This window comes from Streptomyces sp. NPDC003247, assembly GCF_042888135.1.
GTDB lineage: Bacteria > Actinomycetota > Actinomycetes > Streptomycetales > Streptomycetaceae > Streptomyces.
In genome coordinates this window covers 975,395-1,089,951 of record NZ_JBIAPF010000001.1, presented here as the reverse complement: position 1 = coordinate 1,089,951, position 114,557 = coordinate 975,395, and the positions used below count along the sequence as shown (strand labels likewise).

Annotated in this window: 93 protein-coding genes, 1 tRNA gene and 3 pseudogenes (1 of these 97 cut by a window edge); 55 read left to right on the top strand and 42 right to left on the bottom strand. The window is 72.1% G+C overall.

Annotated features, from left to right (window positions below):
* Positions 1-338: 338 nt before the first annotated feature.
* On the top strand, positions 339-1,394 hold the full coding sequence (locus tag ACFYWQ_RS04585) for a LacI family DNA-binding transcriptional regulator (RefSeq protein ID WP_389512729.1): 1,056 nt from the start codon (positions 339-341) through the stop codon (positions 1,392-1,394).
* Between the two features lie 269 nt (positions 1,395-1,663).
* On the opposite strand, the gene ACFYWQ_RS04580 is transcribed toward ACFYWQ_RS04585, so the two are convergent.
* The 3 genes from ACFYWQ_RS04580 to ACFYWQ_RS04570 all read right to left on the bottom strand — a co-directional run bounded on the left by ACFYWQ_RS04580 (position 1,664) and on the right by ACFYWQ_RS04570 (position 4,098).
* A tRNA-His gene (locus ACFYWQ_RS04580) sits at positions 1,664-1,736 on the bottom strand.
* Positions 1,737-1,842: 106 nt separating this feature from the next.
* The gene (orn, locus tag ACFYWQ_RS04575) at positions 1,843-2,445 is read right to left on the bottom strand and encodes an oligoribonuclease (protein WP_389512727.1); all 603 of its coding nucleotides are present in this window, start codon (positions 2,443-2,445) and stop codon (positions 1,843-1,845) included.
* A 381-nt stretch (positions 2,446-2,826) separates the two neighbouring features.
* The gene (locus tag ACFYWQ_RS04570) at positions 2,827-4,098 is read right to left on the bottom strand and encodes a helix-turn-helix domain-containing protein (RefSeq protein ID WP_389512725.1); all 1,272 of its coding nucleotides are present in this window, start codon (positions 4,096-4,098) and stop codon (positions 2,827-2,829) included.
* Positions 4,099-5,300: 1,202 nt separating this feature from the next.
* Here ACFYWQ_RS04570 and ACFYWQ_RS04565 point away from each other — a divergent pair.
* The gene (locus tag ACFYWQ_RS04565) at positions 5,301-5,828 is read left to right on the top strand and encodes a universal stress protein (protein ID WP_389512723.1); all 528 of its coding nucleotides are present in this window, start codon (positions 5,301-5,303) and stop codon (positions 5,826-5,828) included.
* A gap of 167 nt (positions 5,829-5,995) precedes the next feature.
* Positions 5,996-6,559 carry a GPR1/FUN34/YaaH family transporter gene (locus ACFYWQ_RS04560; protein ID WP_389512721.1) on the top strand — a complete coding sequence of 188 codons (564 nt, stop codon included), beginning with the start codon at positions 5,996-5,998 and terminating at the stop codon, positions 6,557-6,559.
* Positions 6,560-6,681: 122 nt separating this feature from the next.
* Here the strand turns inward: ACFYWQ_RS04560 and glmS are convergent, their stop codons facing one another.
* Together glmS and ACFYWQ_RS04550 are read right to left on the bottom strand one after the other, a co-directional pair.
* Positions 6,682-8,499, bottom strand: coding sequence for a glutamine--fructose-6-phosphate transaminase (isomerizing) (glmS, locus tag ACFYWQ_RS04555; protein WP_389512719.1), 1,818 nt, complete (start codon positions 8,497-8,499; stop codon positions 6,682-6,684).
* 57 nt (positions 8,500-8,556) lie between these two features.
* Positions 8,557-8,814: a hypothetical protein gene (locus tag ACFYWQ_RS04550; RefSeq protein ID WP_389512878.1), complete on the bottom strand. Its 258-nt coding sequence runs from the start codon at positions 8,812-8,814 to the stop codon at positions 8,557-8,559.
* 186 nt (positions 8,815-9,000) lie between these two features.
* Here ACFYWQ_RS04550 and ACFYWQ_RS04545 point away from each other — a divergent pair, with 186 nt between their 5' ends.
* Complete coding sequence (locus ACFYWQ_RS04545; RefSeq protein WP_389512717.1) at positions 9,001-10,563, top strand: purple acid phosphatase family protein; 1,563 nt, start codon at positions 9,001-9,003, stop codon at positions 10,561-10,563.
* Positions 10,564-10,712: 149 nt separating this feature from the next.
* Here ACFYWQ_RS04545 and ACFYWQ_RS04540 read toward each other — a convergent pair whose 3' ends face one another.
* From ACFYWQ_RS04540 to ACFYWQ_RS04515, 6 genes are all read right to left on the bottom strand, one after another.
* Positions 10,713-12,482, bottom strand: a complete 1,770-nt coding sequence (locus tag ACFYWQ_RS04540) for an IucA/IucC family protein (RefSeq protein ID WP_389512715.1) — start codon at positions 12,480-12,482, stop codon at positions 10,713-10,715.
* Positions 12,479-13,030, bottom strand: a complete 552-nt coding sequence (locus ACFYWQ_RS04535; RefSeq protein ID WP_389512713.1) for a GNAT family N-acetyltransferase — start codon at positions 13,028-13,030, stop codon at positions 12,479-12,481. Before ACFYWQ_RS04535 ends, ACFYWQ_RS04540 begins: the two co-directional genes overlap by 4 nt.
* Positions 13,027-14,313, bottom strand: coding sequence for a lysine N(6)-hydroxylase/L-ornithine N(5)-oxygenase family protein (locus ACFYWQ_RS04530; protein WP_389512711.1), 1,287 nt, complete (start codon positions 14,311-14,313; stop codon positions 13,027-13,029). Before ACFYWQ_RS04530 ends, ACFYWQ_RS04535 begins: the two co-directional genes overlap by 4 nt.
* On the bottom strand, positions 14,297-15,739 hold the full coding sequence (gene desA, locus ACFYWQ_RS04525) for a lysine decarboxylase DesA (RefSeq protein ID WP_389512709.1): 1,443 nt from the start codon (positions 15,737-15,739) through the stop codon (positions 14,297-14,299). The genes ACFYWQ_RS04530 and desA overlap by 17 nt, the downstream gene beginning before the upstream one ends.
* Positions 15,740-15,910: 171 nt before the next feature.
* Positions 15,911-16,870 carry a siderophore-interacting protein gene (locus ACFYWQ_RS04520; RefSeq protein ID WP_389512707.1) on the bottom strand — a complete coding sequence of 320 codons (960 nt, stop codon included), beginning with the start codon at positions 16,868-16,870 and terminating at the stop codon, positions 15,911-15,913.
* Positions 16,871-16,981: 111 nt separating this feature from the next.
* Positions 16,982-18,031 carry an ABC transporter substrate-binding protein gene (locus tag ACFYWQ_RS04515; RefSeq protein WP_389512705.1) on the bottom strand — a complete coding sequence of 350 codons (1,050 nt, stop codon included), beginning with the start codon at positions 18,029-18,031 and terminating at the stop codon, positions 16,982-16,984.
* Positions 18,032-18,277: 246 nt separating this feature from the next.
* On the opposite strand from ACFYWQ_RS04515, the gene ACFYWQ_RS04510 reads away from it, so the two are divergent.
* Both ACFYWQ_RS04510 and ACFYWQ_RS04505 read left to right on the top strand, forming a co-directional pair.
* Positions 18,278-18,868, top strand: coding sequence for a DUF6232 family protein (locus tag ACFYWQ_RS04510; protein WP_389512702.1), 591 nt, complete (start codon positions 18,278-18,280; stop codon positions 18,866-18,868).
* A complete protein-coding gene (locus tag ACFYWQ_RS04505; RefSeq protein WP_389512700.1) occupies positions 18,865-19,224 on the top strand; it encodes a hypothetical protein in 360 nt (119 codons plus the stop codon). Before ACFYWQ_RS04510 ends, ACFYWQ_RS04505 begins: the two co-directional genes overlap by 4 nt.
* A 13-nt stretch (positions 19,225-19,237) precedes the next feature.
* Here ACFYWQ_RS04505 and ACFYWQ_RS04500 read toward each other — a convergent pair whose 3' ends face one another.
* From ACFYWQ_RS04500 to ACFYWQ_RS04485, 4 genes are read right to left on the bottom strand one after another with little or no spacing between them, the layout of a single operon-like run.
* Positions 19,238-20,398: an acyl-CoA dehydrogenase family protein gene (locus ACFYWQ_RS04500; protein ID WP_389512698.1), complete on the bottom strand. Its 1,161-nt coding sequence runs from the start codon at positions 20,396-20,398 to the stop codon at positions 19,238-19,240.
* Positions 20,399-20,403: 5 nt separating this feature from the next.
* Positions 20,404-21,360, bottom strand: a complete 957-nt coding sequence (locus ACFYWQ_RS04495) for a hydroxymethylglutaryl-CoA lyase (RefSeq protein ID WP_389512877.1) — start codon at positions 21,358-21,360, stop codon at positions 20,404-20,406.
* Between the two features lie 17 nt (positions 21,361-21,377).
* Positions 21,378-23,300, bottom strand: a complete 1,923-nt coding sequence (locus ACFYWQ_RS04490; RefSeq protein WP_389512695.1) for an acetyl/propionyl/methylcrotonyl-CoA carboxylase subunit alpha — start codon at positions 23,298-23,300, stop codon at positions 21,378-21,380.
* An 11-nt stretch (positions 23,301-23,311) separates the two neighbouring features.
* Positions 23,312-24,928 carry a carboxyl transferase domain-containing protein gene (locus ACFYWQ_RS04485; protein ID WP_389512693.1) on the bottom strand — a complete coding sequence of 539 codons (1,617 nt, stop codon included), beginning with the start codon at positions 24,926-24,928 and terminating at the stop codon, positions 23,312-23,314.
* Between the two features lie 87 nt (positions 24,929-25,015).
* Between ACFYWQ_RS04485 and ACFYWQ_RS04480 the strand changes: the two genes are divergently transcribed.
* The 4 genes from ACFYWQ_RS04480 (at position 25,016) to ACFYWQ_RS04465 (ending at position 28,646) form a co-directional block, all read left to right on the top strand.
* Entirely contained in the window at positions 25,016-25,618 is a 603-nt protein-coding gene (locus tag ACFYWQ_RS04480; RefSeq protein WP_389512691.1) for a TetR/AcrR family transcriptional regulator, read from the top strand.
* Positions 25,619-25,895: 277 nt separating this feature from the next.
* On the top strand, positions 25,896-27,053 hold the full coding sequence (locus ACFYWQ_RS04475; RefSeq protein WP_389512689.1) for an acyl-CoA dehydrogenase family protein: 1,158 nt from the start codon (positions 25,896-25,898) through the stop codon (positions 27,051-27,053).
* 34 nt (positions 27,054-27,087) lie between these two features.
* Complete coding sequence (locus ACFYWQ_RS04470; RefSeq protein WP_389512687.1) at positions 27,088-27,963, top strand: acyl-CoA thioesterase; 876 nt, start codon at positions 27,088-27,090, stop codon at positions 27,961-27,963.
* Positions 27,964-28,283: 320 nt separating this feature from the next.
* Positions 28,284-28,646 (top strand): hypothetical protein, encoded by a 363-nt coding sequence (locus ACFYWQ_RS04465; protein ID WP_389512685.1) that lies wholly within the window; start codon positions 28,284-28,286, stop codon positions 28,644-28,646.
* A gap of 127 nt (positions 28,647-28,773) precedes the next feature.
* On the opposite strand, the gene ACFYWQ_RS04460 is transcribed toward ACFYWQ_RS04465, so the two are convergent.
* Positions 28,774-29,562, bottom strand: a complete 789-nt coding sequence (locus ACFYWQ_RS04460; protein WP_389512683.1) for a phosphatase — start codon at positions 29,560-29,562, stop codon at positions 28,774-28,776.
* Between the two features lie 548 nt (positions 29,563-30,110).
* Between ACFYWQ_RS04460 and ACFYWQ_RS04455 the strand changes: the two genes are divergently transcribed.
* On the top strand, positions 30,111-31,787 hold the full coding sequence (locus ACFYWQ_RS04455; RefSeq protein WP_389512681.1) for a thiamine pyrophosphate-binding protein: 1,677 nt from the start codon (positions 30,111-30,113) through the stop codon (positions 31,785-31,787).
* A gap of 98 nt (positions 31,788-31,885) precedes the next feature.
* Here ACFYWQ_RS04455 and ACFYWQ_RS04450 read toward each other — a convergent pair.
* Positions 31,886-32,224, bottom strand: a pseudogene (locus tag ACFYWQ_RS04450) (ATP-binding protein); the annotation flags it as partial.
* A 205-nt stretch (positions 32,225-32,429) separates the two neighbouring features.
* On the opposite strand from ACFYWQ_RS04450, the gene ACFYWQ_RS04445 reads away from it, so the two are divergent.
* On the top strand, positions 32,430-33,188 hold the full coding sequence (locus tag ACFYWQ_RS04445; protein ID WP_389512679.1) for a GntR family transcriptional regulator: 759 nt from the start codon (positions 32,430-32,432) through the stop codon (positions 33,186-33,188).
* 99 nt (positions 33,189-33,287) lie between these two features.
* Here ACFYWQ_RS04445 and ACFYWQ_RS04440 read toward each other — a convergent pair whose 3' ends face one another.
* The 3 genes from ACFYWQ_RS04440 to ACFYWQ_RS04430 all read right to left on the bottom strand — a co-directional run bounded on the left by ACFYWQ_RS04440 (position 33,288) and on the right by ACFYWQ_RS04430 (position 37,490).
* Positions 33,288-33,908, bottom strand: coding sequence for a hypothetical protein (locus ACFYWQ_RS04440; protein ID WP_389512677.1), 621 nt, complete (start codon positions 33,906-33,908; stop codon positions 33,288-33,290).
* A 239-nt stretch (positions 33,909-34,147) separates the two neighbouring features.
* The gene (locus ACFYWQ_RS04435) at positions 34,148-34,954 is read right to left on the bottom strand and encodes an endonuclease I family protein (RefSeq protein WP_389512675.1); all 807 of its coding nucleotides are present in this window, start codon (positions 34,952-34,954) and stop codon (positions 34,148-34,150) included.
* Between the two features lie 199 nt (positions 34,955-35,153).
* Positions 35,154-37,490: an ArnT family glycosyltransferase gene (locus ACFYWQ_RS04430; RefSeq protein WP_389512876.1), complete on the bottom strand. Its 2,337-nt coding sequence runs from the start codon at positions 37,488-37,490 to the stop codon at positions 35,154-35,156.
* A gap of 502 nt (positions 37,491-37,992) precedes the next feature.
* On the opposite strand from ACFYWQ_RS04430, the gene ACFYWQ_RS04425 reads away from it, so the two are divergent.
* From ACFYWQ_RS04425 to ACFYWQ_RS04380, 10 genes are all read left to right on the top strand, one after another.
* Positions 37,993-38,853, top strand: coding sequence for a serine hydrolase (locus tag ACFYWQ_RS04425; protein WP_389512674.1), 861 nt, complete (start codon positions 37,993-37,995; stop codon positions 38,851-38,853).
* Positions 38,854-39,017: 164 nt separating this feature from the next.
* On the top strand, positions 39,018-40,070 hold the full coding sequence (locus ACFYWQ_RS04420; RefSeq protein ID WP_389512672.1) for an esterase-like activity of phytase family protein: 1,053 nt from the start codon (positions 39,018-39,020) through the stop codon (positions 40,068-40,070).
* Positions 40,071-40,261: 191 nt separating this feature from the next.
* Entirely contained in the window at positions 40,262-44,032 is a 3,771-nt protein-coding gene (locus tag ACFYWQ_RS04415; RefSeq protein WP_389512670.1) for an ABC transporter ATP-binding protein, read from the top strand.
* Between the two features lie 162 nt (positions 44,033-44,194).
* Positions 44,195-44,584: a hypothetical protein gene (locus tag ACFYWQ_RS04410; RefSeq protein WP_389512668.1), complete on the top strand. Its 390-nt coding sequence runs from the start codon at positions 44,195-44,197 to the stop codon at positions 44,582-44,584.
* A gap of 132 nt (positions 44,585-44,716) precedes the next feature.
* Entirely contained in the window at positions 44,717-46,132 is a 1,416-nt protein-coding gene (locus tag ACFYWQ_RS04405; RefSeq protein WP_389512667.1) for a S28 family serine protease, read from the top strand.
* Between the two features lie 167 nt (positions 46,133-46,299).
* Positions 46,300-46,374: a putative leader peptide gene (locus ACFYWQ_RS04400; protein ID WP_385062605.1), complete on the top strand. Its 75-nt coding sequence runs from the start codon at positions 46,300-46,302 to the stop codon at positions 46,372-46,374.
* Between the two features lie 137 nt (positions 46,375-46,511).
* The gene (locus ACFYWQ_RS04395; RefSeq protein WP_389512665.1) at positions 46,512-47,603 is read left to right on the top strand and encodes an LLM class flavin-dependent oxidoreductase; all 1,092 of its coding nucleotides are present in this window, start codon (positions 46,512-46,514) and stop codon (positions 47,601-47,603) included.
* A gap of 31 nt (positions 47,604-47,634) precedes the next feature.
* Positions 47,635-48,936, top strand: coding sequence for an ABC transporter substrate-binding protein (locus ACFYWQ_RS04390; protein WP_389512663.1), 1,302 nt, complete (start codon positions 47,635-47,637; stop codon positions 48,934-48,936).
* Entirely contained in the window at positions 48,911-49,801 is an 891-nt protein-coding gene (locus tag ACFYWQ_RS04385; protein WP_389512661.1) for a carbohydrate ABC transporter permease, read from the top strand. The genes ACFYWQ_RS04390 and ACFYWQ_RS04385 overlap by 26 nt, the downstream gene beginning before the upstream one ends.
* Positions 49,798-50,610: a carbohydrate ABC transporter permease gene (locus ACFYWQ_RS04380; RefSeq protein WP_389512660.1), complete on the top strand. Its 813-nt coding sequence runs from the start codon at positions 49,798-49,800 to the stop codon at positions 50,608-50,610. The genes ACFYWQ_RS04385 and ACFYWQ_RS04380 overlap by 4 nt, the downstream gene beginning before the upstream one ends.
* 192 nt (positions 50,611-50,802) lie before the next feature.
* On the opposite strand, the gene ACFYWQ_RS04375 is transcribed toward ACFYWQ_RS04380, so the two are convergent.
* From ACFYWQ_RS04375 to ACFYWQ_RS04365, 3 genes are all read right to left on the bottom strand, one after another.
* Positions 50,803-51,804 carry a LacI family DNA-binding transcriptional regulator gene (locus ACFYWQ_RS04375; protein WP_389512659.1) on the bottom strand — a complete coding sequence of 334 codons (1,002 nt, stop codon included), beginning with the start codon at positions 51,802-51,804 and terminating at the stop codon, positions 50,803-50,805.
* A gap of 148 nt (positions 51,805-51,952) precedes the next feature.
* A complete protein-coding gene (locus ACFYWQ_RS04370; protein ID WP_389512657.1) occupies positions 51,953-53,911 on the bottom strand; it encodes a glycoside hydrolase family 3 protein in 1,959 nt (652 codons plus the stop codon).
* Between the two features lie 277 nt (positions 53,912-54,188).
* Entirely contained in the window at positions 54,189-55,103 is a 915-nt protein-coding gene (locus ACFYWQ_RS04365; protein ID WP_389512655.1) for a LysR family transcriptional regulator, read from the bottom strand.
* An 88-nt stretch (positions 55,104-55,191) separates the two neighbouring features.
* Between ACFYWQ_RS04365 and ACFYWQ_RS04360 the strand changes: the two genes are divergently transcribed.
* The 4 genes from ACFYWQ_RS04360 (at position 55,192) to ACFYWQ_RS04345 (ending at position 59,356) form a co-directional block, all read left to right on the top strand.
* Entirely contained in the window at positions 55,192-56,277 is a 1,086-nt protein-coding gene (locus ACFYWQ_RS04360; RefSeq protein ID WP_389512652.1) for an EamA family transporter, read from the top strand.
* Positions 56,278-56,731: 454 nt separating this feature from the next.
* Complete coding sequence (gene aroA, locus ACFYWQ_RS04355) at positions 56,732-57,970, top strand: 3-phosphoshikimate 1-carboxyvinyltransferase (RefSeq protein ID WP_389512650.1); 1,239 nt, start codon at positions 56,732-56,734, stop codon at positions 57,968-57,970.
* Entirely contained in the window at positions 57,967-58,596 is a 630-nt protein-coding gene (locus tag ACFYWQ_RS04350) for a GNAT family N-acetyltransferase (RefSeq protein ID WP_389512648.1), read from the top strand. Before aroA ends, ACFYWQ_RS04350 begins: the two co-directional genes overlap by 4 nt.
* A 157-nt stretch (positions 58,597-58,753) precedes the next feature.
* Positions 58,754-59,356 carry an RBBP9/YdeN family alpha/beta hydrolase gene (locus tag ACFYWQ_RS04345; protein ID WP_389512645.1) on the top strand — a complete coding sequence of 201 codons (603 nt, stop codon included), beginning with the start codon at positions 58,754-58,756 and terminating at the stop codon, positions 59,354-59,356.
* A 54-nt stretch (positions 59,357-59,410) separates the two neighbouring features.
* Here ACFYWQ_RS04345 and ACFYWQ_RS04340 read toward each other — a convergent pair whose 3' ends face one another.
* The 3 genes from ACFYWQ_RS04340 to ACFYWQ_RS04330 all read right to left on the bottom strand — a co-directional run bounded on the left by ACFYWQ_RS04340 (position 59,411) and on the right by ACFYWQ_RS04330 (position 63,379).
* Entirely contained in the window at positions 59,411-60,736 is a 1,326-nt protein-coding gene (locus ACFYWQ_RS04340) for an MFS transporter (RefSeq protein ID WP_389512642.1), read from the bottom strand.
* 422 nt (positions 60,737-61,158) lie between these two features.
* Positions 61,159-61,959: a sugar phosphate isomerase/epimerase family protein gene (locus ACFYWQ_RS04335; RefSeq protein WP_389512640.1), complete on the bottom strand. Its 801-nt coding sequence runs from the start codon at positions 61,957-61,959 to the stop codon at positions 61,159-61,161.
* Between the two features lie 373 nt (positions 61,960-62,332).
* The gene (locus tag ACFYWQ_RS04330) at positions 62,333-63,379 is read right to left on the bottom strand and encodes a LacI family DNA-binding transcriptional regulator (RefSeq protein ID WP_389512639.1); all 1,047 of its coding nucleotides are present in this window, start codon (positions 63,377-63,379) and stop codon (positions 62,333-62,335) included.
* 326 nt (positions 63,380-63,705) lie between these two features.
* On the opposite strand from ACFYWQ_RS04330, the gene ACFYWQ_RS04325 reads away from it, so the two are divergent.
* The 11 genes and pseudogenes from ACFYWQ_RS04325 to ACFYWQ_RS04275 all read left to right on the top strand — a co-directional run bounded on the left by ACFYWQ_RS04325 (position 63,706) and on the right by ACFYWQ_RS04275 (position 74,917).
* The gene (locus ACFYWQ_RS04325) at positions 63,706-64,857 is read left to right on the top strand and encodes a Gfo/Idh/MocA family protein (protein WP_389512638.1); all 1,152 of its coding nucleotides are present in this window, start codon (positions 63,706-63,708) and stop codon (positions 64,855-64,857) included.
* Positions 64,854-66,005 carry a dihydrodipicolinate synthase family protein gene (locus tag ACFYWQ_RS04320; protein WP_389512637.1) on the top strand — a complete coding sequence of 384 codons (1,152 nt, stop codon included), beginning with the start codon at positions 64,854-64,856 and terminating at the stop codon, positions 66,003-66,005. The genes ACFYWQ_RS04325 and ACFYWQ_RS04320 overlap by 4 nt, the downstream gene beginning before the upstream one ends.
* A 35-nt stretch (positions 66,006-66,040) precedes the next feature.
* Complete coding sequence (locus ACFYWQ_RS04315) at positions 66,041-66,838, top strand: sugar phosphate isomerase/epimerase family protein (protein ID WP_389512875.1); 798 nt, start codon at positions 66,041-66,043, stop codon at positions 66,836-66,838.
* 138 nt (positions 66,839-66,976) lie between these two features.
* The gene (locus ACFYWQ_RS04310; RefSeq protein WP_389512636.1) at positions 66,977-67,351 is read left to right on the top strand and encodes a DUF6507 family protein; all 375 of its coding nucleotides are present in this window, start codon (positions 66,977-66,979) and stop codon (positions 67,349-67,351) included.
* Positions 67,348-69,456, top strand: coding sequence for a hypothetical protein (locus ACFYWQ_RS04305; protein WP_389512633.1), 2,109 nt, complete (start codon positions 67,348-67,350; stop codon positions 69,454-69,456). Before ACFYWQ_RS04310 ends, ACFYWQ_RS04305 begins: the two co-directional genes overlap by 4 nt.
* 22 nt (positions 69,457-69,478) lie before the next feature.
* Positions 69,479-70,069, top strand: a complete 591-nt coding sequence (locus tag ACFYWQ_RS04300; RefSeq protein WP_389512631.1) for a pentapeptide repeat-containing protein — start codon at positions 69,479-69,481, stop codon at positions 70,067-70,069.
* Positions 70,070-70,111: 42 nt separating this feature from the next.
* The gene (locus ACFYWQ_RS04295) at positions 70,112-71,506 is read left to right on the top strand and encodes a DUF6177 family protein (protein ID WP_389512629.1); all 1,395 of its coding nucleotides are present in this window, start codon (positions 70,112-70,114) and stop codon (positions 71,504-71,506) included.
* A gap of 371 nt (positions 71,507-71,877) precedes the next feature.
* The gene (locus ACFYWQ_RS04290; protein WP_385062543.1) at positions 71,878-72,237 is read left to right on the top strand and encodes a hypothetical protein; all 360 of its coding nucleotides are present in this window, start codon (positions 71,878-71,880) and stop codon (positions 72,235-72,237) included.
* Between the two features lie 213 nt (positions 72,238-72,450).
* Positions 72,451-72,668 (top strand): annotated as a pseudogene (locus tag ACFYWQ_RS04285) (sugar phosphate isomerase/epimerase); the annotation flags it as partial.
* A 96-nt stretch (positions 72,669-72,764) separates the two neighbouring features.
* Entirely contained in the window at positions 72,765-74,159 is a 1,395-nt protein-coding gene (locus tag ACFYWQ_RS04280) for an AAA family ATPase (protein ID WP_389512627.1), read from the top strand.
* Positions 74,156-74,917, top strand: coding sequence for an HNH endonuclease (locus ACFYWQ_RS04275; protein WP_389512625.1), 762 nt, complete (start codon positions 74,156-74,158; stop codon positions 74,915-74,917). The genes ACFYWQ_RS04280 and ACFYWQ_RS04275 overlap by 4 nt, the downstream gene beginning before the upstream one ends.
* Here the strand turns inward: ACFYWQ_RS04275 and ACFYWQ_RS04270 are convergent.
* Together ACFYWQ_RS04270 and ACFYWQ_RS04265 are read right to left on the bottom strand one after the other, a co-directional pair.
* Complete coding sequence (locus ACFYWQ_RS04270; protein ID WP_389512623.1) at positions 74,907-75,131, bottom strand: DUF397 domain-containing protein; 225 nt, start codon at positions 75,129-75,131, stop codon at positions 74,907-74,909. The genes ACFYWQ_RS04275 and ACFYWQ_RS04270 overlap by 11 nt on opposite strands.
* On the bottom strand, positions 75,118-75,942 hold the full coding sequence (locus ACFYWQ_RS04265; RefSeq protein WP_389512622.1) for a Scr1 family TA system antitoxin-like transcriptional regulator: 825 nt from the start codon (positions 75,940-75,942) through the stop codon (positions 75,118-75,120). The genes ACFYWQ_RS04270 and ACFYWQ_RS04265 overlap by 14 nt, the downstream gene beginning before the upstream one ends.
* Before the next feature lie 271 nt (positions 75,943-76,213).
* Here ACFYWQ_RS04265 and ACFYWQ_RS04260 point away from each other — a divergent pair, with 271 nt between their 5' ends.
* Complete coding sequence (locus tag ACFYWQ_RS04260) at positions 76,214-76,561, top strand: hypothetical protein (protein WP_389512620.1); 348 nt, start codon at positions 76,214-76,216, stop codon at positions 76,559-76,561.
* A 27-nt stretch (positions 76,562-76,588) separates the two neighbouring features.
* Here ACFYWQ_RS04260 and ACFYWQ_RS04255 read toward each other — a convergent pair whose 3' ends face one another.
* The 6 genes from ACFYWQ_RS04255 to ACFYWQ_RS04230 all read right to left on the bottom strand — a co-directional run bounded on the left by ACFYWQ_RS04255 (position 76,589) and on the right by ACFYWQ_RS04230 (position 83,942).
* Complete coding sequence (locus tag ACFYWQ_RS04255) at positions 76,589-77,806, bottom strand: esterase/lipase family protein (RefSeq protein ID WP_389512619.1); 1,218 nt, start codon at positions 77,804-77,806, stop codon at positions 76,589-76,591.
* Between the two features lie 287 nt (positions 77,807-78,093).
* Positions 78,094-78,483: a D-ribose pyranase gene (gene rbsD / locus ACFYWQ_RS04250; protein ID WP_389512617.1), complete on the bottom strand. Its 390-nt coding sequence runs from the start codon at positions 78,481-78,483 to the stop codon at positions 78,094-78,096.
* Positions 78,480-79,382: a ribokinase gene (locus ACFYWQ_RS04245; protein WP_389512616.1), complete on the bottom strand. Its 903-nt coding sequence runs from the start codon at positions 79,380-79,382 to the stop codon at positions 78,480-78,482. The genes rbsD and ACFYWQ_RS04245 overlap by 4 nt, the downstream gene beginning before the upstream one ends.
* Before the next feature lie 84 nt (positions 79,383-79,466).
* Positions 79,467-81,413, bottom strand: coding sequence for a substrate-binding domain-containing protein (locus ACFYWQ_RS04240; protein ID WP_389512614.1), 1,947 nt, complete (start codon positions 81,411-81,413; stop codon positions 79,467-79,469).
* Positions 81,403-82,929 (bottom strand): sugar ABC transporter ATP-binding protein, encoded by a 1,527-nt coding sequence (locus tag ACFYWQ_RS04235; protein ID WP_389512613.1) that lies wholly within the window; start codon positions 82,927-82,929, stop codon positions 81,403-81,405. Before ACFYWQ_RS04235 ends, ACFYWQ_RS04240 begins: the two co-directional genes overlap by 11 nt.
* Positions 82,926-83,942, bottom strand: coding sequence for a LacI family DNA-binding transcriptional regulator (locus ACFYWQ_RS04230; protein WP_389512611.1), 1,017 nt, complete (start codon positions 83,940-83,942; stop codon positions 82,926-82,928). Before ACFYWQ_RS04230 ends, ACFYWQ_RS04235 begins: the two co-directional genes overlap by 4 nt.
* Before the next feature lie 125 nt (positions 83,943-84,067).
* Here ACFYWQ_RS04230 and ACFYWQ_RS04225 point away from each other — a divergent pair, with 125 nt between their 5' ends.
* Positions 84,068-86,326: an ATP-dependent RecD-like DNA helicase gene (locus ACFYWQ_RS04225; protein ID WP_389512609.1), complete on the top strand. Its 2,259-nt coding sequence runs from the start codon at positions 84,068-84,070 to the stop codon at positions 86,324-86,326.
* A 241-nt stretch (positions 86,327-86,567) separates the two neighbouring features.
* Positions 86,568-87,857, top strand: coding sequence for a citrate synthase (locus ACFYWQ_RS04220; RefSeq protein WP_385062554.1), 1,290 nt, complete (start codon positions 86,568-86,570; stop codon positions 87,855-87,857).
* 776 nt (positions 87,858-88,633) lie between these two features.
* Here the strand turns inward: ACFYWQ_RS04220 and ACFYWQ_RS04215 are convergent.
* Both ACFYWQ_RS04215 and ACFYWQ_RS04210 read right to left on the bottom strand, forming a co-directional pair.
* The gene (locus ACFYWQ_RS04215) at positions 88,634-90,892 is read right to left on the bottom strand and encodes a heavy metal translocating P-type ATPase (RefSeq protein ID WP_389512607.1); all 2,259 of its coding nucleotides are present in this window, start codon (positions 90,890-90,892) and stop codon (positions 88,634-88,636) included.
* Between the two features lie 83 nt (positions 90,893-90,975).
* Positions 90,976-91,215, bottom strand: coding sequence for a heavy-metal-associated domain-containing protein (locus ACFYWQ_RS04210; protein ID WP_389512606.1), 240 nt, complete (start codon positions 91,213-91,215; stop codon positions 90,976-90,978).
* Positions 91,216-91,258: 43 nt separating this feature from the next.
* Between ACFYWQ_RS04210 and ACFYWQ_RS04205 the strand changes: the two are divergent.
* Positions 91,259-91,532, top strand: a pseudogene (locus tag ACFYWQ_RS04205) (MMPL family transporter); the annotation flags it as partial.
* Positions 91,533-91,598: 66 nt separating this feature from the next.
* Positions 91,599-92,642 carry a zinc-dependent alcohol dehydrogenase family protein gene (locus tag ACFYWQ_RS04200; protein ID WP_389512604.1) on the top strand — a complete coding sequence of 348 codons (1,044 nt, stop codon included), beginning with the start codon at positions 91,599-91,601 and terminating at the stop codon, positions 92,640-92,642.
* Here the strand turns inward: ACFYWQ_RS04200 and ACFYWQ_RS04195 are convergent.
* The 3 genes from ACFYWQ_RS04195 to ACFYWQ_RS04185 are packed head-to-tail and all read right to left on the bottom strand — an operon-like array spanning position 92,623 to position 93,970.
* A complete protein-coding gene (locus tag ACFYWQ_RS04195) occupies positions 92,623-93,186 on the bottom strand; it encodes a GNAT family N-acetyltransferase (RefSeq protein WP_389512602.1) in 564 nt (187 codons plus the stop codon). The two genes, ACFYWQ_RS04200 and ACFYWQ_RS04195, sit on opposite strands and share 20 nt — an antisense overlap.
* A 41-nt stretch (positions 93,187-93,227) precedes the next feature.
* Positions 93,228-93,593, bottom strand: coding sequence for a hypothetical protein (locus ACFYWQ_RS04190; RefSeq protein ID WP_389512600.1), 366 nt, complete (start codon positions 93,591-93,593; stop codon positions 93,228-93,230).
* A gap of 14 nt (positions 93,594-93,607) precedes the next feature.
* Positions 93,608-93,970, bottom strand: coding sequence for a tetratricopeptide repeat protein (locus tag ACFYWQ_RS04185; protein WP_389512599.1), 363 nt, complete (start codon positions 93,968-93,970; stop codon positions 93,608-93,610).
* 927 nt (positions 93,971-94,897) lie between these two features.
* On the opposite strand from ACFYWQ_RS04185, the gene ACFYWQ_RS04180 reads away from it, so the two are divergent.
* The 4 genes from ACFYWQ_RS04180 to ACFYWQ_RS04165 all read left to right on the top strand — a co-directional run bounded on the left by ACFYWQ_RS04180 (position 94,898) and on the right by ACFYWQ_RS04165 (position 98,879).
* Complete coding sequence (locus ACFYWQ_RS04180) at positions 94,898-96,127, top strand: helix-turn-helix domain-containing protein (RefSeq protein ID WP_389512597.1); 1,230 nt, start codon at positions 94,898-94,900, stop codon at positions 96,125-96,127.
* A gap of 55 nt (positions 96,128-96,182) precedes the next feature.
* Entirely contained in the window at positions 96,183-96,623 is a 441-nt protein-coding gene (locus ACFYWQ_RS04175; RefSeq protein ID WP_389512595.1) for a hypothetical protein, read from the top strand.
* Positions 96,624-97,192: 569 nt separating this feature from the next.
* On the top strand, positions 97,193-98,314 hold the full coding sequence (locus tag ACFYWQ_RS04170) for an adenosylhomocysteinase (protein ID WP_389512591.1): 1,122 nt from the start codon (positions 97,193-97,195) through the stop codon (positions 98,312-98,314).
* 13 nt (positions 98,315-98,327) lie between these two features.
* Positions 98,328-98,879: an NUDIX hydrolase gene (locus tag ACFYWQ_RS04165; RefSeq protein ID WP_389512588.1), complete on the top strand. Its 552-nt coding sequence runs from the start codon at positions 98,328-98,330 to the stop codon at positions 98,877-98,879.
* A 105-nt stretch (positions 98,880-98,984) separates the two neighbouring features.
* Here the strand turns inward: ACFYWQ_RS04165 and ACFYWQ_RS04160 are convergent, their stop codons facing one another.
* Both ACFYWQ_RS04160 and ACFYWQ_RS04155 read right to left on the bottom strand, forming a co-directional pair.
* The gene (locus ACFYWQ_RS04160; protein ID WP_385062567.1) at positions 98,985-99,185 is read right to left on the bottom strand and encodes a MerR family DNA-binding transcriptional regulator; all 201 of its coding nucleotides are present in this window, start codon (positions 99,183-99,185) and stop codon (positions 98,985-98,987) included.
* A gap of 213 nt (positions 99,186-99,398) precedes the next feature.
* Positions 99,399-100,316, bottom strand: coding sequence for a sugar phosphate isomerase/epimerase family protein (locus tag ACFYWQ_RS04155; RefSeq protein ID WP_389512586.1), 918 nt, complete (start codon positions 100,314-100,316; stop codon positions 99,399-99,401).
* 205 nt (positions 100,317-100,521) lie between these two features.
* Here ACFYWQ_RS04155 and iolC point away from each other — a divergent pair, with 205 nt between their 5' ends.
* The 9 genes from iolC (at position 100,522) to ACFYWQ_RS04110 (ending at position 114,320) form a co-directional block, all read left to right on the top strand.
* A complete protein-coding gene (gene iolC / locus ACFYWQ_RS04150; RefSeq protein ID WP_389512584.1) occupies positions 100,522-101,472 on the top strand; it encodes a 5-dehydro-2-deoxygluconokinase in 951 nt (316 codons plus the stop codon).
* Complete coding sequence (locus ACFYWQ_RS04145) at positions 101,469-102,359, top strand: deoxyribose-phosphate aldolase (protein ID WP_389512583.1); 891 nt, start codon at positions 101,469-101,471, stop codon at positions 102,357-102,359. Before iolC ends, ACFYWQ_RS04145 begins: the two co-directional genes overlap by 4 nt.
* 10 nt (positions 102,360-102,369) lie before the next feature.
* The gene (iolB, locus tag ACFYWQ_RS04140; RefSeq protein ID WP_389512582.1) at positions 102,370-103,269 is read left to right on the top strand and encodes a 5-deoxy-glucuronate isomerase; all 900 of its coding nucleotides are present in this window, start codon (positions 102,370-102,372) and stop codon (positions 103,267-103,269) included.
* A complete protein-coding gene (iolD, locus tag ACFYWQ_RS04135; RefSeq protein WP_389512581.1) occupies positions 103,266-105,143 on the top strand; it encodes a 3D-(3,5/4)-trihydroxycyclohexane-1,2-dione acylhydrolase (decyclizing) in 1,878 nt (625 codons plus the stop codon). Before iolB ends, iolD begins: the two co-directional genes overlap by 4 nt.
* Before the next feature lie 14 nt (positions 105,144-105,157).
* Positions 105,158-106,660, top strand: coding sequence for a CoA-acylating methylmalonate-semialdehyde dehydrogenase (gene mmsA / locus ACFYWQ_RS04130; protein WP_389512580.1), 1,503 nt, complete (start codon positions 105,158-105,160; stop codon positions 106,658-106,660).
* A gap of 476 nt (positions 106,661-107,136) precedes the next feature.
* Entirely contained in the window at positions 107,137-108,549 is a 1,413-nt protein-coding gene (locus ACFYWQ_RS04125; RefSeq protein WP_389512578.1) for an APC family permease, read from the top strand.
* 111 nt (positions 108,550-108,660) lie between these two features.
* On the top strand, positions 108,661-111,318 hold the full coding sequence (locus ACFYWQ_RS04120; RefSeq protein ID WP_389512576.1) for an alpha/beta fold hydrolase: 2,658 nt from the start codon (positions 108,661-108,663) through the stop codon (positions 111,316-111,318).
* Positions 111,315-112,178 (top strand): ABC transporter permease, encoded by an 864-nt coding sequence (locus ACFYWQ_RS04115; RefSeq protein WP_389512572.1) that lies wholly within the window; start codon positions 111,315-111,317, stop codon positions 112,176-112,178. The genes ACFYWQ_RS04120 and ACFYWQ_RS04115 overlap by 4 nt, the downstream gene beginning before the upstream one ends.
* 219 nt (positions 112,179-112,397) lie before the next feature.
* Positions 112,398-114,320 (top strand): AMP-dependent synthetase/ligase, encoded by a 1,923-nt coding sequence (locus ACFYWQ_RS04110; protein ID WP_389512570.1) that lies wholly within the window; start codon positions 112,398-112,400, stop codon positions 114,318-114,320.
* A gap of 63 nt (positions 114,321-114,383) precedes the next feature.
* On the opposite strand, the gene ACFYWQ_RS04105 is transcribed toward ACFYWQ_RS04110, so the two are convergent.
* Positions 114,384-114,557: the final stretch of a rodlin gene (locus ACFYWQ_RS04105; RefSeq protein ID WP_389512568.1), read on the bottom strand. The gene runs 234 nt beyond the window's last position; the window shows 174 of its 408 coding nt (coding positions 235-408); its start codon lies beyond the right edge, outside the window; it ends in the stop codon at positions 114,384-114,386.

Sequence of the window (114,557 nt, the reverse complement as noted above, 5' to 3'; positions counted from 1 at the left end):
GCGCTCCCACAAGTGATGTGTTGAAGAGTCGCCGGTTCGGGCGGGGGTGTCAAGGGTGGGGGCGCGGAGAGTTGCGTTCAGTTACCCGGCTGTTAGCTAACCCCCGGACGGCGATGCTTTTCGGCCGCGCCGGCGGTCCGGCGCGGGTGGCCGCGGGGCGTGCGGCGGGCACCGGTGTACGGCGTCCGGGGCGGTGGGCGTACGGCGTCCGGGGCGGTGGGCGTGCTGCGTCCGGCGCGCGGCCGCGGGGGAGCGGCCTGCGGTGCCCGGCCGTGCGAACAGTGGGGACTGTTAGATTCCAGGCCAGCGTGATGACGAACGGCGGGAAGGCGGAGCCCATGGCAAGCCACGGAGCGCGGGGCCGGAGCGGTGGCCGGCCGACCCTCGAAGAGGTGGCCGCACGCGCCGGTGTGGGCCGGGGCACGGTCTCCCGGGTGATCAACGGTTCGCCCCGGGTCAGCGACGCGACCCGCGCCGCCGTGGAGGCGGCGGTCGCCGAGCTCGGATACGTCCCCAACACCGCCGCCCGCGCGCTCGCCGCCAACCGGACGGACGCCATCGCCCTCGTCGTCCCCGAGCCGGAGACGCGCTTCTTCGCCGAGCCGTACTTCTCGGACATGCTGCGGGGCGTCGGCGCGGAACTCTCCGACACGGAGATGCAGCTGCTGCTGATCTTCGCGGGCAGCGACCGGGAACGGCAGCGGCTCGCCCAGTACCTGGCGGCGCACCGGGTGGACGGCGTCCTGCTGGTCTCGGTCCACGCGAACGACCCGCTGCCGGACCTGCTCGCCCAGCTGGAGATCCCGGCCGTGATCAGCGGCCCCCGTTCCGCCGCGGAGACGCTTCCCTCGGTGGACTCCGACAACTACGGCGGCGCCCGTTCCGCCGTGGAGCACCTGCTGGCCCGGGGCCGCCGCCGCATCGCCCACATCACCGGGCGGCTGGACGTGTACGGCGCCCAGCGCCGCGTCGACGGCTACCGCGACGCCCTGCGCGACGCCGGGTGCGAGGTGGACGAGGGGCTGATCGAGCCGGGCGACTTCACCGAGGAGGGCGGCCGCCGCGCGATGGCCGACCTGCTCGCCCGTACGCCGTCGCTGGACGCGGTCTTCGCCGGTTCGGACGTGATGGCGGCCGGCGCCCGCCAGGTCCTGCGCGAGGAGGGCCGCCGCATCCCGGAGGACGTGGCCCTCGTCGGCTACGACGACTCCGCCATCGCCCGTCACATGGACCCGCCGCTGACCAGTGTCCGCCAGCCCATCGAGGAGATGGGCCGCAGGATGCTGGACCTGCTGCTCACGGAGATAGCGGATCGCCGTCCGGCGGTGTCGCGGGGCCTGGAGCGGCGGCAGGTGGTGCTGGCCGCGGAGCTGGTGGACCGGGCGTCGTCGTAGCGGCGGGTTTTGTGGCGGCGGGGCGGGTGTCGTCGTAGCGGCGGGTGTCGTGACGGCGGGGCGGGTGCCGTGACGGCGGCACTCCCGCCGTGCGTCCGAAGACTGCCTCCGGTGCGGCTCGTTGAGGTCGGTGCGGCGGCCGGCGGGTTCTGCCGGTCGGCCGGGCTGCCACCCGTCGGCGGTGGGCCTTCGCGACGCGCTGGAAGATCGATACGACACGAAAGAGGCCGGTGACCTGATTACTACAGGTCACCGGCCTCTCCGGTGAGGGTGAGTGACGGGACTCGAACCCGCGGCATCCTGGACCACAACCAGGTGCTCTACCAGCTGAGCTACACCCACCATGACCGGCGGTTCACTTGGTGGTTCACCGACCGGCCGAGAAAAAGTGTACAGGGTCCGAAGGGGTGCTCGCGCACGCCTTTCGCCGGGGCGGTTCGCGGGCCGTCTACCGGGCGGGCAGGACGTGCTTCGCGGCGATGGCCTTGGCGGTCTCGGAGTCCGGGCCGGGCTGCGGGACGAAGACGGCCTCGCGGTAGTAGCGCAGCTCGGCGATGGATTCGCGGATGTCGGCGAGGGCGCGGTGGTTGCCGTTCTTCTCGGGGCTGTTGAAGTAGGCCCGCGGGTACCAGCGCCGGGCGAGCTCCTTGATGCTGGAGACGTCGACGATCCGGTAGTGGAGGTAGTTCTCCAGCGTCGGCATGTCGCGCAGCAGGAAGCCGCGGTCGGTGCCGACGGAGTTCCCGCACAGGGGGGCCTTGCCGGGCTCCTTCACGTGCTGCCGCACGTACGCCAGCACCTGCTCCTCGGCGTCGGCCAGGGTCGTGCCGGCGGCGAGTTCGTCGAGCAGGCCGGACGCGGTGTGCATCTGACGCACCACCTCCGGCATCGTCTCCAGCGCCGCGTCCGGCGGCCGGATGACAATGTCCACACCTTCGCCGAGCACGTTCAGCTCGGAGTCGGTGACGAGGGCGGCAACCTCGATGAGCGCGTCGTCGGACAGCGAGAGGCCGGTCATCTCGCAGTCGATCCACACCATGCGATCGTTCATGCGACCACCCTAAGGCTGACGTCCCCCGATGGGCTGCCCCCGGTTCCGCCCGGACGAGAGGACGGCCGTCCCGCGGCACCTCCCGGCCGCCTCGCGCCGCCTCCCGGCCGTCTCGTGGTGCCTCCCGGCCGCATCCCGGCCGCCTCGCGCCGCCTCCGGCGTCTCACGGCTGTCGCCCGGCGCCTCCCGGTCGCCCCACAGCTGCCGGGCGGCGCCTCCCGGCCGTCCCCGCGCCGTCTCCCGGCGTCTCACGGCTGCCGCGGCACCTCCCGGGCGCCCCACGTCTGCCGCGCGCCGCATCCCGGCCGCCCCCCGGAGGACGGCACGCGAGCGGGGGCGGTGGGGCGTCGTCCGCCCCACCGCCCCCGCTCGCCGGTCGTCTCACATTCCGCTGCGCGGCCCCGGCAGCCCCGCTCGCGATCCCGCGTAGTCCCGCGGGTGCTCCGCCGGTCCGGCGGACCCGGCGCCGGTGGACGCCGACGCGGTGGAGCCCGCCGCCGCGCCCGCCGCCGTCCTGCGCACCTGGGGCGGCACACCGGGCTCGGGATGGAGGGCCGGTCCCGTCGCCAGTCCGCCGGCCGGGGGTGCCGCGACCGGCGCCGCCGGCTCGCTGTCGGCGGGCGGACGCTCGCTCTGCGGCCGGCGGGCCCGGTACGCCGCCCGGTAGGCGGCCGGCGAGGAGCCCAGCTGCCGGCGGAAGTGTCCCCGCAGGGCCACCGGCGAGCGGAAACCGCACCGGCCGGCGACCTCGTCGACGGAGTAGTCCGACGTCTCCAGCAGCCGCTGCGCCTGGAGCACCCGCTGGGTGATCAGCCACTGGAGCGGGGCGCTGCCGGTGAGCGACCGGAAGCGGCGGTCGAAGGTCCGCCGGCTCATGTAGGCGCGCGCGGCGAGCGTCTCCACGTCGAACTGCTCGTGGAGGTGCTCCAGCGCCCAGGCGACGACCTCGGCGAGCGGGTCGGCGCCGATCTCCTCGGGTAAAGACCGGTCGAGGTAGCGTTCCTGTCCGCCCGAGCGGCGCGGCGGGACCACCAGGCGCCGGGCGAGCGCGCCGGCCGCCTCGTTGCCGTGGTCCGTGCGCACGATGTGCAGGCACAGGTCGATCCCGGCGGCCGTGCCCGCCGACGTCAGCACGTCGCCGTCGTCGACGAACAGCTCCCTGGGGTCGACGTGCACCGACGGATAGCGCTTGGCCAGCGTCGGCGCGTACATCCAGTGCGTGGTGGCCGGACGGCCGTCCAGCAGGCCCGCCGCCGCCAGCACGAACGCGCCGGTGCACAGGCCCACGATACGGGCGCCCTCCTCGTGCGCCCGGCGCAGCGCGTCGAGCGCCTCCGCCGGCGGCGGTGAGGTGATCGAGCGCCAGGCCGGCACGACGACCGTGCCCGCCCGCGAGATCGCCTCCAGGCCGTGTGGCGCGGTGAGTTCCAGGCCTCCCGTCGTCCGCAGCGGACCGTCCTCGCCGCCGCACACCAGCAGGCGGTAGCGCGGCACGCCGGCGTCCTGGCGGTCGATGCCGAAGACCGACAGCGGGATGGAACTCTCGAAGATGGGGCCGCCGCTGAACAGCAGCACGGCGACGATCTCCTTGCGGCGTCGCCCGGACAGCTTCCGGGCCGCGGCTTCCGGCGCGGCAGTGGAGTCGTGGCTCATCCTGCTAAGCCCCCCTCGGTGGTCGCGGCTCCTCGGTTGTGTCGCTCCTGCACGTTTCCCCTCGGTCCTGCACGAGTCCCCCGCCGTAGACATTCAAGATCGAATCTACTGTGTCGTGTGATGCGGGAGTGGCCAGTTCAGCACCCGGCACATTGTCGACATGGCAACTTGGCGTGAAGCATTCGATCACGAAGGGTTGCACTCGTGGGGGGCGCAGGGAAGTGCGCCTCGTGGCGGTGGCCAATCTGCGTAGGGTGCACGGGGGCTCCGAGGCCCTTTCCGTGCAGGTGGAACGGTGCGTGGGGGGTGGTCGCGGCAAGGGATGCGCGGTATCCGGAAGTTGGCTGAAAAGATGCGGGCGCGTGCGTGAAAACCGGTCAGCCGACCGGTGAGCTTCCGCCGTTGTGACGACCGCCACGGTGTGACCCCGTGCCACCGCGTCGACGTCGTCCCCCGGGGGCCGCGTGCGGGCGCCGTGCGGCCGGCGGTGCAGGTGATACGCCTGATGGCGGTGATCTGTGCGATGCCTGTGAGGCACGTGATGCGGGGGAGGAGGAGGCCGGCGACGGAGTCCGCGGGCCTCGCCCGGCGCCCGGCGTCCCCGGGGTGCGAGGGGCGTGCGGCTCGTGCTCGTAGTCGTACTCGTCCGTGGGCGCCGGTGCCCGCGCCGCGCACCGCTCGGACCGCCGCAGCAGCACCCGGCACACGGCCGTGACGGCGGCGAGCCCGAGGGCGGTGCCGGCGGCGCCGGCCGGGGAGGTGCCGTACCAGAGGAGGACCACCGGGACCAGGACACAGCTGAAGGCCGCCCAGCGGATCAGGTCGGCGGCGCTGTCGCCGCCGGGCCGGGCCTCGGGGAAGGGCCGGGCCCCGGCGGAGGGGCGGGACGAGGGCATGGGGCGGGCTCCTCCCTGGGCGATGGTCGCCGGGTTCAACGCCCGTTCGACCCGGTCGGTCACTCACACGGTGAACGGCGGACACGTGAATCCTGTGCAAACCGCCTGTACGGGGCAGCAACCATTGCGTTACGGGCGCCCCCTCGTGCATGCTCCCTGGAACCCCCACGGACCACGCGCGGGATCTGGGCCCACGAGGCGTGCCGCCGTACCCTTGGGGGTATGGGGCCGGGAAGACGATTCCCGGACACACCTCCGCCGCCCCAGCTCGTCCCCCCGTCTAAGGATCGATACGCCGAGACAGCCATGGCCGGTCACGAATTCTTCGAACCCGCGGACCGCAAGCGGCCGGTCGCCGACCCCACGGCGGCCGATCCCCTGGCGGCGGAAGAGGCACGCCACCCCTGCGATCCCGCCTTCAAGCACGGTGTCGTCGTCGGCTTCGACGGCTCCACCTCCAGTGAGCGCGCCCTCGCGTACGCCATCGGCATGGCCCACCGTTCCCGCGCGGGCCTGATCATCGTGCACGTCGCCAACCGGCTGCCCACCACGGTGTGGGCCGGCTGCGAGCCGCCGGTCTTCGTCGACGTGCCGGACCACCGCACCGAGGTGCTCGGCCTGGAGCTCGCCTGCGCCGACTACCTCGCCGAAGTGCCGTGGATCCTGGTCGAGCGCGGCGGCGACATCTGCCACGAACTCGAAGAGGTGGGGCGGGAGTACGAGGCCGACGCGATCGTCGTCGGCTCCACGCACGGCATCGTCGGGCGGATCTTCGGCTCGGTCGCCGGGCGGCTCGCCAAGCGGGCGCAGCGGCCCGTCGTCGTCATCCCCTGACACCCCTCCCGGCAACACCCCGCCCTCCCGCGGGAGATGAGCCGGCGGCGCCCCCGGGAACCCCTTTGTGCGCACGTGAACCTACTGGTGCGTAGAGGTGTTTGTGCTCTTGTGAAGGGCATATAACGCTCACCGCACAACTGCACAAAGGATGAAGGGAGCCCGCCGTGGACAACGACGTCTCTGCGGGAAGCACCACCACGATCGTCGGCCGACTCGCCCTGGGCATCACCCTGTTGGCACTCGGACTCGGGTACACCGACCTGATCGACGGCGTGACGGCGGCGGATGCCGTACCCCTCGCCCACTACGTCGGCGGCGTCGCGCTGTTCGTCGCCGGCCTCTTCGCCTTCCGGGACCGCGACACGGTCACCGGCACCTCCTACGCGGCCCTCGGCGCCCTCTGGTTCACCTGGGCGGTCTCCGCGGGGTCGCCGGTCTCCGACAACGCCGCAGGGCTCTTCCTGCTCCTGTTCGCCCTCGTGGCGCTCTCCCTGACCGCCGCCGGGGGCGATCCCCTCGGCCGGGCCTCCTACGGGCTCCTCACCGTCGCGCTCGTCCTGCTCGCCGTCGCCCGCCTCGCGGACAGCGGCGCTCCGGCGCGGGCCGGCGGCTGGGTCGCCGTCGCCGCGGGAGCGGTCGCCTGGTACGCGGCGACCGCGGCCCTGGCCCACTGGCCGACCGCACTGCCCCGACGCGCTGCCGGCCGGGGGGTGACGGCCACCGGCTGATCGCAGCGGTGGGCCGGGGTGATCGGACTCCCCCGGCCTCTTGAGGGAACGACCCCCGTGGAGGTGGTCCACGGGGGTCGTTCACGTCGGGGCGGCCGGAAGTCCCCGGCGGGCCGGTGGACCTACTCCACCGTCACCGACTTGGCGAGGTTGCGCGGCTTGTCGATGTCACGGCCCAGGGCCTTCGCCGTGTAGTAGGCGAGCAGCTGGAGCGGGATGCCCATGAGGATCGGGTCGAGCTCGTCCTCGTTCTTCGGGACGACGATCGTCTGGTCGGCCTTCTCCTGCTCCTGGTGGGCGACCGCGAGGATCCTGCCGCTGCGGGCCTTGATCTCCTCCAGGGCGGCGCGGTTCTTCTCCAGCAGGTCGTCGTCGGGGACGATCGCGACCGTCGGCAGGGCGGGCTCGATCAGGGCCAGCGGGCCGTGCTTGAGCTCGGAGGCCGGGTAGGCCTCCGCGTGGATGTAGGAGACCTCCTTGAGCTTCAGGGAGGCCTCACGGGCCACCGGGTAGCCCCGGACGCGGCCGATGAAGAGCATCGAGCGGGCCTCGGCGAACTGCTCGGCCAGCTTCTTGATGTCCTCCTCGCCCTTCAGGATCTCGGCGATCTGGGCGGGCAGCTTGCGCAGGCCCTCGATGATCCGCTTGCCGTCGCGCACGGACAGGTCGCGGGTGCGGCCCAGGTGCAGGGCGAGCAGCGCGAAGGCGACCGTGGTGTTGGTGAAGCACTTCGTGGAGACGACGCAGACCTCGGGGCCGGCGTGCACGTAGACACCGCCGTCGGCCTCGCGGGCGATCGCCGAGCCGACCACGTTGACCACACCGAGGACCCGGGCGCCCTTGCGCTTGAGCTCCTGCACGGCGGCCAGTACGTCGTAGGTCTCACCGGACTGCGAGACGGCGATGTACAGGGTGTCGGGGTCGACGACCGCGTTGCGGTAGCGGAACTCGGAGGCGGGCTCGGCGTCGGCGGGGATGCGGGCCAGCTCCTCGATCATCTGGGCGCCGATCATGCCCGCGTGGTACGAGGTGCCGCAGCCGAGGATCTTCACCCGGCGGATCTGGCGCGCCTCGCGGGCGTCCAGGTTGAGGCCGCCGAGGTGCACGGTGGAGAAGCGGTCGTCGATGCGGCCGCGCAGCACGCGGTCCACGGCGTCGGCCTGCTCGTGGATCTCCTTGTGCATGTAGGTGTCGTGGCCGCCCATGTCGTAGGAGGCGGCCTCCCACTCCACGAGGGTCGGCTCGGCCGTGGTGCGGGTGCCCTCGGTGGTGTAGGTGCGGAAGTCGTCGGCCTTGAGGGTGGCCATCTCGCCGTCGTCCAGCGTGACGATCTGACGGGTGTGGGCGACCAGGGCGGCTATGTCGGAGGCGACGAACATCTCCTTCTCGCCGATGCCGAGGACGACCGGGGAGCCGTTGCGGGCGACGACGATGCGGTCGGAGAAGTCGGCGTGCATCACGGCGATGCCGTAGGTGCCCTCGACGACGCGCAGCGCCTCGCGGACCTTGTCCTCCAGCTTCTCGGCCTCGGAGCGGGCGATCAGGTGGACGAGGACCTCGGTGTCGGTCTCGGAGAGGAACTCGACGCCGTCCGCCTCCAGCTTGCGGCGCAGGTCGGAGGCGTTGTCGATGATGCCGTTGTGGACGACGGCGACCTTGAGGTCGGCGGACATGTGCGGGTGGGCGTTGACGTCGGAGGGGGCGCCGTGGGTGGCCCAGCGGGTGTGGGCGATGCCGGTGGTGCCCTTGAAGCGGGCCGGGACCTTCGCCTCCAGGTCACGGACGCGGCCCTTGGCCTTGACCATCTTCAGGCCGGCCGTCTTCGGGGAGGTGACGACGATGCCCGCGGAGTCGTAGCCGCGGTACTCCAGGCGCTGGAGCCCCTCCAGGAGCAGGGGGGCGACGTCACGCTTCCCGATATATCCGACGATTCCGCACATGTATATGTATTCCTCAAGTCCCGTTGGATGGTGCTGGTGCTGGCCGTGGTGGGGCCGTCAGCCGTAGACGATGCGCCGCAGCTGCCGGAGCGTGAGCTCGGGCGGGGCGACCGCTCGGTAGTGCAGGTCCGCCTCGATCCGTTCGAAGATCTCCGCGTTGACCAGGCCCTGGGTCTGGAGTTCGCGGTGGCGGCGACGGACGTAGTTCTCGGTCGTCTCGTCGAAGTAGGCGAGCACGTCCTGGATCACCCGCAGCGCCTCGCCCCTGTTCAGGGGGGAGGAGCGGGTCAGATGATCTACCAGTTCGTCGTGCACCCGGTAGATCCTGGGGTACCGCGGCGGCTTTCGCAAGATTCCTGCCCGAAATCGGGCAACCGCCTGTTAAGGATCTTTGGGCGAACGTTGAATCTCTCATGAGGGCCTGTTCGTGAGCCGTCCACCCCCGCGCCTGCAACCCGTTGCCCGAGGGGACCAGTTTCAGACGCCATGGACATTCCTCGCATGGGCGTACCCGAGCAGCTCGCCGGACGCATGAACATGGCCGAGCAGCACGAGTACCTGCGCTCCCGCTTCTCCCGGCGCACGATGATCCGGGGCGGCGCGGTCACCCTGGGCGCCGTCACCGGTGGCGCGTTCGTGACGGGCGCCACCGCACAGGCCGCCCCCCGGACGGCCACGGCCACCAGCACCGAGAAGGTCGACGGCGCCCTCGTCGCCCCCTTCGGCCGCCACCTCGCCTACGGCGCCGACGCGCGCACGGAGATGACGATCTCCTGGCAGGTGCCGGTCGCCGTGGACAAGCCGTTCGTCCGCATCGGCGCCCACCCCTGGGACCTCTCCCGCAAGATCGAGGCCGAGGTCCGTACGCTGTACACCCCGGCCGGCGTCGGCGCGAGCGGCGACCACACCCAGTACTACGTCCACGCCAAGCTGGCCCGCCTCCAGCCCGGCCGTACGTATTACTACGGTGTCGGCCACACCGGCTTCGACCCGGCCGCCCCGCACCTGCTCGGCACGCTCGGCACCTTCACCACCGCCCCCGCCAAGGCCGAGCCCTTCACCTTCACCGCCTTCGGCGACCAGGGCGTCAGCTACCACGCCCTCGCCAACGACGGCCTGATCCTCGGCCAGAACCCGGCCTTCCACCTGCACGCCGGCGACATCTGCTACGCCGACCCCTCCGGCGCGGGCAAGACCACCGACACCGGCTACGACTCGCGCACCTGGGACCTCTTCCTGGCGCAGACCGAGACGGTCGCCAAGCAGGTCCCGTGGATGGTCGCGTACGGCAACCACGACATGGAGGCCTGGTACTCGCCCAACGGCTACGGCGGCGAGGAGGCCCGCTGGGTCCTCCCCGACAACGGCCCCGACCCGGCCGACCTCCCCGGCGTCTACTCCTTCGTCCACGGCAACACCGCGGTCATCTCCCTCGACGCCAACGACGTCTCCTTCGAGATCCCGGCCAACCTCGGCATCTCCGGCGGCACCCAGACCACCTGGCTGGAGGCGCAGCTCAAGAAGTACCGGGCGGCGAAGGACATCGACTTCGTCGTCGTCTTCTTCCACCACTGCGCCTACTGCACCTCCACCGCCCACGCCTCCGAGGGCGGCGTGCGCCAGGAGTGGGTGCCGCTGTTCGAGAAGTACACCGTCGACCTCGTGATCAACGGCCACAACCACGTCTACGAGCGCACCGACGTCCTCAAGGGCGGCGAGGTCGTCAAGAAGCTGCCGATCGGCGGCACCGCCTACCCCGAGACCGAGGGCGTGGTCTACGTCACCGCGGGCGCGGCCGGCCGCAGCCTCTACGCCTTCAGCGCCGACCAGTCCTACGAGGGCCACGAGAAGGACATCGAGGCCGTCTCCTCCTACGTCGTCCAGAAGGGCGGCAAGCAGACCGAGACCGTCGCCTGGTCGCGGGTGCGCTACCTCGACTACTCGTTCCTGCGGGTCGACGTCACCCCCGCCGCCAAGGGCCGCTACGCCACCCTGAGCGTCAGCGGCATCGCCGAGACCGGCGACCGGGTGGACCACTTCACGGTGGCGCGCCGGGCCGAGTAGCGCGGTGCGCGCCAGGCCGAGTGGCGCGGTGCGCGCCAGGCCGAGTGGCGCGGTGCGCGGCGGCCCGCCGCGCCACGCGGCCCGCCGGCGTCCGCACAGCACGACGGGCGCCCCCGAGGACCGTACTCGGGGGCGCCCGTCCGTCTCTGTCAGAACCCCGCGATCGGGTTCCTCAGCGTGCCGACCAGCTGGAGGGCGCCCGACGGGTCCGCCAGGTCCACCATCTGCTTGTTGTTGCGCAGCTGGAGCCGGTTGAGGCAGGACAGCGCGAACTCGGGGGCGAACATGTCGTACTGCCGGAACTTGTCGGCGAGTTCGGGCGTCGCCTCCTGGTACGCGCGGGTGACCTCGGCGACCGTGCGCCAGAAGTCGTCCTCCTCCAGGATCCCCTCGGCGGCCAGGTTCGCCGCGAGGAAGCGGAAGAAGCAGTCGAAGACGTCCGTGAAGATCGACAGGAGTTTCTTGTCCTCCGGGACCTCCACGCGGATGCGCCGCACCTCGGGCGGCAGCACCGCGTCCGGGTCCATGACCGCGATCTCCTCGGCGATGTCCTTGTAGACCGCCCGCTGCACGACCCCGTCCTTCAGCACCAGGATGGTGTTCTCGCCGTGCGGCATGAAGACCAGGTCGTAGGCGTAGAAGCTGTGCAGCAGGGGCGTGTAGTACGCCTGGAGGTAGGCGCGCAGCCACTGGGTCGGGGACTGGCCCGACCGCTCGATCAGCGCGCCGGCCACCGACCTGCCCTCGTGGTCCAGGTGGACCAGCGAGGCCATCGTCGCGAGCGTCTCGCCGTCGCGCAGCGAGGGCACCGGGCTCTCCCGCCACAGCGCGGCCAGCATCTTGCGGTACGGCGAGTAGCGGTCCGTCGCCGCCTCGTACTCCAGGTGCCGGTAGCCGACGGCCGCCCGCTCCCGGATGATCGACAGGCCCGCCGACTTCAGCACCGGGTCGTTGTCGATGAGCTGCGCCAGCCAGTCGTTGATCGCCGGGGTCGCCTCCATGTACGCCGCCGACAGGCCGCGCATGAAGCCCATGTTGAGGACGGACAGGGCCGTCTTCACGTAGTGCTTCTCGGGGTGCGAGGTGTTGAAGAAGGTCCGGATGGACTGCTGGGCCAGGTACTCGTCGTCGCCCTCGCCCAGGCACACCAGGTTCTTCCGCGCGACCTCGGCGGCGAAGGTGACGGACAGCTTGTTCCACCACTGCCAGGGGTGGACGGGCATCAGGAGGTAGTCGGCCGGGTCGAGTCCCTGCTCGCGCAGGACGCCGTCGAACCGGTCGACCGTCGCCTCGCCCAGCTCCTGCCGGACGAACGACTCGTAGGCGATGCCGACGCCCGCCGTGAACGCCGCCCGCGACCGGTGCGCGGCCAGCCACACCAGACGGACCGGGCTCGCGGTCTCCGGCGCGTACGACAGGTACTCGTGGATGCCGAAGCCGAGCCGCCCGTTGTTGGCGACGAAGCAGGGGTGGCCCTCGGTCATCCCCGTCTCGATCGCCTGGAAGTCCGCGCGGGCCAGCTCGGCCGAGGTCTGCTGCGGTTTCGTCAGCTTGTAGCAGGTGCCGGAGAGGGTGGAGGAGACCTCCTCCAGGTAGACCGGCAGGATCTCGTCGCTCAGCCCGAGCGCGGCGCGCAGCTCGATGAAGAAGTCCAGCGCCTCGACCGGCAGGTCGGCGCCGTCCCGGGTACGGGTGATCGAGCCGGCGTCGACCTGCCAGTGGTCGAGGGCGCGGCGCACGGCGGTGAAGCGGTAGGACGTCAGGCCGTCGTCGCTGCGCACGACGTAGTGGTCGCCCTGCGGCTCGGGGGTGATCAGCCGCTCGTGGGTGAACTCCGCGAGGGCTTTGCGGACCAGGAGGCGGTTGGCCTTCTCCCAGCGTTCGGGGGAGAGGTGGGCCACGGCGTCGGCGAGGCTCACGGCGTCACCCCCGTGGCGGCGACGAACTGCTTTCGCGTGCAGAAGCTCAGCAGCGCTTTTTTCTCCGGCTTGTCGATCTCCCGCTCGGGGACGAAGCCGACGGCCTCGTTCAGGGCGTGGACGGCCTTGTTGGAGACGTCCGGCTCGACCACGACCCGCTCGACCGCCGGGTCGGCGAACAGGTGCGCCATCACGGCGGTGATCACCGCGCGGGTGAAGCCGTGCAGGGGTCGGTCGGTGGGGGCGACCAGGAAGTGCATGCCGACGTCGCCCGGCTGGGGCTCGTACAGGCCGACCAGCTCCCGGTGGGCCGGGTCGTAGTGCTCCATTAGGAAGGCCGGCTCGCCGTCGTGCAGGCCGAGCAGGGCGTGGTGGTGCTCGTCCGCCGCGATCTCCATGTACGCGCGCTCGACGTCCTCCAGTTTCGCGTCCTGCATCATCCAGAAGGCCGCCTTGGGGTGGGTGACCCAGGCGTGCAGCAGTCCGGCGTCCTCGATCGGGTCGAGGGGGCGCAGGGTGAGGGGACCGATGGTCGTGGTGGTGGTCATACGGCGAACTCCTGGAAGGCGATCGTCTTCTCGACCGGGTAGTACTCGCCGCCGAGCAGCTCACGGATGATGCAGCTGTTGCGGTAGGCGCCCATGCCGAGGTCCGGGCTGGTGATGCTGTGCGTGTGCACGCCCGCGTTCTGGAGGAACACACCGCGGCCCGTGGTGTCGATGGCGTAGTTGCGGGCGACGTCGAAGTTGCCCTGCGAGTCGTAGCGCAGCCGGTCGCGGACCGGTGCGAGGAACTCGGGCTCGGCGTACTGGTAGCCGGTGGCCAGGACCAGGCCCTCGGAGACCAGCTCGTAGTCCTTCTCCTGCTCCTCCTGGCGGAAGGACAGGGTGTAGGCGCCGTTGTCGTACCTGGCGCCGTTCAGGGACGAGTTGGTGAGCAGGCGGGTGGGCACCGGACCGCCGAGGTTCTTCTGGTACAGCAGGTCGAAGATCTCGTTGATCAGGTCGCCGTCGATGCCCTTGAAGAGACCTTTCTGCTCCGCCGTGAGCCGGTAGCGGGTGGCCTCCGGCAGCGCGCGGAAGTAGTCGATGTACTCCGGCGAGGTCATCTCCAGCGTGAGCTTGGTGTACTCCAGCGGGAAGAAGCGCGGGGAGCGGGTGACCCAGTTCAGCCGGTAGCCGTGGACGTCGATCTCGGCGAGGAGGTCGTAGTAGATCTCGGCGGCGGACTGGCCGGAGCCGACGATCGTGATCGACCGCTTCCTCTGGAGCTCCGCCTTGTTCTGCACGTAGCGGGAGTTGTGGAAGAAGTCGCCGCCCAGGCCCTGGCAGGCCTGCGGCACGTGCGGCGAGGTGCCGGTGCCCAGGACCAGGTGCCGGGCGCGGTAGACGTCGCCGGCGGTGGTGCGCACGACGTAGAGCTCGTCCTCGTAGGTCACCTCGGCGACCGTCGTGGAGAAGCGGACGCTGCTCAGTTTGTTCGCGGCCCAGCGGCAGTAGTCGTCGTACTCGACGCGCAGCGGGTAGAAGTTCTCCCGGATGTAGAACGAGTACAGCCGGCCCTTCTCCTTCAGGTAGTTGAGGAAGGAGTACGGCGACGTGGGGTCGGCGAGGGTGACCAGGTCCGACATGAACGGGGTCTGGAGGTGGGCGCCTTCGAGGAACATGCCGGCGTGCCACTCGAAGTCCGGCTTGGACTCCAGGAAGACCGCGTCGAGCTCCTCGATCGGTTCGGTCAGGCAGGCCAGGCCGAGGTTGAACGGGCCGAGCCCGATGCCCAGGACGTCGTAGGTCCTTTTCGCGGTGTCGGTGGTCTCAGGAAGCGCGGTCAAGGGACTCTCCCAGGTACTGCTCGGCGTGGCCGGCGATCAGGTCGAGGACGGCGGCGATGTCGGCCGGCGTGGTCTCGGGGTTGAGCAGGGTGAACTTCAGGTACTGGCGGGCGCCGACCTTGGTGCCGGCGACGACCGCGTCGCCGGAGGCGAACAGGGCCTTGCGGGCGTAGAGGTTGGCGCGGTCGATCTCGGCCGGGTCGGTGACGGCCTGCGGGATGTAGCGGAAGACCAGGGTGGACAGCGTCGGCTGGACGACGACGTCGAAGCGCGGGTCGGCGGCCAGCAGGTTCCAGCCCTCGACCGCCAGGTCGCACACCTCGTCGAAGAGCTGCCCGATGCCGTCGGCGCCCATCACGCGCAGGGTCATCCACAGCTTCAGCGCGTCGAAGCGGCGGGTGGTCTGGAGGGACTTGTCCACCTGGTTGGGGATACGTTCCTGCACCATGCGGCGGGGGTTCAGGTACTCGGCGTGGTAGGTGGCGTGGCGCAGCGTGGAGGCGTCCCTGACCAGCACCGCGGAGGAGCTCACGGGCTGGAAGAAGGACTTGTGGTAGTCCACGGTGACGGAGTCGGCGCGCTCGATGCCGTCGATGCGGTCGCGGTACTTCACCGAGGCGAGCAGCCCGCAGCCGTAGGCGGCGTCGACGTGCATCCACACGCCGTACTGGGCGCACAGCTCGGCGATCTCGGGCAGCGGGTCGATGGAGCCGAAGTCGGTGGTGCCCGCCGTGGCGACGACGGCCATGGGGACCAGGCCGTTGCGTGCGCAGCGCTCCAGCTCGTGGGCGAGGGCGACGGTCTGCATGCGCTTGTCGTGGTCGACGGGGATGGTCACCACGGCGTCCTGGCCGAGGCCGAGGAGTTTCGCCGACTTCTTCACGCTGAAGTGGCTGACCTCGGAGGCGAAGATGCGCAGTTTCGCCAGGGAGTCGCTCTTGGTCTCGTCGCGGGCGAGCAGCAGCGCCTGGAGGTTGGACTGGCTGCCGCCGGAGGTGAACACGCCGTCGGCGGAGGCGCCGAGACCGATGCGGGCGGCCGTCCAGTCGATCAGTTTGCGCTCGATGAGCGTGCCGCCGGCCGACTGGTCCCAGGTGTCGAGGGAGGAGTTGACGGCGGAGAGCACCGCCTCGCCGAGCACGGCCGGGATGACGACCGGGCAGTTGAGGTGGGCGAGGTAGCGGGGGTGGTGGAAGTAGATGGCGTCGCGGAGGTAGACCTCCTCCAGCTCGTCCAGGACCGCCGCCGTGTCGTGCAGCGGCTTGTCGAGGTCGATCTCCTCGATGCGGGGGGCGAGGGCGTCGACCGTGACGCCGGTGAACGGACGGTCGGTGGCGGCGAGTTTGGCGGCCACCCGCTCGACTCCTTCGGTCACGGAGCGGCGGTATTGCTCCGCGGTGGTGTCGTTGAGCAGGTGCGAGCGCATGGTGGGGGTCCTCCGATGGGGACGGTCCGCTGCGGTACGGACTCAGGGGCGGAACCTCGGGTTCAACTTAGGTTAGCCTAACCTAAGTAACGAGATCGCAATCCAGTCGTGACGGTGACAGTGATCACGTTTGCACTCGGCGGTCGCGGGCCGGTGGGACCGCGGTGGTCGTCACCTCTGCTCGCGCAGCTGTTCCTCCGTCAGACCCTGCCGCCAGTACCCGACGAAGGTGACCCGGCGCCGGTCCATGCCGCGCTCGCCGACGAGATGCCGGCGCAACTGCTTCACACAGGACGACTCGCCCGCGATCCAGGCGTACGGGGCCTCGGCGGGCGGGAGTTCGGCGTCCCGCAGGACGCCCAGGGCGACGGGGACGCCGTCGGCGCCGCCCTCGCGGGGTCTGTCGCAGCCGTCCTCGCCGGAGCCGTCGTAGCCGTCCTCGCCGGAGCCGTCGCGGCCGTCGCGGCCGTCCTCGCGGACGAGCCAGGTGATCTCGGCGTCCGCGAGGGTCATCAGGTCCTGGACGTCCCCGGCGTCGCGCACCTCCAGCCAGGCCCGCACGCGCAGGCCGGCCGGCAGGGACTCCAGGATCGACGAGATCGCCGGCAGGGCCGTCTCGTCGCCCCACAGCAGCACCAGATCGGTGTCCGCCGGCGGGCGGAAGCGGATGGCGCGGTTGTCGGCGACGGCCGGCCCCAGCAGGACGACCCGGTCCCCGGCCACCGCCCGCGCGGCCCAGGCGGAGGCCGGACCGGCCGGGGTGTGCAGTACGAAGTCGATGTCGATCCCGGTGGTCCGGCCCAGCGCGTCGCGGCGCAGCGAGCGCAGCGTGTACGAGCGCATCACCGCCCGTACGTCGTCCGGGAGTTCGCGCCAGACCTGCCACCAGCCCCGCCCGCTCCCGGCTTCGCCCGACCGAGGGGGCTCCCAGCCGAGCTCGTGGGGGACCTGCGGCTCGCTCTGCCCCGGATGCGGCAGGAACAGCGACAGCGACTGGTCCTGCCCGTCGGAGAGGAAGTGCCTCAGGTCCTCGCCGGCGAAGCTCACCCGGACCAGGGACGGACCGAGCCGCCTCGTCCTCACGACCTGGAGGGAGAAGAAACGGAACGGGGCGGCTACGGCCGTGGTCATGGGGACTCCTGAGGCGTCGGTGAGGGCGGCCGGCTCAGGGGTGCCGGGCGGTGCCGCCCCGCGGCCCGGCCGCGGCCGGCCGGCGGCCCCTCACCGCGCGCCCCCAGGGGGTCAGGCGACCTTCTTCGCGTTCTCGAGAGCCTCGGCGAGGGTCTCCAGCAGCGGTACGCACTTGTCGTACGACAGGATCGGCTCGGGCGAACGGGAGATGATCTGGTTCGCCTTCACGGCGGGGAGCTGCTTCCACGTCGCCTTGGTGATCGCGGAGGCCTGGAGGGCCGAGGAGCGGTCGTCCAGCATGATGATGTCCGCCGCGTACTTGTCGACGTTCTCCCAGCTCAGCGACTCGTACCAGCCGCCGCCCTCGGACTTGGCGCTCTCCGGCGGCTCGACGAAGTTCACGCCGAGGGCCTTGAAGTACTCCAGGTCGATGGAGAGGTTGGTGCCCGAGACGTAGAAGATCTGGTCGCTCGCGGAGCCCGCCAGCACCTTGATGTCGGGCTTGGCCTTGGCGGCCGCGCGCAGCCGGGTGGCGGCCGTCTCGAACCGGGTCTTGGCGTCGGTGACCTCGGACGCCGTCATGTCCGCGCCCAGCGACTCGGCCAGCTCCCACATGCGCTCCAGGGGAGCGGTGAGCTGGCGGTCGTAGACGGAGACGCCGACGCTCGGGGCGAGCTTGGCGATCTTGTCCTTGGAGGCCTCGGGCACGTACCAGAGGGTGCCGGCGTCGTCGAACAGGGTGGAGATCAGGACCTCGGGGGCGAGCGCCGCGTACTTCTCGACGTTGAACTCGTCCCAGACGTTGCCCAGGATCTCCACCTTGGTGATGTCCATGTCGCCGGCCTGGACGTCGGCCTTGCCGTCGGCGGTCTTGGTCGGGCCGAAGACGCCCTTGACCTGGATGCCGTAGTCGTACAGCGCGGCGGCGACACCCGTGAACGCGACGATGTTCGCGGGGATCTTGCCGAGCTTCACCGTGGTGCCGCGGTCGTCCTTGAACGTCCAGGCGCCGGACTTGGCGGAGGCGTTCGCCGACGCGTCCGAGCCACCGCTGCTCGCGTCGTCGTCGCCGCAGGCCGCGAGAACGGCACCGAGGCCGAGGGCGCCGCCGGCGGCGAGGATGCCACGGCGGGTGAGGTGGGTGGCTCTGGCGTTGGGCATGAGTGTGGCTGCTTTCGAACGTGCGGATACCGCCTGACAATTCGAAGGTAGGTTAGCCTAACCTCAGGTCTTGTCCAGAGGTGTGGCGGTGTGATCCACATCTTGTGGGAAGCGTGTTTCGAGTCCCTTGTCGGCCAAAGTGTCCGAGTTATCGGGTAGTTGACCGTAAACAGCCTCTCGATGAGCCGTCTCCGGGTGCTAAATGGTCCTCATGTGCGCGCCGGTGCACGTGCGACGGGGGGACTGGTGGAGACCCAGGGAACGCTCGGTTCGTCGCTGCCGGTACCGCCGCCTCCGCGCGGCAGGACCGACGTCGACCTGAAGGTCAGCAGACGGCTGCTGTGGGTCGGCGAGGCCGCCTACCCACTGCACAACATCACCCGTGTGCACACCTTCGTGCTCAAGCCGAAGCGGATGGAGGCGCTCAGCGACTTCCTGAAGTGGACGGCCGTGGTCGTGGTGGCGCTCGTCGTCCTCCGGGCGGTCAACCGGAGCGCCTCCTCCTACAGCAGCCGGGACGACAGCGAACAGGGCTTGTGGGTCCTCGGCGTCGTGGTCGTCGCCTGGCTGCTCCTGCGGATGCTGAAGGTGTGGACGGCGCCCGCCGAACACGTGCTGGCCGTCGAGACGAGCAGCGCGTCCACGGCGCTGGTGACGCTGCCCAACCCGGAGCAACTGCGCCAACTGGTCCAGTACATCGTTCACTCCATCGAGAACCCGGGCTCCGAGTTCCAGGTGCGGGTCGAACGGTTGCTGGTCAACCCGAAGAACTACCACTTCGGGGACAACGTGAACATGTACGGCGGACTGTTCAACACGGGGGTCGTGAAAAAATGAGCACCTTCAACTTCCATCACGAGGGGCCCGGCGACCACGTCAACATGGTCAACACCTCGCACAGCCAGGGCATCGTCAAGCTGGGCGGGGCGAGAGCGGCCGACCAGGCGATCGAGGAACTGCGCAGACAGCTCCAGGAGCTGCGCGCTCACCTCGCCCCCGGGGACGTGCGGACGGTCGACGACAACCTGCCCGTCGTCGCCGACCCCGCCCGCACCTCCGAGGAGCGGCGCGCGGCCCTCGTCGCCCTCTCCGGCGTCGTCGCGGCCCTGGGGGCGGCGGCGCCGTCGGTGCGGGACCTGATCGAGGGCGTGCGGAACCTGATCGAGGGCGTGTGGGGGCTGCTCGGGGGTTAGCGGGTCCTTCCCGTCAGCCCGCCAGCCCCAGCTCCCGGGCGATCAGCATCCGCTGCACCTCGCTCGTGCCCTCGCCGATCTCCAGGATCTTGGAGTCGCGCCACATGCGGGCGACCGGGTACTCGTTCATGAAGCCGTAGCCGCCGTGGATCTGGGTGGCGTCGCGGGCGTTGTCGACGGCGACGGTGGAGGAGTAGAGCTTCGCGAGGGCCGCCTCCTTCTTGAAGCGCTCGCCGGCCACCAGGCGGCTCGCCGCGTCCCGCCAGGCCAGGCGGGCCGTGTGGGCCTTCATCTCCATGTCCGCGAGCTTGAACTGGATGGCCTGGTTGGCGCCGATCGGCCGGCCGAAGGCGTGGCGTTCGCGCGCGTAGCGCACCGACTCGTCCACACAGCCCTGGGCCAGTCCGGTGGCGAGCGCCGCGATGGCGATGCGGCCCTCGTCCAGGATGCGCAGGAACTGGGCGTACCCGCGGCCCTCCTCGCCGAGCAGGTTGGCCGCCGGGACACGGACGTCGGAGAACGACAGCTCGCGGGTGTCCGAGGCGTTCCAGCCGACCTTCGAGTAGGGGGCGGCGACGGTGAAGCCGGGGGTGCCGGACGGGACGACGATCGCCGAGATCAGCGGCTTGCCGTCCGGCCCCCGGCCGGTCACCGCCGTGACCGTGACCAGGGCCGTGATGTCGGTGCCCGAGTTGGTGATGAAGCACTTGGTGCCGTTGATCACCCATTCGCCCGTCGCCTCGTCCAGCCGGGCCGTCGTGCGCGTCGCGCCCGCGTCCGAGCCGCCGTCGGGTTCGGTGAGCCCGAACGCGCCCAGCGCCTCGCCGGAGCAGAGCCGGGGGAGCCAGGTCCGCTTCTGCTCCTCCGTGCCGAACAGGTGGATCGGCATCGCGCCCAGGGAGACGCCCGCCTCCAGGGTGATCGCCACGGACGAGTCGACGCGCGCCAGCTCCTCCAGCGCCAGCCCGAGGGCGAGGTAGTCGCCGCCCATGCCGCCGTACTCCTCGGGGAACGGCAGCCCGAACAGGCCCATCCGGCCCATCTCGCGGACGATCTCGTACGGGAACTCGTGCCGCTCGTAGAAGTCGCCGATCTTCGGCGCGACGACGTCGTGCGCGAACTCCTCGACGGTGCGCCGGAGGTCTTCCAGCTCGGGGGAGAGTCGGTGGTCCATGGCGGTCACTGCTCCTTGCGGGCCTCGCGGCCCTCTCGGCCCCGGAACTCCTCGTGGGACAGGGCGCGGACGGTGCGGGACGGGCTGGGCCGGCCCAGCCGCCCGGCCATCCACACGCTGGTGGCGACGAGGCGGCCGAGGTCGGCCCCGGTCTCGATGCCGAGGCCGTGCAGCATCCACACGAGGTCCTCGGTGGCGAGGTTGCCGGTGGCGGACTTCGCGAACGGGCAGCCGCCCAGGCCGCCCGCGGAGGCGTCCACGGTGGTGACGCCGTACTGGAGGGCGGCCAGGGTGTTGGCGAGGGCCTGGCCGTAGGTGTCGTGGAAGTGCACGCCGAGCACACCGGCCGGGACGCCCTGTTCGCCGAGGGCGGCCAGGAGCGCGAGGACATGGCCCGGGGTGGCGACGCCGATCGTGTCACCGAGGCTCAGCTCGTCGCAGCCCATGTCGAGCAGGGCCCGGCACACCCGCACCACCTGCCCGACCGGCACCGCCCCCTCCCACGGGTCGCCGAAGCACATGGAGAGGTAGCCCCGCACGTGCACCCCGCCGGCCTTCGCCCGTTCCACCACCGGCTCGAACATGGCCAGCGCCTCGTCCACCGTGCGGTTGAGGTTGGCCCTGGCGAAGGACTCGGTGGCGCTCGCGAACACGGCGACCCGGCGCGCGCCGAGCGCCAGGGCCCGCTCCAGGCCGCGCTCGTTCGGCACCAGCACCGGCAGCTCCACCGGCAGCCCGGAGACGAGCGGGAACAGCTCCTCGGCGTCCGCGAGCTGCGGCACCCACTTCGGGTGGACGAAGCTGGTCGCCTCGATCGTCGTCAGCCCCGCCCCGGCGAGCCGGCGCACGAACTCCGCCTTCACTGCCGTCGGCACGGTCGCCTTCTCGTTCTGGAGCCCGTCGCGCGCGCCGACCTCGTGGATCCGGACCCGCGCGGGCAGCCGGCCGGCCGGTACCACCATCGGCAGCCCCCGCCTGGTCACCGGGCCGCCTCCCCGTGCGGGGCGACGACGGCCAGGACCTGGTCCATGGCGACCGTCGTGCCCGGGGTGACGTCGAGTTCCGCGACCGTGCCGGCGTGCGGGGCCGAGATGACGTGCTCCATCTTCATCGCCTCCACCACCAGCAGGCTCTGGCCCGCGGCCACCTCGTCGCCGACGGCGACCTTCACCACCGTCACCGTGCCCGGCATGGGCGCGGTCAGCGAGTCGACGCCGGTGCGCGCGGCGCCGGTCAGGGACGCGGCGACCGGGTCGTGGTCGCGCACCTGCCAGGCGTCGCCGTCCCGGCCCAGCCAGTCGCCGGCCCGGTGGAAGGTGTGCCGGACGCCGTCGAGGGTGACGGCGACCCGGTCGTCGGTGACGGTGTGGGTCCCGCGCGCCCGGTGCGTGACGGGTTCGCGTCCCGTCGCCCGCAGGTCGAAGGCCACCGGCCGGTGCGCCCCGCCCAGCCGCCACCCGCTCGGCACGGAGAACGGGTCCGTCCACCCCCGGTCCCGGGGCCTGAGCCCGTCCAGGCGTACGGCCGCGGCGGCCTCGTAGACCTCCTCCGGCACGCCGTCCGGGACCAGCTCCGCCACCACCCGCTCGACCAGCCCGGTGTCCAGCTCGCCCGCCACGACCGCCGGGTGGGCCAGCAGCCGGCGCAGGAACCCGGCGTTGGTCTGCACGCCCAGCGTGACGGTCTCCGCCAGGGCGGCCCGCAGTCTCCTGAGCGCGGTCGCCCGGTCGGGGCCGTACGCGATCACCTTGGACAGCATCGGGTCGTACAGGCTGCCGACCTCGCCGCCCTCGCTCAGGCCCGAGTCGGTGCGCACGCCGTCGCCCCGCGGCTCGCGCAGCCTGAGCACCGTGCCCCCGGAGGGCAGGAAGCCGCGCGCGGGGTCCTCGGCGCAGACGCGGGCCTCCACGGCGTGCCCGGTGAGCGTGATGTCGTCCTGCCCGAAGGACAGGGCCTCGCCGGCCGCCACCCGCAGCTGCCACTCCACCAGGTCCACCCCCGTGACCAGCTCGGTCACCGGGTGCTCCACCTGGAGGCGGGTGTTCATCTCCATGAAGTGGTACGACGTCGGATCCTGGCCGGAAACGATGAACTCCACCGTGCCCGCGCCCCGGTACCCGCAGGAGCGGGCCGCCTGCACCGCCGCCCCGCCCATCGCGGCGCGGGTGGCCTCGTCGAGGAGCACGCTCGGCGCCTCCTCGACGATCTTCTGGTGCCGGCGCTGGAGGGAGCACTCGCGCTCGCCCAGGTGGACGACGTTGCCGTGGCCGTCGGCCAGCACCTGGATCTCGATGTGCCGGGGCCGGTCGATCCACCGTTCGACCAGGAGCGTGTCGTCGCCGAAGGAGGCGCGGGCCTCACGGCGGGCGGCGGCGATCTCGTCCTCCAGGGCGGTGAGGTCCCGGACCAGCCGCATGCCCTTGCCGCCGCCGCCGGCGCTGGGCTTGAGCAGCACGGGTGCGCCCAGCTCGCGGGCGGCCCCGGCCAGTTCGGGGTCGCGGCCGCCGGGCACGACCGGTACTCCGGCCGCCCGCACCGTCTCCTTGGCGCGGATCTTGTCCCCCATGAGGGAGATCGCCTCGGCGGGCGGCCCGATGAACACGAGCCCCGCCGCGGCGCACGCGCGCGCGAAGCCGGCGTTCTCCGCGAGGAAGCCGTAGCCCGGGTGGACGGCCTGGGCGCCGGTGCGGGCGGCGGCCTCCAGGAGCCGCTCGACGGACAGGTAGCTCTCGGCGGCCGGCGCCGGACCGATCCGTACGGCCGTGTCGGCGTCGCGGACGTGCCGGGCGTCGGCGTCCGCGTCGGAGAAGACGGCCACCGAGCGCACCCCCAGCGACCGCAGGGTGCGGATGACGCGGACGGCGATCTCGCCCCGGTTGGCCACGAGCACGGTGTCGAACAAGGGTCCCCTCCTCACATCCGGAAGACGCCGAACCCGGGTTCCCCCAGGGGCGCGTGGGCACAGGCGGTCAGGGCCAGGCCGAGCACCTGGCGGGTCTCCAGCGGGTCGATGACACCGTCGTCCCAGAGCCGGGCGGTGGCGTAGTAGGCGCTGCCCTGACGCGCGTACCGCTCCCGGATCGGGTCCTTGAAGGCCTCTTCCTCCTCCGGCGGCCACTCCTGGCCGCGCGCCTGGAGCTGGTCCCGCTTGACGGTGGCGAGGACGGAGGCGGCCTGCTCGCCGCCCATGACGGAGATCTTGGCGTTCGGCCACATCCACAGGAAGCGGGGGGAGTAGGCCCGGCCGCACATGGAGTAGTTGCCGGCGCCGTACGACCCGCCGACGACGACGGTCAGCTTGGGCACGCGCGTGCAGGCCACGGCGGTCACCATCTTGGCGCCGTGCTTGGCGATGCCGCCGGCCTCGTAGTCCCGGCCGACCATGAAGCCGGAGATGTTCTGGAGGAACACCAGCGGGATCCCGCGCTGGTCGCACAGCTCGATGAAGTGGGCGCCCTTCTGGGCGGACTCGGAGAACAGGATGCCGTTGTTGCCGACGATCCCCACCGGGTGGCCGTGGATCCGGGCGAAGCCGGTGACCAGGGTCTGCCCGAACTCGGCCTTGAACTCGGCGAACCGGGAGCCGTCGACGACCCGCGCGATGATCTCCCGTACGTCGTAGGGGGTGCGGGAGTCGACCGGTACGGCGCCGTACAGCCCGTAGGGGTCGGCCTTCGGCTCGACGGCGGGCCGCACCTCCCAGGGGAGCGGCCCGCGCGCCGGGAGGGTGGAGACGATCGTCCGCACGATCCGCAGGGCGTGCGCGTCGTCCTCGGCGAGGTGGTCGGTGACACCGGAGGTCCGGGAGTGCACCTCGCCCCCGCCCAGCTCCTCCGCGGTGACGACCTCACCGGTGGCGGCCTTCACCAGCGGGGGCCCGCCGAGGAAGATCGTCCCCTGGTTCCGCACGATGACCGCCTCGTCGCTCATCGCCGGGACGTACGCCCCGCCCGCCGTGCACGAGCCGAGGACGGCGGCGATCTGCGGGATGCCGGCGCCGGACATCCGGGCCTGGTTGTAGAAGATCCTTCCGAAGTGGTCGCGGTCGGGGAAGACCTCGTCCTGCATCGGCAGGAAGGCGCCGCCGGAGTCGACGAGGTAGAGGCACGGCAGCCGGTTCTCCAGCGCCACCTCCTGCGCCCGCAGGTGCTTCTTCACCGTCATCGGGTAGTACGTGCCGCCCTTGACGGTGGCGTCGTTGGCGACGACGACGCACTCCCGCCCGGAGACCCGGCCGATCCCGGCGATCACCCCGGCCGCCGGGGCCTGCCCCTCGTACATCCCGTCGGCGGCGAGCGGCGCCAGCTCCAGGAAGGGCGATCCCGGGTCGAGGAGGGTGTCGACCCGGTCCCGCGGCAGCAGCTTGCCGCGCGCGGTGTGCCGTGCCCGCGCCGCCTCGCCGCCCCCGAGCCGGGCCGCGGCGAGCTTGCCGCGCAGCTCCTCCACCAGGGCGAGATGGGCCTCCTCGTTGGCCCGCCAGGCCTCCGACGCGGGGTCGCCCGCACTCGTCAGCTCCGGTGCCTGCTCCATCCTGCGGTCCCCTCACTTTGTTAATGAGCGTTAACGCATGTCCCTTCAGGTTAACGACCGCTAACCGCCCTGTCTACAATTGCCGCCATGACCACCAGAACCGACGCCCCCACCCGACGCGAACAGATCCTCAAGGAGGCCGCGCGCCTCTTCGCCGAGCGCGGGTTCCACGGCGTCGGCGTGGACGAGATAGGCGCCGCCGTCGGCATCAGCGGCCCCGGTCTCTACCGGCACTTCCCCGGCAAGGACGCGATGCTGGCGGAGCTCCTGGTCGGCATCAGCGGCCGGCTCCTCAGCGGCGCCCGGCGCCGCGTCCAGGAGGCCGACGGCGTCGGCCCCGAGGCGCTCCTCGACTCCCTCATCGAGGGCCACATCGACTTCGCGATCGACGACCGGCCCCTCATCACCCTGCACGACCGGGAGCTGGACCGCCTCCGCGACAGCGACCGCAAACTGGTGCGCCAGCTGCAACGGCAGTACGTGGAACTGTGGGTGGGCGTGGTCCGCGAGACGTACCCGGACCTGGCGGAGCCGGCCGCCCGGTCGGCGGTGCACTCCGTGTTCGGCCTGCTGAACTCCACCCCGCACCTCGGCCGCGCCGGCTCCCTGCCCGGCCGCGGGGCCACGGCGGAGCTGCTGCACCGGATGGCCCGGGGCGCCTTCGCGGCGGCGGTGCCCCCGGGCGGGTGAGGCGCTGGCCGGGCGGGCGGGTGCGCGGGCGGGCCGGTACGCGGGTGTGTGGGTGCGCGGGTGTGTGGGTGCGCGGGCTGGTGTGCGGCGCTGCCGCCGGTGCGCCGCCGGGGCGCGGGCCGGTGCGCCGCCGGGTCGTCCGTAGTGACGAGCGCCGGGAGCGTGACGAGCGTTACGGCGGGAAGTGGGCCGGCGGTCTGGACGGCGATCCCTACCCATCGGTACCGTGTGCTCTGAGCAAGCGCTTAGACATGCCGAGGTACGTGGAGGTGGCGGCGTGCGCCGTACGGTGTTCAACGAGGATCACGAAGCGTTCCGGGAGACACTTCGCGCCTTCATCGAGGCCGAGGTCGTGCCGGTCTACGACGAGTGGTTCGCGGCCGGCCAGGCGCCGCGCGAGTTCTACTACAAGCTCGGCGAGCTGGGCATCTTCGGCATCAACGTGCCGGAGGAGTACGGCGGCGCGGGCCTGGACAGCCACAAGTTCGAGGCCGTCCTCTACGAGGAGACCGCCCGCGCGGGCGTCCAGTTCGGCGGCTCCGGCGTGCACGTGCTGCTCGCCCTGCCGTACATCAAGATGCTCGCCACCGACGAGCAGAAGAAGCGTTTCCTCCCGAAGTTCGTCTCCGGCGAGGAGATGTGGGCCATCGCGATGACCGAGCCGGGCACCGGCTCCGACCTCGCGGGCATGAAGACCACCGCCAAGCTGAGCGAGGACGGCACGCACTACGTCCTCAACGGCGCCAAGACCTTCATCACCGGCGGTGTGCACGCCGACAAGGTGATCGTCTGCGCCCGGACCTCCGCGCCGACCGCCGAGGACCGCCGCTTCGGCATCTCCCTGTTCGCCGTGGACACCAAGTCCGAGGGCTACTCCATCGGCCGCAAGCTGGACAAGCTGGGCCTGCGCACCTCCGACACCGCCGAGCTGGCGTTCGTCGACGTCAAGGTGCCCGCCGAGGACCTGCTCGGCGAGGAGAACAAGGGCTTCTCCTACCTCGGCCACAACCTGGCCTCCGAGCGCTGGGGCATCGCCTTCGGCGCCTACGCGCAGGCCAAGGCCGCCGTCCGGTTCGCCAAGCAGTACGTCCAGGAGCGCACCGTCTTCGGCAAGCCGGTCGCCCACTTCCAGAACACCAAGTTCGAGCTGGCCGCCTGCCAGGCCGAGGTGGACGCCGCCGAGGCGGTCGCCGACCGCGCGACGGAGGCCCTCGACGCCGGGGAGCTGACGCCCGCCGAGGCCGCCTCCGCCAAGCTGTTCTGCACCGAGGTCGCCCACCGCGTCATCGACCGCTGCCTCCAGCTCCACGGCGGCTACGGCTACATGAACGAGTACCCGATCGCCCGCCTCTACGCGGACAACCGGGTCAACCGCATCTACGGCGGCACCAGCGAGATCATGAAGACGATCATCGCCAAGGACATGGGCCTGTAACCCGGCCGCGCCCGCCGCCCGGTACAAAGTCCCCATGAGCCAGGCACTGCACGACCTCCTCGATCTGCTCGACCTCGAGCAGATCGAGGAGAACATCTTCCGCGGCCGGTCCCGCTCCGCCGTCGTCCCGCGCGTCTTCGGCGGCCAGGTCGCCGCCCAGGCGCTGGTCGCCGCCGGGCGCACGGTCCCCCCGGACCGGCACGCCCACTCCCTGCACGCGTACTTCCTGCGCGCCGGCGACCCGGGCGCGCCCATCGTCTACAACGTCGAGCGCATCCGCGACGGCCGCTCGTTCACCACCCGTCGCGCGGTCGCGGTCCAGCACGGCCGCCCCATCTTCACGCTGTCGGCGTCCTTCCAGACGTACGAGGACGGCCTCGACCACCAGGCCGCGATACCGCCCGCGCCGGACCCGGCGACCCTGCCCACCTCCGAGGACCGCCTGCGCGGCTACGCCCACCTGGACCCGGCCGTCGTCGAGAAGTTCCTGGAGGCCCGTCAGGCGATCGACCTGCGCTACGTCGACGAGCCGCCGTTCGGCCGGTTCGGCGAGCCGCGCGAGCCGCGCTCGCAGGTCTGGTTCCGCACCAACGGCAAGCTCGGCGGTGCCGTCGACGCACCGCTCCTGCACGTCGTCCTGGCCACGTACGTCTCCGACATGACGCTGCTGGACTCGATCCTCCTCGCGCACGGCCGCGGCGGCTGGGCGGTCGGCGACGTCGTCGGCGCCTCCCTCGATCACGCCATGTGGTTCCACCGCCCGTTCCGCGTCGACGACTGGCTGCTGTACGACCAGGAGTCGCCGTCGGCGTACGGCGGCCGCGGCCTGGGGCAGGGCCGCATCTACACACGCGACGGACGGCTCGCCGTCTCGGTGATCCAGGAGGGCGTGGTCCGGGTCCCGCGGTGACCGGCCGGCGCGGCGGGCCACGGCTGATCGTCCGAGGGCCGTCCGAGATGCCGATCTGCCGGGGCGGCACTAGTCTCAATGAGTGAACGCCGCATGCACGGCACGCCCGGCCGGCCGGTTCCCGACCCGAGCGGACCAAGGCCACAGCGATCGCCCGCGAGTAGCGACGGGCGGCCTGGAGGCGTCGGCGGCCGAGACCGTGCTCCCGGTGCGGTGATACCGGAAGACCCTGTCGCAACTTCGTTTGCGGCTGCGGCCATCCATTCCCGTCCTCCTCCGTAGGGGGAGCGCGGGAGACGATGGAGCGAAAGGTAATCCTCATGCGAGTACAACGCGCCAAGCGTCTCGCTGCGGCGTCCGCCGCAGGGCTGCTCATGGCCGGTGGTATCGCGGTGGGCACAGCGGGCACCGCTTCCGCGAACGACCACAACGGCTACAGCCACAATTACTACTGCGACGACGACTCGTGGTGGAACGACTGCGACGACGGCTACGGCCGTGGCGGCTACGGCGGCCACGACCACGACAACGGCCGTGGCGGTTACGGCGACCACGACAACGGTCGTGGCGGCTACGGCGACCACGGCGGTGGCCACGGTGGTGGCCATGGCGGTGGCCACGGTGGCGGCGGTCATGGCGGCGGTGGTCATGGCGGTGGCGGCCACGGTGGTGGCGGCCGCTGATCCGAACATCCGATAACGGCGCGATGCGCGGCTCCCGAAAGGGCCGCGCATCGCGCCTCTCCCCGGCGCCGGCCGGGGGTCCCTGCCGGACCGTCCGCCTACGCCAGGCCCGCCTACGCCCGACCCACTACGCCAGGCCCGCTTCCGCCAGCAGATACGCCGTCATCGGGTCGTAGTGGCGCGGGCTGACGACGTGGTCGTCGAGCGGGACCGTCACCTGCACGGTGCCCTCCGCCTCGGCGATGAACAGGGCGGGGTCGTTGCAGTCGGCGTACCCGACGGAGTCCACGCCGTGCTGTCCGGCGTAGCCCGCCCAGCCGTGGTCGGCGACGACCAGGTCGGGCAGCGGGCGGCCCTGGTGCTCCAGGGCGGTCAGGATCGCCCGCATCGGCTCGCCCGAATGGGTGTGCCAGAGGGTGGCGCCGTGCTCCAGCACCGCCACGTCCGCGAACTGCATGACGTAACCCTCGTCGGTCTGGAGTCCGTCCGGGATCACGACGATCTCGCAGCCGGCCGCGCGCAGGGCGGCGGCGGTGGCGTGGTGGACGTCGAGCAGACCGCCCGGGTGACCGGTGGCGAACAGCACCCGCTGCCGGTCCTCGGCCGCCTTGCGCAGCCGCCCCGCCAGCCGGTCCAGGGCGTCGACCGTCAGATCCGGGTCGATGGTGTCCTGGCCGTAGCGGTACTCGGGGTCGTCGTTGACGCCGACCCGCTCCGCCATCACCGCGAGCACGTCCTGTTCGTCGGTCCAGCGGTCGCCGAGCTCCAGTCCGAGCCAGAAGTTGCGGACACCGTTCGCCAGCTGACGGTAGTGGGAGAGGTTGTTCTCGCGCGGGGTGGCGACGTCCCCCGCTATACGGGTCCTGACGAGGTGGTCGACGAGCTCGGCGCGGCTGGGGGTCCCGGGTATCGGCATGGAGTCCATTGTGGGGCAGCCGTCTGTGGGCGTACCCGCAGTTCCGGACGCTGGGACGCGGGTCACTCGCCCCGTCCGCCCCGGTCCGCCCCGGTCCGCCACCGTCGCCCCGCCCGCCCCGGCACGCGCGTCCGCTCCCGGATGGTGGGGAGGAGGACCCGGACGGCGCCGTCGGCGAGGCCGATCAGCGGCGGGCCGGGGGCCGTGCCCGGCCCGGAGGCGGCCACGGCGTCCGGCGCGCCGCGGTCCCCAGCGGCATCCGCACCGGGGCCGACGAGCGGGCCGCTCCCCTGCCGCCGCTCCTGTGCCACTCCCGTGCCACTCCCGTGCCGCTCCGTGTTCGCCGGTGTTCGCCGGTCGGGAGGGAGCGCGGGACGGCGGCGACGGAGGCGATCCGCCGACGTCGTCGAGGTCGCCCCCGCGTACGATCACGCGGAGATCACGTCGGTGGCCGCTTCGGTGGCCGCGTAGGTGGCCGCGTCCCCCACGGCGTACGAACCGACCACGATCACGTCCACGTCCCGTCGGATTGCGGAGGCCCGCGCGCAGTGACCCACGACCACGACCTGGTGCTCCGTCCGACCGCCGCCCAGGCGGAGGCCGCCCTGAACCCTCCCCCGGGCCGCACCGGCGGGGACCTGGTCGTGGAGACCCTGGCCGGGCTCGGCGCGACGACCGTCTTCGGCCTGTCCGGCCGGCCCGCCCCCGGCCTGTCCGACGCCCTGAGCCGCTCCGACCTGCGGTACGTCGGCCTGCGGGCGGAGAACAACGCCGCCTTCGCGGCGGACGCCCACGGCCGGGTCACCGGTGAGGCGGCCCCGCTGCTGCTGTCGGCGGGGCCGGGCGCGCTGACCTCGCTCGCCGCCCTCCAGGAGGCGGCGGCGGCCTCGGCTCCCGTGCTGGGCATCAGCAGCCAGATCCCGGCGGCGGGGCTCGGCGGCGGGCGCCACGGCTACCTCCACGAGCTCCCCGACCAGGCGGCCTCGTTCCGGGGTGTGGTCAAGTCGGTCCACACCGCGCGCACCCAGTCCCAGATCCCCTCCGCGATCGCGGAGGCCTGGAGGTCGGCGCTGACGGCACCGCACGGCCCGGTGTGGGTGGAGATCCCGCAGGACGTCCTGCGGGCGCCGACGCCGATCCCGGTGGTGACGGGCGTGGACGCGACCCCGGAGGAACTGGTGCCGCGCCCCGAGCTCACGGCGGTCGCCGCCGACCTGCTGTCCAGGGCCGCCCGCCCGGCGATCGTCGCGGGCGGGGGAGTGGTCCGGGCGGACGCCTCGAAGAAACTGCGCCGGCTCGCGGAGCTGCTGCGGGCGCCGGTGGTGACGACGTTCGGCGGCAAGGGCGCGTTCCCCTGGACGCATCCGCTGTCGCTGCGGTCCTGGCTGGAGGACCGCCGCACGACGGACTTCCTGGAGGACGCGGACGTCCTGCTGGTGGTCGGCTCCGGGCTGGGCGAGCTGTCCTCCAACCACCACACCTTCCGGCCCCGGGGCCGGATCGTCCAGATCGAGGCGGACCTCGGCAAGCTGGAGTCCAACCACCCGGCCCTGGGCATCCACGCGGACGCCCGCCTGGCCTTGCAGGCGCTGCTGGAGACGGTCACCGAACGCGAGGACCCCGCGGCCCCCGAGCGCGTCCGCGCCCTGCTCGACGAGGTCGCCGACCGCATCGCCGCCCAGGACCTCACCGTGGAGCAGGAGGTGCTGGCGTCGGTGCGCCGGGCGCTGCCCGCCGACTCCCCGTCCTTCTGGGACATGACCGTCCTGACCTCCTGGGCATGGTCGGCCTTCGACGCCAAGGGCCCCAACCGGATGCACTCCGCCCAGGGCGCCGGCGGTCCCGGCTACGCCTTCCCGGCGGCCCTCGGCGCGGCGGTGGCGGACCCGACCCGCCCGGTCCTGGCGGTGTCGGGCGCCGGCGGCGCCCTGTACTCGGTCGCCGAACTGGCGACGGCCCGCCAGTACGGCCTGAACGTCACCTGGATCGTCGTGGACGACGGCGGCCCCGGCGCGTCCCTGACGGACCCCTCCGTCCGGGCGGCGGCGACGGAACCGACCCGCCCCGACTATGTGGCCCTGGCCGAGTCGTTCGGGGTCCCCGGTGTCCGCACGACCCCGCAGACCCTGGAGGCCGACCTGGCGAAGGCGCTGGCGTCGGCCGGTCCGTCGGTGGTGGTGCTGCCGGCGGTACTGCGGCTGTTCGCTCCGACGCACGCGGGGTGAGGGGGGCTTTCCAGGGGCTGCGGGAGCTGAAGTTCGGCCCACGTCGCCTTCCCGACGCCGTGCAGACCGGGGCAGCACCCCCACCGCTGGGCGAGGGAGGCGATGAGGAAGAGCCCCCGGCCGCCCTCGTCCTCGTCGGTGACCGTCCTCGGCTCCGGCCGGGCGTTGCCGGAGTCGGCGACCTCCACGCGGAGGCGGGAGTCGTACCGGGCGACGCGTACGCCGATCTTCCGTCCGGCCGGAACCCCGGCGTGCCGGAGCGAGTTCGTGACCAGCTCGGTGAGCAGCAGCTCGGCCGTGCCGGCGACTTCGCCGTCGACCTCCCACTCCGTGAGCTGATCGCGCAGCAGGTCTCGGGCCCGCCTCGCGCTGCGAGGGTTCTGCGGCAGCCGCCACCGAACCTCCGCGACGCCGGGACGTGCGGGCTGCTGTGGCATGGCGGGGACCGGCATGAGGACCTCCAGGGCACGTTCGGCAAGGTGGGTTCCAGTCATCTCTAGAGATGAGTGAAGCACTCGCGCGCCGGTAATCACTCGCATCTCTAGAGATGCGAGCGAAATTGCCCGGATGGAGTCGCCGTCCGGCTGTAGAGGCTGACGATCGATGCCTAGGATGCCTAGAGATGATCAGAGGAGAGCCTGGATGAGCAGCCGGGGATCGGGGCGTCAGCCCAAGTACCAGCGCATCGCCACCGACATGCGCGCGGCGATCGAGGCCGGCGAGTACGGCCCCGGTGAGCGGCTCCCCGGTGAGAACGACCTCATGGCGACGTACGGCGTGGCGCGTATGACGGCCCGGCAGGCTCTCGGGGTCCTCCAGGCGGAAGGGATCGTCGAGGCGCGCAAGGGTGCCGGAGTGTTCGTCCGGCACTTCAAGCCGATCCGGCGGCGGGGTGTCGAACGTCTCGCTCATGCCCGGTGGGGTGAGGGCCGGTCCGTCTGGGAGGCCGATGCCGCCGGCCGTGAACTCGTCGTCGACGCGGTAGAGGTCGGCGAGGAGGACGCTACACCTGTCGTTGCGGCGGTCCTGGACCTGGCGGAGGGCCAGAGGGTTTGTGTCCGTCGGCGCCGCTACACCCTCGATGGCAAACCGGTCCTCCTCTCCACGTCGTACCTGTCCGCCGACCTCGTCTCCGGTACGGCGATCACTCAGCCGGACACCGGCCCCGGCGGTGTCTACGCGAGACTGGAGGAGTTGGGCCGCAGGCCGGTCCGCTTCCGGGAGGAGATCCGCTCTCGCATGCCGGGCAGGGACGAGGCCGAACGGCTCGCCCTGCCGCCCGGTGTCCCCGTCGTGCTGGTCGCCCGTACCGCTTTCGACGCGGACACTGCTGCCGTCGAGGTGAATGAGATGGTGCTGGACTCGGCGGCGTACGTGCTGGAGTACGGATTCGAGGCGTGAGCCTGTGCCGGGTGATGCGCATGGTCGCTCAACCGGCAGCCGCCGCCGCGGCCCGCTCGCCGTCCGGTCCGGTGGTCGGGCCGGCCGCTCCGCCGCCGGTCAGGAACGCAGCTTGGGCAGCAGCGCTCGGACGGTCTCCGTCATGGCGGGCCAGGCCGCCGTGATCTGTTGGTCCGTCAGGAGGGTCAGGCTCTGCACCTGGACCTCGCACCCCAGGTTGCTGTCCCGGACCACCAGCCGGAGGTCGCTGGGGAAGGCGGCCTCCTCGGCGCTCTCGTAGCGGAAGGCCCCGCCGCCGAGATCCGGCACCTGCGCCACCGAGGCCTGGGCCTCCTTCGACGCCGAGGACAGCACGTACTCGTACTGCTTGATCGCGGTGGCCACGTCCTTCCACGCGGTGCAGTAGACGACGGAACGGCCGTTCGCCTCCGTCCCGGTCCCCCCGAAGCCCTGGAGGCAGGCGGCGCCGCTGCCCTCCGCCGGATCGGAGCCGGTCCGCTGTCCCTTCGGCGCACCGTCCGCCGGTGCGACGGCGGCGGTCAGCGGGCCGAAGTCGAGATGCGGACAGAGGTCCGTCGGCGGACTGTAGTCGCCCGGCCCGTTCGCCGTTTCGGCTGCGGCCGTCGGTTCGGCAGCAGCCGTCGGCGTGCCTCCGGCGTCGGCGGACTCCTTCCCGTCCCCGCCGCCGCACCCGGCCAGTGAGCCGAGGGCGAGCGCCACGCCCGCACCCCATCTCGCTGCGCGAAAGCCCTTGGCTGTTCGAGACAATGCCACGCCCTCTCCCCTGAGTGCCGGCCCGTCCACGGCCGACGGCGGCACCACCATCGCAAAGCGCGGCCCCGGATCCATCGGGGAAATTACCTAAGCCCTTACGTAGAGAGGGGGACGGGAACCGCCAGCTGTGAGGGAGAGCCGAACTCCCCGTCGTGCCAAGGGGAGTTCGGCCGGCCGCATGCCGTCTACCAGATCGCCTCGACCCACTCCGGGTGGTCGATGAACGGGTTCCGGTTGTGCTGGTAGGTGTCGTAGATGACCTGGTTGCGCTTCTCCTCGAAGGCGCTCGGCGGGTCCTCGTCGTTCCACTGCTTGAGCACGGACAGCTTGCCGATGTACGGGTTGCTGCCGTTGCCGACCTTCTCGTTGGGTTCGAGGTCGGGCCAGCCGTCGTCGCCCTCGTACCGCACGGCCATGTAGAGGATCATGCGGGCCACGTCGCCCTTGTCGGCGTCGCGCGGCTCGAAGGAGTCGGAGTCGACGAGGCTGCCGCCGCCGTTGGTGACCGTGCTGCCGCCGTTGTCGAAGTCCAGGTTGCCGCGGATGCTGTTGACCTGGACGTCGGCGGGGCGCAGGTGGTGCAGGTCGGTGCCGGGACCGGTCGCCTCACCGAAGTCGCCGTGGGACTTGGCCCACACGTGCTCACGGTTCCAGTCGCCGACGTCGCCGCCGTTGAGGGACTTGGCCCGGGAGACGCCGCTGTACAGCAGGATCACGTTGCTGCTGTTGTTCGGGTCCTGGTCGGTGGCCTTGAGGGCGTCCCAGACCGCCGAGTACGAGATCTTCGACTGGCTGCTGATGATGGTGTGCAGCGAGGACTTCAGGCTGGTGCCGGTCTTACCGATCGCGTTCTTGTAGTACGTCGAGTCGTAGGCCGTCGTGGTCGCCGCGGCCGGGGGTGCGGCCAGGAGGGGGGTGGAGAGGCCGGCCAGTACCGCGGCGGTGGCGAGTGCCACCGGCTTCCATCGGGGTGTCCGTCGTGTCGCCAGCATGTGGGGGTTCCCATCTACGCGGGTTGATTGGAGGCGGCACTGGGGAGAGTGGCATGGACATGAGGCCTTGTAAATGAATCCGGCATGTCGATCGGGTGACGAGGTCCGGCAAGTCGGGCGTGTTCTACGCGAGTTGACACACGAAACGGCCCCCGACCGGTGTGTCGGGGGCCGTCAGGGCCGTTCGGGTTCGGGTCCGTCAGCTGACGTCCGAGGGGTCCAGGCGGTAGATCGTCGACGTGTTCGACTGGCCGTCCTGCGTGGTGCCGGAACCGGACTCGGACGTGTCGGAGGAGTTCGACGAGTCCGACGAGTTCGACGAGTTCGACGTCGAGCTCTTGCTGTACTCGCTCTCCTCGACCGCCGTCCCGTTCTTCTGCACCCACTCCGTCACCGCGGAGCTGAGGTCGGTGTCACCGCTCCGGCCGCCCATGCCCTGGCTGCTGATCTGGATGTAGTGCAGCTTGCCGCTCTTCACCAGCTCCTTGAGCCGGGCCAGCGTCATCGCCTTGTCGCTGCCGGTCCAGCCCCACATGGAGATGACCGGTTCCCCGCTGCTGAGGATGAGCTGCGCGGCGCTCTGCGAACCGGACACCGCCAGCAGCCACGTGGCGCCGTCCTGGTGCTTCTTCAGGTACGAGATGAGCTCGCTGCTCGTGTCGCCGCCCATTCCGCCGCCGCCCATGCTTCCACCGCCGGGACCGCCGCCGGCGCCGCCGGGCTGCGTGCCGCCGGAGGTGCCGGCCTCGGAGGAGCCGTCGCCGGAGGAGCCGTTGCCGGAGGTGCCGTTCGGGGGCGTGCCGCCGCCCGGCATCTCACCGCCGCCGCCCGGCATCTGACCGCCGCCCGGCATCTCGCCGCCGCCGGGGAAGCCGCCCTCGGCCTGGCCGCCGGCCTGACCGTCGGCCTGGCCGTTCTGCCCGCCCTGCTGCGTGCTGCCGGGTCCGCCGGTGCCGCCGCCCGGGAAACCGCCCCGGCCGCCGCCACCGCCGCCCCCGAAGCCGCCGCTGCCCGTCGTGGGACCGGCCGTCGGGTTCGTTCCGCCCATGCCGCCGCCGGAGCCGGACGGCACCGACCAGGCGTACGCCGCCGGACCCGCCACCGCCGCGACGACCGCCGCCGCCACGGAGGCGGCCAGCAGCCGCACCCGGCCGCCGGAACGGAAGCGGAAGACCAGCAGCCCCGCGACGGCGAGCGCCATCACCACGCCGATCGCCGGCCACAGCCAGGTGTTCCAGCCGTCGGCCCGGCGCAGCAGCACGATCGCCCAGACCGCGGTGACGACGAGGGCGAGCGGCAGCACCCACGCCCACCGCTTGTCGGCGCGGAAGGCGCGCAGCAGCATCGCGCCGCCGCCCCCGCACAGGGCCGCGATGCCGGGGGCGAGCGCGGTCGTGTAGTACGGGTGCATGGTGCCCTCGGCCATGCTGAAGGTCAGGTAGTGCAGGATCGTCCAGCCGCCCCACAGCAGCAGCGCGGCCCGGGTGAGGTCGGTGCGCGGCGCGTGGCGCCCGCACAGGACGAGGCCGGCCACCAGGGCGATGCCCGCGAAGGGCAGCAGCCAGGAGATCTGGCCGCCGAGCACGTCGTTGAACATCCGGCCGATGCCGGCGGTGCCGGAGAAGCCGCCGCCCCCGCCGCCGCCGCCCCCGCCGTTGCCCTCGCCGCCGAGGACCCGGCCGAGGCCGTTGTAGCCCATGATCAGGTCCCAGGCGCTGCCGTCGGTCGAACCACCGATGTAGGGCCGCTCGGAGGCCGGCACCAGGGAGACCGCCGCCGCCCACCAGAAGCTGCTCACCGCGAGCGCCACGCCCGCGAGCAGCAGGTTGACGATCCGCTTCACCAGGCGGGGCTTCGCCGCGTACAGGTACACCGCGAAGACGGCGGGCAGCGGGATCCAGCCCTGGAGCATCTTGGTGTTGAAGGCGAGGCCGAAGCAGGCCGCCGAGCCCAGCAGCGGCAGCACCCTGCCGCCGTGCGCCGCCCGCAGGGCGAGCGCCACGCCGGCCGCCATCAGGAACACCAGCAGCGTGTCGGGGTTGTTGTCCCGGTTGATGGCGACCGTGATCGGGGTGAGCGCGAGGACCAGCGCGGCGACCGTCGCCGCGCCGTGGCCCCAGACCCGCTTCACGGAGTCGTGCAGGATCCAGATCGTCCCGAGGGCCACCAGGATCATCGGCAGCATCATCTGCCAGGTCCCGAAGCCGAACACGCGACAGGACAGGCCCATCACCATCAGGGCGAACGGCGGCTTGTCGACGGTCAGGAAGTTCCCCGCGTCCAACGAGCCGAAGAACCACGCCTTCCAGCTCTGCGTGCCGCTCAGCACGGCGGCGCTGTAGAAGCTGTTGAGGCCGGAGCCGGAGAGGTTCCAGGAGTAGAGCACCGCCGCCAAGGCCATGATCGCGACCAGCGCGGGGAGCGACCAGCGCGGGGCCCGCTCCGGTGGTGACGCCGCGGAAGCTGTCGTCGACGACGGCGACGACGGCGAGCCGGTGGCCGCGGCGGGCGCGTCGGGCGCGGCGGACGCGGGCACGCCGGGCACGGATGCGTCCGGCGTGGGTGCGTCGGGCGCGGATGCGGGGGGCGCGGCCGGCCCGGCGGAGGACTCGGCGGATCCGGTGGCCCCGGCGGACCCGGCGGACCCGGTCGGGTGGGGGAGGGGATCGGTGGCAGATGTCACCCTCCGCATGCTGGCCGCCGGGCGTGAGTGGCCGCTGTGCCCAAGCTGGCCGTCACCTGTGAAGCAGCACAGGCCTCGGTAACGCCCTCCCCATGCTTTGGCAACCGGCCCCGCGCCGGTCCCGCCCGGGTCCCGCCCCCGGTCTCGCCCGGGTCCCGCCCCCGGTCCCGCCCCGGCCCCGCGCCGCCGTCCGGCGGTTCGACCTCCCCCCGGACCGGCGGTTCAGCCTCCCCCCGGACCGGCGGTTCGGCCTCCCCCCGTCCGGCGGTGCAGCCTCCGCCGGGCCCGCGGCGTCACGAACGTGATCCCGGGAACATCCGTACAACTCTCGCTCACCCGTGTGAGTCAACCTGGCATGACTCACCGGACCTCCGCAGGCGGGAGAGGGCTGGTCGCCACAGCGCTCGGCACCGGCATCCTCATATCCGTCGTATCCGTCTCGGCCGCCGCTCCCGCCGCGGCCGCCACCCCCGCCGTCAGCTGCACCTCGGCCAGGGCCGGGCTGGCCGCCCAGCTGAAGAAGGACATCACGGCCGCCCTCGCGGGCCGCAAGGGCACGGTCGCCGTCGGCCTCTACGACCGCAGCACCGGCACCACCTGCACCCTGCGCGCCTCGACCGCCTACGACTCGGCGAGCGTCGTCAAGGTCACCGTCCTCGCCGCGCTGCTGTGGGACGCGCAGAAGCACGGCAGGGCGCTGACCAGCCGTGAGAAGACCCTCGCCACGGCCATGATCACCAAGTCGGACAACGCCTCCACCTCCACCCTGTGGAAGCAACTCGGCCCGACGAAGATCAAGGGCTTCCTCTCCGCCGCGAAGATGACGCAGACCACGCCGGGCGCCAACGGATACTGGGGCCTGACCCGGATCACCGTCACCGACGAGCAGAAGCAGCTCAAGCTGCTCACCGCCAAGAACACGGTCCTCACCGACGCCTCGCGCGCCTACGTCAACAAGCTGATGGGCCAGGTCGTCTCCACACAGCGCTGGGGCACCCCCTACGGGAGGCCCGCCGGGGTCACCTGGCACGTCAAGAACGGCTGGCTCTCGCGGGCCACGCACGGCTGGCGGGTGCACAGCGTCGGCACCTTCCAGGGCGGCGGCCACGACTACCACATCACCGTCCTCACCCACGGCAACAGCACGATGAACTACGGCATCACCACCATCCAGGGCGTCGCCAAGGTCATCCACAAGGACCTCGCGGCCTCCTGAACCCGCCCCGCACACGGGACCCCCTCCGCACACGGGACCCCCTCCGCACACGGGACCCCCTCCGCACATCACGGGAACCCGCCCCGCACACGGCGATCATTGACGAATTACGAATTAACGGTGTGTCCCACCGGCCGTCATCCACCCGTCCTACGGTGACGGCCATGCGCCTGCGAACCGTACTCGCCACCCTCACCGCCGGCCTGGCGGCCGCCACCTGCCTCTCCGCCGCCGGGCCCGCGAACGCCCACTCGACGAGCACCGGCGGCAGCGCCGGGCCCACGGGCGCCGCCCACGCCTGTTCCCCCGCCGTCACCCTCGACGGCTTCTCCGACGCGCTCGACAAGACGACCTACCAGGGCACCTACGTCGGCAACCTCTCCGCGCTCGCGGTGGACGGCGACGGCACGCTGGCCGCCCTCTCCGACCGCTCCGCCCTCCTCGGCCTGGACGCGCGGACGCTCGCGCCGGAGTCGGCCGTCGCGCTCGCCGACGAGAGCGGCGCCGCGCTCGACTCCGAGGGCCTGGTCGTCGACCGGGACGGCACGCGCCTGATCACCTCGGAGACCGAGCCGTCCGTACGCCGCTACAGCGCCACGGGGGAGATCCTCGACCGCCTGCCCGTCCCGGACTCCCTCCGGGTCGCCCCGGCCGGCCGCGCCGTCTCCAACGGCACCTTCGAGGGCCTGACCCTGCTGCCCGGCGGCCGCACCCTGCTGGCGTCGATGGAGTACCCGCTGGCCGGCGACGGCGCGGACACCGTCCGCTTCCAGACCTGGAAGCGCACCTCCACGGGCTTCCGGCTCGCCGCCCAGTACGCCTACCGCGCCGACGCCGGCCTCGGCGTCCCGGAGGTCCAGGCGATCCCCGACGGCCGCCTCCTCGTCCTGGAGCGCGGCTTCACCTCGGGCGTGGGCAACACCGTCCGCCTGTACCTGGCCGACCCGCGCCGGGCGACCGACACCAGCGGCATCGAGAACGTGACCGGCCAGGACGGCGTGCGCCCGGTCTCCAAGACCCTCCTCGCCGACCTCGTGACCTGCCCGACCCTGGGGGCGACGGCGAAGCAGGCGCAGCCGAACCCGCTCCTCGACAACATCGAGGGCATGGTCGTCACCGGCCGGAGCGGCGGCGCCCTGAAGGTCCTGCTGGTGAGCGACGACAACCAGAACGCGGCGCAGACGACCCGCTTCTACTCCCTGCGCGTACGGGTCTGACCCCATCCCGAGAACCCCATCCCGAGAACCTCATCCCGAGAACCCCATCCCGAGACCCCATCCCGAAAAACCCCGTCCCGCCCCCCACCTCCCCCGCTTCCCGTCCCCGCCGAATTGTTGCGGAGGGATGAAATCCGCTTCGGTCCACGTTGGTGCCTTCTGGTAGATCAGGACGAACGGAAGGCACCGGCGTGGCGGCGCAACGGGGATGGGCACGAAGACTGGCGGGTTACGCGTGGCGCCATCCGGCGGACGTCGTCCTCGCCCTGGGCTCCTCCCTCGGCGGCATGGCCGTCATGGCCGTGGTGCCGCTGTTCACCAAGGTGATCATCGATGACGTGATCGGCGACCACAGCCGCGCCATGGCCCCCTGGGCCGGTGCCCTGATCGGCGCGGCCCTGGCCGTCTACGCCCTCACCTACGTCCGCCGCTTCTACGGCGGCCGGCTCGCCCTCGACGTCCAGCACGACCTGCGCACCGACATGTACGGGACGATCACCCGGCTCGACGGACGCCGGCAGGACGAACTGTCCACCGGCCAGATCGTCGGCCGCGCCACCAGCGACCTCCAGCTCATCCAGGGCCTGCTCTTCATGCTCCCGATGACCATCGGGAACGTCCTGCTCTTCCTGATCTCCCTGGTGATCATGGCGTGGCTGTCCCCGCCGCTCACCCTGGTCGCGCTCGCCGTCGCCCCCGCCCTGTGGTGGATCGCCCGCCGCAGCCGGACCAGACTCCACCCCGCCACCTGGTACGCGCAGGCCCAGGCCGCCGCCGTCGCGGGCGTGGTCGACGGCGCCGTCACCGGCGTCCGGGTGGTGAAGGGGTTCGGGCAGGAGGAGCAGGAGACCGGGAAGCTGCGGGAGGTCGGCCGCCGCCTCTTCGCGGGCCGTCTGCGCACGATCCGGCTGAACGCCCGCTACACCCCGGCCCTCCAGGCCGTGCCCGCCCTCGGCCAGGTCGCGATGCTCGCGCTCGGCGGCTGGCTCGCCGTCCGCGGGCACGTCACGCTCGGCACGTTCGTCGCCTTCTCCACCTACCTCGCCCAGCTCGTCGGCCCGGTCCGCATGCTCGCCATGGTCCTCACCGTCGGCCAGCAGGCCCGCGCCGGCACCGAACGCGTCCTGGAGCTGATCGACACCGAGCCCTCACTGGCGGACGGCACCAAGGAGCTCCCGGCCGACGCCCCCGCGACCGTCGAGTTCGACGACGTCTCCTTCTCCTACGAGGGCGCCTCCGGCCCGGTCCTGGAGGGGCTCACCTTCGAGATCCGCGCCGGCGAGACCCTCGCCCTCGTCGGCTCCTCCGGCTCCGGCAAGTCCACGGTCTCCCTGCTCCTGCCGCGCTTCTACGACGTCGGCAGAGGCGCCGTCCTCGTCGGCGGCCACGACGTCCGCGAACTCACCCTCGACTCGCTGCGGGCCGCGATCGGCCTGGTGCCCGAGGACTCGTTCCTCTTCTCGGACACCGTCCGCGCCAACATCGCCTACGGCCGTCCCGACGCCACCGACGAGGAGATCGAGGCCGCGGCCCGCGCCGCCCAGGCCGACCGGTTCATCGCCGAGCTGCCCGAGGGCTACGCCACCGAGGTCGGCGAGCAGGGCCTGACCCTCTCCGGCGGCCAGCGCCAGCGCATCGCCCTCGCCCGGGCCCTCCTCACCGACCCGCGCCTGCTCGTCCTCGACGACGCGACCTCGGCGGTCGACGCCCGCGTCGAGCACGAGATCCACGAGGCCCTCGCAAAGGTCATGGAGGGCCGCACCACCCTCCTGATCGCCCACCGCCGCTCCACCCTCAACCTCGCCGACCGCATCGCCGTCCTGGACGGCGGCCGGCTCGCCGACCTCGGCACCCACGAGGAGCTCCAGGAGCGGTCGGCGCTCTACCGCCGCCTGCTCACCGACCCCGACGAGCTGGGCGGCGTCTCGCCCGGCCACGCCCGGCCCGCCGCGCCCCGCGAGGACACCTCCGTACGGGACGAGCTGGACGCCGAGTTCGACGCCGAGCGCGGCGTCACCCCCCGCCTGTGGACCGGCGACCGCGTGCCGAAGGACACGGCCCTGTCCGGCACGCCGGCCACCCCGGAGCTCCTCGCCCGGGTCGACGCCCTCCCGCCCGCGACCGACACCCCCGACGTCGACGAGATCCGCGCGGTCACCCCCGAGGACTCCTACGGCCTGCGCCGCCTCCTGCGCGGCTTCGGCCCGCCCCTCCTGGTCAGCCTCGCCCTCGTCGCCGTCGACGCGGGCATGAGCCTGCTGCTGCCGGTGATGATCCGGCACGGCATCGACGACGGCGTCACCCGCGCGGCGACGGCCGCCGTCTGGACGGCCTCCCTGCTCGCGCTGCTCGCCGTCCTGGTGCAGTGGGCCGCGCAGACCGGCGAGACCCGGATGACCGGCCGCACCGGCGAACGGGTCCTGTACACCCTGCGACTGAAGATCTTCGCCCAGCTCCAGCGGCTCGGCCTCGACTACTACGAGCGGGAGCTGACCGGCCGGATCATGACGCGGATGACGACGGACGTCGACGCGTTGTCGACGTTCCTCCAGACCGGCCTGGTCACCGCGTTCGTGTCGGTGGTCACCTTCTTCGGCATCATGGCCGCCCTGCTGGTGATCGACCTCCAGCTCGCCCTCGTCGTCTTCGCGACGCTGCCCCCGCTCGTCGTCGCCACGTACTTCTTCCGCCGGGCCAGCGTGAAGGCGTACGAACTGGCCCGGGAACGGGTCTCGGCGGTCAACGCCGACCTCCAGGAGTCGGTGGCCGGGCTGCGGATCGTGCAGGCCTTCCGGCGCGAGCGGGACGGCGGGCGCCGGTTCGCCGAGCGCAGCGACAGCTACCGCAGGGCCCGGATCCGGGGCCAGCGGCTGATCTCGGTCTACTTCCCGTTCGTGCAGTTCCTGTCGTCGGCGGCCGCGGCGGCCGTCCTGATCGCCGGCGCCGGCCGGGTCGACGAGGCGACCCTGACGACCGGCGCGCTGGTGGCGTACCTGCTGTACATCGACCTGTTCTTCGCCCCCGTCCAGCAGCTCTCCCAGGTCTTCGACGGCTACCAGCAGGCCACGGTCTCGCTGGGCCGCATCCAGGAGCTGCTGAGGGTGCCGACGTCCACGCGGACCGCCGACGACCCGCTGGAGGTCACCTCCCTGCGCGGCGAGATCGCCTTCGAGGACGTGCACTTCCGGTACGGCTCCGCCGACGAGCCCGAGGAGGCGCTGACCGGGATCGAGCTGCGGATCCCCGCCGGTCAGACCGTCGCGTTCGTGGGGGAGACCGGCGCGGGCAAGTCGACGCTTGTGAAGCTGGTGGCCCGCTTCTACGACCCCACCTCCGGTCGGGTGCTCGTCGACGGCCGTGACCTGCGCCGTCTCGACCTCACGTCGTACCGCCACCGCCTGGGCGTCGTCCCGCAGGAGGCGTACCTCTTCCCCGGCACCGTCCGCGACGCCATCGCCTACGGCCGCCCCGACGCCACCGACGCCGAGGTGGAGGCGGCCGCCCGCGCGGTCGGCGCGCACGACATGATCGCGACGCTGGAGGGCGGCTACCTCCACGAGGTCGCCGAGCGGGGCCGCAACCTCTCCGCCGGGCAGCGCCAGCTGATCGCGCTGGCCCGCGCCGAACTCGTCGACCCCGACGTCCTGCTGCTGGACGAGGCCACGGCCGCCCTGGACCTGGCGACCGAGGCCCAGGTCAACCAGGCCACCGACCGCCTCGCGGGCCGCCGTCGCACCCACCCGTCGCCCGACCACCACCCCTCGGGGAGCGCCGGCGCGCGCACCACCCTGATCGTCGCCCACCGCCTGACCACCGCGGCCCGCGCCGACCGGGTGGTGGTGATGGACCACGGCCGGGTCGTCGAGGACGGCACGCACGAGGAGCTGCTGGCCCTCGGCGGCCGGTACGCGCTGCTGTGGCGGACCTTCGTGGGGGAGCCGGTCGGCACGGCGGCGTCCTGACGGCGCCCGGCAACCCCGGCTCCGCAACCATCCGGCGTACGCCGTGCGTCCGTACACCAGTACGTCAGCACACCAGTACGTCGACGGAACACCAGTGCGCCAGTACACCAGTGCGTCCGTACACCCGTACGGCGATGCGCGGAGCGCGGAAGGGGACGGACCGTGGACAGGGGTGCCTTACGCCGGCGGCCGACGGTCGCCCTGGCCGTGCTGATCACGTCCGCCCTGCTCGCGCTGACGACACCGGCCGGCGCCGAGGCCGCGGGATCGCCCTGCCCCGGCCGGAAGACGCGGACGCTGACGTTCTCCGCCGGCGCGGTGCACGTCTACCGCGGCAACGGCTCCGTCTGCGCCTTCACCCTCCGGGCCCGCCCCGGCACACGCACCCGGATGTCGGTCAGCGTGCGGGCGCGCGGCCACCGCGCGGTACGGCGGGAGGGCAGCCGGACCCGACGCATCGGCCCGGTCGACGTGTACGCCGGGCACCGCTGCGTGTGGGTCGAGGGCTCGGTCGGGCACGCCGAGGTCAGCTCGGGCTGGATCCTGTGCTGACCGCTGACCGCTGACCGCTGACCGCTGACCGCTGACGCACTGACCGGCTCTGGCCTCAACCCCCTCTGGTGTGACGGGTGTTGCTCCGATAGCTTCCGGCGCACATCTGTCTCACAGGGAGGGTGCACGCGCATGCGCATCGCGCTCAGATGGCTGCTGGCGCTCACCGTGCTCATAGGCACGCTGAGCGGCACCGCCGGGGCGGCCACCGCTGCCGCGCCGGACGCCACGGACATCAAGGACCGGCTGCTCTCCGTACCGGGCATGAGCCTGACCGAGGAGAAGCCGTACCCCGGCTACCGCTACTTCGTCCTGACCTACACCCAGCCGATCGACCACCGGCGCCCCTCCGCGGGCACCTTCCAGCAGCGGATCACCGTGCTGCACAAGGACGTCAGCCGCCCCACCGTCTTCTACACCGGCGGCTACCACGTCTCCACCACCCCCAGCCGCCGCGAGCCCACCCAGATCGTGGACGGCAACCAGGTCTCCATGGAGTACCGCTTCTTCACCCCCTCCCGCCCCGACCCCGCCGACTGGTCCAAGCTGGACATCTGGCAGGCCGCGAGCGACCAGCACCGCATCTTCCGGGCGCTGAAGAGCATCTACCCCGGGAACTGGATCTCCACGGGCGGCTCCAAGGGCGGCATGACCGCCACCTACTACGAGCGCTTCTACCCCAAGGACATGGACGGCGTCGTCGCGTACGTCGCCCCCAACGACGTCGTCGACACCGAGGACTCGGCCTACGACCGCTTCTTCGCCGGCGTCGGCACCGAGGAGTGCCGCGACCGCCTCGAGGCCGTGCAGCGCGAGGCGCTCGTGCGCCGCGAACCCCTGGAGCGCAGGTACGCCGCGTACGCCGCGGCCGAGGGCTACACCTTCGACACCATCGGCAGCCTCGACCGCGCCTACGAGGCCGTCGTCCTCGACTACGTCTGGGGCTTCTGGCAGTACAGCCTGCTGTCGGACTGCGACACGATCCCGGCGGACGCCGGGCACGCGACCGACGACGAGATCTGGACCTCGGTCGACACGATCTCCGGGTTCTCCTTCTACACCGACCAGGGCCTGTCGCCGTACACGCCGTACTACTACCAGGCGGGCACCCAACTCGGCGCCCCCACCATCCACTTCCCGCACATCGAGGAGAAGTACATCCGCTACGGCTACCAGCCCCCGCGCAACTTCGTCCCCCGTGCCATCCCGATGCGCTTCCAGCCGCAGGCGATGCGTGACGTCGACACCTGGGTGCGGCACAACGCCCGCCACATGCTCTTCGTCTACGGCCAGAACGACCCGTGGGGCGCCGAGCGGTTCCGCCTCGGCGACGGCGCCGAGGACTCGTACGTCCTCACGGCGCCCGGCATGAACCACGGCGCGAACGTCGCCGGCCTCGTCCCCGACGAGAAGGCCCTCGCCACCGCCCGCATCCTGGAGTGGGCCGGCGTCGCGCCCTCCGCCGTCGACCGGGCCGAGCCGCTGGCGGCGTTCGACGCGCGACTGGACGCACGGGACGTGGAACGCGAGCCCACGCTACGGCCGTGACCTCCCGCTGACACGACCACCGATCACGACCACCGATCACGACCACCGATCCCGACCACCGATCCCGACCACTGACCACAACCACCGAACACGGCCACGACGGCCGGCCGGACCGCATGCCGGTCGGCCGTCGTGCCATCGGCCGACGGTGTGTATAGTCCCGGCCCATGGAATCCGGTGTCGAGCTCGTGAAGCGCGCGCACGTCGACCTGCTCAGGGTCGCCACCGCGCTGTGTAGCTGACCCGCGCGCCCTCCCACCGGCGCCTTTCCCCTCTTTTTCCTCTTTCTCCCGCTCCTCCCTCCTGTGCCGAGCCGCGCCCCGGGACGTCCCCCCGTCGGCGTGATGCAACGTTGCACCTCCTTCCGCTGGAGAGCCCCATGACCGTGCGCACGCACTGGTTCCTGCCCACCACCGGCGACGACCGCACCGTCGTCGGCGTGACCGCCCGCGACTCCCTCCAGTCCCGCTCCACGGCCCGCCCGCCCACGCTCGACTACCTCGCCCAGGTCGCGCGGGCCGCAGAGTCCGCCGGGTTCGAGGCCGTCCTGACCCCGACCGGCAGCGACTGCGAGGACTCCTGGCTCACCACCGCCGCCCTCGTCCCGCAGACCACCCGCCTGAAGTTCCTGGTCGCCTTCCGCCCCGGCGTCATCGCCCCGCCGCTGGCCGCCCAGATGACCGCCACCTACCAACGCCTCTCCGGCGGACGCCTGTTGCTGAACATCGTCACCGGTTCCGACGCCGACGAGCAGCGCGCCTACGGCGACTTCCTCGGCCACGACGAGCGCTACGCCCGCACCGACGAGTTCCTCCACCTGCTGCGCACCGCGTGGACGGGCGAGCCGTACGACTTCGAGGGCGCCCACTACCGGGTCGCGGGCGGACGCCTGCGCCGGCCGCCGCTGACCCGCCCGCCCGTCTTCTTCGGCGGGTCGTCGGACGCCGCGCTGCCCGTCGCCGCCCGCCACGCGGACACGTACCTCACCTGGGGCGAACCCCCGGCCGCGGTCGCGAAGAAGATCGCCCGGGTGCGTGACCTCGCCGCCGCCCAGGGCCGGGAACTGTCCTACGGGATCCGGCTGCACGTCATCAGCCGGGACACCGCGAAGGAGGCGTGGGCGGAGGCCGACCGCATCCTGGACACCCTCGACCCGGCGGCGATCAGGGCCGCGCACGAGCGGTTCGCCGCCTCCGAGTCGGCCGGGCAGCGCGCGATGGCCGCGCTGAGCGGCGGCCGCACCGACCGCCTGGAGATCCACCCCAACCTGTGGGCCGGCTTCGGCCTGGTCCGCCCCGGCGCCGGCACCGCCCTGGTCGGCAGCCACGAGCAGGTCGCCGAGCGCATCGAGGAGTACGCCGCCCTCGGCATCGAGCACTTCGTCCTCTCCGGCCAGCCGCACCTGGAGGAGGCGATCCGCTTCGGCGAGTGCGTCCGCCCGCTCCTCAGCCGTCACCTCCTCGCCGCCTGACCCTCGTTCACCCCGACGCAAGGACCCCGCCATGCCCTCGTACCCCGACAGAAGAGCCGCTCTCCGCCTGTTCGGCGCCGCCGGACTCGGCCTCGCCGCCGCCGCGTGCGCCGGACCGGGCTCGGGCTCCGGATCCACGGCCTCCGGCGCCTCCCCCTCCGCCCTCGCCACCTCCGGCACCCCGAAGGGCACCGTCTCCTTCGCCCACTGGCGTGCCGAGGACAAGGCCGTCCTCGCCGGCCTGATCGAGGCGTTCGTGAAGAAGTACCCGGACGCGGGCGTCGAGCAGGACATCTCCCCGTCCGCCGACTACCAGTCCACCGCCCTGCGCCGCATCCAGGGGTCGAAGACCGGAGACCTGTTCACCGCGTTCCGGGGCGCCCAGTTCGAGCAGATCGTCAAGGCGGGCGTGTACGCCCCGCTGACCGGCACCGGCGTCCTCGCCCGCTACCAGGCGAGCCTGATCGGACCGGGCGCCGCCGAGGGCGTCCAGTACGGGCTGCCGTACCAGCTCGTCTTCAACATGCCGCTCGCCAACACCGACGCCCTCGACAAGGCCGGCCACGGCAGCGCCCCGAAGGACTGGGACGGCTTCCTCCAGCTCCTGGACGACCTGAAGGCCAAGGGCTACACCCCGCTCGCCTGGCCGGGCGGCGACTCGGCCAACGCCGGCCAGCTGCTCAACACGATGGTCATGAACAACGCGCCCTCCGACGACGCCTTCGCGAAGATCGAGTCGGGCGCATACAAGGTGACGGACGACTGGTTCCTGAAGACCCTGGAGCAGTACGCCGAACTCACCCCGTACCTCCAGGCCCGCGCCACCGGCTCCACCACCGACGCCGTCACCCAGCTCTTCGCCGAGGGCAAGGCGGGCCTGCTCGCCACCGGCTCCTTCCAGATGGCCGGGGTGCGCGCGCTCGGCGCGACGTTCCCCTTCGACCTCGTCGCCCCGATCACCACCACGGCCGCGCAGGCGAAGTACGAGGGCGTCTTCAACACCACCTTCGTCCTCGGGGTGAACAGCGCGTCCACGGTGCAGCCGGCCGCCTACGCCTTCCTGGAGTTCCTCAGCGACCCGGCCAACGCCGGCACCTACGCCAACGGCACCGGCCAGCACGTCACCGTCCAGGGCGTCGAGTACACCAACACCGACCTCAAGGCCGTCGCGCCCTGGCTCACCCGGAAGACCCTGCTCGCCCCGCGCTTCCAGTTCCTGAACCTCGACATCCGCACGGCGGTCGAGAACACGACCGTCGCGGTCGTCGGCGGCAGGAAGCCGGCCCAGGCGGCCGAGGAGGCCCAGCGTGTCATCGACCAGAAGCGGTCGTAGCCGGCGCGCGGCGCGGGCACTGTGGTTCTTCCCGGTGCCCGCGCTCGCCCTCTACCTGTTCTTCTTCGCCTACCCCACCGTCCAGGCGGTGCAGTACGCGCTGACGGACTGGGACGGCTACAGCGCCGGCTACCACGACGTGGGCCTGCGCAACTTCACCGAACTCGCCACCGGCGACGACGTGTTCCGCAACGCGGCCGGGAACAACCTCAAGCTGACCGTCACCGTTGTCCTCGCCCAGACGGCCCTGGCGCTGCTCCTCGCCCTCTACCTGGTCCGCACGACGAAGGCGTCGACCCTGCTGAGGGCGCTGTTCTTCCTGCCCACCGTCCTGTCCTCGGTGTCGGTCGCCTTCGTGTGGCGGTTCGTGTACGACCCGGACGGCGGGCTGCTCAACTCGGCCCTCCGAGCGGTCGGGCTGGACTCCTGGCAGTCCGTGTACCTCGGCGACCCGGACGCCGCCGTGTTCTGGCTGGCCCTCACCCAGGTCTGGTTCCACGCGGGCCAGATGATGGTCGTCTACGTCGCCGGGCTCCAGGCGATCCCGCGGGAGCTGTACGAGGCGGCCGAGCTGGACGGGGCGGGCCGCCTGGCCCGCTTCCGGTACGTGACCTGGCCGCTGGTGGCGCCCGCCACGGGCATCGTCGTCGCGTACACCACCGTGCAGTCCTTCAAGGCCTTCGACCTGGTGCTGGGCCTGGGCGGCAACCCTCCCGGACCCGCCCTCGACCTGCTCTCCACCCGGGTCTACACGACGTTCTCCAACAACCAGTTCGGCTACGCGGCCGCCCAGTCCCTGGTGTTCATGGCGCTGATCGCGGTGCTCACCTGGGTGCAGCGGCGGACGCTGCGGAGGGCCACATGACCAAGACCCTGCGGATCGCCGTCCTCACCCTGGGCGCCACCGCCGTCGTCCTCCCGCTGCTGGTCGTGCTGTTCGGCACCTTCAAGACGCTGCCGCAGCTCTTCGACTCCCCGCTGTCGCCGCCGTCCGCGCCGACCCTCGACAACTACCGCCGCGCGGTGGACGAGGGCGGCCTCGGACCGGCCTTCGTCAACAGCCTGGCCGTCACGGCGGGCGCGGTCGCGCTGACCCTCGCCGTGGCGGGCCCGGCCGCGTTCTTCTGCGCGCGGGTGCCGGGCCGCGCCGGCCGGCTCGTCTTCGGCGTGCTGGTGGCGGGCCTGGCCGTCCCGGCACAGGCGGCGATCGTCCCGCAGTACGTCCTCTTCGACCGCCTCGGCCTCACCGACAGCCTGCTCGGCCTGGTCCTGGTGGACACCACGACGACCCTGCCGACGGCCGTGTTCATCCTGGGCGGCTTCCTGCGCTCGATCCCCCAGGAGCTGTACGAGGCGGCCGAACTGGACGGCGCGGGCCCCCTGCGGGCCTTCCGCTCGATCGCCCTGCCCCTCACCCGCCCCGCCCTCGCCACCACCGCCATCTTCCTGTTCGTCATGGACTGGAACGACCTGCTCTACCCGCTGCTGTTCGTCCGCTCCGCGGAGCACCGCACGCTCCCGCTGGCCCTGCTGGACTTCCAGGGCGAGTTCCTCACCCAGTACCCGCTGCTCTTCGCCGGCGTCGTCATCGCCTCGGCCCCGGTGATCGTGGTGTACGTCCTGCTCCAACGCCACTTCGTGTCGGGGCTGACGGCGGGGGCGGTGCGGGGCTAGCCCGTACCTGCGGTTCTAGGGCCTGTTGCGAAAGTCCCGCCTGCCTGGCGACGCCATGCACGCACTCTCGCCGCACCGGCCCCTGACCCAAGTACATCCAGTACGAGGGCCAGGGGCCGGCACGCCGAGAGCACGCACCTGACGCCGCCAGGCCCGCCCTCCGGGCGGACGACGGGACTTTCGCAACAGGCCCTAGGAGCTGTCCCGTACGACCAGCCGGTGCCCGGCCGGCAGGACCGGCGGCGCCGTCCGGCCCCCGATCCGGTCCAGCAGCGCGGACACCGCCAGCCGGGCCAGCTCCGGCTTGTCCGGGGCGACGGTGGTCAGCGGGGGAGCGGTGTAGCGGGCCTCCTCGACGTCGTCGAACCCGACGACCGCGAGGTCGTCCGGCACGGTCAGCCCCCGCTCCCGCGCGGCGTGCAGGGCGCCCTGGGCGAGGGCGTCGGCGAAGCAGAACACCGCGTCGGGCGGCTCGGGCAGGTCGAGCAGGAGGCGGGCCGCGGCGGCGCCGTCGGCCCGGTGGTAGGCGGCGACGGGCGGCGCGAGCTCCTCGTCGTAGCGCAGGCCCGCCTGCTCCAGGGCCTGCCGGTAGCCGGCCAGGCGGGTCGCCGAGGTCGCCGCGTGCGGCACGGTCTGGCGGCCGATCACCGCGATCCGGCGGCGCCCGCGGGCCAGCAGGTGGACCGTCGCCGCCCGGGCCGCTCCGGTGTTGTCGATGGTGACGTGCGGGCAGGGCAGGTCGTGCACCCGCTCGCCGAGCAGCACGACCGGCGCGGTCGCACCGGCGCGGGCGGCGGCCCGGTCGTCCAGCGCGAGCGGGCTGAGGATCACCCCGTCCACCAGCGGATCGGTCCGGCCGAGCGCGATCTCCAGCTCGACCTCCGGATCGCCCCCGGTGGCCTCCACCAGCAGTATGCAGCCGTGCTCGGCCGCCTCCCGCAGCAGATGCCCGGCGAGCTCGGCGAAGTACGGCATGGTCAGCTCGGGCACGGCGAGCAGCAGCACCCCGCTGCGGCCGGTGCGCAGCCGCCGTGCCGCGGTGTTGGGCCGGTAGCCCAGCTCCTCGACCGCGCGCAGCACCCGCGCCTGCGTGGCCTCGGAGAAACGCCCGGTGCCGCGGACCACGTTGGAGACGGTCCGCATGGACACCCCGGCGCGCTGCGCCACCTCCCTGAGCCCGATCCCCGCACGCATCGGCCCACCTTACGGCCGCACCCGCGATGACCGCCCCCGCCTTGGGCCCGGTCGACATCAGGCGTTCACACGGCGGGTGTCCGCCGGTGGGGGGAGGGAGTGCGGGGGACACCGTCCGTGGCGGGGTACGGCTGGTGTGCCCCGGCTGTCAGGCGTCGGGCGGGTACGTCAGGCCGTGGCCGGTCGGGTACAGCACCCGTGCCGGATCGTCCGCCCGCCGTACCGGCACCGGCAGCGCCCCGCGCGGCCGCACGGCTCCCGCGATCACCCGGGCCGCGGCCCGCAGTTCGACGTCGGTCCACCCGTAGGCGGCCAGACAGGCCCGTACGGAGGGCAGGTGCGCCACGTCGTAGGGGTTGCGGAGCGCCACCGCCACCACCGGCCGCCCCGTCGCCGACAGCCGCTCCACCAGCGTCCGCTGCGGGCTCGTCGCGGTGACGTTGTACGTCCCCACCACCACCGCGTCCGCGCCGCCCGCCGCCGACACGGCCCGTTCGACGGCCGCGTCGGACGGGTCCGTGCCCGTGGACAGGGCGGTCGCCGTGAAGCCGAGGCCGGTGAGGGCGGCGGCGAGGACGGCGGTGGGCGGGCCCGTGGTGCCCGAGGGGGAGGCCGGGTCGGCGCCGGCGACCAGGACGCGGGGGTGGGTGCGCGGGGAGAGGGGCAGCAGCGGGCCCTCGTCGACCAGCAGGGTCGTCGTCCGCTCGGCGATGCGGTCGGCCGCCGCGAGGTGGGCGGGCGGGCCGACGGTGCGCGCGACGCCGTCCGGGTCGGTGTACGGGTCGGTGAGCAGGCCGAGCCGGTCCTTCAGGCGCAGGATCCGCAGGACGGACTCCTCCAGCCGTTCCTCGCCCAGCTCCCCCTCCCGTACGGCCCGCAGGACGGCGTTCCAGGCGACGTCCAGGTCGGGCGGGTTGAGGAGCTGGTCGACGCCCGCCTTCAGCGCGAGCACGGGCACCCGGTCGTCGCCGTACTTCGTGCGGACGCCCGCCATGTCGAGCGCGTCGGTGACCACGACCCCGTCGAAGCCGAGCCGCTCCCGGAGCAGGCCGGTGACGACCGCGCGGGAGAGGGTGGCCGGGTCGCCCGAGTCGTCGAGGGCCGGGTGCAGGATGTGCGCGGTCATCACCGCGTCGACGCCGGCCGCGATCGCCGCCCGGAACGGCACCGCGTCCAGCTCCTCCCACGTCCGGCGGGAGTGGGTGATGACGGGGAAGCCGTAGTGGCTGTCGACGGCGGTGTCGCCGTGCCCGGGGAAGTGCTTGGCGGTCGCCGCGACCCCCGCCGACCGGTAGCCGTCGATCTCCGCCGCCGTCAGCGCGGCCACCACCTCCGGATCGGCGCCGAAGGAGCGGACGCCGATGACCGGGTTGGCGGGGTCGACGTTCACGTCGGCGACGGGGGAGTAGTTCTGGTGGACGCCCATGGCCCGCAGCTCGCGGCCCGCGAGACGGCCGAGGGTACGGGCGTCGGCACCCGCCCCGGCGTCCGTCCGTGCCGTGTCGGTGTTTGTCCGTGCCGTGCCGGTGTGCGTCCGTGCCGCGTCGGCGTCCGTCCGTGCCGCGTCGGCGTCCGTCCGTGCCGTGTCGCTGTTTGTCCGTGCCGTGTCGGTGTCCGTCCGGTGGAGCGCCTCGCGCCCCCGCTCACCCGCGCCGATCGCCATCGCGCCCGGGAAGAGCGTGGCGGGCCGGCCGACGCGGCACACGATCCCGTGCTCCTGGTCGGTGGAGATCAGCACCGGCAGCCCGCGCGGCTGCTCCAGGGCGGCCCGCTGGATGCCGTCGGAGAGGGCGGCGATCTGCCGGGGGTCGCGCGTGTTGTGCGCCCAGGTGAAGTAGATGATCCCGCCGACGCGGTAACGGGCGATCAGCTCGGCCGCCGTCCGCACGCCCAGCTCCCTGAGGTTGGCGTCGGCGTCGGCCTGGTCGGGGGCGGTCGCCGAGTGGCCGTGGACGCGGCTGACGAAGACCTGGCCGACCTTCTCCTCCAGGGTCATCCGGGAGACCAGGGCGCGCAGACGGCGGTCGTCCGCGTGGGCGGTCCCGCTCAGGGTGAGGGCCGCGGTGAGACCGGCGGTGGCGGCGAGGACGGTACGCCTGGAGGGCATGTGCGCTCCTTCCGGAAACGGTTCCGGTGGCGCACGGTACCCGCCCGAGGGGCCGCCATCGGCGCATTGGAGGGGGGCGCGCCGATGACGGCGTGCTGCCGGCCGCGGTACGGCGGAGAGGGTGGTCAGCGATCGCAGCCAGCAGCGAGGGCCGACACCGCACCGAGGTGACTCTCCGACAGCTTGCGGGTTGGACGAGCGGCGGGCGGCCGGGGTTCCCGTTCGCACCGGGATCCCGGGAAGTCGGGGCGGGGGTGACGCAGGGGGCCAGAGGGACTCACTGGCCGTGCGCCGACACCCCCGGCCACCGCTCCTGGAGCACCCGGACCGTCTCCGCGATCGCCGGCCGCCGGGCCGCGCCGGCGCGCCACAGCGCGTACAGCCGCCGTACGGGCATCGGGTCGAGCGGCACCTCCACGGCGCCGCGCGGCAGCGGGCCGCGGCCGAGCCGGGGGACGAGGGCGACCCCGAGGCCGGCGGCGACCAGGGCGACCAGGGTCGGGTTCTCGTCGGCCTGGTGGACCAGGTCCGGTTCGTGCCCGGCCGCGCGCAGGGTGCGTACCAGCCAGTCGTGGCAGACCCGGCCCGGCGGCTGGCAGATCCACCGCTCGCCGCCCAGCTCCTCCCGCCGTACGGCCGTCCGTCCGGCGAAGGGATGGTCCTCGGGGACGATCAGGTCGCACAGGTCGTCCCCGATCACCGCCTGCTCGACGCCCGCCGGGGCGGGCAGCGGGGCGATGTCCCAGTCGTGCGCCACGGCCAGGTCCACGACGCCCTTGGCGACGAGGTCCACCGACAGGTGCGGGTCGACCTCGCTGAGCCGGGCGTCCAGGGCGGGGTGCCGGCGGGCGAGGTCGGCGAGGACGGACGGCAGCAGCCCGCGCGCCGCCGACGGGAACGCGGCCACGGTCAGCCGCCCGGTCGGCACGCCCCGCCGCTCCTCCAACTCGGTCTCGGCCCGCTCGACGATCGCCAGCACCTCCCGTGCCGTCGTCACGAGTTGCAGGGCCTCGTCGGTCAGCCGGACGCCGCGCCCCTCCCGTTCGAGCAGCACCGTGCGGGTCTCCCGCTCCAGCTTGGCGATCTGCTGCGAGACGGCCGACGGGGTGTAGCCGAGCGCCACGGCCGCGGCGCCGACGGTGCCGTGGACGGAGACGGCGTGCAGGGCGCGCAGCCGCTGGAGATCGAGCACGGGAGCCTCCCGGAATAAGCGTTGCTTCATCCCACCATGCAGCAATCATCGCTGGTGCTTCACGGTCCGGGTGGGTGACGCTCGACGCATGCGACCCGCTCACCTCCTCCTCGCCGTCCTCGTCGCCGCCGTCTGGGGCGTGAACTTCACCGTCATCGAGATCGGCCTCGCCCACTTCCCGCCGCTGCTCTTCTCGGCGCTGCGCTTCCTGGCCGCCGCCGTGCCCGCGGTGTTCCTCGTGGGCCGGCCGAAGGTGGCGTGGAAGTGGATCGTGGCGGTGGGGCTGGTCCTCGGCGTGGCCAAGTTCGGGCTGCTCTTCGTGGGGATGGACGCGGGGATGCCGGCGGGACTGTCCTCGCTGGTCCTCCAGATCCAGGCGGTGTTCACGGCCGGCATCGCCGCCGCCGTCCTCGGCGAACGGCCCACCCGGCTGCGGCTGCTGGGCATGGCCGTGGCCCTGGCCGGTATCGGCGTGGCCGCCGTGGACGAGGGCGCCTCGGGACCGCTCGGCGCGTTCGCGCTGGTCGTGGCGGCGGCGGCCTGCTGGGGCGCGTCGAACGTCCTCACCCGCAAGGCGTCCCCGCCCGACGCCCTGAACTTCATGGTCTGGGTCAGCACGGTCCCGGTCCTGCCGCTCCTGGCCCTCTCCCTCCTGACGGAGGGCCCCTCCCGGGACCTGGCCGCGCTGCGCGCCCTGGACTGGCAGGGCGCCGGCACGGTCGTCTACGTCGCCTGGATCACGACCGTCTTCGGCTTCGGCGCCTGGGGCTGGCTGCTCCACCGCCACCCGGCCTCGACCGTGGCCCCCTTCTCCCTCCTCGTCCCCGTCTTCGGCATGTCCTCGGCCGCCCTGTTCCTCCACGAGCCGGTGACCGGTCTCCGCTGGTGCGCGGCGACGCTGCTGGTGGGCGGCGTGGCACTGACGTCCCTGACACGGGCCGGACGGGGCGGGGGCACCGGGCGGGGCGGTGGCGCGGGAGGGGCGGAGGCGGCCGGACTGGCGGAGGACGCCGGAGGGGCGGCGACAGCCGGAGGCGCGGGGGGAGCCGGGGAGGCGGCGACAGCCGGGGAGGCGGAGGGAGTTGGGGGTGCCGGGGCCGACCGGCCGGCCAGGGCCGACGGAGCAGGGGCGCCGGTGGCGGGTGCCGCGCAGACGGCAGGGGGGCGGCGGTGAGGGGCCCCGACGGGTCCGCGTCCGACCCGTGACGCGACGGGCCCGCGTCCGGTCCCCGACGGGCCTGTGACGGCCTCGCGACGGGCCCGCGTCCGCCCCCGACGGGTCCGCGTCCGACCCGTGACGCGACGGGCCCGCGTCCGGCCCCCGACGGGCCCGTGACAGTCTCTCGACGGGCCCGCGTCCGGTCCGTGACCGGCCCCCCGACGGGTCCGTGGCGGCCTCGCGGCGGGTCCACGTCCGCCCCCGACAGGCCCGCGTCCGGCCCGTCACGCGGCGGGTCCGCGTCCGCCCCCGACGGGCCCGCGTCCGGCCCGTCACGCGGCGGGTCCGCGTCCGCCCCCGACGGGCCCGCGACCGGCCCGCCCGCCCCACCCGGCCGGATCCCCGCACACGTCGTCCACCCCGTGGACGCGCCCGCATGGCGCGGCGCGGGCGCGGGATCATGGCGGGCATGGCCCTCGTCGACATTCCCGGTTCCAAGTCCATCACCGCCCGTGCCCTGTTCCTCGCGGCGGCGGCGGACGGTGTCACCACCCTCCAGCGGCCCCTGCGCTCCGACGACACGGAGGGCTTCGCCGAGGGCCTGACCCGGCTCGGCTACCGCGTGGGACGCGCCCCGGACGCCTGGCGGGTCGACGGCCGCCCCGAGGGGCCGGCGGTCGCGGAGGCCGACGTCTACTGCCGTGACGGCGCCACCACCGCCCGTTTCCTGCCCACCCTCGCCGCCGCCGGCCACGGCACCTACCGCTTCGACGCCTCCCCCCAGATGCGCCGCCGCCCCCTGCTGCCGCTCACCCGCGCCCTGCGCGACCTGGGCGTCGACCTGCGGCACGAGGAGGCGGAGGGCCACCACCCGCTGACCGTCACGGCGGCCGGGGTGGAGGGCGGGGACGTCGTCCTGGACGCCGGCCAGTCCTCCCAGTACCTGACCGCCCTGCTCCTGCTCGGCCCGCTGACCCGCACCGGCCTGCGCATCGAGGTCACCGACCTGGTCTCGGCGCCGTACGTCGAGATCACGATCGCGATGATGCGGGCGTTCGGGGTGGAGGTCGCCCGCGAGGGGGACGTCTTCGTCGTACCGCCGGGCGGGTACCGCGCGACGACGTACGCCGTCGAGCCGGACGCCTCGACCGCGAGCTACTTCTTCGCGGCGGCGGCCGTGACGCCGGGCGGCGAGGTCACCGTGCCCGGCCTCGGCAAGGGAGCCCTCCAGGGCGACCTGGGCTTCGTGGACGTCCTGCGGCGGATGGGCGCGCAGGTCACCGTCGGGGCCGACCGCACGACGGTGAAGGGCACCGGCCGGCTGAACGGCCTCACCGTCGCCATGCGGGACATCTCCGACACCATGCCGACCCTGGCCGCCATCGCCCCCTTCGCGTCCGGCCCCGTCCGGATCGAGGACGTGGCCAACACGCGCGTGAAGGAGTGCGACCGCCTGGACGCCTGCGCGGAGAACCTCCGGCGGCTGGGCGTGGACGTGACCACGGGCCCCGACTGGATCGAGATCCAGCCCGGCCCGGTCGCGCCCGGCGAGATCAAGACCTACGGCGACCACCGCATCGTGATGTCCTTCGCGGTCACCGGCCTGCGCTCGCCCGGAATCTCGTTCGACGACCCGGGGTGCGTCCGCAAGACGTTCCCCGGTTTCCACGAGGCGTTCGCGCAGCTGCGGAAGGACATCGCCGGATGAGTTCCACACTGGAGGGGCCGGTCCTCGAGGGCACTCTGGTGCGTCTGGAGCCGCTGGAGCACCGGCACGCGGCCGGACTGGCGGTGGCGGCGGAGGAGAACCGGGGGACGTACGCGTACACCTGGGTGCCGAGGGCCGACGAGATCGGCGACTACGTCGACGCCCAGCTCGCCCGCGCCGCCACCGGATTCGTCGCCCCCTACGCGCAGGTCTCCCTCGCCTCGGGGCGGGTCGTGGGCGCCACGGCGTACCTGGACCCGCGTTTCCTGCTGAGCGACGACCGGCTGGACGCCGTCGAGGTCGGCTTCACCTGGCTCGCGGGCTCCGCCCAGGGCACCGGTGTGAACGCCGAGGCCAAGCTGCTCCTCTTCCGCCACGCCTTCGAGGAGTGGGGCGTGTCCCGGGTGGACCTGAAGACGGACGCCCGCAACAGCCGCTCCCGCGCGGCCATCGCGAGCGTGGGCGCCCACTTCGAGGGCGTCCTGCGCAACTGGTCCCGCTCCTGGGCGCCGGGCGAGGACGGCCTGCTCCGCGACTCCGCGATCTTCTCCCTCACCGCGCGGGAGTGGCCCGAACGGCGGGCGCGGCTGGAGGAGCGGGTGGCGCGGTTCCGGTCCCGGACCTGACCGGCCCCGGCCGGCCCACGGCAGCCGCCTCCCGCCTGTCCCGTCCGCGGGTCGGCGGCCGCCTCCTACTCATCCCGTCCGCGGGTCGGCGGTCGCCGAACGCCCGGTGCCGGGACGGGCTGGACCTCGGCCGCGGGTCCTGGGAATCATGCGTCCCATGACCGTGACCACGCGCTCCTACCTCGTCCTCCACGGCTGGCAGAACCACCGCCCCCGGGACCACTGGCAGCACTGGCTCGCCGACCGGCTGACCGAACACGGCCACGCCGTCACCTATCCGCAGCTGCCCGACGCGGACGACCCCGTCCTGGAGGTCTGGCTGGACAGCCTGGCCCGGCACCTCGACGGACTCGATCCCCGGGGCGAACGGGTCGTGATCGCCCACAGCCTCTCGGCCGTGCTCTGGCTGCACGCGGTGGCCCGCGGGCTGCCGGGAACCGGCGCAGTCGACCGCGTCCTGCTGGTGGCGCCCCCGTCCGCCTCCGTCCTCGCCGGTTATCCGGAGGTCGCCGGGTTCGCCCTCCCCCCGCTCGACGCCCTCCCCCTCCCCACCCCGACCCGCCTGGTCGCCGGCGACGACGACCCGTACTGCCCGGAAGGCGCCCAGTCCGCCTACGGCGACCTCCTCGCCCTGACCGCGGAACTGCTGCCCGGCGCCGCCCACCTCGACCTGGACGCCGGGTACGGCTCCTGGCCGGCGGTGCTGGAGTGGTGCCTGGACGAGGACACGAAGTTCAGGACACGCACGGCGGAGGCGTAGGGGAGGCGCAGGGAAGACGCAGGGAAGGCGTGACCGGGCCCCTGGGCCCAGGGCCTAGGCTCCCGACGTCTGCTCCGGTCCCGGTCCCGGCCCCCCGGGTGCCGGGGCGGGTCCTTCGGGCGCCGGGGCGGACCCCCGCGCCCCCGGCGCCTCCCGCTCCCCCCGACGGCTCCGCAGCTCCGGTGTCGTCGCCGCCACCCACGCCACCGCCAGCAGGCACAGCAGGCCGCCCGTCACCAGGGCGGTCGCGCCCGAGGTCCGGGCGGCCACGACGCCGGCGCGCAGGTTGCCCAGGTGCGGTCCCGCCTGGCCGACGATCGTCTCGGCCGCCGTCACCCGGCCCAGCAGCGCGTCCGGGGTGCGGGTCTGGACGATCGTCGTCCGGGACAGGACGGCCACCGCGTCCGCCGCACCGGCCAGGACCAGCGTCCCGAGGCCGGCCCACGCGTTCGTCGTCACACCGAACAGGGCGAGGGCCACCCCCCACGTGCCGGAGGCGCACAGCATCACCGGCCCCGGACGGGCGAGCCGGGTGACCGGCCCGGAGAACGCGGTCGCGGCCACCCCGCCCACCGCGAGCGCCGACAGGAACAGGCCCAGCGTGTGCGGGTCACCGCCGAAGCGTTCGGCGTTCACCAGGGGGAAGAGGCCGGCCGGCATCGCCAGCACGGTCGCGGCCAGGTCCGTGAGCAGCGCGCCCCGCACCACCCGGTGCCCGGTCAGGAACCGCAGGCCGTCGAGGACGCCGTGCAGTCCGGCCCGGGACCGCTCGCCCTCGGGCGGCAGCGCGGGCAGCCCGAAGGCGCCGTAGAAGGACAGGCCGAAGCTAAGGGCGTCCAGCAGGTAGCAGACGCCGATGCCCCACCAGCCCAGCACCAGCCCGGCGACGGCCGGGCCGAGCAGCATCATCGCCTGGCCGGTGACCTGGTTCAGCGCCAGACCGGCGGCCACCTGGTCCTCGGGCAGCAGCCGGGGCACGAAGACGCCCGCCGCCGGCGCGCCGATCGCCCCGAACGACGACTGCACCGCGACCAGCCCCAGCACGCCGGCCACCGGGACGTGCCCGGTGAAGCCCTGCACCGCCAGCAGCAGCGAGCACACCGCCTGCCCGACGGTGGCCAGCAGGTAGACGCGGCGCCGGTCGGCCCGGTCGGCCCACGCCCCGGCGAACAGCCCGAAACCGACCATCGGCACCGCCTGCGCCAGCCCGACGGCGCCGCTCCAGACCGCGCTGTGGGTCGTCTCCCACACCTGGTACATGACGGTGACCATGGTCATGAAGCCGCCGAGCGCGGACACCGTGCGCCCGATCAGCAGCCGCCGGAAGGCGGGGGAGGTACGGATCGGACGGACGTCGAGGAGAGTCCGGCCGAGACTCATGACGCCGGGGACGCGGCCGGTCGCGCGAGCGGCCCGGCCGGCCCTGGAGACAGGGGCGGCCCGGACGGCACGGAGGGCGTGGCGGGTTGCTTCACGGCGCGGACGCTAACCCGCGATCCGTCCGCCCCGCCAGCCGATTACGTCCGGCCCGCCCGCCGGCCACGTCCGCCGGCCACGTCCGCCGGCCACGTCCGCCGTCCGGCCCGCCCGCCGTCCGGTCCGCCCGCTGGTCACGTCCGCCGGCCGATTGCGGCCGGTCCGACCGCGTCGGCCGGTTGCGGCCGGTCCGTCCGCCGTTAAGGCCCGGCCGCCGATCGCGGCCGGCCCGTCGCCCGCTTACTGCCGGCCCGTCACCTGCCTACTGCCGGTCCGTCGCCCGCTCACCGACCGCCAATCCGTCGCCGCCGACGGCCGGCCCGTGCTCACGCCGACTCGTTCAGCAGCCGCCGGAGGTGTTCGCGCCCGGCGTCCAGCAGCCCCTCCAACGGCTCGGCGGTCTCGTACCACCGCTTCTCGTACTCCCAGCACAGCCACCCGTCCCACCCGTGCCGCGCGAGGACCTCCACGCACTCGGCGAGCGGCAGCACCCCCGCGCCCAGTGCCAGCGGGGTGGTGTCCTCGGTCGAGGCGATGTCCTTGACCTGCACGTATCCGAGGTACGGCGCGAGAGCCGCGTAGGTGTCGAGCGGCTGCTCGCCGCCGAGCCAGGTGTGCATCACGTCCCACAGCGCACCGGCCTGCCGGTGGCCGACGAGACCGAGGACGCGCGTCGCGGCGGCGCCGGTGCGGTGGGAGTCGTGGGTCTCCAGCAGGATGCGGACGCCGAGGTCGGCGGCGTACTCGGCGGCGGTTCCGAGGCGCCGGGCGGCGACGGCGTCCGCCTCGTCGGGGGACTGCTCCGCGCCGGCGCCCGGGAAGACGCGGACGAAGGGCGCGCCGAGGTCATGGGCGAGGCCGACGAGCTCGCGCACCTCCTCGATCACGGGCCCGTCCTCACCGGGCGCGGCCACGCGCGCGTACCCGGCCAGTCCCAGGACCTCGACGCCGGCCGCCCGGAACAGGGCGGCGGCATCGGCCCGTTGCGCCGGGGACAGGCCGGCGTGCACCGGCTCCTCCGGGTGGGCGCGCAGTTCGACGCCGTGGTAGCCGTGCGCGGACGCGAGCCGCAGCACGTCGGGGAGGGGCAGACCGGGAACACCGAGGGTGGAGAACGCGAGCTTCATACCCGGGGACCCTACTCGCCGCCGCCGATCACCACGGGGTACCCGCAGGAGCCCCGAGTCGTCGACCAGCCCCTCGCCCAGCGGCGTCCGCACGAGAACGGGCCGCCCATCACTGCCCGAGGCCCCAGAGAACCCCGTCCCCGGAGGCCCCGGGCCCCCTGACCCCAAGCCCTCGGGCCCCAAGCCTCAGGCCCCTGGCCCCCAAGTCCCAGGAACCCTGGCCCCGGCCCCCAAGCCCTCGGGCTCCCAAGCCTCAGGCCCCCGGCCCCCAAGTCCCAGGAACCCTGGCCCCCGGCACCCAAGCCTCCGAACCCCGGCCCCCGAAACCCCGGAACCCGCCCCCCCAACCTCCGGCCCCCCGCCCCCCGCCCCCCTACTCCCGAGGCCCCCCCGAAGACCCCCGCACCATCAACTCCCCCCGGGCCGTGGCGATCCCCCCGGGCGGCGGTTCCTCGCGCCCCATGGCGATGCGCCCGGCCCGGGCCCCCGCCTCCGCCAGCGGCAGCCGTACCGTCGTGAGGGCGGGCACCGCGTCGATGCTGAAGGGGAGGTCGTCGAAACCGGCCACGGAGACGTCCTCAGGGATGCGCAGCCCCGATTCCCGCAGCGCCGCGCAGGCACCCAGTGCGACGGAGTCGTTCGCCGCGACGACCGCCGTCAGGGACGGGTCCCGGCGCAGCAGTTCCAGGGTCGCCTCGTAGCCGGCCTGCCGGTCGTAGCGGCCGTGGACGGTCCAGCGCGGGTCCTCCTCGATGCCGGCGGCCGCCAGCGCCGCGCGGTGGCCCTCCAGCCGGTGCCGGGTGGTGGTCCGCTCCTCGGGGCCGGCGATGTAGCCGAGCCGGCGGTGTCCGAGCCCGAGCAGATGCTCGGTCAGCTCCCGTCCGCCGCCCCGGTTGTCGAAGGTCAGCGCGATCGCCCCGGTGTCGGGCGCGGGAGGGCGCCCGCACAGCACCACCCGGGTGCCCGCCTCCTCCAGCCGGCGCAGCTTCGCCGCCACCGCCGCCACGTGCGGCTCGTCCTCCACGGCACCGCCGGTGAGGACGACGGCGGCGGCCCGCTGCCGCTGCAACAGGGTCAGGTACGTGAGCTCCCGCTCCGGCGAGCCCCCGGTGTTGCACACCACCGCGAGCCGTTCGCCGCCGGCTCTGCCGCCCGGTCCCCCGATCTCCGCCTGGATCGCGCTCGCCATGATCCCGAAGAAGGGGTCGGCGATGTCGTTGACCAGGATGCCGACCAGGTCGGACGTGGCCGCGGCCAGCGCGCTGGCGGGGCCGTTGAGCACGTAGTCCAGTTCGTCCACGGCCCGCAGCACCCGCTCGCGGGTGGACGCGGCCACGGGGTAGTTGCCGTTCAGTACGCGCGACACCGTCGCGGGGGAGACCTGCGCTCGGGCCGCCACGTCCGCCAGGGTCACCGTCATGCCAGGGTCACCGTCATCTCGTCGTCCTCCGGTCGCACATCTCGTCGTACGTCGTCGTACGTCCTGGTAGACAGGCCGGCCGCGGCCACGGTTCCGAGCATGACGCGGCGTGTCGAGCAGACCTTAAGGCCGTGGACGCCCGCCGTTCGCTTCCTCGAACAACTCGGGATGGACACGGTCTTGTCCGGACCGCTGCTCAGAGGCTAGCTTCTCACTAGATAGAAAGCGCTTGCTGTAACGCTGAGCAGTGACGAGGCGGACGCGGCGCGCACAACCGCGTACGAGCGCCCACGAACGCTGCGTACGACGCCTACGAAGGGACCGACGTGACACGCAAGACGGTGCGTATCGCCATGAACGGCGTGACCGGGCGCATGGGCTACCGCCAGCACCTGGTCCGCTCCCTCCTGGCCATCCGCGAACAGGGCGGCCTCGACCTCGGCGACGGCACCGTGCTGTGGCCGGAGCCGGTGCTGGTCGGCCGCCGCGAGCACGCGCTGCGGGCGCTCGCCGAACGGCACGGCCTGGAGCACGTCTCGACGGACCTGGACGCGGTCCTCGCCGACGAGACGATCGACATCTACTTCGACGCCCAGGTGACCTCCGCCCGCGAGGAGGCGATCAAGAAGGCGATCGCGGCCGGCAAGCACATCTACACCGAGAAGCCCACCGCGACCGGCCTGGACGGAGCCCTGGAGCTCGCCCGGCTGGCGGACGCGGCCGGCATCAAGCACGGCGTCGTCCAGGACAAGCTGTTCCTGCCGGGCCTGCTCAAGCTGAAGCGGCTCATCGACGGCGGCTTCTTCGGCCGGATCCTCTCCGTGCGCGGCGAGTTCGGCTACTGGGTCTTCGAGGGCGACTGGCAGGCCGCCCAGCGCCCCTCCTGGAACTACCGCGCGGAGGACGGCGGCGGCATCGTCGTCGACATGTTCCCGCACTGGGAGTACGTCCTGCACGAGCTGTTCGGCCGCGTGACGTCCGTCCAGGCCCTCACCGCCACCCACGTCCCGCAGCGCTGGGACGAGAACGGCAAGCCCTACGACGCCACCGCCGACGACGCCGCCTACGGCATCTTCGAGCTGGAGGGCGGCGCGATCGCCCAGATCAACTCCTCCTGGACCGTGCGCGTCAACCGCGACGAGCTCGTCGAGTTCCAGGTGGACGGCACCGAGGGCTCCGCCGTCGCCGGCCTGCGCAACTGCCGCGTCCAGCACCGCAGCGCCACCCCCAAGCCGGTCTGGAACCCGGACATCCCCGCCACCGAGGTCTTCCGCGACCAGTGGCAGGAGGTCCCCGACAACGGCGAGTTCGACAACGGCTTCAAGGCCCAGTGGGAGCTGTTCCTCAAGCACGTCTACGCCGGCGCCCCCTACCACTGGGACCTGCTGGCCGGTGCCCGGGGCGTCCAGCTCGCCGAGCTGGGCCTGAAGTCCTCCACGGAGGGCCGCCGCCTCGACGTCCCGGAGATCGCGCTGTGACCGTCCGACTCCCCGACGCCACGGGGGCCCTGCGCACGTACGAGCCCCGGACCGAGCCCCTCGCCCTCACCACGGGCGCCCCCTTCACCTCCCGCACGGTCTTCTCGGCGGCCCACGTCGTCGCCGCCCCCTTCGCGGACACGACCCCCGACTCACCGGCCGCCGTCGACTGGGACGCCACCCTCGCCTTCCGCCGCCACCTGTGGTCCCACGGACTCGGTGTCGCCGAGGCGATGGACACCGCCCAGCGCGGCATGGGCCTGGACTGGGCGGGCGCGGCCGAGCTGATCCGCCGCAGCGCCGCCGAGGCGAAGGCCGTCGGCGGCCGCATCGCCTGCGGTGTGGGCACCGACCAGATCGTCTCCGGCACCCTCGCCGAGGTCCGCGCCGCCTACGAGGAGCAGCTCGCCCTCGTCGAGGCGTCGGGTGCCCAGGCGATCCTCATGGCCTCCCGCGCGCTGGCCGCGACGGCGAACGGCCCCGAGGACTACCTCGACGTCTACGGCCACCTCCTGCGCCAGGCCTCCGAGCCGGTCGTCCTGCACTGGCTCGGCCCCATGTTCGACCCGGCCCTGGAGGGCTACTGGGGGTCGAGCGACCTCGACACGGCCACCGACACCTTCCTGGAGGTCATCGCCGCGCACCCGGACAAGGTCGACGGCATCAAGGTCTCCCTCCTGGACGCGCAGCGCGAGATCGACCTGCGCCGCCGGCTGCCCGACGGGGTCCGCTGCTACACCGGCGACGACTTCAACTACCCCGAGCTGATCGCGGGCGACGAGAAGGGCTTCAGCCACGCCCTGCTCGGCATCTTCGACCCGCTGGGCCCCCTGGCGGCCGAAGCGGTCCGCGTCCTCGACACGGGGAACACGGCCGGCTTCCGGGAGCTGCTGGACCCCACCGTCGAGCTCTCCCGCCACCTCTTCCAGGCCCCGACCCGCTTCTACAAGACGGGCGTGGTGTTCCTGGCCTGGCTGGCGGGCCACCAGAGCCACTTCACCATGGTCGGCGGCCTCCAGTCGGCCCGCTCCCTCCCGCACTTCGCCCGCGCCTACGAACTCGCCGACGGCCTGGGCCTGTTCCCCGACCCCAAGCTGGCCGAGGAGCGGATGAAGACCCTGCTCGCCCTGTACGGAGTGACCCAGTGAGCGACCCGGACCTGTCCCGCTTCTCCATCAACCAGATGACGGTGAAGCAGCTGTCCCTGCCCGAACTGGTCGACGCCTGCCGCGACCTGGGCGTCGGCAACGTCGGCCTGTGGCGCGAGCCGGTGCAGGCGTTCGGCGTGGAGGAGTCCGCGAAGCTGGTCCGCGACGCGGGCCTGACGGTGACGACACTGTGCCGCGGCGGCTTCCTCACGGCGATCGACCCGGACGAGCGGGCCGCCGCCCTCGCCGACAACCGCCGCGCCGTCGACGAGGCGGCCACCCTCGGCACGGACACCCTCGTCCTGGTCTCCGGCGGCCTGCCCGCCGGCAACAAGGACCTGCGCGCCGCCCGCGAACGCATCGCCGACGCGCTGGCCGAGCTGGGCCCCTACGCGGAGTCCCGGGGCGTGCGCCTGGCCATCGAGGCGCTCCACCCCATGTACGCCTCCGACCGCTGTGTGGTCTCCACCCTCGCCCAGGCCCTGGACCTCGCGGAACGCTTCCCCGCGCACCAGGTCGGCGTGACCGTGGACACGTACCACATCTGGTGGGACGACGCCGCTCCCGAGCAGATCGCGCGGGCGGGCGCCGGCGGCCGCATCCACACCTTCCAGCTCGCCGACTGGACCACCCCCCTCCCGGAGGGCGTCCTCAACGGCCGAGGCCAGATCGGCGACGGCGCGATCGACATGCGCGAGTGGAAGGCGTACGTGGAGGCGGCCGGCTACACGGGCGCGATCGAGGTCGAGCTGTTCAACGACGGTCTGTGGGCCCGGGACGGACGGGAGGTGCTGGCGGAAACGGCGGAGAGGTTCACCCAGCACGTTCTCTGACTCCGCATTCCCGGGAACACGGACGGCCGCCGGATGGCGCAAAACATCCGGCGGCCGTCTGACGTTCCATCAGTTTGCAACCGCTCATGCGATAATACGTTCGACGTGCGGCGGACATCACAGGCAACGGGGAGCGGTGTGACGGGCTGGGACATCGACGTCGTCGGGGTGCGCGGCGTGCTTCAGAACACGGGCACGGCGGCGAAGAACCTGTCGGACACGGGCCAGGCGATGCAGGGGAACCTGGAGGAGGCGGCCTCGGCGGCGGGGACGATCACCAGCCAGTACGGGCCGTACAGCAGCACGGCCGGGCTGGTGGGGGCGGCACTGGGCGAGTTCCTCCAGCACTGGAGCCATGATCTCCTGTACTTGGCGGAACGCGCGGCCAAGTCCCTGAACGGCGCCGCGGAGGCCACCGGGCACTATGTCGAGGGCGACCTGGCGATGGCGGCCACGGCGCAACGGGAAGCGGCCAAGGAGTCGAAGGTCGACCTGCCGGGGGCCGGTAAGTGAGCGACGGGGCAACGCTGATCGACCCGTCCGGAATACCGCACTTCATCGGGGACCTGTCCACCCTGGACACCGACGTGATGTTGCTGACTGCGAACGCGGCCCAGTTCCGGGCGTCCGGCGCGGACGTGCACACCACCTTCCAGGGCCTGTCCGCCGTCTACCGGGCCCCGGAGGCCGGCGATCTGCTGTCCTCCACGCAGCCGGTGAAGGCGAAGGCGGACGCGTTCGCCGACGACCTGGAGAAGGTGGCCTCGGCGCTGTCCGACTACGGCGCCGAGGTCCAGCCCCTCATAGACCGGTTGGCGACGCTCAAGGTGGACGCCACGGCGTTCGTCCAGTCGCTGTCCGGGGACGACGACTGGCGCGAGGACCAGGACAAGGTCGACCGCAACAACGAACTCTGGCGGGACGTCAACCACACGGTCGCCGCCTTCCAGGCCGCCGAACGCGCCTGCCACAACAAGATCACCGCCTTGGTCGGCGGCTCGAAGACCACCGTCGACGACGGCTCGCACGGCGAGCACATGTACGGCTACCGCGCCGACGACCTGGACCACGCGCCGGAGACGCCGTGGGGCGCCCCGGCGGAGCGGGAGTACGAGGGCTGGGAGTGGCTGACCCACGAGGCCGGACAGGTCTGGGACGGCTTCTGGACCGACGGCGTGATGGCCACCGTGCACGGGGTGGGGACCCTGTTCGGCGCGGACGGCTCGGACGCGGCGGGCGAGGCGTGGAAGAGCCTGGCCCAGCTCGCCACGGCGTCGGCCCTGACCAGCGCCACCCTGGGCAGCTGGTGGCTGCTGCCGGAGGAGAAGCTCCCCTCCTGGCTGCGGGACTCCCGCACCGCCTACCAGCAGACCGTCAAGGGCCTTGTCGCCTGGGACACCTGGAAGACCAACCCGTCCCGCGCCGCCGGTGCCGTCACCTTCAACGTACTGACGGCCCTGGGCACCGAGGGCACGGGCGCGGCGGCATCCGGCGCCGCCAAGACGTCCGCGGCGGCCCGTGCCCTGTCGGCCGCGGGCAAGGTGGGCCGGGCCGTCGACCCGTTCACGTACGTCGGCAAGGCGGGCACCTTCGCCCTCGGCAAGGTCGGGGACGCCTTCGGCACCCTCAGGAGACTGGACTCCGGCGCCACACTCGACCTGCTCCGACAGGCCGACGCCGTACGGTCCCCCGAGATCCCCGACAACGCCATCCCCTACGTCGACGACGCCACCGGCAGGATCGTCTACCTCACCGACGAGGGCCACCTCCTCAACGCGGACGGCACCCTCCACCAGCACACGTCGGAAGCCGTGCACGAAGCCTCCGCCGGTGATCGCTCCGCCCTGGAAGCCGCTGAGCGATCCGCCGGGGAACGTCAGGGGGCCCATGCTCACGTGGGGTCTGCCTCGATCGGCGACGGCAGCCATGGGCCGGACACGGGTGCTTCCCGCTCTGATCCCCCGGCTGGGGCCATGACCAACCCTGGCCATGGGATAGGGGCGGAGGTCCACCCCGTCGGCGGTACCGGAGCGGACCGTGGTAACTCCATCGGTGAGGGCCACGGAACTCACGACACGTCCACTGGACATGGCGCCCCGGATGGCGACGGAAACACACCGCCCACAGAGCTGACCCCCGCTGAGCGGACCCTCCATGACGAGCACCTTCACGAACTTGCGGAGCGCTATCGTGAGGACTTCGACGAGATGAAACACGATCCCGATCACAAGGGTAAGATCAAACCGTCGGAGATGGACGAAGCGAGAGTGGCGATCGATCTGCGTGAGTCCGGAAGACTTCCCGCCGATATTCAGCGGCCGCCCGGAGCGGACCAGGGGGATCTTTACTCGCCCAGCACCGGAACTTTCTATGACATCAAGGGTGTCCATTCCGATTGGCCGCCGCTGAACGATGTCCGTGACAAATCGCTCCCGTTCAAGGGGGCATATGACCCGGCGAACAACAAAACGTGGGTAGTGAAGCTCAGAAAGCAGATCGAGGTTCGAGGCCGTGTGGTCATCCTCGACATGCGCAACGCGAATCAGGCGGCAATCGACGATGTGAGGGCGATTGTCGAGAACAACGGTTGGAGTGATCGAGTTGTCTGGTATCCGTGACGTACGCCGGAGTGTGCGTGCGATGCCCGCGGATCCCGATGCTGCTGCCGAGCTGCGGTCGTGGTCCGGGCAGGAGGACACTACTGTCGACCTGTCCGGCCTCGACGCCTCTGGAGTCGATCTCACCGACGCCGACCTGGGCATGGGGCTTTTCAGTGAAAGCCGTCTCGTCGATGCCGTCCTGGTCGGAACCGACCTGTACCGCGCGCACCTGGAAAACGCGGTTCTGGAACGGGCCGACCTCAGTCGTTCCTCTCTTGTGAAGGCCGTACTGGATGGAGCCAGCCTGCGGTCCGCTGTGCTCATCGAGGCTGATCTGGGAAGCGCCGACCTGGCCGACGTCGACGCGCGCTCGGCGTCATTCCGTGCTGCGCGCCTCAACGGAGCCACGTTTGTCGACGTACACCTCGAGGGTGCTGATCTGAGCGACGCATCGGTGGCACAGACGTCATTTGAGGTATTTCTCGACGAACACACTGCCGTATGCGGTCTTTCCGGCACCGTGTATGGTCCGGCGCGCGTTGACGAGGACGGTTCGCACCGTGAATTGGCGGGCCGCGATCTGGAGTCATGGCTCAACAGCCGCGGTGCGTCCGTCCAGGTCCTGAATTAGTCCGCAGCGATGACCTGCGTCTGATCCGATGGAGGCACCCATATGTCCGCAGACGTCATCGTCCTCACCCCGAAGACGCCCGACCTCCGCTCCCTGCTGGCCGGACTCTTCGCGGGTGGCCCCGAGCTGGGTCTGGTGGCGGCCGACGACGGCGCCGTCCTGCGTCTGTGCGACCGCGCGGGCCGTCCCCTGGTGTCCGTCGAGGCCCCGCTCCTCGTCCACACGCCGGGCGAGGCCGAACGCCTCCTCGGGCCCGATGTGCCGGCTCCGCCGGTGCCCTACTGGTGGACGGAGATCCGTGCGTCGAGTGCCGCGCCCGAAGCGGAGGTACTCGCGCGATCGGTCGGCGGGCGGCTGACGACCCTGCTCGGCGGTGCGGTGTGGCCGCGAGGGGCGGCCACGACACGCTCGGTGGACGTGTCTGAGGAACCGGCGGCACCCGACCTGCCGGAAACCGTCGACGTCCTCACCGAGTCGACGGCCGTCGTCCTCTCCGACCGTCCCGTGCTCGCCCTCACCACCTGGCTCGCCGACATCCTGCGCACGTCCGCCACCGCCGGCCGTGCCCTCCACCTCGTCACCCCGGCCCGCGCCCGCCTCACGCTCCCGCTGCGGCGAGCGCTCGGGGGCGCGCCCAACCGGTGGGTGGTGCGGGACCCGCGCGGCGGCTACTACGACGGCCTGTCCGGCGTCCCCCTCGCCTGGCAGGGCGGTACGTTCACGCCGACCGGCGCCCCGGTCGCCGACGCCTACGGACAACCGTCCGGCGCCGGCCCGGGACATCAGCTCACCGTCACCTTCCGCACCGTCCACGCCCCGGACGCCGGCCTGACTCTCGGCCTCGGCCTGGAGACGGCCTGGCGTCACCTGACCGGCGCTCCGCCCGTCGGCTGGGGCACCGCCGAGCCGGTCAACCTGCCCTGGTCCCCGCACCAGGTGACCGACCTGGCCCGAGAACGCTCCCCGGCACCGACCCACCTCGTCGCGGCCGGCGCCCCGGACCGCCCGGCCGTCGCCACCCTCCGCGTCTCGCGTACGACGGCCGGCGTCGCCCAGGACGTCACGCTCACGGCCGGATACGCGTCCGCCGCGGACGTCCCCCTGGACGCCGTCGAGTCCCTCGCCGCGCACCTGGTCGACGAGCACCACCTCACGACGATGCTCACCACACTGCGCGCCGCCCGCGCCGACCTCACCGTCCCGCCCCTCCTGGAAGGCCCGCCCACCCCCCTCTCCTTCACCCTCGGGGCACGGGACGTGAGCGCCATCGGCCTCACCCGCGCCCTTCACGCACCCGACGGGCCGCACACCAGGCAACTCGGTTCGCGGGCGGAGCCGGCCGTGCACTACCTGCTGGGCGACGGGACCAGCACCCACTCGCGGACCGTGCTGCGGAACCTCACCGCGCATCTCCGGCGCGCTTCGACGGCATCCTGAACGGGGTTCGGGACCGCTGTGCGTCCGGGCTTCTGCCCCGCCCCGCAAGCGTTGTCCGGGCGGGGCCGTTCCATGTCCGGATCCAAAGGTGAGAGTCGTCTTTACACAGGTTTTCTTTATTGCCGCAGATCAGGGTGCGTGTAAAGGGAAACTTTCCTGTGATTCTGCTGTCTGTTCGAGTTTATCCGGGCCGTCGGGAACCGTATCTCCGCTGGTCGTGTCTGTAGGATCGGGTCCACCGCAGGGAAGAGCCGCGCGCTCGGAAATGCGTGGATTCAGCTTGCTCTGCCATGAGAGGAAGCTGAGAGAGGGATTTGTTGGATCATTCTCGAATCCCTCTCGGGAAACAGATGAAAACCAAGGAGTTTGCTATGAACGCACGTCTCGCCACCGTCTCCGTGGTGTCCGCCGCGCTGGTCGCCGCGGGCGCCGGCGCCGCCGTGGCCGCCCCGAAGGCCGCCACCCCCACCATCACGCTCCAGGCGAGCGCCCCCCAGGTCAAGGTCGGTCAGGTCGTCACGCTCTCCGGCAAGACCACCGGCCTGAAGGACGGCAGCAAGGTCACGCTCCAGACCAAGCAGGGCACCAAGTGGGTCGCCGTCGCCAAGACCGCCACGGTCAGCAAGAGCGCCTACAAGCTCACCGACAAGTTCACCAAGAAGGGCGTGCAGACCCTGCGCGTCGTGAACGGCAAGACCGCGTCCAAGGCGGTCTCCGTCACCGTCCGCTGAACCAACACCCGGCGCCGAGACCGGCGTTGAGCCCCGCGCCGACCCCGGCGTGAACCTGCCCCACCCCGTCCGATCCGGGGTGGGGCAGGCGTCCTCGGGGCGGGACAGCGGGCCCGGCGGCCCCCGTCACCTGCGGCGATTCTCCAACATCCCGGCCGCGCGGCGCACCCGTCGGGGTGCGGAGAAAAAATCCCGGGAGACCGTACGACCCCCGCCGACTGGACCACCCCCTCGCGGAGGGCGTCCTCAACGGCCGCGGCCAGATCGGCGACGTCGCGATCGACATGCGGGAGTGGAAGGCGTACGTGGAGGCGGCCGGCTACTCGGGCGCGATCGAGGTGGAGCTGTTCAACGAGGGGCTGTGGGCACGGGACGGACGGGAGGTGCCGGCCAGGACGGCCGAGCGGTTCGTCGCCCACACGCGCGGATGACGCCGGGGTGTGCCCGGCCCTGAGGCCGCACCGGGTCGGGCACACCGTCGGCCGTAGGATCGGTCGGGATACCCGAGCGAACGGATGTCGACACGCATGCACGTCAGCCGGATCAAGGTGCAGGACATCAAGTCCTTCCACGGACCCCGTCAGGTCGACCTGACCCTGACCCGCCCCGACGGCAGTCATGCCGGGTGGACGGTGCTCGCCGGGCGGAACGGCTCAGGGAAGACGACGTTGCTGCGGGCGTTGGCACTCGCGCTGAGCGGGCCGGTGGCCGCACGCGGTCTTGTCCAGGGATTCGAGAACTGGATTGCCCGAGGGGCGGATTCGGGCACTGTGGTGGCCGAGATCGTCAGGCACCAGCACTTCGACGGGTTCACTGCCTCAGGCCGGACTCTGAACACGTTCCGGGCAGGGCTGAAGTGGACGGCACCGGCGGAAGGAGTCGCGAGCCGCAAGGGCGCCCAGCCTGCGCTGGAGGAGATCAGGCACAGCGCAAAGGCGGCGAGCGCCAGTCCGGCGCAGAGAGGGCCGTGGGCCGACAACCCGGTGGGCTGGTTCTGCGCGGCCTATGGCCCGTTCCGGCGCATGGCGGGGGGCTCGGGCGAGGTGCAGCGGCTGATGCTGGCCTCCGGCCCGGTGGCCCGGCAGGCAAGCTTGTTCCACGAAGACGCGTCACTTGCCGAAGGTGTCGCCTGGCTGATCGAGCAGCACCTGCGCGCACTCGAAGGAAGGCAGGGCGCCGAGGAACTCAAGAACGCGGCGTTGGCAGTCCTCGGTGACGGACTGCTCCCGGACGGATACCGCGTGGAGGATGTCGATTCCGAGGGCCTGTGGGTCACCCGCGACGGGCAGCGCTTCCCCTTGCGGGAGATGAGCGACGGTTTCAGAACCGTCGCTGCGCTGGTCGTCGACATCCTGAAGCAGATCCACGACACCTTCGGAGACACGCCGTTCACCGCCCTGGGCGAGACCACACTGCTCCGCCTCGTCCCCGGCGTCGTCATCATCGACGAGATCGACGCACACCTGCACGTGTCCTGGCAGCGCCGTATCGGCCCGTGGCTGACCGCTCACTTCCCACACGTCCAGTTCATCGTCACCACGCACAGCCCCTACATCTGCCAGGCCGCGGATCCCGGCGGCCTGATCCGGCTGCCCGGCGTGGACGAGGCACGCCCGCCCGAGGTCATCGATCAGGACCTCTACGACCGGGTGGTGTACGGCAGTGGCGACGACGCGGTTCTCTCCGACCTGTTCGGTCTCGACACCCCCTATTCCGAGCGGGCCGAGCAGACGCGGGCGGAGTTCGTGGAGCTGGAGGCGGAGGTCTACGACGGCGCCGCGTCCGCCGAGTCGCTCGCCCGCTACCGGGAACTGAAGGAGCGGCTCGCCAGCTCGCCGTCGGCCCGTCTGGACGAGATGAATGCGCACCTCCACCGGATCGCGGAGGAGATCGCCGATGGCCCGAAGGACGAAGAGGAGTGATCCGGCTTCGGCGTGCGCTCCTGTCGTCGGTCACGACGGAACTGCTGAAGGGCTACACCGACGACATCCGGCAGCAGGCCACGGACAAGGAACGCAAGGACAGGGCGAAGGAACTCTGGGCGAACCGCCGGCAGGTCCGCCCCGCCCTCGTCGCCGGGCTTGCGGAGATGGCTCCCGGCCGCGAACGCTGCATGTACTGCGGTGACGGCCAGGGCACCGACATCGACCACTTCGAGCCGAAGAGCCTCGCTCCGCTGCGTACCTTCGACTGGCTCAACCATCTGCTCGCCTGCTCGTTCTGCAACAGCAACCAGAAGCGGAACCTCTTCCCCACCGGAGCCGACGGCAGCCCTCTGCTCGTCGACCCGACGGCCGAGGACCCCTTGGACCACCTACGGCTGGTGCTCCCGCTCGGAACGTACCGGGGCCTGACCGACCGGGGACGGGCCTGTATCGAGGTGTTCGGCCTCAACGCGAGAGCGGTCCTGGTCAAGGGACGCAGGGACGCCTACGCGACGGCCAGGCACTCCACCGAGCTGTGGCGCCTGGCCATGGACAAGGGGCAACGCGACAAGGCGAAGGAGATCGTCCGGGTCTCCTGGAACCGCCCCCTCGTCGACGTACTGGTCGCCATGTTCCACCAGTCAGGCCATCCGGCGGCCGATGACCTGTTCGCGGGGGAGGAGGAGGTCCTCGGCCTCCTCCTCGATGCCGAACTGCGGGCCGCGTTCCTGCACTTCCGGGGCCTCAGCTACTGACCCGCCCGTCCCGCACGGCCCCGACGAACGCGGCCCAGCCGCCCGCCGAGAAGACGAGCACCGGACCACTGGGTGCCTTGCTGTCACGGACGGGGACGGTGGCGTGGCCACGGGCGACTTCCAGGCAGTCGCCCTGACCGCCGCCGCTGTAGCTGGACTTGTACCACCCGGTGAGCGTGGACGAGTCGGAGACCGTGTGCTCACTGCTGACCATGTGCGTGTTCCTCCGCTGCCGCTCTGACGAGGGCCACTGACTCCTGGTGCGACAACGCGTCGCTCAGTGCTAGAGCGTAGGCCGTCTGGCTGGCTGCCACCACTGCCGGGTCATCCATCAAGTGGCCGGTGAGAAAGCCTTCGACGTAGGCCACCGGGGCAGAGTCCTCGAAGCTCATGAGGGTCAGGTAGCTCTCCATGAGGGCGTGCGCCCCGACGCCGTACGGAAGCACATGCAGCCGCACCCGCCCCGCCTCGGCCATATCCGCGATCTTGTGCAACTGCTCGGCCATGACCTCCGGACCGCCCACACAGCGCCGCAGCACGGACTCGTCGAGCAGCGTCCAGACGACCGGGTTCAACGGCCCGTCGAGAATCCGGGCACGCTTTGTTCGATTGACGACGGCTTCGTCAAGCTCCTCCGACGTGTGGTTCGGCTGGTACGCGCGGAACACGGCACGCGCGTAGCCGTCCGTCTGGAACACGCCCGGTACCAGGGAGAGCGCGAACTGCTGGATCAGGGTGGCCTGTTGCTCCAGCTCGGCCGCGGCCGCGAAGTGGTCCGCGTACTTCGACTCCAGGTCTTCCAGCCAGCGCATGAAGAACCCGTCCGTCCCCAGCGCCCGGTCGATCCGCTGTGCGTCATCCGGCTTCGGCAGCCGTCTCCCGGCCTCGAAGTGGCTGATCAGTGTGGGCGAGCACACGACCTGGTCGCCGAGTTCCTCCTGGGTGAGGCCCGCGGTGGTCCGCCGCAGCCTCAGTTCCTCGCCGTACTTCTCCCGCTGCGTGCGGGGCGTTCGAGGCTTCGTCATCCTGCCGACCCCCAACTTGACGTGTGTCGTGTCAATCCTCAGGCACTGGAAGCGTAGCGGCAGGTGACCGCACTCTGTGAGGGATTCACGACAGAGTGCAACCGAAAGAAAGCAGGTTGATGTCCGTGTTCGCCAGGTCACTCAGGCCGTTCCGGATGGTCCTCGCCCTGCGATCCAGGCGCCGCCGGGTGGAACCACCCCCGCCCGCACCCCCCAGGGCGCTCGGAGTGGGGGTCGGCTCCCTGTTCCTCCCCCGTGACGGGGGCGGAGAGTGAAGGGCGCACGGCTGCTGCCCTGGCCGACCCCCGAAGGAAAACCCTGCTACGTCGTCGGCGACGGCACGGGCCATGTCTCGCGCCTCGCCGACGAGATCGAGGGCATCCAGCTCCACATGGCCGACGAGCTCCTCCAGCACGCCGACGCGCTCCTGGCGGAGCACGGGGTGTCCAGCGGTGAACTGACGTATCTCGCCCGCCGGCTCACGGAGTCCCTGCGGGACGTCAGGCGGGTCGCGGAGAGCCGGGGAGCGCGGCTGGAGCAGGGTGACGGCGCGGCCCCGGACACGGAGGTGGGAGGCGGCGAGTGCGCCACCCCGGAAGACACCGTCCGCCCGGAGTGAGCGGGCGGACGGCGCTGCCGCGGGGGTTCAGGCGTCGAACTCCCTCATCAGCCAGGTGCACAGCTCCTCGGTCGGGAGGGTGTGCGGTGTCGTGGTCGACGAACAGAGGAACGCGTGCAACCCGCTGTCGGAGGGGTCCAGTTCGTCGACCCGCGCGTACAGGTCCCGCTGGTTCTCGAAGTCGCCGATGTCGACCGCGCTGACCGAGGGCACGAAACAGATCTCCGGGTGGTGCAGCTCGGTCTGGCCCTTCTTCTCCCTGATCGCCTCGTCGAGGATCCCGTACGTCCGGAGGGTGCCGCCCGGAGCGCCGTCCAGCTCCGGGAAGCCCTCGGTCGTGATCGTCTTCTCGGCCGGCGGGACGAGCCGGCGAAGGTAGGCGGACGTCGCGTCGCCCTGGGCCTGGATGTAGAAGGTGGTGCCGCCGAAGAGCGTCAGCAGCCGCAGCGCGACGTCGCCGGGGTTGACGGAGGGCAGTCCGACGCCGTCGGCCCGGCCGTTGGCCACACCGATCCGCCGTGGGATCTGCGGCCAGTTGCCGACCCGGTCGAGCTCGTCCAGCAGCGCCTTGCGCTCCGGGGCCACGTCGATCTTCCCCGTGGCGTTGTCGTAGTGCCGCCAGAGCATCTCCCGCGCCGCCGGGCTGTTCATCTGGAGCGCGAACTCGTTCTGGCCGAACGGGTACAGCATGTACGAGAACGCCTGGACGCCCATGGGGATGGTGGCGCCCCGGTGCGGGGTGTCGAACGAGAAGTACACGCCCGTCTGGTGCTCGTCCTCGTGGAAGTCGGTCTCCATCCGGGCGAGCGTGTAGCGGGTGATGAGGCCGCCCATGCTGAAGCCGCCGACGATCAGCCGCTCGTTTCCGTCGCGGCATTCGATGGCCTTGCGGATGGTGGCCTCGGCCGCCTTCGAGTTCTCCAGGATGGACGCGGTGCGCTCGTCGAAGCCGAGCAGGATCACGTCCCGGCCGCTCCGGCGGAGTTCGCTGATGAAGGGATAGTCCTCGCCTTCCAGGAACCGGTAGAGCTTGTCGAGTTCGCTCCTGCCGTGGTTGAAGCCGTCGGCGATGATCACCGGCTGGGTGAGGCGGCGCTCCTCACCGGCGTAGAAGACCCAGGCGAAGCCCTTGTCGATGTCCTGGTCCCACACGTCGTGATCGGGGACGTCGATCGGGTGGGTGGGTGCGGCGAGCGGATCGCCGATCCCGATCGGGCCGATCTCGCGCTCGGTCGTCTCGGACATGGTCGTACTCCTTGGGGGAGGGGGAGGGGACGACCACATCATGAGTCACATGTCGGGCATATCGCCCGTCGGGAAATTTCCTGAAGCCGTGCAACCCTTCCCGTCCTCCGTGTGTCGTACAGGGCGTCGGGACTCTTGGAGGGGGATCCGGGGGGATCTCAGGGGGTTTCGACAGGGGGAGGGGGAAAGCCGAGGGGCCTGGTCGACGGACCGGGCCCCTCGAAGCATGTCGCGGCGGTTCAGCAGGTCAGCGATTCAGCAGGTCAGCGGTTCAGCAGGTCGGCGAGTCAGAAGAACACCCCGCACCGCAGCAGCACGTTCGCGTACGGCCGTGCCTCGCCCGTGCGGACCACCAGCCGCGCGCCCGCCGACAGCGCCTTCAGTTCTTCGTGCGAGACATACGCCAACCGGGTGAAGTGCCGCTCCAGCAGCCCCGCCGCCGCGGGATTGGCCTCCCGGACCTCGGTGGCCGCCGTGGCGCCCTCCACGACCAGTTCGGCGAGCAGCCCGTCCACCACCTCCGCGAACGACGGCACCCCCGCCCGGAACGCGAGGTCGACCACCCGCGGCCCGTCCGGGATCGGCATACCGGCGTCGCACACCAGCACCCCGTCCCCGTGCCCCAACTCGGCCAGCGCCCCGGACAGCTGTCGGTTGAGGATCCCGGCCTTCTTCACAGGGCCTCGACCTCCTCCGGCGTGGGGAACGACTCCTGCGCGCCCCGCCGGGTCACCGCCACCGCCCCCACCCGTGCCGCGTACGCCGCCGCCTCCGCGAGCGACGCGCCCGCGCCCAGCCTCCACGCCAGCGCCGCCGTGAAGGAGTCACCCGCGCCCGTCGTGTCCACGGCGTCCACCTTCACCGACGGGATCCGTACGACCCCCTCCGCCGACGCCACCAGCGAGCCCTCCGCGCCCAGCGTCACCACCACCGACCTCGGCCCCTCGGCGAGCAGGACCCGCGCCCAGTCCTCGGGTTCCCCGCTCACCCCCGTCCCGCCCAGGATCACCTTGGCCTCGTGCTCGTTGACGATCAGCGGGTCGCAGGCCGCCAGCACCTCCGCCGGCAGCACCCGCGGCGGGGAGGGGTTCAGGACGAAACGGGTGCCCGGCGCCAGGTTCCGTACGACCTCCACGACCGTCTCCAGCGGGATCTCCAGCTGCGCCGACACCACCCGCGAGGTGTGGAGGAGGCCGGCCGCGGCCCGCACGTCCTCCGGTGTCAGCCGGCCGTTCGCGCCCGGTGACACCACGATGCTGTTGTCGCCCGACGGGTCCACGGTGATCAGCGCGACCCCGGTCGGCGCCCCGCCCACCAGCACACCCGCCGTGTCGACCCCGGCGGCCCGCTGCGAGTCGAGCAGCAGCCGGCCGTGGGCGTCGTCGCCGACCCGGGCCAACAGGGCCGTACGGGCTCCGAGGCGCGCGGCGGCGACGGCCTGGTTCGCGCCCTTGCCGCCGGGGTGGACGGCCAGGTCGGAGCCGAGGACCGTCTCACCGGCGCCGGGCCTGCGCTCGACGCCGATCACCAGGTCGGCGTTGGCCGACCCTACGACCAGAAGGTCGTGGTCGTACATGAAAGAACTCCCCTGATACGTACCCTGATACGTGGCTCGGGGCGGGCGTCCCCGCCAGGGTGACCGCCCGCCCGCTCGCCGTTGTCAGCCGCTGAACCCGGCCACGTTCTCCTTCGTGACCACCTTCACCGGCACCTTCACCGTCTGCTCGACCTTCTCGCCGCGCAGCGCCTTCAGGGCGTTGTCCACGGCGATCTTCCCCAGCTGGGACGGCTGCTGCGCGACGGACGCGTAGAGCGTCCCCTGCTCGACGGCCTTGAGACCGTCGGGGGTGCCGTCGAAGCCGACGACCTGCACGGACCTTCCGGCCTTCGAGCCCAGCGCCTTGACCGCGCCGAGCGCCATCTCGTCGTTGGCGGCGACCACGCCCTGGACGTCCGGGTGGGCCTGGAGCAGGTTCGACATCACGTCGAGGCCCTTGGTGCGGTCGAAGTCGGCGGGCTGCTGGGCCAGGACCCGGATGCCGGGGTAGGCCTTCAGCCCCTTGGCGAAGCCCTCCGCCCGCTCCCGGGCCGCCGAGGTGCCCGCCTGCCCCTGGAGGATCACGATCTTCCCGGTGCCGCCGAGCCTCTCGGCGATCGTCCGTGCGGCCAGCTCGCCGCCGGCGACGTTGTCGGAGGCCACGAGGGTGTCCGCCGTCGCCTTGTTGACGCCGCGGTCGACCGCGACGACCGGGATGTCCGCCCGGTCCGCGGCGCGCACGGCCGGCCCGGCCGCGTCGGAGTCCACCGGGTTGACGACGACCGCGTCGTAGCCGGAACTGGTGAAGTTCTGGAGCTGGTTGGCCTGCTGGGAGGCGTCGTTCTGGGCGTCGGTGACCGTCAGGTCCACGCCCAGCCGCTTCGCCTCGGCCTGCGCGCCGGACTGGATCTGCACGAAGAACGGGTTGTTCAGCGTCGACAGCGCCAGCCCGACCCTCGGGTTCGCGGCCTGCGAGGAACCGCCGTGCAGCAGCGAGGTCGCACCGACGACCGCCACCGTGACCACGGCCGCGAGCCCGTACGTCACCGCCTGCCGGCCCTTGTTCCCGCCGGTGCCGGCCGCCACCGGGGTCGCCCCGGCCTTGCGGCGCACCGTGTCCAGCAGCACCGCCAGCGCGATGACGACACCGATGACGACCTGCTGCCAGAAGGCGGAGACCGACAGGAGGTTGAGGCCGTTGCGCAGCACCGCCAGGATCAGCGCGCCGATCAGCGTGCCGGACGCCTTGCCCGTCCCGCCGGCGAGCGAGGCGCCGCCGATGACGACCGCGGCGATCGCGTCCAGCTCGTAGCCGTCGGCGGCCTGCGGCTGCGCGGAGGACAGCCGGGCGGCGAGCACGACGCCCGCGACGGCCGCGAACACACCCGACAGGACGTAGACGGCGATCTTCTGCCGCCGGACGCGCAGCCCCGACAGCCGGGCCGCCTCCTCGTTGCCGCCGATGGCGTACATCGAGCGGCCGATGTACGTCCGGCCCAGCACGAACGCGGCGATCAGCCCCATGACGACCATGACCAGCACGGGCACCGGCATCCGGCCGCCGAGGGTGTCGCCGAGGTGCGAGATCGAGTCGGGGAAGGGGATCGGGGAGCCCTCGGAGATCACCAGCGACAGACCGCGGCCCACCGACAGCATCGCGAGCGTCGCGATGAACGGCGGCAGCTTCCCGTACGCGATGAGGAAACCGTTCACCAGACCGGCCGCCACGCCGGTGGCGACGGCGAGGACGACGGCGAGGACCACCGGCACCCCGTGGGACGTGGCGCTCCACGCCAGCACGGTGGCCGACAGGGCCGCCACCGAGCCGACGGACAGGTCGATGCCCGCCGAGACGATCACGAAGGTCACGCCGAAGGCGAGGATGGCGGTCACGGCCGCCTGGACACCCACGTTGAGCAGGTTGTCGGTGGTCAGGAAGTCACCCGACAGCGCCGACATGGCGATGACGAGGACGATCAGCGCGGTGAGCGCGCCGTTGTCGAGGAGCAGGCGGCGGACCGCCGCGGCGCCACCGGCGCCCGTCGTGCTCTTGAGGGTGTCAGCGGCCACGGCCGGCCTCCGCATCGGTCGTAGGGGTGGGGGAACTGACGGCGAGTGCCATCACGGCGTCCTGGGTGGCCCGGTCGGCCGGGAGTTCACCGGCGATCCGGCCCTGCGCCATCACCAGCACCCGGTCGCTCATGCCGAGCACCTCGGGCAGATCGCTGGAGATCATCAGGACGGCGGCGCCGGCGGCCGTCAGCTCGTTGATCAGCTGGTAGATCTCGACCTTGGCGCCGACGTCGATGCCGCGGGTCGGCTCGTCGAGGATCAGCACCCGGGTGTCGGCGAGCAGCCACTTGCCGATGACGACCTTCTGCTGGTTGCCGCCGGAGAGGGTGCGCACGTGCTGGTGGAGTCCGGCCATCCGCACGCCGAGCTGCCCGGCGATCCGCGCGGCGGCCGCCCGCTGGCCCTTGAGGTCGACGAGACCGGCCCGGGTGGCCGACCGCAGGGTCACCAGCCCGAGGTTCTCCGCGACGGAGGCGTCGAGCACCAGTCCCTGGCCCTTGCGGTCCTCCGGGACGAGTCCGATCCCGGCCGCCATCGCCGCGTTCACGTCGTGCCGGGGCACCTTCGCGCCCCCGACGCTCACGGCTCCCCGGTCGTACGGGTCCGCCCCGAACACCGCCCGGACGACCTCGGTACGGCCGGCGCCGACGAGCCCCGCGATGCCGACGACCTCACCGGCGTGCACCTCGAAGCTCACGTCGTGGAAGACGCCGTCGCGGGTGAGGCCCTCCACGGACAGCAGGGCGGCACCCCGGTCGGCGCGCTCGCGCGGGTACTGCTGCTCGATCGAGCGGCCCACCATCAGCCGTACGAGCTCGTCCTCGGGCGTGGAGGCGGGCACCTGGCCCACGGACTTCCCGTCCCGGATGACCGTGACCCGGTCGCCCAGGGCCGCGATCTCCTCCAGGTGATGGGTGATGAAGACGATGCCCACGCCGTCCTCGCGCAGCCTGCGCACGATCGCGAAGAGCTTCTCGACCTCCTCGGAGGTCAGCACCGCGGTCGGCTCGTCCATGATCAGCACGCGCGCGTCCAGGCTCAGCGCCTTCGCGATCTCGACCATCTGGAGCCGCGCGATGCCGAGTTCGCGCACGCGCGCGCCGGGGGACACGTCCACCCCGACCCGCTCCAGCAGGACGGCGGCGTCGGCCTCCATCCGCTTGCGGTCGATCATCCCGAAGCGGCGCGGCTGCCGGCCCAGGAAGATGTTCTCCGCGACCGTCAGATCGGGGACCAGGTTGAACTCCTGGTAGATGGTGGCGATCCCGAGGCGCTCGGCGTCCTGCGCCCCGTGGATGCGCACCTCCTCGCCGCCGGCCAGGATCCGCCCGGCGTCGGGGCGGTGGGCGCCGGAGAGCGTCTTGATGAGGGTGCTCTTGCCCGCGCCGTTCTCACCGAGCAGGACGTGCACCTCGCCCCGGCGCAGGTCGAAGTCGACGCCGTCGAGCGCGACCACACCCGGGAAGCTCTTGCGGATGCCTTCGATGCGCAGCAAGTCGTCCGCGTCGCTCACGACCGGCTCCTGTTCCTTGCGGGGTCCTCGCCGCACGAGCGGCGTACGACCAGACGGGCGGGGAGGGTGACGGACTCGCCGGGCCGGCCTTCGATGCGGTCGACGAGCGCGCGCACGGCGGCGCGCCCCAGGTCGCCCGTCGGCTGGGCGATCGCCGTGACGGGCGGATCGGTGTGCACGAACCAGCGGATGTCGTCGAACGCGGCGAGCGCGATGTCGTCGGGAACGCGCAGCCCGCGCGCGCGTACGGCGTCCAGGGCGCCCAGCGCCATCAGGTTGTCCGCGGCGAAGACCACCTCGGGCGGCTCCGGCAGGTCGAGGAAGCCCTCGGTGACCCGCCGCCCGCTCGCCGCCTGGAAGTCGCCCTGCCCGATGTAGGCGTCCGGCAGGGGCAGCCCGTACTCGGCCATCGCGGCCCGGAAGGCCTCGACGCGCTCGCTGCCGGTGGTGGTGGCGGCCGGGCCCGCGATGATGGCGAGCCTGCGGTGCCCCAGCCCGTGCAGGTGCGCGACCAGGTCCCGGACGGCCGTCCGGCCGTCCGCCCGGACCACCGGCACGTCCACGCCCGGGATCCACCGGTCGACGAAGACCATCGGCGTCCCCGCGCGCGCGGCGTCCAGCATCAGCGGCGAGCCGCCGTCGGTGGGGGAGACCAGCAGCCCGTCGATCCGGCGGTCCAGCAGGGTGCGTACGTGGTGGTCCTGGAGGTCGGGCCGTTCGTCGGCGTTGCCGATGATGACGCTGTAGCCGAGCGCGCGGGCCTCCTCCTCGACGGAGCGGGCCAGTTCGGTGAAGTAGGGGTTGAGCACGTCGCTGATGACCAGGCCGAGGGTGCGGGTCTGGTCGGTGCGCAGGGACCGGGCGACGGCGTTCGGGCGGTACTCCAGCGCCTCGACGGCGGCCAGCACGCGCGTGCGGGCGTCGGCACTGACCGACGGATGGTCGTTGAGGACCCTCGACACCGTGGCGACGGAGACGCCCGCCTCGGCAGCGACGTCCTTGATGCTCGCCATCGCCGCTCCACCTCCTCGTGGAATCGTTTACATGCGCGACAGGAAGGATTGGAATCGATTACACGGCGAGGTGCAAGACCCCGAGACCGGATCGTGATGTCAGACCCCCGTTGTAGCGTCGGGGCATGACCGATCAGGCGGGGGCCTCCGCGCAGGCGGGGGAGCGGCGGCTCGCGGTGCTCGAAGGCGTCCTGGAGCGGATCACGTACGCCAACGAGGAGAACGGCTACACGGTCGCCAGGGTCGACACCGGCAGAGGCGCCGGCGACCTTCTCACGGTGGTCGGCGCACTGCTCGGCGCCCAGGTCGGCGAGTCCCTGCGCATGGAGGGCCGCTGGGGCTCCCACCCGCAGTACGGCAAGCAGTTCACCGTGGAGAACTACACGACGGTGCTGCCCGCCACCGTCCAGGGCATCCGCCGCTACCTCGGCTCGGGCCTGGTCAAGGGCATCGGCCCGGTCTTCGCCGACCGCATCACCCAGCACTTCGGCGTGGACACCCTCACGATCATCGAGGAGGAGCCGAAGCGGCTGATCGAGGTCCCCGGCCTCGGCCCGAAGCGCACGAAGAAGATCGCCGACGCCTGGGAGGAACAGAAGGCGATCAAGGAGGTCATGCTCTTCCTCCAGACCGTCGAGGTGTCGACGTCCATCGCGGTCCGCATCTACAAGAAGTACGGCGACGCCTCGATCTCGGTCGTGAAGAACCAGCCGTACCGGCTGGCGGCCGACGTCTGGGGCATCGGCTTCCTCACCGCCGACCGGATCGCCCGCTCCGTCGGCATCCCGCACGACAGCCCCGAGCGCGTCAAGGCGGGCCTCCAGTACGCCCTGTCGCAGTCCGCCGACCAGGGCCACTGCTACCTGCCCGAGGAGGGGCTGATCGCCGACGCGGTCAAGCTGCTCCAGGTGGACACCGGGCTCGTCATCGAGTGCCTCGCCGACCTCGCGGCGCCCGCGGAGGAGGGCGAGGACCCCGGCGTCGTCCGGGAGAAGGTGCCGGGACCGGACGGCGGCGACATCGTCACGGCCGTCTACCTGGTCCCCTTCCACCGCGCCGAGCTCTCCCTCGCCGCCCAGGTGACCCGGCTGCTGCGCACCGGCGAGGACCGGATGCCGGGCTTCCGCGACGTGGCCTGGGACAAGGCGCTGGCCTGGCTGAAGGGCCGTACCGGCGCCGACCTCGCGCCCGAGCAGGAGGCCGCCGTCCGGCTGGCGCTCACCGAGAAGGTCGCCGTGCTCACCGGAGGCCCCGGCTGCGGCAAGTCCTTCACGGTCCGCTCGATCGTGGAGCTGGCCCGCGCCCGGAAGGCCAAGGTCGTCCTGGCGGCCCCCACCGGCCGGGCCGCCAAGCGGCTGGCCGAACTGACCGGCGCCGAGGCCTCGACCGTCCACCGCCTGCTGGAGCTCAAGCCCGGCGGCGACGCGGCCTACGACCGCGACCGCCCGCTCGACGCGGACCTGGTCGTCGTGGACGAGGCGTCGATGCTGGACCTGCTGCTGGCCAACAAGCTCGTCAAGGCCGTGCCCCCCGGCGCCCATCTGCTCTTCGTCGGTGACGTGGACCAGTTGCCCAGCGTCGGCGCGGGCGAGGTCCTGCGCGACCTGCTCGCCGACGGCAGCCCGGTCCCGGCGGTCCGCCTCACCCGTGTGTTCCGCCAGGCCCAGCAGTCGGGCGTGGTGACGAACGCCCACCGGATCAACGCCGGACAGCACCCGGTCACCGACGGGATGAAGGACTTCTTCCTCTTCGTGGAGGAGGACACGGAGGCGGCCGGCCGGCTCACCGTCGACGTCGCCGCCCGGCGGATCCCGGCGAAGTTCGGCCTGGACCCGCGCCGGGACGTCCAGGTCCTCGCCCCCATGCACCGCGGCCCCGCCGGAGCCGGCACCCTCAACGGGCTCCTCCAGCAGGCCGTCACCCCCGGCCGCCCCGACGTGCCCGAGAAGCGGTTCGGCGGCCGCGTCTTCCGCGTCGGCGACAAGGTGACCCAGATCCGCAACAATTACGACAAGGGGAAGAACGGCGTCTTCAACGGCACCGTGGGCGTGGTCACCTCGCTCGATCCGGTCGACCAGCGTCTGACGGTGCTGACCGACGAGGACGAGGAGGTGCCGTACGAGTTCGACGAACTGGACGAACTGGCCCACGCGTACGCGGTGACGATCCACCGCTCCCAGGGCAGTGAGTATCCCGCCGTGGTGATCCCCGTCACGACGGGCGCGTGGATGATGCTCCAGCGCAATCTCCTGTATACGGCGGTGACCCGCGCGAAGAGGCTGGTGGTCCTCGTCGGCTCGCGCAAGGCGATCGGGCAGGCGGTGCGCACGGTGTCCGCGGGGCGGCGCTGCACGGCTCTCGACTTCCGCCTCTCGGGCTCCTGAACTCCCCTTCGGCCTCCGGGGCCCGCGGCATCGTAAAAAATGATCGATCAAATGAGTCGTGAAGGTCACAGAGCACTTCCGCAACCGTGGTGAAGGCGGCAGGATGAGCAGGCTGGCGGCACTCAGTGCCGCCGACAAGCCCAATGGTCGACCCCGAGTGCACTCTCCTGCGCCAAATGGGGGAGGGTAGAGACAGTCAGGGCAACCTCGAAGAAGAGGCACAACGTCGGTGAGGGATGACGTGAGCGACAACTCTGTAGTAGTGCGGTACGGCGACGGCGAGTACACCTACCCGGTGATCGACAGCACCGTCGGCGACAAGGGCTTCGACATCGGGAAGCTCCGCGCCCAGACCGGTCTCGTGACCCTGGACAGCGGGTACGGCAACACCGCCGCCTATAAATCCGCGATCACCTACCTGGACGGCGAGCAGGGCATCCTCCGGTACCGCGGGTACCCGATCGAGCAGCTGGCGGAGCGCTCCACCTTCCTGGAGGTCGCCTACCTGCTCATCAACGGCGAGCTGCCGACCGTCGACGAGCTGAGCGTCTTCAAGAACGACATCACGCAGCACACCCTGCTGCACGAGGACGTCAAGAACTTCTACCGCGGCTTCCCGCGCGACGCGCACCCGATGGCCATGCTGTCCTCGGTGGTCTCCGCGCTGTCCACCTTCTACCAGGACAGCCACAACCCGTTCGACGAGAAGCAGCGCAACCTCTCCACGATCCGGCTCCTCGCCAAGCTCCCGACGATCGCGGCGTACGCGTACAAGAAGTCGATCGGTCACCCGTTCGTCTACCCGCGCAACGACCTCGGCTACGTCGAGAACTTCCTGCGCATGACCTTCTCGGTCCCGGCCCAGGAGTACGAGCTCGACCCGGTCGTCGTCTCCGCCCTGGACAAGCTGCTCATCCTGCACGCCGACCACGAGCAGAACTGTTCGACCTCCACCGTGCGTCTGGTGGGCTCCTCGCAGGCGAACATGTTCGCCTCGATCTCCGCCGGCATCAACGCCCTGTGGGGCCCGCTGCACGGTGGCGCCAACCAGTCGGTGCTGGAGATGCTGGAGGGCATCCAGGCCAACGGCGGCGATGTCGACTCCTTCATCCGCAAGGTGAAGAACAAGGAGGACGGCGTCCGCCTGATGGGCTTCGGCCACCGGGTGTACAAGTCCTTCGACCCGCGCGCCAAGATCATCAAGGCCGCCGCGCACGATGTGCTGTCCGCCCTCGGCAAGTCCGACGAGCTGCTGGACATCGCGCTGAAGCTGGAGGAGCACGCGCTGTCCGACGAGTACTTCGTCCAGCGCAACCTCTACCCGAACGTCGACTTCTACACCGGCCTGATCTACCGGGCCATGGGCTTCCCGACCGAGATGTTCACGGTCCTGTTCGCCCTCGGCCGCCTGCCGGGCTGGATCGCCCAGTGGCACGAGATGATCAAGGAGCCGGGCTCCCGCATCGGCCGCCCGCGCCAGATCTACACGGGCGTGGTCGAGCGCGACTTCGTCCCGGTCGAGGAGCGCTGACACCTGCCGGGTGGGGGCGCCGGCCGCCCGGCGCCCCTGGCACGGGGCTCATGCCGCCACGGCTGACGGGGCTCTCGCCACAGCAGGCGGGGCTCATGCCACGGCTGACGGGGCGATCCGTGCCATGAGCACGGAGGGCCCCGACGCAGGGCTCCTGCGCAGGGCTCCAGGGACGCGGCAACGCGTCGGACGCACGGCATGACAGAAGGCGCCCTGGTGCGCCGGTCCCCCCACGGGCCGACGACCAGGGCGCCTTCCCATGTCCCGGTGCGGATTCCCCCCACGGGATCCGGCCGGGCGTCTGTGAGGACACAGCGCCTGAATTCGCTGATGCCATATGCGGTTGTCGAGCGGGCGGGTGGTGAGCGAGGACGGGTCGAGCCCGCCGTCCTCCCGCCGTGTGCGATCTGCCGGGACAACGCACGCCGGGAGGGCCGCTCAAAGCTTCCCGGTGTACGTGCCCCGGCAACGCATCTCTGAGGAAGTCCCCCAAGACATCCCCAGATGCCAGTTCGCGCCCCCCAAGACGCTTGCTGACATCGTCAACTTAGACCGTCGAACCCCTTCGATGGTTACGTTCACGTCACTGTGATCTGTGTCTCGCGCATATCCCCCGTCGGATACGCGCGCGGCCGGATACAGCGATCGGGGCCCGGGCGTAAGAATGATGCGCGAGCCTTGTGAAGAGCTTATGTGAGGCGCGCTCCGGACTCCAGGGGAGTTGTTGTTTCACCTTCGCCTAACCGGCGGTAACTTCCGGGCGTCCTCACCGCGTGTCAGCGGAAGGTCCGCAACCGCAGACTGTTCGTCACCACGAAGACCGACGAGAACGCCATCGCGGCCCCCGCGAGCATGGGGTTCAGCAGGCCCGCGGCGGCCAGCGGCAGCGCGGCCACGTTGTACCCGAAGGCCCACACGAGATTGCCCTTGATCGTCGACAGGGTCCGCCGGGACAGCCGGATGGCGTCCGCGGCCGCCCGCAGGTCCCCGCGCACCAGCGTCAGGTCGCCCGCCTCGATCGCCGCGTCGGTCCCCGTCCCCAGGGCCAGGCCGAGATCGGCGGTGGCGAGTGCGGCCGCGTCGTTGACCCCGTCGCCGACCATCGCCACGACCCGTCCCTCGCCCTGGAGCCGCCGTACGACGGCGACCTTGTCCTCGGGCAGCACCTCGGCGACCACCTCGTCGATGCCGACCCGGGCGGCCACCGCCTCCGCCACCGCCCGGTTGTCGCCGGTCAGCAGCACCGGGTGCAGCCCCAGCGCGCGCAGCTCGCGCACCGCCTCGGCGCTGGTCTCCTTGACCGTGTCGGCCACGGCCAGCAGGCCGCGCACCGCCCCGTCCCACCCGACGACGACCGCGGTACGGCCGTCCCGCTCGGCCTCCTCCTGGGCGCGGGCCAGCTCGGGCGGCAGCGGCTCGCCGGTGTGCTCGGCGAGCCGCCCCACGGCCACCTCATGGCCCTCCACCCGTCCGCGCACGCCCCGCCCGGGCACGTTCTCGAAGTGCTCCACCCCGGGCAGTCGCCCGGTGCGCTCCTCGGCGCCCGCGGCCACCGCGCGGGCGACCGGATGCTCGGAGGCGTGCTCCAGGGCGCCCGCGAGCCGCAGCAGCTCCTTCTCGTCGGTGCCCTCGGCGGCGTGCACGCCCTGGAGGGTCATCCGGCCGGTGGTGACGGTGCCCGTCTTGTCGAGGACGACGGTGTCGACGCGGCGGGTGCTCTCCAGCACCTCGGGGCCCTTGATGAGGATGCCGAGCTGCGCGCCCCGGCCCGTGCCGACCAGCAGCGCGGTCGGGGTCGCGAGGCCCAGGGCGCACGGGCAGGCGATGATCAGGACCGCGACGGCCGCCGTGAACGCGGCGGCGGTGTCGCCGGTGACGCCCAGCCAGGCGCCGAAGGTGACGGCCGCGATCAGCAGCACCACGGGGACGAAGATCCCGGCGACGCGGTCGGCGAGGCGCTGCACCTCGGCCTTGCCGTTCTGCGCGTCCTCCACCAGCTTCGCCATCCGGGCGAGCCGGGTGTCGGCGCCGACCCGGGTCGCCTCGACGACGAGCCGGCCGCCGCGGTTCACGGTCGCGCCGGTGACGGGGTCGCCCGGTCCGACGTCCACCGGCACCGACTCGCCGGTCAGCATCGAGACGTCCACGGCGGAGACGCCCTCGACGACGGTCCCGTCGGTGGCGACCTTCTCACCCGGCCGGACGGCGAACCGGTCGCCGACCGCCAGCAGGTCGGCCGGGACGCGCACCTCGCGCCCGTCGCGGAGCACGGCCACGTCCTTCGCGCCCAGCTCCATCAGCGCCCGCAGGGCCGCGCCCGCGCGCCGCTTGGAGCGGGCCTCCAGGTAGCGGCCGAGCAGGATGAACGCGGTGACGCCCGCGGCGACCTCCAGGTAGATCGTGGAGGCTCCGTCGGTGCGGGAGACGGTGAGCTCGAAGGGGTGCCGCATCCCCGGCATGCCCGCGTGACCGAAGAAGAGCGCCCACAGCGACCAGCCGAACGCGGCGAGCGTGCCCACCGAGACGAGCGTGTCCATGGTGGAGGCGCCGTGCCGCAGGTTCGTCCAGGCCGACCGGTGGAAGGGCAGGGCGCCCCAGACGACGACGGGTGCGGCGAGGGTCAGCGACAGCCACTGCCAGTTGTCGAACTGGAGTGCGGGAACCATCGCCAGCAGCACCACGGGCGCCGCGAGCAGGCCGGAGACGAGCAGGCGGTCCCGGAGCGCCGAGAGCTCCGGGTCGGTGCCGGCGGGGGTCTCCTCCGGCTCCGGGCGTGCGGGCTCCTCGGCGGTGTAGCCGGTCTTCACGACGGTGGCGATCAGGTCGGCGACCTGGATCCCGGCGGGGTAGGTGACCCGTGCCTTCTCCGTCGCGTAGTTGACGGTCGCGGTGACACCGTCCATGCGGTTGAGCTTCTTCTCCACGCGGGCCGCGCAGGACGCGCAGGTCATGCCGCCGATGAGCAGCTCGACCTCGGAGGTGCCGGACGCGGCGGAGGTCTCGGTTATCGGTGCCGTGACGGTGGTACTGGGCATGTCGGTACTCCAGGGAGCGGAACGGGCCGCACCTGACCGGTGCCGACCGGTCGGGTGCGGCCCGATGCCGAGGGTGGCGTGTCTCAGGCGCGTCCGACCAGTTCAAAGCCGGCCTCGTCGACGGCGGCGCGTACGGCCTCCTCGTCGAGGGCGGTGGTGGAGACGACGGTGACCTCGCCGGCGGTGGCGACGGCCTTCACCGACGTGACGCCGGGCAGTTCGGTGAGCTCGCCGGAGACCGCGCCCTCGCAGTGGCCGCAGCTCATGCCGCTCACCTTGTAGACGGTGGTGACGGAACCCGGGGTGTCGGTGTGGGCGGTCATGTCGTTACTCCTCGTCGAGGCAGGTGGGGCTGAGGGGGTCCGAGGGGGCCTCCACACCACCCAGACTATACCCCTAGGGGGTATTTCTCAAAGGAGCCGCGCCCGTGTCGGCCCCCTCGGCATCGCGCTGGCGGTCCTGATAGACGCTGGTCCGCAGCCCCCTCGTCCCGGCGATCATGCGGCTCACCGGGCGGGCCACCTGGTGGGCACCGGCACCCCTGCGCAGGTTCCACCGGCGGTTCGGGCTCAGCGAGGGCGAGCCGGCCCCGGCCGCCGAGGCGGACCTCCGGCGGGACACGGTGGGGGCGCGCGGATAACGTTCGGCCGGGTCCCGGGACGGCCGTCCCGGGACCCGGCCGAACGAGAGACGAGGGCGACGACACATGCGGGCTGTGGTGTTCGAACGGTACGGGGAAGCGGCCGCGGTGCGGGAGGTGGCGGACCCGCGGCCGGCGGAGCACGGGGTGGTGGTGCGCGTCGAGGCCACCGGACTGTGCCGCAGCGACTGGCACGGCTGGATGGGCCACGACCCCGACATCACCCTGCCGCACGTGCCCGGCCACGAACTCGCCGGAGTCGTCGAGGAGACCGGCGCCCGCGTCACCCGCTGGAAGCCCGGCGACCGGGTGACCGTGCCCTTCGTGTGCGGGTGCGGCAGCTGTCCGTCCTGTGCGGCGGGCGACCACCAGGTGTGCGAGCGGCAGACCCAGCCGGGCTTCACCCACTGGGGCTCCTTCGCCCAGTACGTGGCCCTGGACCACGCCGACGTGAACCTGGTGCCGGTCCCCGACGGCCTCTCCTACGGCACCGCCGCCTCCCTCGGTTGCCGGTTCGCCACCGCGTTCCGGGCGGTCGTCGGCCAGGGCCGGGTCGCGGCGGGGGAGTGGGTGGCGGTGCACGGCTGCGGCGGGGTGGGCCTGTCGGCGGTGATGATCGCGGCCGCCTCGGGAGCACGGGTCGTCGCCGTGGACGTGTCACCGCGCGCCCTGGAGCTGGCGCGCACGTTCGGCGCGGCGGAGTGCGTGGACGCGCGGGACACGCCGGACACGGCGGCGGCGGTGCGCGAGGTGACCGGCGGCGGGGCGCACCTCTCCCTCGACGCCCTCGGCTCACCCGCCACCTGCGCCGCCTCGGTGAACGGCCTGCGCCGCCGCGGCCGGCACGTCCAGGTCGGCCTGCTGCCCTCGGCCGACGGCCTGACCCCCGTCCCGCTGGCCCGCGCCGTCGCCCTGGAGCTGGAACTCCTCGGCAGCCACGGCATGGCCGCCCACGCCTACCCCGGGATGCTGGAGCTGGTCCGGGCGGGAGTGCTCCGCCCCGACCTGCTGGTGACGTCCACGATCGGGCTGGACGCCGTACCGGATGCGCTGGCGGCGATGGGAACCGCGCCCGGGGCGGGGGTGACCGTCATCGAGCCGTGGCGGTGAGGGCGGCCCACTCGCGGTCCAGGAGGGCCATGAGCACCTCGTCCACCCACACCCCGTCCCGCAGCGCGGCCTCCCGGCGCACGCCCTCCACCACGAACCCGGCCTTCTCGTAGACGCGCCGGGCCCGGGCGTTGTCGCCGTACACCTCCAACTGGATGCGGTGCAGACCCAGCCGTTCGAAGCCGTAACCGACGACGAGACGGGTCGCCTCGGTACCGATCCCCCGGTCGCGGCCCCGCGGGCCGATCAGGGTACGGAAGGTGCAGCTGCGCGCGTCCGGGTCCCACTCGTACAGGACGACCTCGCCGACGAGTTCACCGGTGGCCCGGTCGGTGACGGCGAGATCGAGGCGGTCGGGCGAGCCGGAGCGGGTGGCGTACCACGAGCGCAGGTGCTCCAGGGTGAGCTCACCGTTCGGCGGGAACGTGAAGCGGATGACTTCGGCATCGCCGATGATCTCCCACATGCCCTCGGCATCGGCCTCCACGAAGGGACGCAGCACGGTTCTCTCACCGGCCAGCACGGGTTTGACGGAGAAGTCCATGCGGGGCACTGTGCCTCACACGATCGAGGGCGCACCAGCGATCAGCTCAGCGCCTTCTCGATGGCCTCGAAGATGTCGGCGTCGGTCTCCTGCTGCCAGGACGGGAGGTCGGGCCAGTCGGCCACGTAGCCCGGTTTCGGGTCCTCGAAGTGCTTGAACATCTGGGCCGTCCAGCACGTCGCGACGAAGCGGCTCTTCTGCTCCCGGGTCAGCCGTGCCGTGGTGCCGCCGCTGATCTCGATGAAGTGGCGGACCTGCTCGTAGACGGAGCCCGCTGCCTCGCGCTCCCACAGCGGGGTGTCGTCCCACGGGGTCACGTAGCCGGCCTTCGGCTCACCGGGGAAGTGCTGGTGCACTCCCGCGATCCAGGTTTCCCGGAACAGTCGGGCGCCTTCGGTCTGCGACATGCCTACCCCTCTCGTCACGGCGTGCTCAGCGTGGCGATCTCCGCCCCCAGATCCGCTACACGGTGGTCGCGGCTCAAGGGACCGAACTCGTCGTACAGGGCTTGGAGTCTACGGGCGACATACCCGGACCCGGAGGATCGGGCCAGTTCGACGGCTTCCCTGCCGTACACCACGACCTGTTCGGCATTCCGCCGCTTCGCACCGATGACGGCCAGATCGGTGAGCACTGCTCCGCGTCGCCGGTACGACTGCCCGGACGCCAGAGCTGTCTGTTCCAGGGCATTCCTCAAAGCGTTCTCCGCCAGGTCGAGACGGCCCAGCCGGTACGTACCGCGACCCCCGTGCCTCACGAGGCGGTGAGACACGGAAGGGTTCAAGACCGTTCCTTTCGGTCGCTTGGGCAACCCACCTCCGTCTCGCCTGCCAGGGGCGGAACGGCTACAAAGTACCGGGCTCCCGCAGGTTGACCACGACAGCGGTGATCGACGGGTGAGTGTGCCGTCGCTGCCGTCAGGAGCAACCTCCGGACTATTGCTTCCGCGCTACCGATACGGCTTCATAGGTTATGAAGCCGTGACTTCACCCGGGTGGCGTTACCGCACATCGGCAAGTAACAGCAGGTCAGTGCGTACGCGTGTCAGCACGCTGACACAGGTAAAACGGCCCCCGCGCAGTCTCATGGCTGTACTATTTCGTTGATTCGAGACTCACCGAGACTCACCGAGGCTCACCGAGTCTGGACACACGAAGAGCCCGACTCGGCTGCAACCAAGTCAGGCCCTTCGCGCAGTTCACGAGCCCGGTCGTCCATCACTCGACCGGGCTCGCTGCATGAGCAACCCCGGACACGGCCGGCCTCGCGTGGGGCACAGCGCTACCGCGTGAACTGACCCCATGTGGCGATGATCGTCACAAGCAAGCCAGTCGCAGCCAAGCCAACTGACCACTTCTCTGGGTCGGTCCACGGCTTGCGAGGCTTGCCCATGCTGTTTCTCACCGTTGCTCCTCCTGCTCCTTCCAGGTCCCTGACCATCAGGGACTATCCGCCGACTCCTGCAAAGAAGTCGACGAGTTGGAGGGGAGGAGCAGGTGAAGCAGGACAAGCATACGAGCGCATCACGACACCAGGTGCCTGTCCGGTGCAATTCGCGAGTGCCTAGCGCTGCTGGCCAGGTGCCGCCTTGTAACACTCCACACCCAGGAAGCGGCATGGGTACCTTCATAGGCAGAAGACTCGACGGAGGGAGCACGATGCCTCGCCGCCCGCTGGATCGTCGGCGCCTTACCCATAGGGGGGCGCGCTGATGTTGGAAGAAGCCGAAGAGATCGGCCGTCGCGCACGCCGTGCACGGCTCCGCCTTGGCATGACTCAGGCCGACCTCGCTGCTGCGCTCGGCAAGACGCAGGGGTGGGTCTCCAAGATGGAACGCGGACACATCGAGCTGGACCGCGTCGGCCTGCTCAACCTGCTTGCCTCGGAGCTGCACGTACACCCGAATGACCTGATCGGGCGGCCATACAACAGTTCCCCGGCCGAGAATCAGTGGCAGGTCTCTGCCGCAGCTATCTTGCGTGAGCTGCGACGCTACGACCTCGCCCCCGTCTTCGACGGAACCCCCCGACCTGCCCGTCAGCTCTGGCAGGAAACCACCCGCCTTCACCGCCTGCGTGACTCCGCTGCCAACGTGGCGATCATGGAGGTATTGCCCGACCTGTTCCGCGAGGCACGCGCCCTCGCCGAGGTCTCCACGGGGCACGAACGGGAAGAGGCGTTCGCCATCTACGCCGTGTGCTGCAAGTTCGCCCACACCGCCGCGCACGCCCTTGGGCACCCTGAGTTGATCGCCATGGCGTGTGAGCGGGCCGCTTGGTCTGCCCGGTTGTCCGGCGATCCTGTCATGCCTGCTGTCGCCGACTGGATGCGTGTCTGGGACATGTGGGCCACGGCGGATTGGGATGACTCCATTGCCCTGTCGGACAAAGCGATTCGCAGTGTGCAGCAGGGCTACGACCGGGGTGAGCCGCTGGCCGTGCGGGCGTGGGGGACACTGCAACTGCGCGCGGCGGTTTCGGCTGCACGGAGCGGTCGCAAGGCCGAAGCGAAGGACCGGATCAAGCACGCGCGGGGTGCAGCGAAGCGGATGACAGAGGCCGTCGGCCCTCCGGTCTACGACCGCCACAGCCTGACCTTCTCGCCGGGCAATGTGCAGATCCATGCGATCAGCGTCGCTCTGGAGATGCATGAGCAACGTGAGGCCCTGTCGATAAACCGGCGCGTGAGTAAGCAGCTGGTCGAGTCGCTTCCCAACTCCCGTCAGGGACATCACCACATGGACCTGGCCCGTGCTTGGCTGTGGGACGGAAACCGCGACAAGGCGCTGAAGGAGCTGGAGAAGGCCGAGCGCATCGCCCCCCAGCTCGTCCGCAATCATCCCATCGCCCGGTCAACCCTGCGCAGCATCGTGTACGCCGAGCGAGCAAGCACTCGGGAGAAGCTGCGCCGCATGTCAGACCGGTTTCACCTCGACGGATGAGGGCTGTATTCCTCTGGTTCATATTGAGCCTGGGAGCACTCCATAACTTCGAGGTATGGCCGAACGAACTTCGGAACAACTTTCCGCGTGGGGCGTCGAGTTAAGCGCTGGCGCCCCGTTTCACCCCCGCCTCGGCGACCTGGCCCTCGACCTTGCCGAGAGAGGCGGGATCGGGATCGTCGTCGCCCTGCCGAGTGACAGTTCGGCGTCGTACCAATTGCGACCGCCGGGCGGCGGAGAGGACTGGCGCGCGCGAGCTGACGGGTCCACCCTGCGGCCCGTGCCGGTGCCCGTCACTCACGTCACGCCCCTGCGGCAAGACGCCATCTACGACCACCGCGCCCAGCAGGCCGCGCTTCCGGTCACCGTCCACTATGAGGACGGCGGTTCCTGCGAGACGGTGCTCATTCTCACCTCCTCGCAAGTCGAGCTGTACTCACTCCAGTTCGGACGGCTGATCAAGGCAAGGGAATCGGCACGGGAGCGTACTTGGTGAGTGCTGCCTCGCTGATGCTCGCCCCGCCGGCGTCCGCACGCGCCCTTGTGCCGTCGCCGATCGCCTTCCGCTGTGAGGTGACCGCCCACGACCTCAGCAGCTCTCGCGAGGTACTGCTCGCCGCCCACCGTGGCCGCTCGGCACGGCTTGCCGCCCGCTGGCTACGCGCTGAGGCTCATCACCTCGCTCGGCTGCTGTCTCCGGAGCCTGGGGCTCTGTTCCTCCGGGACGCGCCCCTGATCGCGGCAGGTCCCGCTGTCGCTCGCCCTGACGCCGAACTGCGCGCGTGGGCCGAGAGCGACCAGACGTACGAGCATGCGTTGCGCGCCCTTGCCACCGGTCGCGCGTTCGTTTTCACCGTGACGGACGACGACGCCCGGTACTCCCTCCGGGTGCACCCGTTGCCCACTCGCCGAAGAACACCGGCACAAGCCCCGTTTTCTTCCAACGGCCGCCGAGGGCGGCGCACAACCCGATGACCCCCGCCCACGTGTCTTCCATCTCCCCGGCCCGGGCGTGGGTCCACCACCTGTCCTGAGCCTTACCGCCTCATCACGGGAAGTGAGCCAATGGAACAGTTCGAGCGTGCACGTCTCGATGCGTACTTCGCGCGTATCGCGGACACCTTCGCCCCGGCGGAGAAGCCGTCGGCATTCCTGATCACGCACCTGCTGCCCGAGCGCCCCGCGTTCGTGCGGGCCATGGGTATCAGCACCACTCTGCGGGCCGTGCTGCCCAAGCCCAAGTCCGTCGACCTCACCGCCCGCCGGGAGATCGAGAGGACGACGCAGTGCGACACCCTCTCACGAGAGCTGTTCGAGGACCCCGGTAGCGCGGTCGACTACATCGAGTCGCGGGCCGCTGGTGAAGCCGTCGTGCTGCTCGATGTCGGTGGGTACTTCGCACCGACCCTCGACGCCCTGTGCGAGCGGTTCTCGGGCCGTGTTCTGGGCGTGGTCGAGGACACGGAGAACGGACACAAGCGCTACGCCGGCGCCGAGAAACTGCCGTGTCCGGTCGTCTCCGTCGCCCGCTCCCCGCTGAAGGACCCGGAAGACTTCCTCGTCGGTCAGTCCGTCGTGTTCTCGACCGAAGCGCTGATGCGAAGCCGTGGTGACATCCTCCACGGCCGCACCGCCCTCGTGATCGGGTTCGGCAAGCTCGGATCCAGCATCGCCCGCCTGCTGCACGCCAAGGGCGTACAGGTCACCGTCTACGACCTCGACCCCGTCCGCCGGACACAGGCGCTCGCGCAGGGCTTCACCGTCGCCAAGGACCGCGACGCCGCACTGCACGGGGCCGGTCTGATCTTGTGCGCGACCGGAGCCGTGTCGCTGCGGGGCGAGGACTTCTCGGCCTTGCGGAACGGCGCCTACGTCGCCACGGTCACCAGCAGCGAGGACGAACTCGACCTGGCCGGCCTTCCCGACGTGTACCAGCGGACCCCGAACGGCGAGCACATCACTCGCTACCAGACGACCGGCCACTACTTCTACCTGCTCAACGGAGGCAATGCCGTCAACTTCCTGCACGGTGCGAGCGTCGGCCCGTTCATCTACCTCGTGCAGGCCGAAATCCTCGCGGGCGTCCGGAAAATCGCCCGCGGCGACCTCGCGCCCGGTATGCACGAGGCCGACGCCGCAGACCGCGCCACCATCGCCGGAACGTGGCTGAACTACTTCAACCGCTAGGAGAAACAACCTCATGCCGATCACCGCCCAGCACGTGAGCGACACCGTCGCCGCCTACCTGGCTGACCACCCGGACGAGGAGGACGCGCTCTCGGTACTGGACAAGGTCATCGAGGAGGCCGGTGACGCGATCGCATCGCGCAAGACCTTCCGCGGGCACGTCACCGCCGGTGCCGCCCTGGTCCGCCCTGACGGTCGTGTCCTCACCATCGAGCACCGTGCCCTGCGCAAGTGGTTGCTGCCCGGCGGCCACGTCGAGGACAGCGACTCGACACTCCGCGACGCCGCCCTGCGCGAGCTGGCCGAGGAGACCGGCATCAGCAGTGACCAGGTCGAGCCGATCGGCGACGTGCCTCTGCACATCGACGTCCACTCGATTCCCATGAACGAGGCCAAGGGCGAGCCCGAACACCTGCACTTCGACTTCCGGTTCTTGTTCCGGACCACGGCGGACGCGGTCGAGCTGCAAGAGGAAGAGGCCACCGCCTACTCCTGGCAGTACGCGGACATGCTGACGGCCTCGCCTCTGCGCTCCAGAGTGACGGCGGCCGCCGCACGCCCCTAGCAAGAGGACGCCCGCAAGAGGAGGCCGGACCACCCGTCAGCCTGGACGGGATGACGGGTGGTCCGGTCGTGGAGGGCGGCCGGGGGCGCCGTCGGCCTCGCGGGGTCAGTCCGTGCGGCGGCCGCGGTTGCCGGGGCGGGAGGCGACCCAGGCGAGGACGGTGTCGACGTACCAGTAGCGTCTGCCGCCCTCGATGCGGTCGGGCGGGGGCAGCAGCCCGTGCTTGCGGTAGGAGCGCACGGTGTCCGGCTGCACGTTGATGTGCGCCGCGATCTCCTTGTAGGACCAGAGCCGTCGGTCGGTCATGAGTGCACCTCCCCGCGTGGCCGGGCGGCGGCCGGGAGGCCGTCCGGGGGAGCCCGGCGTCACGCTGGTGATCACCGGGCCCTTGCCCGCTGGACGGCCCCCGTGTGACCGTACGGATGCGGTTGTGGACCGACTGTGACGTGGTGGTCGCGCATCCGTGACATATGGCGTATGCCTGACATTCGTGACGGGTGTGCCGGAGGGCCCGGAGGGCTACGCCCCGCAGGAGCGCAGGAAGGCCCGGGTCCGCTGGGCGATCGGCAGGGGGCGGTCCGGCTCGCACGGGTACATGTCCTGCTCGACGATCGCGAACAGGTCGACGTCCAGCTTCCGCGCGGCCTCCAGCACCGGGCCCAGCTCCGGCACCCCGGACGGCGGTTCGCACATCACACCCTGGGCGACCGCGGGCCCGAACGGTGTCCCCTTCGCCCGCACGTCCGCCAGGATCTCCGGGTCGACCTGCTTGAGGTGCAGGTAGCCGATGCGTTCCCCGTAGGTCTCGATCAGCTTGACGCTGTCGCCGCCGCAGTACGCGTAGTGCCCGGTGTCGAGGCAGAGCGACACCGAGCCGGAGTCCGTGCCGTCCAGGAAGCGGGCGACGTTCTCCTCGCTGTCGATGTGGGTGTCGGCGTGCGGGTGTACGACGATCCGCAGGCCGTACCGCTCGCGCACCTCCCGCCCCAGCCGTTCGGTGAGCGAGGTGAGGTTGCGCCACTGCTCCGGCGTGAGCGTGTCCGGCTCGAGCACCTCGCCGGTCTTGTCGTCCCGCCAGAAGGAGGGGATGACCACCAGGTGGGAGGCGCCCATCGCCTGGGCCAGGGCCGCGTTGTCGGCGACGTGCGCCCAGGTCCGGTCCCAGACCGCCGCGCCGTGGTGGAGCCCGGTGAAGACCGTGCCCGCGGACACCTTCAGTCCGCGCCTCGTCGTCTCCTCGATGAGGACGGCCGGGTCGGTCGGCAGGTACCCGTAGGGGCCCAGTTCGATCCACTCGTAGCCGGAGAGCGCCACCTCGTCGAGGAAGCGCCGCCAGGGCACCTGCCGCGGGTCGTCGGGGAACCAGACGCCCCAGCTGTCGGGGGCCGAGCCGATCCGGATGCGGGACAGTGGGGACTGAGGTGACAACGACGTCATGGGCGTCAGCGTGCGGTCTCCCCGAAAGGGTGTCAAGCGCTGGTCCGAATGTCCGGACAAAACATTGACAGGGTCCACCGCGGGGGACTACAAAGCCGTGAGGAGCCGGTACGGCGGCACGCCCGGCAGGCGGGCAGGCGCACAGGAGTGCAGGAGTGCAGGCGCACAGGCGTGCGGGCGTGCGGGCCGACACGAAGGGATCTCGATGGCGTACGACCTGATCACCATGGGGCGGATCGGAGTGGACCTCTATCCGCTCCAGACGGGGGTCCCGCTGCCGCAGGTCACGTCCTTCGGGAAGTTCCTCGGCGGGTCCGCGACCAATGTCGCCGTCGCCGCCGCCCGCCTCGGCCGGCGCACCGCGGTGATCACCCGTACCGGTGACGACCCGTTCGGCACCTATCTGCACCAGGCCCTGCGCGACTTCGGCGTCGACGACCGCTGGGTCACCCCCGTCCCCGGCCTGCCGACCCCGGTCACCTTCTGCGAGGTCTTCCCGCCGGACGACTTCCCGCTGTACTTCTACCGGCAGCCCAAGGCGCCCGACCTGGAGATCGACGCCCACGACCTCGACCTCGACGCCGTCCGCGACGCCCGCGTCTTCTGGGTGACGGGCACCGGCCTGAGCCAGGAACCGAGCCGCACGGCGACGCTGGCGGCCCTCGCCCACCGCGCCAAGGCCGGCACCACCGTCTTCGACCTCGACTGGCGGCCCATGTTCTGGACCGACCCGGACGCGGCCCGCCCCTTCTACGCCGAGGCCCTGAAGCACGCCACCGTCGCCGTCGGCAACCTCGACGAGGTGGAGGTCGCCACCGGCGTGCGCGAACCGCGGGCCGCCGCCCGCGCCCTCCTCGACGCGGGCGTCGACATCGCCGTCGTCAAACAGGGGCCCGAGGGCGTCCTGGCCGTCAGCCGCGCGGGCGAGTACGCCGAGGTCCCCCCGCTCCCGGTGACCGTCCTCAACGGCCTCGGCGCCGGGGACGCCTTCGGCGGCGCCCTCTGCCACGGCCTCCTCGCGGGCCGCGACCTGGAGACGGTCATGCGGTACGCCAACGCCGCCGGCGCCATCGTCGCCTCCCGCCTGGAGTGCTCCTCGGCCATGCCGACCCCCGACGAGATCGAGGCGGCGCTCACGGCGGGAGCCGTGCGGTGAGCGTCGACGTCGCGGAGCTCGTGCACACCCGCACCCACCACCCCGAGGCGATCGCCGAGGCCGCCGCCCGCCGCACCCGACGGCCCCTGCTCGGCGCGAACGGCCGTCTGATGATCGTCGCCGCCGACCACCCCGCCCGCGGCGCGCTCGGCGCCGGCGGCCGCTCCCTGGCCATGGCCAACCGCGCCGACCTGCTCGAACGCCTCTGCCTGGCCCTGTCCCGGCCCGGTGTCGACGGCGTCCTCGCCACCGCCGACATCCTCGACGACCTGCTCCTGCTCGGCGCCCTCGACGGCAAGGTCGTCATGGGCTCGATGAACCGCGGCGGCCTCCAGGGCGCCCGCTTCGAACTCGACGACCGCTTCACCGGCCACCGCGCCGAGGACATCGAACGGCTCGGCTTCGACGCGGGCAAACTGCTCCTGCGCATCGACTACGACGACACGGGCTCCCTCACCACCCTGGAGTCCACCGCCCGCGCGATCGACGACATGGCCGCACGCCGGCTCCCCGTCTTCGTCGAGCCGTTCATCTCCCGCCGCGCCCCCGACGGCGGGCTCCGCAACGACCTGTCCGCCGAGGCCGTCACCCGGTCCATCGCCATCGCCTCCGGACTCGGCGGCACCTCCGCCTACACCTGGCTCAAGGTGCCGGTCACCGACAACCCCGACGACATGGCCGAGGTCATGGAGACCTCCACCCTGCCGGCGGTCCTGCTGGGCGGCGAGGTCGGGGGCTCCGCCGAGGACCAGGCCGGCGCGTACGAGAAGTGGCGGGGCGCGCTGCGCCTGCCCACCGTCCGCGGCCTGGTGGTCGGCCGTTCGCTGCTGTACCCGGCGGACGGGGACGTGGCCGCCGCCGTCGACACCGCCGTAGGACTGCTGTGAGGGCCGCCGCATGACACACACCGAGCCGCAACGCCCGTCGCGCACCGAGCCGCACCCCAGCCCGTCGCACACCGAGCCGCGGCGCCCCGCGGGCCAGGGCCTGCACGTCCCGCGCGGGACCACCGCCGACGCGCAGCATGTCCTCGACATCGGTCCGGAGCGGGCCGGCTGGGCCCACAGCAGTCTGCGCGTCGTCGAGCTGGCGCCCGGCGGCACGCACACCCTCACCGCCGGGGACAGCGAGTGGATCGTGCTTCCGCTGGAGGGCGGATGTACCGTGCAAACAGCTGATGAAGAGTTCCAACTCCTGGGCAGGGAGAGCGTTTTCGCGTCGGTCACCGACTTCGCGTACGTTCCCCGGGACGCCCGGGCACAGATCGCCTCCGGCGCGGGAGGCCGCTTCGCCCTGGCAGGAGCGAAGTGCGAGCGACGACTCCCCGCCCGCTACGGCCCCGCGCCGGAGGTACCCGTCGAGGAACGCGGCAGCGGCACCTGCGCCCGCCTGGTGCGCAACTTCGCCTCCGCCGACGCCTTCGACTGCGACAAGCTGATCGCCGTCGAGGTCGTCACCCCCGGCGGGAACTGGTCCTCGTACCCGCCGCACAAGCACGACGAGCACCGGCCCGGCGAGGAGTCGGAGCTGGAGGAGATCTACTACTTCGAGATCGACGGACCGAACGGGTTCGGCTACCAGCGCGTGTCCCCCTCCCGCGAGGGCGGATCCGACGTCCTCGCCGAGGTCCGCTCCGGCGACGCCGTCCTCGTCCCCGACGGATGGCACGGCCCGTCGATCGCCCAGCCCGGCCACACCATGTACTACCTGAACGTGATGGCGGGGCCCGGCGGGACGCGGGAGTGGCGGATCTGCTTCCACCCGGACCATGTAGAAAGCACAGGGGGTTACCGATGACCACGAGGCTCACCGTGGCCCAGGCGCTGGTGCGCTTCCTCGCCGCCCAGTACACCGAGCGCGACGGCGTACGGCAGCGGCTGATCGGCGCGACCTGGGGCATCTTCGGCCACGGCAACGTCGCCGGACTCGGCCAGGCGCTCGTCGAGTACGCCGACGTCATGCCGTACCACCAGGGCCGCAACGAGCAGTCGATGGTCCACGCGGCCGTCGGCTACGCCCGCCAGTCGAACCGCCTGTCCACCCACGCGGTGACGACGTCGATCGGTCCTGGCGCGACGAACCTGGTCACCGGAGCGGCCCTCGCCACGATCAACCACCTCCCGGTCCTGCTCCTCCCCGGCGACGTGTTCGCCACCCGCCCGGCCGACCCGGTGCTCCAGCAGCTGGAGGTCCCCTACGCCGGTGACGTGTCCGTCAACGACACCCTGCGCCCGGTCTCGAGGTACTTCGACCGCGTCACCCGCCCCGAGGCCCTCATCCCGGCCGCGCTCCAGGCGATGCGCGTGCTGACGGACCCCGTGGAGACGGGCGCGGTGACCCTGGCGCTGCCGCAGGACGTCCAGGCCGAGGCGTACGACTGGCCCGAGGCGTTCTTCGCCGAGCGCACCTGGGCCGTCCGCCGGCCGGGCGCCGACCCGGCCGAGCTCGCTGAGGCGGTCCGGGCGGTCCGGGCGGCCGCGCGCCCCCTGGTCGTCGCGGGCGGCGGCGTCCACCACAGCCGCGCCGAGGCGGCCCTCGCCGAGTTCGCCGAGGCCACCGGCATCCCGGTCGCCTCCACCCAGGCCGGCAAGGGCTCCCTGCGCCACGACCACCCTCAGGACGTCGGAGGCGTCGGCCACACCGGCACCGCGACCGCCGACGAACTGGCCCGCACCGCCGACCTGGTGATCGGCGTGGGCACCCGGTACACCGATTTCACCACCGCCTCCCACACCCTGTTCGCCGGCGAGGGCGTCCGTTTCCTCAACCTCAACATCGCCGCCCACGACGGCCACAAGATGGCCGGCCTCCCGCTCGTCGCGGACGCCCGCAGCGGCCTCACGGAGCTGACGCAGGCCCTCGAACTCCACGCCCACCGCGTCACGGACGCCTACGTCGCCGAGTACACCGACGACAAGGAGCGCTGGGAGCAGCGCGTCGACGCCTGCTACGAGGCCGAAGAGGTCGACGTACGCCCCACCCAGCCGCAGGTGCTGGGCGCGCTGGACGCGATCGTCGACGAGACGGACGTCATCATCAACGCGGCCGGCTCCCTCCCCGGCGACCTGCACAAACTGTGGCGGACACGCTCGCGGGACCAGTACCACCTGGAGTACGGCTACTCCTGCATGGGCTACGAGATCCCGGCCGCGCTCGGGGTGAAGCTGGCGGCGCCCGACCGGCCGGTGTGGGCGCTGGTCGGCGACGGCACGTACCTGATGATGCCGACGGAGATCGTCACGGCCGTGCAGGAGGGCATCGCGATCAAGATCGTCCTCGTGCAGAACCACGGGTACGCCTCCATCGGCGGGCTGTCGGAGGAGACCGGCGGCGAACGCTACGGCACCGCCTACCGCCACCGGGCCGACGACGGCACCTTCACGGGCGCCCCCCTCCCCGTCGACCTGGCCGCCAACGCCGCCAGCCTCGGGATGCGCGTGCTGCGCGCGAAGACCGTGCGCGAGCTGCGCGCGGCCCTCGCCGAGGCCCGGGCGGCCGACACCCCCACATGTGTCTACGTCGAGACCCGAACGGCAGACACAGTGTCGGGCGCGCCCGAGGCACAGGCCTGGTGGGATGTACCCGTGGCCGAGACCGCGACCCGCCCGTCGGCGGTCAAGGCCCGTGAGCTGTACGAACGGCACGTCTCCACCCGACGCCGCCATCTGTGAAGGAGCAACTGGGCATGACGAAGATCGTCAACCACTGGATCGGCGGCAAGGCCGTCGAGGGCGCGTCGGGCACGTTCGGGCCGGTCACCGACCCGGCGACCGGCGCGGTCACCACGAAGGTCGCGTTCGCGTCGGTCGACGAGGTCGACGCGGCGGTCGCGGCCGCCAAGGACGCCTTCGCGACCTGGGGCCAGTCCTCGCTGGCCCAGCGCACCTCGATCCTGTTCCGGTTCCGCGCGCTGCTCGACGCCCACCGTGACGACATCGCCGAGCTGATCACCGCCGAGCACGGCAAGGTGCACTCCGACGCGCTCGGTGAGGTCGCCCGCGGCCTGGAGATCGTCGATCTGGCCTGCGGCATCAGCGTGCAGCTGAAGGGCGAGCTGTCCACGCAGGTGGCGAGCCGCGTGGATGTGGCGTCGATCCGTCAGCCGCTCGGTGTCGTCGCGGGCATCACGCCGTTCAACTTCCCGGCGATGGTCCCGATGTGGATGTTCCCGATCGCCATCGCGACCGGCAACACCTTCGTGCTGAAGCCGTCCGAGAAGGACCCGTCGGCGTCGGTCCGGCTGGCCGAACTGCTGGCCGAGGCCGGTCTGCCCGACGGCGTCTTCAACGTCGTCCACGGCGACAAGGTGGCCGTCGACCGCCTCCTGGAGCACCCGGACGTCAAGGCCGTCTCCTTCGTCGGCTCCACCCCGATCGCCCGCCACATCCACACCACCGCCTCCGCGCACGGCAAGCGGGTCCAGGCCCTGGGCGGTGCCAAGAACCACATGCTGGTCCTCCCGGACGCCGACCTGGACGCGGCCGCGGACGCCGCCGTGTCGGCCGCCTACGGCTCGGCGGGCGAGCGCTGCATGGCCATCTCGGCCGTCGTCGCGGTCGGTGCGATCGGCGACGAACTGGTGGAGAAGATCCGCGAGCGCGCCGAGAAGATCAAGATCGGCCCCGGCAACGACCCGGCCTCCGAGATGGGCCCGCTGATCACCGCCGCCCACCGCGACAAGGTCGCCTCCTACGTCACGGGCGCGGCGGCCGAGGGCGCCGAGGTGGTCCTCGACGGCACCGGCCACACGGTCGACGGCTTCGAGGACGGCCACTGGATCGGCATCTCGCTGCTGGACAAGGTGCCCACGTCGGCCAAGGCCTACCAGGACGAGATCTTCGGCCCGGTGCTGTGCGTGCTGCGCGCGGACACCTACGAGGAGGGCGTGGCGCTCATCAACGCCTCCCCGTTCGGCAACGGCACCGCGATCTTCACCCGGGACGGCGGCGCCGCCCGCCGCTTCCAGCTGGAGATCGAGGCGGGCATGGTCGGCGTGAACGTCCCGATCCCGGTCCCCGTCGGCTACCACAGCTTCGGCGGCTGGAAGGACTCCCTCTTCGGCGACCACCACATCTACGGCAACGACGGCACGCACTTCTACACCCGCGGCAAGGTCGTCACCACCCGCTGGCCGGACCCCTCCGAGGCCCCGGCGGGCGTGGACCTGGGCTTCCCGCGCAACCACTGAGGCCCCTGGGCCCCTACGGTGCCCCGTCCTCCCGGCAGCGGGAGGGCGGGGCACCGTCGTGTCACCGTCGGACGGCGCGCGAGGGCACGGTGCCCGCGCGCCGGCCCCGTCCTTCCGCGGCACGCCCCCACCGGCCGCTCCGGCCGCTCCGGCCGCTCCGCCCCCATCGGCCGCTCCGGTCGCTCCGGCCGCTCCGGTCGCCGTCCGCGCACCGGACGGCCACACGTTTTTTCGCCGTCCCCTGCGGTTCCCGCACACCCCATCGCCCGCTGGCGGATTGACCGTAACTGCCGATCACCTCCTCAAGTCGGCATCTGAACTACGGATTCCGTAGATGAACAGCTATTGACGTGCCGGTTTTCGTCGGGGTTCCATGCAGCGCCGGGAGCGGCCCGAATCACGTACGACCCAAGCCGCCGGAGGCGATAGCGCTCCCGACCGAACCCCCCGCCGCACCAGTCGATCGGAACCATTCGATGACCGACACGCTCCGCCCTGTCCAGACCACCGCCGACGGGACCGCCGCCCCCGACGCCCCGGACAGTCCCCAGAAGCTCAAGCGCTCCATCGGAGTGGTCGGCGGGACCCTGCTGACCCTGTCCTGCGTGACGCCGGCGTCCACGCTGTTCGTCGTCGTCCCCGACCTGTTCGGCTCGCTCGGCACCGCGACCGCCCTCACGATCGCGATCGGCTCGCTCCTCTGTATCGCGGTGGCGTTCTGTTACTCGGAGCTGGGCACCCTCATCCCCAGCGCGGGCGGCGAGTACGCCATGGTGTCGACGTTGGCCGGACGGCTCGCGGGCTGGCTCGTCTTCGTCCTGTCGCTCCTGGTCGTGATGATCGTCCCGCCGGTGATCGCCATGGGCACGGCCGACTACCTGGCCCCGGTCGTCCACCTCGACCCGTCGCTCGCCGGCGCCGGCGTCATGCTGCTGGCCACCCTCGCCGGCCTGCTCGACCTGCGCGCCAACGCCTGGATCACCGGGATCTTCCTGGTCCTGGAGGTCATCGCGGCGGCCGTCGTGGCGGTGCTGGGCTTCGCCCACGCCGAGCGCGGCCCGGGCAGCCTGGTGTCGATGCAGGTCGCCGGCGCCGACGGCCGGCCGGACACCGTCACCGCCCTGCTGGTCGTCTCCGGCCTCGCCATCGCCCTCTTCGTCACCCAGGGCTTCTCCACCGCCGTCTACCTCTCCGAGGAACTGGAGCACCCCCGCCGCACCGTCGCCCGTACGGTCCTGGCCACCCTCGCCATCTCCACCGTGATCATCCTGGTCCCGGTCGCCGCGATCACCCTGGGCGCCTCCGACCTCGCCGAGCTGACCGGCGGCGACATCGGCTCCATGGTCACCGCCTGGTCCAGCTCCGCCGTCGGCACCTTCGTCAGCCTCTGCGTGGCCCTCGCGATCATCAACGCCGGCATCGTCATGGTCATCCAGAACTCCCGCGTCCTGTTCGCCTCCGCCCGCGACAAGGCCTGGCCCCAGCCGGTCAACGACGCCTTCGCCCGGCTCGGCCGCTTCGGCTCCCCCTGGGTCGCCACCCTCGCCGTCGGCGTTCCCGGCGCGGCCCTGTGCTTCGTCAACCTCGACACGCTGTACGGCGTGACGGGCGTCTCCGTGACCGGCATGTACCTGCTCGTCGCCATCGCCGCCCTGCTCGCCCGCCGCGGCGCCCACCGCCACACCCCCGCCTGGCGCATGCCGCTCTGGCCGGTCGTCCCGGCCCTGCTGATCGTGGTCCTCGCCTACATCCTCACCCAGCAGGAGACCGCCTACCTCCTGTGGACCGGTGGCATCACCGCCGCCGCCACCCTCTACTGGGCCCTCTACCTCCGCCCCCGCCGCGACACCCGCTGGCTGGTGTCGATCCCGGAGGACGCGGGGGCCTGACGCGTACCGCGGACGCGGTACGCGACCCGGCCGCCGTACGCCGGAGGTAGGCCGGTCGGTTCCGCCTCCGGTCGACATCTCCCCGACAGTTTCACCCCGTACCGTTGCAGCATGGATCTTCGACTGCCCCGGCTGCGGGGACTGCGGCGGTCGCGGCGGCTGGTGGCCGCCGCGGCCGCCGTCGTCGTTCTCGCTGGCGCCGGGACATGGACGGCCGTCGCCTCCGACGACCCGCCGCCCGTCAAGCGCAGTGACCGGGTGCTGGCCGTGGACGGGGTGCGCCTGGACACCTCGTACTTCACGTCCGGGACCGGCCGCCGCCCCGCCGTCCTGCTGGGGCACGGCTTCGGCGGGAGCAAGGACGACGTCCGGCAGCAGGCCGAGGAACTGGCCCGCGCCGGATACGCCGTGCTGACCTGGTCGGCGCGCGGCTTCGGCAGGTCCACCGGGAAGATCGGGCTGAACGACCCGCAGGGCGAGGTCGCCGACGTCTCGAAGCTGATCGACTGGCTGGCGAAGCGCCCCGAGGTCGAGCTAGACAAGGCCGGCGACCCGCGCGTGGGCATGACCGGTGCCTCCTACGGCGGCGCGATCTCCCTGCTGGGCGCCGGGTACGACGACCGGGTCGACGCCATCGCCCCGGCGATCACGTACTGGAACCTCGCGGACGCCCTGTTCCCCGACGGCGTCTTCAAGAAGCTGTGGGCCGGCATCTTCTTCAACACCGGTGGCGGCTGCGCCGCGTTCGAGCCCGCGCTGTGCGCGATGTACCAGCGGGTCGCCGAGTCCGGCGCGCCCGACGACGCCGCCCGCGCGGTGCTCCAGGAGCGTTCGCCGTCCGCCGTCGCCGACCGCATCGACGTCCCCACCCTCCTGATCCAGGGGCAGACCGACTCCCTCTTCACCCTCGCCCAGTCCGACGCCGCCGAGCAGGCGATCAGCGCCAACGGCGCCCCCGTCGACGTCGACTGGATCGCGGGCGGCCACGACGGCGGCGACCTGGAGACCGACCGGGTCCGGGCCCGCGTGACCTCCTGGTTCGACCGCTACCTCAAGGAGGACACGGCCGCCGACACCGGCCCGGCCTTCCGCGTCACCCGCACCCTCGGCACCGGCACCGGCACCGGCACCGGCGACGGCGAATCCCGCCTGACCGGAGCGAGCGCCGACACCTACCCCGGCCTCGGGAGCGCCCCCCGCTCCCTCGCCCTCAGCGGCCGTGAGCAGAGCGTCGACAATCCGGCCGGCGCCACCCCGCCCGCCGTGTCCGCCCTGCCCGGCCTCGGCGGCTCCGGCCTCTCCCAGCTGTCGAGTCTCGGCGTCAGTGTCTCCCTCGACTTCCCCGGCCAGTACGCGGCCTTCGAGACCGCCCCCGTCCGCGAGGACCTGCGGATCACCGGCTCGCCCACGGTCACCGTGCACGTGCAGTCCACCACCGACGACGCCGTCCTCTTCGCCAAGGTGTACGACGTCGGCCCCGGCGGCGGCGCCCAGCAGGTACTGCCCTCCCAGCTGGTCCAGCCCGTCCGGGTGGAGGGCGCCAAGGCCGGCAAGGACGTCACGGTCACCCTGCCCGCCATCGACCACGAGGTGGAGGACGGCCACCGGCTGCGCCTGGTCCTCGCCTCCACGGACCTCGGTTACGCCTCCCCGGCTGCCCCGGCGACGTACACGGTCTCCGTGAAGGGCGATCTGACGGTGCCGACGGCCCTGAGCGGCACGGACGCGGCGGCCCCGCTGCCCGCCCGCGTGTGGTGGCTCCCGCTCGCCGGCGCCGTCCTCGCCGCGGCGCTGCTGCTGACCGCCCGCCGCCGCACCACGGCGCCCGCCGCCCCCGACCCGGCCCTCGCCGACGTCCCCCTCCAGATCACCGGCCTGACCAAGCGGTACGCGAAGTCCGCCGACCGGTACGCGGTCGAGGACCTGTCCTTCCGCGTCGACAAGGGCCAGGTGCTCGGCCTGCTCGGCCCCAACGGCGCGGGCAAGACGACGACCCTGCGCATGCTGATGGGCCTGATCACCCCGGACGGCGGCGAGATCCGCGTCTTCGGCCACGCCATCGCGCCCGGCGCCCCGGTGCTGTCCCGCGTCGGCGCCTTCGTCGAGGGCGCGGGCTTCCTCCCGCACCTGTCCGGCCGGGAGAACCTGGAGCTGTACTGGCGGGCCACCGGCCGCCCGCCGCAGGACGCCCACCTGGACGAGGCCCTGGAGATCGCGGGCCTCGGCGACGCGCTCGCCCGCGCGGTCCGCACCTACTCGCAGGGCATGCGCCAGCGTCTCGCCATCGCCCAGGCCATGCTCGGCCTGCCCGACCTGCTCATCCTCGACGAGCCGACCAACGGCCTCGACCCGCCCCAGATCCGCGAGATGCGCGAGGTCATGATCCGCTACGCGGCGGCCGGCCGCACGGTGATCGTCTCCAGCCACCTGCTGTCCGAGGTCGAGCAGTCCTGCACCCACCTGGTGGTGATGGACCACGGGCGGCTCGTCCAGGCGGGCCCGGTCCGGGAGATCGTCGGCTCCGGCGACACCCTGCTCGTCGGCACCTCCGCGCCGGTGGACGAGCCCGTCGTCGAGAAGGTCGCCGCGCTGCCCGGCGTGGCCTCGGCCACCCGCGCCGACGACGGCCTGCTGGTCCGCCTGGACCCCGACGGCACCGCGTCCCGCCTGGTCGCCGACCTGGTCCGCCTGGAGGTCCCCGTGGAGTCGGTCGGCCCGCACCGCCGCCTCGAAGACGCCTTCCTCACCCTGATCGGAGACTCCGCATGAGCACGCTCACCGACCGCGCGGAGGTCGCCGACGGCTACCGCGCCGGCCGTACGCTGCCCGTCCGGGTCGAGCTGGTCCGGCAGCTGAAGCGGCGCCGCACGCTCGTCATGGGCGGCGTCCTGTTCGCCCTGCCGTTCGTGCTGCTCGTCGCCTTCCAGGTGGGCGGCGGTCCCGGCGCGGGCAACGACCAGGTGAGCCTGATGGACACCGCCACGCTGTCCGGCGCGAACTTCGCGGCGGTGAACCTCTTCGCCTCCGCGGGCTTCCTGCTGGTCATCCCCGTGGCCCTGTTCTGCGGCGACACCGTGGCGTCGGAGGCCGGCTGGTCCTCCCTGCGCTACCTCCTCGCCGCGCCCGTGCCTCGCGCCCGCCTGCTGTGGTCCAAGCTCGTCGTCGGACTCGGCCTCAGCCTGGCCGCGATGGTGCTGCTGCCGGTCGTCGCCCTCGCCGTCGGCACGGCCGCGTACGGCTGGGGGCCGCTGCAACTGCCCACCGGCGGTCTGCTGCCGGCGGGCACCGCCGCCCAGCGCCTGCTGATCACCGTCGCCTACCTCTTCGTCTCCCAACTGGTCACCGCCGCCCTCGCGTTCTGGCTCTCCACCCGCACCGACGCCCCGCTCGGCGCGGTCGGCGGCGCGGTGGGCCTGACCATCGTCGGCAACGTCCTCGACGAGGTCACCGCCCTCGGCGACTGGCGCGAACTCCTGCCCTCGCACTGGCAGTACGCCTGGCTCGACGCCGTCCAGCCGACGCTCCAGTGGACCGACATGATCCAGGGCGTCTCGGTGTCGGTGACGTACGCGCTCGTGCTGTTCGCCCTGGCCTTCCGGGGATTCGCCCGCAAGGACGTGGTGTCGTAGGGGGAGGCTCGCCCTACGGCCCCTACGGCCCCTACGGCCCCTACGGCCCCGACGCACAGTCGTACAGGCGCCGTGCCCGCTCGTCCGGACCGCCCCGGTCCGTGACGACCTCGGGCACGGCGCTCCGCCGTGTTGGCGCGGCACCCCTGGTGCAACTTCTTACTCGTGAGTAAGGTTCCGTCCACCGCCTGCCAGCCCCCTCTTCCCCCAGGAGCCGCCATGGGCATGCGCAAGGACCTGAAACGGGCCGCACGCCGTACCGATCTGGCCGCCCGCACCCACGTGGACCTCGTCAGGGACGGGACCGGCACCGTACGGGAGGCCCGCACCGCCCCCCTCGTCCCGCCCCTCACCGGCGGCAGCACCGCCGACCTGCCGTTCACCAACGCGGCCGAGGCCCCCGACGCCGTCGTCCTGCGCCGCAGGGACCCGGGCGGCGACTGGCGGCCGGTGACGGCGGCCGCCTTCGCCCGCGAGGTCACCGCCGTCGCCAAGGGACTGATCGCCGCCGGGCTGGAACCGGGCGGCCGCGTCGCGGTGATGTCCCGCACCCGCTACGAGTGGACCGTCCTGGACTTCGCGATCTGGGCGGCCGGCGGCCAGAGCGTGCCCGTCTACGCCACCTCCGCCGCGGCCCAGGTGGAGTGGATCGTCCGCGACTCCGGCGCCCGCTTCGTCGTCACCGAGACCGCGGCCGACACCGCCACGGTCACCACGGCCACGGCCGGCCACCCCGGCCCGCCCCGCGTCTGGGAACTGGACGCGGACGCCCTCACCGGCCTCACCGCCCTCGGCCGCGACCTCCCCGACGAGGAGGTCGCCAAACGCCGCGCCGCCCTCACCCCCGACACCCCCGCGACCCTCTGCTACACCTCCGGCACCACCGGCCGCCCCAAGGGCTGCGTCCTCACCCACGCCAACCTGCACGCCGAGGCCGCCAACACCCTCGAACTCCTCCACCCCGTCTTCCAGGAGGTCACCGGCCAGACCGCCTCCACCCTCCTCTTCCTCCCCCTGGCCCACATCCTCGGCCGCACCCTCCAGATCGCCTGTCTGACGGCCCGCATCGAGACCGGCCACTTCCCGAGCGTCAGGCCCGACGAACTCCGCCCCGCCCTCAGGGAGTTCCGCCCCACCTTCGTCGTCGGCGTGCCCTACCTCTTCGAGCGCATCCACGACACGGGCCGCGCCACCGCCGAGAAGATCGGCCGCGCCGCCTCCTTCGACCGCGCCGAACGCGTCGCCGTCCGCTTCGGCGAGGCCCACCTGCGCGGGTTCCTCGGCACCGGCCAGGGCCCCGGCCCCGGCCTCCGGGCCGCGTGGGCCCTGTACGACCTGCTGGTCTACCGCCGCATCCGCAAGGAGCTCGGCGGCCGCCTGCGCTACGCCATCAGCGGAGGCTCCCCCCTCGACCGCTCCCTCAGCCTCTTCTTCTACGCCGCCGGCATCATGGTCTACGAGGGCTACGGCCTCACCGAGACCACCGCCGCCGCCACCGTCGTACCCCCGCTGGGCCCCCGCCCGGGCACGGTCGGCCGCCCGGTCCCCGGCACGTCCGTCCGCATCGCCGACGACGGCGAGGTCCTCATCCGCGGCGGTGTGGTCTTCGGCGGCTACTGGAACGCCCCCGACGCCACGGACGCCGTCCTCACCGACGGCTGGTTCGCCACCGGCGACCTCGGCTCCCTCGACGGGGACGGCTACCTCACCATCACCGGCCGCAAGAAGGACCTCATCGTCACCTCCGGCGGCAAGAACGTCTCCCCGGCCGTCCTCGAGGACCGGCTGCGCAGCCGCACCCCGGTCGGCCAGTGCATGGTCGTCGGCGACAACCGCCCCTTCGTCGCCGCCCTGATCACCCTGGACCCCGACGCGGTCGCCCACTGGCTCGCCGTACGCGGACGCCCCGCCGACACCCCGCTCGCCGAGGTGATCCGCGACCCCCGGCTGCGCGCCGACGTCCAGAAGGCGGTCGACTACGCCAACGAGGCCGTCTCCCGCGCCGAGTCGATCCGCGCCTTCACCCTCGTCGAGGGCGAGTTCACCGAGGACAACGACCTCCTCACGCCCTCCCTGAAGGTCAAGCGCCACACCGTGGCGGCCCGCTACCGCGCGGAGATCGACGAGCTGTACGGCGCGTGACAGCACGACGGCGGGCCACCGGAGGAACCGGTGACCCGCCGCGGCGGTACGTCAGGCCGAGGATCAGCCGTTGCCCGTGCCGTTGCCCGCCAGGACGGAGATGTCGTCCAGGATGTGCGACAGCGGCTCGTCACCCTTGGCCTGGGTGCTGTTCTCGACGCACTGCTGGTTCTGCGCGGCCGACAGGACCGGGATGTCCTGGGCGCCGACGTTGATGAGCCCGACGAGGGACTGGGC

Coding starts and splice junctions, on each gene's coding strand:
- ACFYWQ_RS04360 (WP_389512652.1), top strand. CDS start 55,192: ATGCGACCCGCTCACCTCCTCCTCGCCGTCCTCGTCGCCGCCGTCTGG.
- ACFYWQ_RS04405 (WP_389512667.1), top strand. CDS start 44,717: ATGCGCATCGCGCTCAGATGGCTGCTGGCGCTCACCGTGCTCATAGGC.
- ACFYWQ_RS04160 (WP_385062567.1), bottom strand. CDS start 99,185: ATGACCGACCGACGGCTCTGGTCCTACAAGGAGATCGCGGCGCACATC.
- mmsA (WP_389512580.1), top strand. CDS start 105,158: ATGACGAAGATCGTCAACCACTGGATCGGCGGCAAGGCCGTCGAGGGC.
- ACFYWQ_RS04155 (WP_389512586.1), bottom strand. CDS start 100,316: ATGACGTCGTTGTCACCTCAGTCCCCACTGTCCCGCATCCGGATCGGC.
- ACFYWQ_RS04480 (WP_389512691.1), top strand. CDS start 25,016: ATGACCACCAGAACCGACGCCCCCACCCGACGCGAACAGATCCTCAAG.
- ACFYWQ_RS04390 (WP_389512663.1), top strand. CDS start 47,635: ATGCCCTCGTACCCCGACAGAAGAGCCGCTCTCCGCCTGTTCGGCGCC.
- aroA (WP_389512650.1), top strand. CDS start 56,732: ATGGCCCTCGTCGACATTCCCGGTTCCAAGTCCATCACCGCCCGTGCC.
- ACFYWQ_RS04435 (WP_389512675.1), bottom strand. CDS start 34,954: ATGCTGGCGACACGACGGACACCCCGATGGAAGCCGGTGGCACTCGCC.
- ACFYWQ_RS04585 (WP_389512729.1), top strand. CDS start 339: ATGGCAAGCCACGGAGCGCGGGGCCGGAGCGGTGGCCGGCCGACCCTC.
- ACFYWQ_RS04470 (WP_389512687.1), top strand. CDS start 27,088: ATGAGCCAGGCACTGCACGACCTCCTCGATCTGCTCGACCTCGAGCAG.
- ACFYWQ_RS04165 (WP_389512588.1), top strand. CDS start 98,328: ATGCCGATCACCGCCCAGCACGTGAGCGACACCGTCGCCGCCTACCTG.
- ACFYWQ_RS04200 (WP_389512604.1), top strand. CDS start 91,599: ATGCGGGCTGTGGTGTTCGAACGGTACGGGGAAGCGGCCGCGGTGCGG.
- ACFYWQ_RS04335 (WP_389512640.1), bottom strand. CDS start 61,959: ATGAAGCTCGCGTTCTCCACCCTCGGTGTTCCCGGTCTGCCCCTCCCC.
- ACFYWQ_RS04125 (WP_389512578.1), top strand. CDS start 107,137: ATGACCGACACGCTCCGCCCTGTCCAGACCACCGCCGACGGGACCGCC.
- ACFYWQ_RS04465 (WP_389512685.1), top strand. CDS start 28,284: ATGCGAGTACAACGCGCCAAGCGTCTCGCTGCGGCGTCCGCCGCAGGG.
- ACFYWQ_RS04495 (WP_389512877.1), bottom strand. CDS start 21,360: ATGGTGGTACCGGCCGGCCGGCTGCCCGCGCGGGTCCGGATCCACGAG.
- ACFYWQ_RS04265 (WP_389512622.1), bottom strand. CDS start 75,942: ATGACGAAGCCTCGAACGCCCCGCACGCAGCGGGAGAAGTACGGCGAG.
- ACFYWQ_RS04425 (WP_389512674.1), top strand. CDS start 37,993: ATGACTCACCGGACCTCCGCAGGCGGGAGAGGGCTGGTCGCCACAGCG.
- ACFYWQ_RS04270 (WP_389512623.1), bottom strand. CDS start 75,131: ATGGTCAGCAGTGAGCACACGGTCTCCGACTCGTCCACGCTCACCGGG.
- ACFYWQ_RS04280 (WP_389512627.1), top strand. CDS start 72,765: ATGCACGTCAGCCGGATCAAGGTGCAGGACATCAAGTCCTTCCACGGA.
- ACFYWQ_RS04570 (WP_389512725.1), bottom strand. CDS start 4,098: ATGAGCCACGACTCCACTGCCGCGCCGGAAGCCGCGGCCCGGAAGCTG.
- ACFYWQ_RS04295 (WP_389512629.1), top strand. CDS start 70,112: ATGTCCGCAGACGTCATCGTCCTCACCCCGAAGACGCCCGACCTCCGC.
- ACFYWQ_RS04255 (WP_389512619.1), bottom strand. CDS start 77,806: ATGTCCGAGACGACCGAGCGCGAGATCGGCCCGATCGGGATCGGCGAT.
- ACFYWQ_RS04175 (WP_389512595.1), top strand. CDS start 96,183: ATGGCCGAACGAACTTCGGAACAACTTTCCGCGTGGGGCGTCGAGTTA.
- ACFYWQ_RS04300 (WP_389512631.1), top strand. CDS start 69,479: ATGCCCGCGGATCCCGATGCTGCTGCCGAGCTGCGGTCGTGGTCCGGG.
- iolD (WP_389512581.1), top strand. CDS start 103,266: ATGACCACGAGGCTCACCGTGGCCCAGGCGCTGGTGCGCTTCCTCGCC.
- desA (WP_389512709.1), bottom strand. CDS start 15,739: ATGCGCTCGCACCTGCTCAACGACACCACCGCGGAGCAATACCGCCGC.
- ACFYWQ_RS04545 (WP_389512717.1), top strand. CDS start 9,001: ATGGGCGTACCCGAGCAGCTCGCCGGACGCATGAACATGGCCGAGCAG.
- ACFYWQ_RS04110 (WP_389512570.1), top strand. CDS start 112,398: ATGGGCATGCGCAAGGACCTGAAACGGGCCGCACGCCGTACCGATCTG.
- ACFYWQ_RS04485 (WP_389512693.1), bottom strand. CDS start 24,928: ATGGAGCAGGCACCGGAGCTGACGAGTGCGGGCGACCCCGCGTCGGAG.
- ACFYWQ_RS04120 (WP_389512576.1), top strand. CDS start 108,661: ATGGATCTTCGACTGCCCCGGCTGCGGGGACTGCGGCGGTCGCGGCGG.
- ACFYWQ_RS04345 (WP_389512645.1), top strand. CDS start 58,754: ATGACCGTGACCACGCGCTCCTACCTCGTCCTCCACGGCTGGCAGAAC.
- ACFYWQ_RS04210 (WP_389512606.1), bottom strand. CDS start 91,215: ATGACCGCCCACACCGACACCCCGGGTTCCGTCACCACCGTCTACAAG.
- ACFYWQ_RS04460 (WP_389512683.1), bottom strand. CDS start 29,562: ATGCCGATACCCGGGACCCCCAGCCGCGCCGAGCTCGTCGACCACCTC.
- ACFYWQ_RS04330 (WP_389512639.1), bottom strand. CDS start 63,379: ATGACGGTGACCCTGGCGGACGTGGCGGCCCGAGCGCAGGTCTCCCCC.
- ACFYWQ_RS04315 (WP_389512875.1), top strand. CDS start 66,041: ATGACGGTGAAGCAGCTGTCCCTGCCCGAACTGGTCGACGCCTGCCGC.
- ACFYWQ_RS04515 (WP_389512705.1), bottom strand. CDS start 18,031: ATGCCCAACGCCAGAGCCACCCACCTCACCCGCCGTGGCATCCTCGCC.
- ACFYWQ_RS04190 (WP_389512600.1), bottom strand. CDS start 93,593: ATGTCGCAGACCGAAGGCGCCCGACTGTTCCGGGAAACCTGGATCGCG.
- glmS (WP_389512719.1), bottom strand. CDS start 8,499: ATGTGCGGAATCGTCGGATATATCGGGAAGCGTGACGTCGCCCCCCTG.
- iolB (WP_389512582.1), top strand. CDS start 102,370: ATGACACACACCGAGCCGCAACGCCCGTCGCGCACCGAGCCGCACCCC.
- ACFYWQ_RS04535 (WP_389512713.1), bottom strand. CDS start 13,030: ATGACCACCACCACGACCATCGGTCCCCTCACCCTGCGCCCCCTCGAC.
- ACFYWQ_RS04245 (WP_389512616.1), bottom strand. CDS start 79,382: ATGTACGACCACGACCTTCTGGTCGTAGGGTCGGCCAACGCCGACCTG.
- ACFYWQ_RS04180 (WP_389512597.1), top strand. CDS start 94,898: ATGTTGGAAGAAGCCGAAGAGATCGGCCGTCGCGCACGCCGTGCACGG.
- ACFYWQ_RS04520 (WP_389512707.1), bottom strand. CDS start 16,870: ATGACCACGGCCGTAGCCGCCCCGTTCCGTTTCTTCTCCCTCCAGGTC.
- ACFYWQ_RS04380 (WP_389512660.1), top strand. CDS start 49,798: ATGACCAAGACCCTGCGGATCGCCGTCCTCACCCTGGGCGCCACCGCC.
- ACFYWQ_RS04195 (WP_389512602.1), bottom strand. CDS start 93,186: ATGGACTTCTCCGTCAAACCCGTGCTGGCCGGTGAGAGAACCGTGCTG.
- ACFYWQ_RS04500 (WP_389512698.1), bottom strand. CDS start 20,398: ATGGACCACCGACTCTCCCCCGAGCTGGAAGACCTCCGGCGCACCGTC.
- ACFYWQ_RS04395 (WP_389512665.1), top strand. CDS start 46,512: ATGACCGTGCGCACGCACTGGTTCCTGCCCACCACCGGCGACGACCGC.
- ACFYWQ_RS04225 (WP_389512609.1), top strand. CDS start 84,068: ATGACCGATCAGGCGGGGGCCTCCGCGCAGGCGGGGGAGCGGCGGCTC.
- ACFYWQ_RS04375 (WP_389512659.1), bottom strand. CDS start 51,804: ATGCGTGCGGGGATCGGGCTCAGGGAGGTGGCGCAGCGCGCCGGGGTG.
- ACFYWQ_RS04340 (WP_389512642.1), bottom strand. CDS start 60,736: ATGAGTCTCGGCCGGACTCTCCTCGACGTCCGTCCGATCCGTACCTCC.
- ACFYWQ_RS04420 (WP_389512672.1), top strand. CDS start 39,018: ATGCGCCTGCGAACCGTACTCGCCACCCTCACCGCCGGCCTGGCGGCC.
- iolC (WP_389512584.1), top strand. CDS start 100,522: ATGGCGTACGACCTGATCACCATGGGGCGGATCGGAGTGGACCTCTAT.
- ACFYWQ_RS04505 (WP_389512700.1), top strand. CDS start 18,865: ATGAGCACCTTCAACTTCCATCACGAGGGGCCCGGCGACCACGTCAAC.
- ACFYWQ_RS04170 (WP_389512591.1), top strand. CDS start 97,193: ATGGAACAGTTCGAGCGTGCACGTCTCGATGCGTACTTCGCGCGTATC.
- ACFYWQ_RS04215 (WP_389512607.1), bottom strand. CDS start 90,892: ATGCCCAGTACCACCGTCACGGCACCGATAACCGAGACCTCCGCCGCG.
- ACFYWQ_RS04290 (WP_385062543.1), top strand. CDS start 71,878: ATGAACGCACGTCTCGCCACCGTCTCCGTGGTGTCCGCCGCGCTGGTC.
- ACFYWQ_RS04445 (WP_389512679.1), top strand. CDS start 32,430: ATGAGCAGCCGGGGATCGGGGCGTCAGCCCAAGTACCAGCGCATCGCC.
- ACFYWQ_RS04370 (WP_389512657.1), bottom strand. CDS start 53,911: ATGCCCTCCAGGCGTACCGTCCTCGCCGCCACCGCCGGTCTCACCGCG.
- orn (WP_389512727.1), bottom strand. CDS start 2,445: ATGAACGATCGCATGGTGTGGATCGACTGCGAGATGACCGGCCTCTCG.
- ACFYWQ_RS04115 (WP_389512572.1), top strand. CDS start 111,315: ATGAGCACGCTCACCGACCGCGCGGAGGTCGCCGACGGCTACCGCGCC.
- ACFYWQ_RS04565 (WP_389512723.1), top strand. CDS start 5,301: ATGGCCGGTCACGAATTCTTCGAACCCGCGGACCGCAAGCGGCCGGTC.
- ACFYWQ_RS04350 (WP_389512648.1), top strand. CDS start 57,967: ATGAGTTCCACACTGGAGGGGCCGGTCCTCGAGGGCACTCTGGTGCGT.
- ACFYWQ_RS04230 (WP_389512611.1), bottom strand. CDS start 83,942: ATGGCGAGCATCAAGGACGTCGCTGCCGAGGCGGGCGTCTCCGTCGCC.